Source organism: Corynebacterium kroppenstedtii DSM 44385, from assembly GCF_000023145.1.
Lineage (GTDB): Bacteria > Actinomycetota > Actinomycetes > Mycobacteriales > Mycobacteriaceae > Corynebacterium > Corynebacterium kroppenstedtii.
In genome coordinates, this window is the sequence record NC_012704.1 from 230686 (window position 1) to 346028 (window position 115343).

Below are 115343 nucleotides of genomic sequence, written 5' to 3' on the forward strand. Positions count from 1 at the left end.
TCAAAGACTCCGGGATGTCCCGCAGGCATGGCGCGGAGGGACTACTGAAGTACACCGAGTCGCACACCATCGTGGAGATGCGGGGCATGTCGGTTAGTGGCCCACGTTTCCTCAGCCGCAAACTCTATGCCGCCATCATGGGAAGGCTTCTCAGCGTCGGGCAAAAACTCCGGCTCCTGAAGTAGCGTTACGCCGCAGCCCGCGCCCTGTTGGCTGCGCTGGTCACGGCCTTCAGCGACGCGTAGGTAATGGAGCTTGCAATGCCAACGCCCCACACCTTGGTCCCGTCGACATCGGCCAGGATGTAGGCGGCTGCCTCCGCGTCGTCACCGGACGTCCTGGAGTGCTGCGAGTAATCCTGCACTTCAACGTTAATTCCGATGCTTTCCAGCGCATTCGTGTATGCGGCCACCGGCCCGTTGCCGTGGCCGGTGATCGTCTGTTCCTCGCCGTTGATGATGAGGTGTGCGGACACTTCCGCGCCTTCGTTTTCATTCTGGCCCCCGTCGACAGTAATGCTGATGGCGTCGATGGGGTCATCTCGGTCCAGGTATTCGCCGGCAAAGATGTCCCACATGTTCTTCGAGTTGACCTCGCCACCCTCGGCGTCGGTGACGGCTTGGACCACGCCAGAGAATTCAACCTGCACTGCGCGCGGCATGTTGATCCCGTGGTCGGTCTTCATGATGTAGGACACGCCGCCCTTGCCGGACTGCGAGTTCACGCGAATGACGGCTTCGTAGGTGCGGCCGACATCCTTCGGATCGATGGGCAGATAAGGCACTTCCCACGGCACCCGGTGGACGATACGCTGCCGGTCGCGTTCGGTATCCGTAGTGTCGTCGGTGGCATTCGACTTTTCAGCCTTATCCACCATCGCGTCGAGGCCCTTATTAATGGCATCTTGGTGCGATCCGGAGAACGCGGTAAACACCAGGTCACCGCCATAGGGGTGACGCTCAGGCACCCGCAGTTGGTTGCAATATTCGACGGTGTGCCGGATCTTATCGATGTCGGAGAAGTCGATCTGCGGATCAACGCCCTGGGTCAGCATGTTCAACCCCAGCGTGACCAGGCACACGTTGCCTGTGCGCTCACCGTTGCCAAACAGGCAGCCCTCGATGCGGTCCGCGCCGGCCATGAATCCCAATTCAGCAGTGGCGACGCCGGTTCCGCGGTCATTGTGTGGGTGCAACGAGATGATGATGGAATCGCGACGGTTCAGGTTGCGGTCCATCCATTCGATGGAGTCCGCGTACACGTTGGGCGTGGTCATCTCCACCGTCGAGGGCAGATTAATGATGATGGGGTTCTCCGGGGTGGGATCCATGATCTCGACGACGGCGTCGCAGACTTCCTTGGCATAGGCTACTTCAGTGCCGGTGTAGGACTCGGGGGAGTACTCCCAGCGCCAGTTGGTCCCCGGATAATCAGTGGCGATGGATTTAATTAATTCCGCGGCATCCGTCGCTAATTTTTTAATTCCTTCTTTGTCCTTACGAAAGACAACATCTCTTTGCAGAATAGATGTTGAGTTATAGAAGTGGACGATGACGTTCTTGGCGCCTTCACACGCTTCGAACGTGCGTCGAATCAGGTGTTCGCGAGCCTGAACCAAGACCTGGATGGTGACGTCGTCCGGGATCATGTCTTGTTCGATGATTTCACGAACAAAGTTAAAATCCGTTTGCGATGCTGAGGGGAACCCCACTTCAATTTCTTTGTAGCCCATGGTGACCAGCAACTCGAACATCCGACGTTTCCGCTCGGGGCTCATGGGGTCGATCAGAGCTTGGTTCCCGTCACGCAGATCGACGGCACACCAGACGGGGGCGTGATCAATCGTTTTATCCGGCCATGTGCGGTCGGGCAGCGTGATGTGTTCTACCTCGGTGAAGTAAGGCTGGTAGCGTCCGGCAGGCATCTGCGACGGGCGCTGTTTGTTCCACGACGGTTGATCGGCAGGAATGTCGCCGTCGGGAGTAGAAATATGGGCAGGGGCGGAAATGAATTCGTCAACGGGGGACATGCGGTTCCTCTTCGGTTTCCGGAATATGTGTCAAGTCCCGACCGGCACAGCGAACCCCGCGACGGGGAGCCGATCGGTTATACCCGGGCCCCGCCGCGGCACATAAGGAGGAGAGCCGCGCAGCTAGATGTTCCGCTCAAAGAACGCATATGAAAACCGTAGCACGGTCACTGCGCATGTGAAGGATTATGGGAAATAGACGGGGCAATGAGATCCGCCCCTTGTGGCTGCCCACTCATCGACTAATCGACGCCTTTACGCGAGAGCACAGTGGTGGACACGATCATGACAACCAGAGCGATGGCCATGACCACCCACCCCATGCCGTGGACCTGGAAGTATTCCCCCAACACGATGTAACCCAAACTAAAAGCGACGATAGGTTCCGTGATGGTCATCGCCGGCAACGAATTCTTCAGCGCCCCCGCATTGAAGGACGACTGCTGGACCGCCGTTCCAATGGTCGCTCCAATAATGAGTGCATAGGTTTGCCACGCCAGAAGCCCACCGACGATGCCGTCTTGAACAAAAACGTCAATCGCAGCTTTGGAAAACACAGCGACGTAGCCAAACACGGCACCCGTGACCACCCCGAGAAGCAACGCCTGCTCACGCCGAATCTGCCGGTAAGCAAATCGGTCAATAGCCGTGAGCACCACAATCCCTGTGACGACGGCAAGGATCCACGTCATTAACGACGGGTGCGTATTCCCGGGGATCGGCCGGCCGAGGATCACCAGAACGGCCACCGCCGCGGTCAGCAAACCTGCCCATGTCATTTCCGATAACGACACTCGACGCCCGTCGTACCGCGCGGACAGCGGGAGCGTAAACATGAGCGATAACACCAGAATCGGCTGCACGACCAGCAGCGTTCCGAAGGCCAACGCGATGACTTGCAGGCCGTATCCACCCAGCGCGCAGAACGTTCCCGCCCACCACAGAGGTTTGGTGATCACGGTTAGAATGGGTGCGCCGCCGTCGTCGTCATTGGGGACTTCTTCTGCGATTCGGTGACGAACGACAGTGCCCCACGCGATTGTCAGCGCGGAGGCGAGGGCGAAAAGGATAGCAAGGGCGTTATTATGCATCGCCCATAAATTTAGCTGCTCGGTAGTTGAGGTATCCTCAAGGCCACACGTGTCGTGTCGGTTGTTGATGGTTTCATGTTCATGATGGTTCCGTCACGTGCCCAGAGCGGATGAGGAAAGGCAGAACCCGGTGGCTCTAATCGTCCAGAAGTACGGTGGTTCGTCCCTTGAGAATGCCGAGCGCATTCGTCGAGTGGCGGAGCGCATCGTCGAAACGAAGAAAAAAGGACACGACGTTGTTGTTGTGTGCTCGGCAATGGGCGACACGACCGACGAGTTCCTTGACCTTGCGGCGCAGGTTAACCCCGTGCCGCCCGCCCGCGAGATGGACATGCTGCTGACCGCGGGGGAGCGCATTTCCAACGCGCTGGTGGCCATGGCTATTGAGTCCCTGGGCGCGCATGCACAGTCCTTTACCGGCTCCCAAGCAGGGGTATTGACGACGGAGCGCCACGGGAATGCCCGGATTGTGGATGTCACGCCGGGTCGTGTGCAGGAAGCGCTGGATGAAGGCAAGATCTGTTTGGTCGCCGGCTTCCAGGGAGTCAACCGTGAGACCAAAGATGTCACGACGCTGGGCCGCGGCGGTTCGGATACCACCGCTGTTGCTCTCGCGGCGGCATTGAACGCGGATGAATGTGAGATTTATTCCGACGTCGATGGTGTGTACACAGCGGATCCACGAATCGTGCATAATGCGCGAAAGCTCGACACCATCAGTTTTGAGGAAATGCTGGAGCTTGCCGCCGTCGGCTCCAAGATCCTTGTTTTGCGCAGTGTGGAATATGCGCGCGCGTTCAATGTTCCCATGCGTGTTCGGTCATCGTATAGCACAGATCCAGGCACTTTAGTTACCGGCTCAATGGAGGATATTCCCGTGGAAGAAGCAGTACTTACCGGTGTGGCCACCGACAAATCAGAAGCGAAAATCACCGTTTTAGGTATTCCGGATACCCCCGGGGAAGCGGCTCGTATCTTCCGCGCCGTCTCTGATGCAGAGATCAACATCGATATGGTGCTGCAGAATGTGTCGTCGCTGTCCGATAACAAGACCGACATCACATTTACTTGTCCTCGTGCCGACGCCTCACGCGCGGTTGAAATGCTGAAGAAGCTGTGCGAAGTGCCGCGGGACGAGAATCCGACGGTGCCGGTGTCTGATACACCGGCCGACGCGGCGAAGGCCTCGATGCAGCCGGGGTCCGGGGCGTCGGAGTCCGCAGCGACGGCCCAGCCGCGCGTGTTGTTCGACGATCACGTCGGCAAGGTGTCGCTGGTGGGTGCCGGAATGAAGTCGCACCCCGGTGTCACCGCTGATTTTTGTGAGGCGCTCCGTGACGCCGGTGTGAACATCGAGCTCATTTCCACGTCGGAAATTCGCATTTCTGTGTTGATCCGTGATTCGGATCTGGAGAAAGCAACCCGCGCCTTGCACGAGCGTTTCGCGCTGGGTGGCGACGAAGAAGCCGTTGTCTATGCTGGAACAGGGCGCTAAGCTGGAGTTTCACTGCTAGGTTTCACCTGGCCTGGCTTGTTTTGTTTGGCTGGTCCGTACTGTCTGGGAGGAATCACCTGATGACCACCATTGCCGTCGTTGGAGCTACTGGCCAAGTGGGGCGCGTCATGCGCTCCATCCTGGAGGAACGCAATTTCCCGTGCGATAAGGTTCGTTTCTTCGCTTCGTCCAGAAGCGCGGGAACAACATTGCCTTTCCGTGGCGACGACGTCGTGGTCGAGGATGTTGCCGCAACCTCCGACGAGGACCTCAAAGGTATCGACATCGCGATTTTCTCCGCCGGTGGTGCGGTGTCGAAGGAGCAGGCGCCACGGTTTGCGGCCGCAGGCGCCACCGTCGTCGATAATTCGAGTGCCTGGCGTAAAGACCCCGAGGTCCCGCTGATCGTGTCCGAGGTCAACCCCGGCGACAAGGACAAGGCCGTCAAGGGGATTATCGCTAACCCGAACTGCACCACGATGGCAGCGATGCCTGTCCTCAAGATCCTCCACGACGAGGCGGACCTGAAAGTCCTGCACGTGGCTTCCTACCAGGCGGTGTCGGGTTCGGGCTTGGCCGGCGTGAAGGCCTTGAAAGAACAGACAGATGCCGTTGAGAAGCGTGACGACGTTGACCTCGCGCATGATGGTTCCGGTGTCCAGCGTGTCATTGATGAAGAGAAGCTTGGTTACGGCCCGTATGTAGCGCCGATCGCGTTCAACGCGTTGCCGTTTGCTGGGAATTACGTTGATGATGGCTCCGATGAGACCGATGAAGAGCAGAAGCTGCGTAATGAGTCTCGGAAGATTCTGAATATCCCCGATTTGAAAGTAGCTGGCACGTGCGTGCGTATCCCGGTGTTCACTGGGCACACTATGGTGGTGCACGCCGAGTTCGCCCGGTCGATCACGCCGGAACGTGCCCGCGAGTTGCTGGACAAAGCCCCGGGCGTTGAGGTTGTCGATGTGCCCACGCCTCTGGAATCGGCGGGTATCGACGATTGCCTCGTGGGGCGCATTCGTCAGGATCAGACTATCGACGATGACCGTGGTCTGGTTCTTGTTGTGGCGGGCGACAATCTACGTAAGGGCGCTGCGTTGAACACCATTCAGATCGCTGAATTGCTGGTGTAGAGGGAGTCGGTCTGAGCTGTGTGAGGGGGCCTGGGGGGACTTCCTCCTTTTTTCGAATACTGCTAGCGAACTGGGTAGCGCTAGCGTTTACCCGTGTGCCCGTTCCTGCACCGAGCTGAGGTGACGGTGTTTTTTCGTTGCGTGGTTTGACGTTGCCTCGATGAGGTCGGTGCGCGCCCGAGCTACCCGGGATCGAATCGTCCCCACGCGAACACCGACGATCGTCGCTGCTTCGTCGTAGGTGTATCCCAAGACCTGCGTAAGGATGAGCGCTTCTCGGCGGTCGGGATCCAAATTCTCCATAAGGAGCTGCACGTCGACCCAGTCTGACCAGGAACTGCTGGCGGCAGTATTCGTTGCCGTGTGCTGATCAGCCACGGTTTCCCATTCCGTACCGGTAGACTGTGGCCGAGCCATGTCATGCCGGACGCTATCGACCCACACTCGTCGCGCAACGGAAAGCAGCCACGTGCGCGCACTCGAACGGCCTGCAAACGTCGGCAAAGCAGAGATAATGCGCAGGTAGGTCTCTTGGGTGAGATCGTCGGCGCGGTCAATGTCGGCAAGATGAGCAAGGAGACGCCAGACGTCCTTCTGGGTGCGTCGGATGAACTCGGTGAGCGCGGCCCGATCCCCCTGGCCGGCACGGAGAGCTAATGCTGTGACGCGTGCGTCGTCCTTGTCATGTCTTGTCACGGTATTCACCTTACCAAGTTGATGGAGAAAGTCACCTCTACCAGGGGTCTGTAGGAAGGCTATGGATCTATCCTCCATTAATCTTAAAAACCTCTAGACGGAAAGAACTTTAATAGGGTACAGTTAAAGGCGTATCGCACCGCTGGTGGGCTCTTTACCCCTGAATGACGACGACATGAGCTCACCACATGAGAAGGAGGATCCATGTCGAACGATAGTTCGCACGATCAGCGTTTTACCTCAGACGATGTCGCGCAGCGGGGAGTGTGCCCCGTTACCGGTCATGGTGCCCCGCAGGCTGATGGCCGGAGCATCTCAACCCGTGTCAACGGCGCTCCGAACGCATCTGAGGAGCACAGCGTGACCGTCGGCCGTGAAGGTCCCATCGCCCTGCATGATGTGTCGCTGGTGGAAAAATTGGCGCACTTCAACCGTGAGCGGATCCCAGAGCGTGTTGTTCACGCAAAGGGGTCAGGCGCATTCGGTGAGCTCACGATCACGGAAGATGTAACGCAGTACACGAAGGCGGACCTGTTCCAGCCGGGGCGCGTCACCCCGATGCTGGCCCGCTTCTCGACCGTCGCCGGAGAGCAAGGCAGCCCCGACGCTTGGCGCGATGTCCGTGGCTTTGCCCTGAAGTTCTACACCAATGAGGGCAACTACGACCTCGTCGGCAATAACACCCCAGTCTTCTTCATCCGCGATGGGATTAAGTTCCCCGACTTCATCCGCTCCCAGAAGCGGCTCGCGGGGCGCGGCACGATCGACGCCGACATGCGCTGGGACTTCTGGACCCGCACCCCAGAGAGCGCACACCAGGTGACCTACTTGATGGGCGACCGCGGAATCCCGAAGACCTTCCGCAATATGGACGGTTTCGGCTCCCACACCTACCAGTGGATCAACGCCAAGGGGGAGCGGTTCTGGATCAAGTACCACTTCAAGACCCGCCAGGGATGGGATTTCCTTACCGACGAAGAAGCCGCGAAACTGGTCGGCGAAGATGCTGACAGCCACCGCGAGGACCTGTACGCGGCGATTGAGCGCGGCGACTACCCGACATGGGACGTTAAGGTGCAGATTATGCCCCTGGAGGAAGCCGCTGGCTACAAGGTCAACCCGTTCGATTTGACGAAGACGTGGAGCCAGAAAGACTATCCGCTGATTCCTGTGGGGCACTTCACGCTGAACCGGAACCCGGAGAATTTCTTTGCGCAGATTGAATCCGCGGCATTCGAGCCGTCGAACCTGGTCCCAGGGATTGGGCTCTCGCCGGATAAGATGCTGCTTTCCCGCGCTTTCGCTTATGCCGATGCAAAGCGTTACCGCCTCGGTGTGAATGCTGATCAAATTCCGGTGAACAAGCCAGTGTGCCCCGTGAACAGCTATGCCAAGGATGGAGCCGCTGTGTACGACTTCCCGCCAGCTTCTGAGCCGACGTATTCGCCGAACCGCTTTGAGCGCGGTGGCGGGTACATGGACGTCGACGGTACCGACGCTGAGGGAACCGGCGCTGTGCAGAAAGACATTGCGCCCGGTGAGTCCAAGTACGGCTTTGGCCGCGGCCAGGAGTCCGGCTTAGGTGCTGCTGAAGAACTCGGACTCTGGGATGACAACTACGGCGGCGATTTAACTCGCGGTGCCTATGTTCGTCATCCAGAGGACGATGATTTCTCCCAGGCTGGTGCCTTAGTCCGGGATGTGATGGACGACGCCGCCCGCGATCGTCTGGCCAACAACATTGTTGGTGCGATGGCTGGCGTGTCCGACCAGGTCGCTAAGCAGGCCTTCAATTACTGGACCCACGTTGACGAGTGGTTGGGCGCGGAAGTCGAAAAGCGCTTTACCGCGTCGAAGTAGTGACGTCGGAACAGTGACGGTGAAGGCAACGTAACAACATAACGGACTAGTCTTCGCGTATTGACCCCGGTCTTAACCCCGGTCCGTTCTTCACATGGGTGAAGGGATCGGGGTTTCCGCGTACCGTGGGTGGTGTTTCGTATCCACGATGAAGTTAGGAGTTTTTATGTCTGATGCTCTGTACACCGCACGCGTGACTTCAACGGGTGGTGGACGTGATGGCCATGTAGCTAGCGACGATGGCCATATTGATCTGGACGTTCGCCCGCCGAAGGCGATGGGTGGATCTGGTGAAGGCACGAATCCCGAACAGCTGGTCGCTGCTGGCTGGGCTGCGTGCTTCAATAGTGCGCTTCAGTTGATTGCCAAGCAGAGTGGCGCTGATCTGGACAAAGCCCCAGAAGTTACCGTCGAGTGCTCTTTGGTGAAAGACGAGAACGACGGTGGCTTCAGGATTAAGGCTGCTCTGGATGTCACCATCTTCGGTGTTTCGGAGGACCAAGCGAAGGATTTCGCGGAGCAGGCCGACGCGATGTGTCCGTATTCCAAGGCTTTCCGCGGTGATAGCGAGACTGTCGTTACTGCGCACGCGAAGTAACCCTCAAACGTGAAGTATTTCTGAACGAGGTGGTTGAGTAGCAGAAAGCTGCTTAAGCGCCTACGTAACACAGCGCTTCAATGGGGAACGGGGTTCTACTAACGATTCCGACCCTTGAGGCGATTCGTGCTTTTAGTGCTATCTGCGCGCAAAACCTCTCACGGTGGAGCCATATTCTCCGTGCGGAGATGACGCCACCGTGAGAGGTGACTGGTGAACGCTGGAAAGGATAAAAGCAGCGCTCACACGGGTATCACTTATTAAGCGTATTACTTGATAAGTGCACCAACGAGTTTAACGATGTTGGATGCGAGACCGGAGATGTCTCCAAACCATCCTGCAATCGTGTTGGCATCGATTTGTCCGGCAAGATCTCCTGCCTTGGAACCAGAGTTCACAGTATCATCCATTCCGGATGCTGCGTCGGCTGCCTTGGAGTAGTTGAAGTTCATAAGATCCTCTTCATGCGGGGTAGCTGGAACGTCGGGTGTATTAAACAAACTTCCCGATCGTGTCCAGAATGAATTCAACGATGTTTACAGCGTAGCGGGCTGCATCTTCATCAAAATAACCGGGGAACGGCTGTTGACCAGTAGGCATATCTGACCTCTCTTTATGGAAGCCCGTGGTGTTAACGGGACTGAGTTAATTTCTTTATGTAAAGCTAATAGTCGAGTTGGCGTCGTTAAAGTCGCTGTGGGACGCGAGCGGTGCGACGCGCTTACACATCAAGGCACACCTTTGATCGACTTTTTGGGGGCGGCCGTCCTGGCGTACGTCATTGGCGTTGTAAACGTTGACGGTTCCGATCAGCTGCTCACCAGCCTGAGTGCTACCGGGCGACTTAATTCCGAGATCGATATTGATCTTCCCGTCTTCTGTCGCGCGGTAGGTTTGCCAGGTGTAGACCACGATGTTGCTGGTCTCGTTTGACTTCACCAGGCCGGCGCGGACTGTGTAGTACTGTCCGGGGGTGAAACCTGTGCCATCAGCCTTGACCTGAACGGTGGCGAAGCTCTGAGCCTGGACAGTGTGGCTTCCGTCAGCCTTGTTGGTGAAGGATACGTTATTTAGTGCACCTTCGGCGTGGTCAGGATTGACCGGGGATTCAATAACGTTTGAAGGATCCCACCAGCGTGAGGGCCAGTCGGCGCTTGACGCCATTGCTGGGGTGGCGGAGCCGGCGACGACGGCGGCAGCTGCCAAGGTCCCAGCTGCGATGCGGGAAATCTTTGACGTGAAGAAGTTCATTCTTAGAGCCTTCCGAGTGCGAAGCCGATCATCGAGTTAGCAGCTTCGACGAGGTATGGTCCAATTTCCGTGATCCAGTGAAATGCTGGGTATGGATCGTTCGGCGGATCGAGTGGCTGGTATGCGTTCGGGTTGGTATCTGCACCCATGACTTTCCTCCAGGTGTGATGATCTTTGTCGACGACGGATGGAGCAACCACAACGTAGGGGAAACTTATCGACGTCGAAAACGTGTCGTGCTGTATTCGGCGGTGGCAGGGGCCGTCGTCATTGTTTTGACTGACTATTTGCCCGCTCATATAAGCGCGCAAAAGACCCCACGGGGGTCTTTCACAGCACGTAAATCTTTTAGCCAGCGAGGCCCTTGACCAGGCCCATGATTGCGGAAGCCAGGGTGGTGGCTGAACCGATGAGGCTGGTCAGAGTGTTGATGTTGAAGCCGTCGAAGAAGCTGCTGGCGTGCTCGCTAGCAGACGAAGCAGCGTCAGAAGCAGATGAAGCATGCTCGCTAGCCGTCGATGCAGCGGAGGAAGCGGCGTCAGAAGCGGAGGATGCGGAATCGGAAGCGGCCTGCGCTGCCTCTGCGGCGTAGGAAAAAGCGGACATAACAATCCTTCCAAGAAAGTAGACAAAGTGTTGTCGCTAGCTGATGAGGACTTCGGTACCGTCTTCCCGCTGGCGGGAAAAGATCGGTCAGTCTCACCGGGCTTACCGTTCCATAACTTACGAGAGTGACAAGTTAAAAGATAAGGAGAACTAGGATTATTTCACCTTCTGTTAACCGAATCTCGCGGATTTAAGCCGTCGAAGTTAGCGACTGCATGGCTGCAGATGTTAAGTATTTTTGAGGGAAAATCCACTTAAGCTGGGGTCGAACCGAGTTTCATGTTGAAGACGGTGAGTGGGTAGGAAGCTAAATCTGTTGATTCTTTCACACTGTTACACTTACCCCTATATTGGGGGTATTTGATAGGTGTGCATGCGGTGGCCGGCCGAAAGTGCTGGCACGGAACGTCTAATACAAGACGTTCCGCCGGGGGTTTCCTGCAGGGGCCTTTCGCCAGGAAAATCCCGCGCGCTAGCGCACATTGAGCGAGCTACGCAATAGACCGAAGGGTGCTAATGAGTTGATCGGTCTCGTCAGTATTTGTGACGGTGATCCGCACTCCGTCACTGCTGAAGCACCGGACAAGGATATGTTCCTTCCCCAGGGCCTCGGTGAACGCATCAGATTGACCCCCAAGATTTAACCAGAGGAAGTTCGCCTGGGACTCTGGAATGTCATACTCGGTCAAATTCCACCGTGACGAGTGGATGAATTCGTTAATAAGGAAGTCGCGCAGGCGATGGCGCTGCGGAATCGTCCGAGAGACTCTCTCGGCTTTACTCTCAGGGCTGTTGAGGCACGCAATCGCAGCATCGTGGGCCATCGTGCTCACCGAGAACGGAACCTGGGTGCGGTTGAGTGCGCTAATGATCTCTGGGGTCCCAATCATGTAACCAACACGTGCGCCAGCCAGGCCATAACACTTAGAGAAGGTACGGGCGAAGCAAACATTAGGGTGTCGTCGCACAAGGCCCAGTGAATCCGGTGTGAGCTCGTCGTCGGTGTAATCCAGGTATGCCTCGTCGATACACACAGTGACACGCTCCGGAACGCGCGTAAAGAAGGCCTCTAGTTCGTCCTCTGTAACAAGTGTCCCCGTCGGGTTATTGGGGTTACATAAGATAATGAGCGACGTTTTGTCGGTGATGGCATCGGCCATGGCGTCGAGGTCGTGGCGATGGTGAGCATCGAGTGGGACCGCGACAGGGGTGGCTCCGGCGATCCTACTGAGGATGGGATATGCCTCGAATGACCTCCACGCGAAGAGCGTTTCGTCGCCGTCTTTGCAGGTGGCCAGAATGAGCTGCTGAAGAAGCGAAGAGGAGCCACATCCGATTGCTACTTCATTAATTGCGACCCCGTGGAGATCGGCGATAGCGTGATGCAAAGGTGAAGTCGCCATATGAGGGTAGCGGTTGAGGGTGTGCGCTGCGGATGTAATCGCTTCAATCGCGGCGGGGAGCGGCGGCTCAGAAGTTTCGTTGCTGGCTAGGACCAGGGCATCGTCGGCCTTTTTACCGGGCGTATATGTGGGAAGTTGGTCTAAGTCGGGGCGGATCATTCTTGTAATGGTAAGCCGGGGATTATGCGGCGCAAAAGTGGAGTAAAAGTGCGGTATGTGCCGCTGGGGAAATGTCGGGGGTTGTGGTGGTCTTTGCGGGTGCCGTTGAGGGGTAGCTCGCTTGCCGACGTTGTAGGTAGTGGTGTTTGTCTTCTCTAGTTGGTCCCTGTAGTATCGCCTACGGAATTCGCGACAGCGGTGTCTTCTTGATCAGTGGAAGCTGATCACGATCGACATTGTGCCGTGATTTTCGCTGGAGGTGTGCCAGAGCGGCCGAATGGGGCTCCCTGCTAAGGAGTTGACTCGCAAGGGTCCGAAGGTTCAAATCCTTTCACCTCCGCCATTTTTTAGCGCCTACTTCACTTTGTGTGGGGTAGGCGCTTTTCGATTGTGTACCAGCGGGATATGGAGTGGGGCGGGGCGTTAAGCAGCTGCTTAGGCTATGTGTTTTCGGGTCCTTGTGCGCTATTTTTCCTGATAAATGAATGAATTTGGGGGTCTGGCTCCCTCTGTGTAATATATGTCCCTGTTGCGCTCGTAGCTCAACGGATAGAGCATCTGACTACGGATCAGAAGGTTGGGGGTTCGAATCCCTTCGAGCGCACAACCAAGCCCCTCACCGCAGTATCGCGGAGAGGGGCTTTGGCAATCCGTGAAGTTGGCGCATGTGCATGCTCACGCTGACGTGATCGCCAAATCCGGAATCCCGTTTTCTCGTGTTCACATCCCGGAATTGTCTATTTCATCAAGATAACGAGAACGCACACGCTCATAGATGGCCTGGGCACGCTCCGGCGTCATCTGTCCGTGCGTGGGCGACTCTACAATGGCTGCAACACTATCTTCGGTGGGTTTCTATCCTGCTAGAACACCGCTTTGCATGGCCTCCACAACAGTGTGAAGGCGTTCCGCATCCAGACCTTGCAATGCATTGGGGAATGCTGCCTTGTAAGCTTCAACGCCACGTAAGAAGTTGTAGTCAACAGTGGGCATGATCGATCCCTACTTTCCGCTCAAGATCCATCCCAAACATAGCGGTCAAAACGCTTTAGTGGGCACATTTTGAGGATTTTGTTGGTACCCTGTCCGCACCGCTTGTGTCGTATAACCGCCACGTAAAAACCCGAAAAGCACAAGCCTGGACTGTGCCTACACCTAAGTAGGCACAGTCCAGGCTGTACTCAATTGTCGACCGGAAGCCGGTTATCTGTTACTCGGCCATGGTCGTAATAGCTCTACTAGTTGGATTCACCAGCGTCTCCACCAATGTTCGGAGCGATGTTGCCGCTCAGAGGCAGGTTGATGTCACCGGTGTCTCCCGAGAATGGGAGGTTGTTGTTGGATAGTGGCATGTCACCGGAGAGGTCTCCAGAAAGTGGCATCTTGCCTGATAGATCGCCAGATAGCGGCATGTTCAGGTTGTCACCAGACAGCGGAGTATTGATGTCACCGGTATCGCCGGAGAGTGGCATGTTGATGTCACCCGTTGTTACCTGGAGGTGAGGAGCAAAGTCGCCAACCTGCTCGGGGAAGTTGACATTAAATGTGGGTGGTTCTGCCGGTGCGGGAGCCGGTGCAGGTGCGGGGAGGCCCACATTGTTGAGCTCCACGAGAAGGTCCTTGATCGGCCCTTGCGTGATCTCGTTGATTTGGAGGAGGAAGTCCATCGGGTGTCCTTTCGGGGAAGCTTTAGGTCCAAGCCCAGAGCGGAGGTCTTTCCATCGGTCCGGAGCATCTCTGACATCAAACTTTTTGTTCCTGATTGACGTCGGTAGTGCCCCGTTCCGTGAAGGTCCTCTGTGGATCAGGGGATGATTCGGAGGTTAAGTCATCCCGCTATGTGCTGCAACTAGATCTGGAAATATAAGCAGGTGGTGAATCGATCACGATTTCGGCGTTGCACATTGATTTTTCTGAAAAATCGGGTGTTGCCCCTACGGAAAATGCGACAAGCTGTGTGTTTCTACCTTCGTCACCGTAGGTTACGGCTGCACTATCCTCGATGTATCAATTATTGGCTTCACCCCTTTATGGAGGGCGAAGCCGTCCTATGATTCTCGGATGGACGATCCCCGTGCCAGAGTCCGGGAATAGCGGTAGGCGCAACCGATGCACACGATAAAGAGGACAACACCACAGACTGCTGCCCCTGCTTCCCATTCCTTGGGAGCAATCGCTAAAACATCGCTATCTCCGGCCGCAGCAATGATCCCGGCATTGAGCACACCGAAAAGCGACTCACCAACAATCAACCCTGTAGCCAGCAACACTCCGAGTCGACGAGCAAGCTCCGGGTTACGTTGTTTCTTCGCCCACCGGTTGTAGACGTACCCAATCAGCGCTCCGATCGGGATGATGACCGTCAACGAACTGGGCAGATACATTCCCATTCCCACAGCGAGACCAGGCAGCGCGTATTTGCCATGCGACGTCGCGCTCACAATCTCATTAATAATGACGACGCTGACGCCGATAGCCGCTCCCAGACCGATCAATGACCAGTCCAATGAGTCGCCGAAAATACCTTGCGCCACCGAGGACAGCAGTGCGGCTTGAGGTGCCGCCAGCGCGTCATCTCCTGCGCCGGGTTCCCCGGCAAATCCGAATCCGGACATCATCAGTTGGAGCACAGGGGGGATAATCGCAGATCCGAAAAGAACACCGACGACGAGCGCTACCTGCTGTTTCCATGGCGTGGCGCCGACCAGCTGCCCTGTTTTCAGATCTTGCAGGTTGTCATTGGAAATTGTGGCCACGCCGAAAACAACGGCGGAGGTAAAGAGTGTATAGGCAATCAATACGTCGGAATGAGAACGTGATTCCGCACCCATCGCTACTTTAATGAGAAGGGCTGCGGAAATGACGACAATAATTCCCACGCCTGAAATCGGAGAATTCGACGCCCCAATTAAACCGGCCATATAACCGCAAATACTCGCCACGACGAGACCAACAAGCAGGATGTAGATGATGCTGATAGCGATCAGCCCACCTGTGTGATGCGCAATGGACGTGTCTTTAACGAATAGCCAGAGCAATAGGCCGATGGGGATCATAGAGAAAAGCGTTACACCCGCAACGACGGGGAACGGAATGTCTTGCTCAGTAATATCGACTGCTTTCCCCGAATGACGAGCCCTCGAAGACACTAAGGAATCTTTAATTCCTTTGGCGATGGGGCCAGTGATTTTAATAAGCGTCCACACAGCAGCGACGGCCATGGTGCCAGCACCGATGAACCGGACATCGCTGGAAAACGAGTCGGACACGATGCTTTCTAGCCCCGACGCGCCAGTTCCCGGGGGAATATGGCCGGCTGTGCGCAGTGGAAGTAGAACACCATAAGAAATAAGTAGCCCGACCACCATGGCAAAACCGACGGAAAGCCCCACCAGATGGCCCACGCCGATGAGGGCGAGTGACAATGATCCACCGATCATCGTTCCACCCGAGCCAATCCGGAACGCCGCCGAAATCTCCGTCGCTACTGTCTTCAGTGCAGCGAGCAACGCATAGCCGCCCGATGCTAAACCCCCGAGGATGATCATTCGCAGACCCATGCGATTTTCGTCCACTGCGGATGAGCCAGCTGACGACTGGTCACCGTCGTTAACAGAGTCTTGTGCGTGGGTATCTCCCACTTTCAAAACTTCCGCTGCCGCAACGCCCTCGGGGTAGGGGAGGTCAGAGTGCGTGACAAGGGCGCGTCGGAGCGGAATGGAATACATGACGCCCAAAATGCCGCCGATCGCACACAAAGCGGCCGTCTCCCAGTATGGAAAACCTGACCACCAGCCGATCATGACCAGGCCTGGGAGGACGAAAATAATGGCAGATAATGTTCCCGCTGCAGAAGCAATAGTTTGAACAATATTGTTTTCTGCAATGGTGTGGTCTTTAAAATTCCGAAGAATCGCCATTGAAATAACGGCGGCCGGAATGGATGTGGCAAAAGTTAGCCCAACTTTGAGTCCGAGGTACACATTTGCCGCAGTGAAAACCAGCGTAATTAAGCCACCGAGAATGACAGTCCGAAGAGTGAATTCTCGAGTTGATGCTGCTCGCTGCACTGCCACGTTGCTCGGCCCATTGGGGGAATCGTTGTTCGACCCATGGGCCGAACTATTACGCGAAGCGTTCTGACGGTCGTCGCGTAATTTAGGGGCCGCATGGGCGGAGGAATCATTCTGTTCCACGATGACGTTCTTTCTTCCAAGGTCTTCCTGGGGAAGCGTACCCGCGGTATTTTACTGACACGTCGGGTGCGCCCCGTACGATAGGCTCCATGCGTTTCTTAAACGGTATGGTCCCGCAGTACGACCTCACCTATGACGACGTCTTCATGGTTCCGTCACGGTCCTCCGTGGGATCCCGTCAAAAAGTGGATCTACACACCAACGACGGGACAGGAACGACGATTCCTCTCGTCGTCGCGAATATGACCGCGGTGGCCGGGAGGCGTATGGCGGAGACAATCGCCCGACGCGGCGGATTGGCCATCATTCCCCAGGATGTGCCGGCCGATATCGTCGCCCACACCATCGCCAGCGTGAAGTCCTCCGACCTCTTCTTTGACACCCCGATCACGGTGAAACCGCACCACACCGCGGGTTATACGCGCCACCTTTTGCCCAAACGCGCTCACGGCGCAGCCATCGTCGTCGATGATGGCAAACCCATCGGCCTGGTGACTGAAAAAGACCTGCGTGGCGTCGATAATTTCACCCAGGTTGGCCGGCTGATGAGTACATCATTGGTCACTCTTTGCGACGACACCACCCCGCAGGAGGCCTTCGCGTGTTTGTCCGAGGCTTCGCGAAAACTCGCCCCGGTGGTCAGTAAGGACGGCGAACTGAAGGGGATCATGACGCGCAAGGCGGCATTGCGCGCCACGCTGTATCAGCCTGCGGTCGATAAGAACAACGCGCTTCGCGTCGGTGCGGCGATCGGTATCAATGGGGACGCGACGGGCCGGGCAACTGCGCTGGTTGAGGCAGGTGCCGATGTCATTGTTGTGGACACTGCCCACGGTCATCAGCAGCACATGATCGACGTTTTACGCAAGGTGAAAGCCCTGGATCTGGGCGTTCCCATTGTCGCCGGAAACATTGTGACAGCGGACGGCGTCGAGGATCTCGCCGCTGCTGGTGCCGACATCATTAAAGTTGGGGTGGGCCCTGGCGCGATGTGTACGACGCGTATGCAGACCGGTGTTGGCCGTCCGCAATTCTCTGCCGTGAAAGAGTGCGCGGATAAAGCCCGCGAGGTGGGTGTTCACGTGTGGGCTGATGGGGGAGTCCGGCACCCGCGTGATGTCGCCCTGGCATTGGCTGCCGGCGCATCCAACGTCATGATCGGATCATGGTTTGCTGGAACCTTGGAGTCGCCGGGTGACTTGATCAAAGAAAATGATGGCCGTGCGTATAAAGAGTCGTTTGGCATGGCGTCGCACCGCGCCGTGGAGCACCGCAACTTGCATACCGAGGAGTTTGAGCGCGCACGCCGGTCAATGTTTGAAGAGGGCATTTCGCAGGCCCGCATGTACATCGACCCGGAGCGTCCAGGTGTAGAAGACCAGGTTGACCACATTGTTTCCGGTGTGCGCTCAGCGTTTACGTACGCGGGGGCGGATACGATCGAGACTTTCCGTGAGCGGGCGATTGTTGGGATTCAATCGGCAGCGGGGTATGCCGAAGGGCGGCCTTTGTCGTCATCGTGGAAGGCGTAGCGGTCGAACTCCCCCGGCTAGAACACTTCGATCCGCGCGCCGAGGTTCTCGGCCTGCTTAAGCTGGTCCACCCAGCCAGCATCGCCGGGATGCAGCCGCAAAACCGGTCGCTTCCCGGTGCGCGCTTCGTATCGAATGCGTGACCGGTGCCCAGCGTCGGCCAGCTCCGCGACGCTTGGTGGCGTCGCCCTCAAACTCTCCCGGGCTTCGTCCAACATGGTTTGGACTTCCTCAATGGCGCGGAGAACCTCCTTCACATTGTTCTCGCACATGGCCTCGGTCAGTTCGGGATCGGAACTGGCAACGCGCGTTCCGTCGCGGAAAGAGCCTGCAGCCAGGGACAATGCCAAGGCGCCTCCACTGTCACCCGCCACTGCCAGGGCATCAGCCAACACGTGTGGCAAGTGAGAAATCCGGGCAACAGCCGCGTCATGGGACTGTGCCCGCGCCGGGACCACCTCGGCACCGACATCGTAGGCAAGATTCACCACGCTCATCCATTCGCGCAGCCACCGGCCACCGTCGCCGTCATTCGTGGGGGCATTGTCGAAAGTGACGACCCACGGCGCGCCCGTAAATAGCCCGGTCTGAGACGCTTCCCACCCGTTGTGGCTCGTGCCGGACATGGGGTGCCCGCCGACGAAGCGATCATGCATCCCGCGCGCACGAACCTCCCGTATGACAGCCTGTTTCACACTTACAACGTCGGTAATACCGCAGGTCGGCGCGTGTTCCACGACACGGTCGAGCATGGTCCCCACAGCGCTCATCGGCGTGGCGATCACCACAAGAGCGTCCTCATCCTCGGCTCGTTCAAGCACAGCCGAGCAATCATTCGACGCGTCGAAACCGTCGTCGATAATGTTTGTCACTGTGGATTGTGTGCGGTCCCATCCGAAAACTCGCCGTCCCCGGGCCTGCACGTCGCGCATGATTGAGCCGCCAATGAGCCCCAGGCCGAGGATACACACGGGGCGGTCCTCGTGAAGAATGTGGTGCTTGCCGGGGGTTGTGGCTGGGTCGGGATAGACTCCGGATGGTGTGGAGATGCTCATTCTGACAAGTGTGGCACAGTCCGACTACGGTTATCTATATGAATGCGGGTGTGAACGACGACGGCCAGACTCCAACTTTTGCCGTTGCACTGACAAGTCAAGATGGGCAGTGGATGGGCCGGATCCTCCCTGAACGCGCCACGTGGGACCTTGATGTGGCCACGCGGGCTGTGCGCGATTTGCGCTCCGAAGGACCAAGTTTTGGCATGGTGTGTGTGGACGATGACTGGTTTGTCCTCATTCGTCCTACGCCACGGGGGGCGCAGCTTTTACTTTCCGACGCCACCGCCGCTGTTGTGGACGATTACGCCGCGGAAGTGTTGGATGAGCTGGACGTTGACGTCCCCGACATGGATCCTGATGAGCGGGCCGATGCGGAACCGTGGCCGGAAGGGGACCTGGAGATTCTCGAGGACCTCGGTGTACCCAGCGACGTGTTGGCCGTGATTTGCGACGACGATGAGTTGTGGGCATCGGAGCAGCTCCTCCGGATTGCGGAGGAAATCAATGCGGATGAGGAGCTTGCCGACGTAGCGCAGCTCGATTATTAGGTCATTATTAGGTCGCTGACGTGATTGGTGCTGGGCTGCCGCGGCCTGTCCCTGAGCAACAGACGGAACGCTGGATGCAAATGGCGTTGGACGTGGCGAAACGCACGCCGCCGGGCGACGTCCCGGTGGGTGCCGTGGTGGTTGACGCGTCGGGCCATGTTGTGGGGGAGGGGTGTAATGAGCGTGAATCCACGGGGGACCCGACGGCCCACGCGGAGGTTATTGCTCTGAGGGCGGCTGCTCGAGAGGTTGGCGACGGTTGGCGCCTGGAAAACCACACTCTGGTGGTGACCTTAGAGCCGTGCGTGATGTGTGCGGGTGCTGCGGTGACCTCCCGCATCGGGGGCATTATTTTCGGTGCGTATGAGCCGAAAACTGGGGCGTGCGGTTCGGTGATTGACGTTGTGCGTGATCCGGCGTGGCCCTTTCCGACTGTCGACGTCAGGGGCGGTGTGCTGGAGCGAGAATGTCAGGATCTTGTGGAGGAGTTTTTTGCTCGGCGTCGGAAGTGAACAGGGGCCATTGGTCAGCGTCGTAGTGGCGCGACTGTGCGCGCATGGCTGTGTAGTGGCGCAGCCGTGGTGTGCCGCCATATAAGAAAACGTTCCAAAAATTTGTCTAAAACGCATAAAACGGATGCATTGCAACGCGAATATCGCTACGGTCGGTATCACAGGTTTTATCTACTACGAAATGAGGTTTAACGATGGATCTTGACAACCTAAATGACAAGGCCAAGGACGCTATTTCCGACAACCGCGACAAGGTTGAGGAAAAGGCTAACGACGTCGCCGACAGCAAGTTGGGCGACAAGGCTGATAAGGCGAAAGAGGGGGTTAAGAAGGGCCTCGATTCTCTCGACAAGTAATTATTAGTGCGGGATTGCCGTTATTGCGTAACGACGTTGGTTTCCTGTTTGAGCAGGGAAAACGGGCGTGATTTTGGCTGCTTGGAGTCCTAGGCTAACCTAGTTCGCGGTGGCGTGTCCGAGCGGCCGAAGGTGCGGCACTCGAAATGCCGTGTGCGGTAACCCCGTACCGAGGGTTCAAATCCCTCCGCCACCGCATTATTTAAACCCCCAGCGGTAATAACCGTTGGGGGTTTACGCATATGTGCTCTTTTGTGCCTACTGCGCCCCGTGTTAATTCGTTACCCGCAATTCATCCCAGAATATGAGGTTTTATGGTTCAGCAGAGTCAGCGGTCGAGTAGCGTAGTGCTCATCGTCATCGGTTTGTCCCTAGCGATGTTTATGTTTTCGGTGAACCAGACGATGCTGAGCGTTGCGCTCCCAACGATCGTTGGAAGTCTGCACGGCGGCGACCATATCCTCTGGATATCCACCTCATACATGCTGGCATCGACGATTTTTCTCCCCATGTATGGAAAACTAGGTGACCGATATGGGCTAAAGAAACTATTTCTTTTTGCACTGATCGTTTTTATCATTTCATGCGTGTATGGGACGTTTGTTAACTCCATGCCGGCGCTAGTTATCACCCGCTTTATTCAAGGTATGGGTGGCGGAGGCTTAGTTGTTCTTTCCCAAGCTCTCTTAGCCGCCGCTGTTCCTCGTCGTGAGCGCGGAAAATACATGGGTTTCATCGGTAGCGTATTCGTGATTTCTACCGTCGCCGGTCCCGTCTTGGGTGGACTAATTACCGAATATTGGAATTGGCGCTGGACCTTCGGCGTCAACGTTCCCTTCGGAATCGCGTCACTCTTTTTGTGTATCAAGTTCTTACGGGAGCCGGAGCCAGAAAAACAGTCATCCCGTATCGACGTTGCCGGAATGGTCCTTATTGGTGCTGTGTCTACCTTCCTCGTTTTGTGTACAGCCTGGGCCGGGCATGGAGGCTGGGGGCAACCCAAAGTTGTGCTCTGCATGGTCGGTGCAGCGGCATGCGTCGTCGCATGCATGTGGGTAGAAAAGCACGCGGGCGATCCTGTTCTTTCCCCGTATATTCTCACCAACCGAAATTTTTTCCTCGCCACACTTATCGGCATGTTGCTTGCTCTGGGGACATTTGGCGTAACGACCTATTTGCCAGCCTATATACAGATTGTTGAAGGAATTGATGCCGTTACCGCTGGTTTTGTTCTTCTTCCGATGACAGCGTTGATGTTCGCCTTTTCTCTAATTTCGGGATTCATGGTCAGTAAGACCGAAAAGTATCGGGCTTTATTGGTTACGAGTGGCGTGTTCTGTGTAGCAGGATTTCTCGCGTTAAGCTCGCTCCATACCGGCTCTGGTGTCTATGTCCTCATCGCTGTCTTATGTGTCCTGGGCGTCGGTTTCGGTCTTGGAACCCAACTTTCTGTTTTAGTAGTTCAAAACTCTTTTTCGACGAAGGTGATGGGCACGGCAACAGCGTCGAATAGTTTATTCAGAGATTTAGCGGGCACCTTGGGAATGTCCGTTGTCGGCGCCTTTTTCGCCTCCCGCGCTAGTGCTCGTTTTGCCGAAACCGGTACTGGTGTGTCATTCGCATCGCTGACTCCGGAGTCAATGAAACAGTTGCACGAGCCTGTTCATAGCATCATTGCTCAGGCCTATCACGATGCTTTAATTCCTGTCTTGGGGACCTTTGTTCCGTTAATGATTGCGGTCGTTGTTGCCGCAATCTTCGTGCGTGATGACCGTTTGCGGGATACCGGCACAGTGACTCGAGTGAGATTAACGACCCGAGCGAAATTGTTGATACCGGCCTGTAACTACCGCTTACCACCGTTTCCGTCGCGACCCCCGTAGCGCTCACCCGGGAAATATAGAACAATTTGGGTAGAACTAACCCCAAAGGAGAGCTGACAAAGTATGAAAGCAATCGAAAGTAGCGAGTGGGTTATCGACGGGGCATTGACGGTATGGGAACCATCCACCCAGATGGCGGAGGCCCCCGAGCACACACCGACGGATCCCACGCCCCCATCGTTTTTGCAGAAGGATCACATCCGAGGAGTTCTCACTCAACGACAGTCGGGCAATACCCATCGCGCCTACACCTGTGCGGTGGCCACCCTTCCCGGACCGCTGAACACGGACGCAATGACCGAGGCAGTGAATAATTTTGTGTGCTCGCACGAGGGATTGCGGAGTACCTTCGTCGTCAATACAGATACCGCAGGCACCCAGGGCGCGGATGCTGGTGCTGCGGATGCTGCCGCAGCCAAAGCTGGTGGTGGGCAGCCTGAATTCGGTGGCGCGTCAGTAGAGCGGAAAACGGTCCCCGCATCTGCCATTGATCTTGTCCCGCGCGTCCTTGCTGAGGCACCTGATGGTGCTGGCGAAACGACCGCGAACGACATTTTGAATGATTATCTACCAACGCACGCGGTATTCGATCACTTTCCCGGTTTTGTTATCGGTGCTGTCGATAAGGGTAAGTACTGCGAGGTTTTTATGCAGTAGACCATGCTTTCGGTGATGGATTGTCTTTGTGCGTGGGCATTCTTGAATTAATGGCGAGGTACACCGGTACTCCGGCGCCCGGTTTAGTGGAAGATACGCACCCAAGCTTTGTGGAATATACCCGCGAAGAATATCAACGAGCTGCCACGGTCACCCCTGATTCGCCAGGGGTGAAGCTCATGCAGGAGTTCGTCCAGGCCACGGGCGGTGCCCCTCGATTCCCCTTGCCCACTGGAATCGAAAACAATGAGCCTCAGCCTGTTAAAGAAACCCAAGCAGATTTCACTCTTGCCGATGCTAATGACGTGAAAGTTTTACGTACATTAGCTCATGAGAAGGGAGTTAGCTTTAGTACCGTTGTGTTCGCTTTATTGGCGCTCGCGGAACATAAGGCGGCGAAAACAACTCGGTATTCAACCATCGTCGTGAACAGCACACGAGGAAAGAAATATGCGACCTCGCAGGGCTGGTTCTGCAATTTCAACCCGCTGACCTTTGATATTACGGGTGAAACTCTGGACGAAATTTTGCCCACCGTTGCCGAGGCGCAGCAGAAAATGCGCGAGGTCCTTTATGAGCCTGTCCACGCGTCAATCATGCCGCTGTTAGCGACCGGGGCCGTGGACGCAAGCATTTTCGATAGCCCGCAATTGGTTACCTATATGGACCTCAGCTGGTTCGCGGAACCAGAAGGCGCGAATATTCGCCTGCTCACGGGTGCCGGGAAGACGAAGAACGCCAGCTTGTGGGTTTTCCGTAATCCGGATGGCTTGCTCGTCGGAAGTCAGGCCCCCGACAACCCCGTCGCTGCGGAGTCTTTGCAGACGTTCTTCCGCGCATTCCGCGACGCGGTCCAAGACGCTGTTGAGAACGCCATTTCGCAAGAACGATAATCGCCCCGGGAGCTGCTAGGAATTAGCCAGCTTCCTTTTCAATGAGCCGGATCGCCGTCGATAATGCCTGGTCAGGCGTCGTCATCTCGGCGGCGAATGTTTGTGCAGCCTCCCGAACCGGTGACGACAGTGCGCGGTCGAGGTCGTCCGCGAAGTGCTCAGCGGTCAAATGTGACAATGACGACCCGACTCCGACGCCTAGGTTTTCAATGCACGATGCCCAGAAAGGTTGCTCGAAGCCGAAGGTGTAAATCATGGTCGGGTTCCCGGAACGCAGACTTGCCGCGGTCGTGCCGGCTCCACCGTGATGAACCGCAGCGCAGCACCGTGGCAGGACAGCAGTCTGATTGATCGCTCCGGTGAAATACACATCGTTAGCTTCGTCATGCTCTTTATTGCCGACGGGGGACGTTGTTGGTGGTTCGTCGTTGGTGACATTCGTCGTGCTGTCGAATCCGCTGAAGAGTACGCGCAGGTTTCGTTTTCGCGCAGCGGAGACAATGGTGTCCACAAGACGGGCCGGATGCGATACCGGCATTGATCCGAAGCTCACGAAAAGCGGTGCGCTACCACTGGAAAGCCAGTGGTCAAGATCGGCGGGGAGGGTGTCCGGTTCGTTGAGGCGTCGCCGCGCGGAGACCGGAAGATCAAGGTAGCCGACGACAACTTTGTTACTGCCTGTCCATTCTCTGGCGATGTCCGGGACGACTTTCGGGTCGCAGAGCTGTAGTTGAGGGACTGAACGGTCGCGTAAATAGCGTGTGAATGGGTGGAATCGAGGAGCGAGCCCAAGGTGACGTCGGAATGCATTCTCCCAATGCCCGTACAAAAGGAAGTCGAACCATTCCTGAATATGCCATGAATTCTTCTTCATCCATTTGGGAGCATTGCGGGTTAGTTTATGTGGCCAGCCCGAATAACTGTTATGCGAAATCGGCGCATATCGCAGGACAACGAGCGGAATATTCCATTTTTCAGCCAGTGAAGTCCCTTGCCTTTGGCACATAGGGTTCACAATTAACAGAGTTGGTTGTGTGAGTCCGGGGCGATTGGCATCCGACGAACCCTGGGCACTGTCATGAGAAAAGTAATAGTTGATGAGGTCTTGATGTAGATCATCAACGGAATGCTTAAGAAAGCGTGCAGCTAATCTCGCAATCGCGATGGGATTTTTGCTCGCCAATGTTGATTGTGCGCGATCGGTCATCTCGCCGATATTGATCCCCGCAGGGAACACTGACTGGATCCCGGCAGTGCGTGCAAAAGTCGTCAGGCTAGGCGTGCATAGGAATGTGACAGTGTGACCACGGTTCTGGAGTTCCAGGCCGAGACTAATAGCGGGTTGGATATCGCCGCGGCTACCAGACAAAACGAACAAAATATTCTGGTGAGTGGATTTCTGACTGGGGTGGGTGGGCATAAGTTTTCCTTGGAGGAAGTCGTGGTGAATAGTGGTGTGCGTGTTAGTTGGTAATTATTGCAGCGGGTTGGGAGAAACGTCCTGGTACCGTCGGTGACGTGGATGTGTGCTACCTCGATGATATTGCTCTTTCAGGCCCGTGTACTCAGTATCTTCTGGACTGGGATGGGACTCCCGGTTCGGAAACCTTTCCACTGACGCTTAACCAACGTAACCATCTGGAGAGTGTGAGGACGAGTGGCCGTCCATCGTGGGTCGCGGGATCGTTTGTCCTCCCCAGTAGTGTTCTCGATGGGACACAGAAGTGCACCGACGTTATTGCGGACGCAATCCGCACTCTTATCGGTGATTATGACGCATTGCGGCTAGTTCCCTCCGATTCGTCGGAAAGCGAAAATAGCCAGAGAATGTGGTCGAATGATCAACTATCGATCTCGGCCGAAGCATTCCTTACCGATTCTGACGCAGATTCTTCAACTATTCGTCAAGAAGTGGAGTCGAGGATCGACGACGCGTGCGTTCCAGGGCACAAACCAGGGCTCTTCTTTGCCCGGTGTGGTCGTCGCCTCGTGGTGGCAACTGACCATTTTCATGCGGATATGGCGAGCATCCACATCATTCTCCGACGCCTGTGGGATCTCCTGACTTCATCGACAGAGAAACTTGGAAACGGTAATAACAACCCCGAGGCCACCGATGAAAAAGTCGGCAACTCCCCAGCCCCTGATCCCGCCACAGCTCCGTCGTTTACTGATGCGGTACGAAAAGAAAAGGAAGCGTCCGCCCGCTGGCATGACAGCGAGAACAGTGATGAACTCCAGCGCGCGCTTGCGGTATGGAAGCGCTTCTTTGATCGCACCGAGGGAATTGTCCCGGCGTTCCCCGCCGAATTAGGGACGGCGACGTCGGTGACTCCTCACCACCGTACCGAACTTCTGCTACCTGCCACGGACATGACCGGGCCGATTGCAACGAGGACATTCGCCGAGGTCATGGCAGCTCTTGCCAGTTCTGTGCACACGGTGGTGGGGGCGGAATCCCTCCCATGCGTGGTTCCGATCCACACCCGCGGACGGTCGTCGAGTCCCTATCACGGGACCGTGGGGTGGATGGTCAGCAACGGTCCCGTCATCGCCGAGCCGGGTAACAGCGATGGTGTTCGCCAATGGTTGCGTGACGGTATCAACGCCGTGACCGTCCCACTGGACATCATTATGGAGACATTCCGCCCCGTGATGCCGACCCCGCAGCCCTTCATGGTGTCGTACAGCGATTTTCGCACCGGGCCCGGCCGGTCGGCAGCGATCCCCGGAGCCGTGTATTTTTCATCACTCGCCCCTACAGCAACAGTGCAGCTTTGGTTCACCAGAAACGACAAAGGGCTATCACTCCGGGCGAAATATCCCGGAACGCCCCAGGCAGAGGCAATACTCGACGAGTGCGTTGACGATCTCACCCGCCGGTTAACCGGTACCGCCTAAACCCGGACGCTCGGCCGGGACCCACCTGAGCGCGACTGCCTGAGCGCGCACCAACTAAGCGCGAACGGGCACAGCAGCCGCATAATCACCCGTCGTCACGACACTATGAATGATGGCAGCGAACCGTGACAGGAATGCAGCGATCGATTCTTCCGCCTGGGCGTTATTGGGGTAGCGCATCGAGACGTTAAGCCCCTCACCAGTGCGGTTGAGCCAGATGTAGACGTCGTCGTCGCTCATCACAGAGCTACGGAGAACGCGATCTCGATCCCCCACGTATCTGCACCCGGCACGAACCGCGTATCGACGTAGGAGATCACGAACCGCGGAGGCTCATTGATGTGCAATGCGTCGCTCACGGCGGCATAGGGGTAGACCGACAGATCACGGTGCCGCTTCGTCGCCTGAACCGTGTCCGAGAACGCGTCGGTGAAGCTCGATGCCCCGTTGAGCGGATCGTCGACGGGCATGAGCCCAACAAACCACCCGGCAGACAGCATGTACTTGGGCTCGTGGCGAGTGTGCATCGGCATGATATACCGCGCCGACGACACCGGCGAGAGCTCCGTGAGCGCCAACTTCAGGGCAGTCAGAAGCGCCGACTTGGTCGAGCCACCATTGGCTTTGGCGCGCTTACCCAGCTCCGCGATGTCCTTCTCGTTGAGCAACCACTGGGAGAGGCTGTGCTGTGCCCGGTGCTGGTCCGCCGGCGTGGCCGACCCCGACTCCGCGCCCGACCGGATAGGCAGCGGGAACACCGGCGGTGCAAGATGCCCATCAGTACCAGTGAGGAACTCCTTCCATTCCTCCACCGCACGCTCACGAGCGGACGCCGATTCCGTAACCGCGCGTTCTCCCGCACAGAAGTCCACATAAGAACCTGCTGGTGGCAGTGCTGGTTCCCGCTTATCGACGGCTGCTGCGTAGAGTTCCCTGAGCTCGGCGATGGTGAACAGCTGCGTGTAGGCGTCCATTACCGCGTGATCAGCGGCGAAAATGACGGTGAATTCCTGCGCTGCTTCAGACGTTTCAGGCTCAATCGTTGCGACGGTGACGTGCGGCCACCCGATCCCATTGACATGCTGAGCGAAATGCCGGTGAATCTCGTGGCGCAAGAGTTGGTCGTCGTGGTAAACGCCGAAGTCGTTTCGAGAAACATCAACTGCGGAAGAACCCAGCGTGTAGCGCGTAAAGGTCGTAGTCGCGTCGTCGCGGTCATTAGCGACGGCTGTCGTCCGGTATGCCTCATGACAGCTAAACCATGTGGTGAGGGCCTCGCGGAAAGCATCGGTATGCAGCGGCTGATGGATAACGAATGCTCCACCAATCCAATCCTCCGAGACGGAGGGAAGTCCCTGCTCAGCGTTGTTCTTTTCTGTGCGGAGAACTTCGCGGAGGTGATCCTCGTGGTTGATGGAAAGGCTGCGTTCGTCCTCGCTCCACTGGCTAGCGTCGTCGGTAAATTGCCAAGTAGACAGCTGCCCCGTGGGGAGGGGATAGTCGGCTAGTTCGGTGTATTCCATCGTGTCGTCCTTCGTATGCTTGTTGCCGTGCTTCTGTGCCAGTACTTCGATGTGCTTATTCAGCTGAAGTGCTGCTACGACTGTCGTGCGAGCAGTCGTGCTACTGCACTGAGTACGTGATTGCACGATGCGGGTGAGTGCACTGTGTAGGTGCGTTCCGGCCCGGGTAAAAATGCTGCTCTGGTGGGTCGATCGAGGACGCGGAAAGGGGAGACTGCCACGCCACGCTGGTTGCTATCTCCACGGTGAATAACGAAACACCGTAGATGAGCTAAAGGTTTGTACTCTCAAGTTTCGGTAGCGTAGGTTGCCGTGGCGGCCTCGTCAAGTGCTTATTTTCAATTCCGAACGATTTTTAATGGACTAGCCGTATGATTTGCAACATAATTGCGCATAGAGAGAAGGTAGAAAGACGAAGGAAACTGCCTGCTCACCGGCATATCGGTGAGCTCAACGACGCAGTCAAGGGGTGCCATCCACAAAATGGCAGTGAGGTTCGTTACATATCCGAGACAACATATGATGCAGCAGCGGTCAGCCCCGCCACTGTCAGAACAGAGGGCCATGCCCCAATTTTCTTAGCTAGTGGGTGCGACGCTCCGAATGCGGCCAAGTAGGCGGCGCCGAGTGCTTCAGCCTTCGCCGGGCCTCTCTTAGCAAGCCAGGTCCGCCCAGCGTAGAGGCCAGCTGCACCAAGAACGACGCCTCCCAGTGGCCGGATCCCGGTTTCACGCGCGGTGATCCATCCGCCGATCAAGCCCGTCGCAACAATAGGAGCCGTATCAACGTACTTGGCTTTCTTTAAAGTCCAGTTAGTTTTTGCCATATCAGTCAAAATACACGTCTTCTGGCTTCAACGACTCGGCACGGCGCGGTTGCGACTCCGCATTCTCCACATAATGGGCAGCATGGGGAATAAATGAATGAGATTGCTCATCGGACAGCTGCCGCTTGACCTTCGCCGGAACGCCCGCAGCCAGCGATTTCGCAGGGACTTCCTGTCCTTCCAACACCACTGCAGCAGCCGCGATCAGGCTTCCCTCGTGAACAACGCTGTGGGAGAGCAACGCAGATTTCATGCCCACGAGCACCCCATTTTCCACAGTGGAGCCATGAACCAGCGCCATATGCCCGACGGTGACATCGTCGCCTAGCGTGCACGGTGCATCACTATCGACGTGGAGAACGCTGTTGTCCTGAATATTCGTGCGTTCACCAATTCGAATCGAGTTCACATCGCCACGCAGAACGCAGCCGTAATACACGCTGGAATGCGCACCGATTTCAACATCACCGATCAACGTGGCATTGGGCGCAATCCATGCAGTGCGGTGAACTCGCGGCCGCCTCCCATTAAAGGGGAGAAGCAGCGGGCCGTCGGTGGATGAAGCCGTTTGTGGAGCGAAAGCCGAGTTTTCCATATCTCCATACTAGAAAGCCGCGAGAACCGGGGGTAGCCGGAACAAGCCGCGGCTACTCCTCACAGCGTTACTCCTCGCGACGGTAGACTTCCTGCGCCGAGACCTGGTCGCGAGCCATGATCGTGATGTGGTCAATATTCATCCGCGACGGCCGCGTCGCAATCCACACGACAGCGTCGGCAATGTCCTCAGCAACCATCGGCTCGAGGCCGCGGTAGACGGCGTCGGCCTTCTCCTTATCGCCACCGAAACGCACCGTCGAGAATTCGGTGTTCACCAGGCCGGGGCAAATCTCACACACACGCACCGGCTTACCCAGCAACTCCAGGCGCAGCACGCGCGTCATAGCAGCCACTGCATGCTTGGCGGCGTTGTATCCGGCTCCACCGCGGTACGGCTCGTGCCCGGCAATCGAGCTGATATTAATGACCTGACCATCGCCACTGGCCTCAACCTTGGGCAGCAGAGCACGAGTCACCCGGAGCGTGCCCAACACGTTGGTGTCATACATCCATTGCCAGTCCTCGACGTTGGCGTCGGCAATCGACTCGGATCCGTGCGCCCCACCAGCGTTATTGACCAACACGTCACACCGCGGAACCTGCTCACAGAACTTATCGACGCTCTCCTGATCGGTGACATCCAGCGGCAGGGCGACGGCGTCAATACCCTCTGCGACGGCTTGGAGCTTCTCGACGCGCCTGGCACCAATGTAGACGGTGTATCCCGCGTCGGCCAGCGCCTTTGCGGACGCCGCGCCGATGCCGGAACTTGCGCCCGTAATGACGGCTACAGGTTTGGTGCCGTCGCCATGAGCGCCAGAATCATTAGTGGTAGCGGAAAAAGCGTCTTTAGAAGGTGATGTCATAAATAATTCTCCAAAGGTACGGATATTTATAAGGGTTTTACAGGTTAAAGATTGTACGGGTCGTGGGGGACACACGTGCCCCGCTCGACGGAATGCGCCCCCACCGCGCCACTACTGAATAGCGACTTTTTGATCCAACGTCGTCAGCGCCTTATCCAGGATCTCAAGACCCTGGCGTGCAACGTCGTCGGGAATATTGAGGGCGGGGCAAATGTGGATACGGTTCATGTTTTGGAACACAACCAAGCCGTTCTCACGGCACTCCGCAACGAGCTCCTTGACCTCGGGAGCGGTTGTTCCATACGCACCGAGCGGTTCGCGGGTTTCCTGATCCTTCACCAGCTCGACCGCCCAGAAGCAACCAAGGCCTCGGATATCGCCGATGCTGTGGTGCTTCGCTGCCAAATCACGCAACGCAGGGCCGAAAACGTCCTCGCCCAACCGGCGGGCATTCTCAACCATTCCTTCCTCGTCCATGGCATTGATCGTCGCCACGGCAGCAGTCGTTGCCAGAACATGACCGGAGTAGGTCAACCCGCCGGGGTAGGGGGTGTGGTCAAAATCAGCGGCGATCTCGTCAGAGATTGCGACGCCACCCAACGGGACATAACCCGAGTTCACGCCCTTGGCGAAGGTCACCAGGTCTGGTTTCGCACCAAACTCCTCGAAGGCGAACCAGTTGCCTGTGCGGCCGAAACCAGCCATGACCTCGTCGCAAATCATGACAATGCCGTACTTATCACAGATTTCGCGGACACCCTGCCAGTATCCGGGCGGCGGAGGCATAATTCCCGCAGTGCCGGGGATCGACTCCATGATGAACGCGGCGAACAGCTCCGGCCCCTCAAACGCAATGAGGTTATCCAAGTACTCGAGGGCGCGCTGGCATTCTTCCTCTTCCGTCGTGGCATGGAATTGGCTGCGGTACAAGAATGGCCCGAAGAAGTGAACCGCGCCCGACGTCCCGTAGTCATTTCTCCACCGACGGTTATCGCCCGAAATATTCATAGCGATTTGGGTTGCGCCGTGGTAGCCCCTGAAACGCGACAACACCTTGTAGCGGCCCGTGTGCAGACGTGCCAAACGGATAGCGTGCTCGACGGCATCCGCGCCGCCGTTCGTGAACAACACCTTGTTGAGGTGATCGGGCAAGTGCGACGTGATCAGACGCGCGGCCTCCGAACGCTTGTCATTCGCGTACGCCGGAGCGATGGTGCACAGTTGGTCCGCCTGCTCCTTGATGGCCTGCACGACCTTCGGGTGCTGGTGGCCAATATTCGTATAAACCAGCTGCGAAGAAAAGTCGATATATTCCTTGTTATCTGCATCGACGATGTAGGAACCGTGGGCCGATTCCATCACAATCGGATCCAACTCCGCCTGTGCAGACCACGAATGGAAAACGTGGGCTCGATCGTCGTTGTAGGCGCGTCGACCAACGTCGGACTGGGGTACTGGCACCGTAAACCTCCATGGTGTCGGGTCAAAAAAGATGTGCCGTGTCGTCGCTGGGTAGGGCCCCGGTAAGACCCGGGTAGGACTCCGCAACGCACCGGCTCCGCCGAGTCTAACGGAAAAAGTGGCTTTTAATCCCTTGCGTTAACAAATGTTTACAATTGGGCGGCTATCGCGCGGGTAGTCATCGTGCCGGGAGGTGTGGCAATCGCGCCGGGACATGCGCCCTACGCCCACCCGAGTTCATGCAGACGGTCGTCATCGATACCGAAATGATGCCCAATTTCATGGACGACGGTGACTGCAACCTGGCGGACCAATTCCTCCTCTGAATTGCAGTATGCGCAGATCGCTTCCTTGTAAATCGTGATTTTGTCGGGGAGGGCAAAGCTATACGACGACGTCCGCCGGGTGAGAGCGACCCCCTCATACAGGCCCAAAGTGTTGGGATTCTCGCGGTTCCACGGTTCGACAACCAACGCAACATTATTCATATTGCGCAGGAGTGATTCGGGGATAAGCTCAATGCCCCTGTCGATGAGCTCGTCGAACCTTTCGTCAGATACGGAGATCATGACAGAACCTAATTTCCTCGTTTAGGCGCGCGGCTCGGCTGTGGCGGGGGCGGGTTGCCATTAATGGTGAATTCACCTTTTGCAGAGCCCTTCAAAGTGGATAGTGAGTTATTGTCTCCCGTTTTAATCAGAGAGCAATTGACGTTCCGGGAGCCACCCTTCCAGGAATCTTCCGTAAGCGTTGTCCAGAACGGTTCGAGCGTGGAGTTATAGAGCTTGTCATCGCCCCCGATGAATGCTGTAACCGAATCAGTACACCGCTTATTGAGATACTCATTTTGATCTTCAATGGATGGGTATTCTTTGAACTTTTCACCCAGATCAATGATGTCCGTGACCTCATATTGGTGGTCAGCATTACAATCCACGACTTGAGCGGTGGCATCCACGGATGTATCGCCCTCAGTTTGTTTGTTCTGGTTAACGTCCTTCTTTTCGGTAATGGCTACGCACTCGCCGGGCTTAAACACCGGTGACTGGTCCTGATCAGCCGCTTTGCCCGTAAGGGCGCTGGCGTGGCCATTATTCCCCGTCACTTGGAGACCGCACAACAGCGTTCGGTCACCATCTGCCCACGACTTTTGTGGCGGCAAAATCGGAGCAATCGTAAACCGACCCGTAGGATCAAACTTCCCGCCCAGATAGCTGAGCGTGGGCTGTTTACACAGTTCATCGGTCAACTCCGCTTGACGTTTCCGGCTGAGCATACCGGCGTTCGACCCGAATTCACTGGCCGGGTAGGCCGCCAAATTCTCCCGATGAGAGACCTCGAAGCGGTGAGACTTGGCGCAGTCGACGGTCTGAAAATCGGACACAGTGCCGTCGGAGGAGGTCTTCCAATCCAAGCACTGCCCAGCCTCGGCATTAGTAAAGGACTTTTGTTTCGATTCCTTATCTTCCCCGGGTGCCGTATGGGGGGTGTCCGACGCGGAATCGGAATGCTTTTCCTGGGCGTAGGTAAAAGTGCCCGCGGCTGATCCGCCACAGAGGAGTGCGACGAGGCCGACAATGACTGAGGAACGTCGGACTGTCGGTTTCATGCGTCACCTTCGTTTCCGGGGTCGTTGACTAATAGCGATCGACGTTTATTCGCGACATATCCTGCCACATGAGGCCCACTACTTACTATTATTCCAGTACTATTCCTGTACCTTACTTGTTTGCTTTTTGACCGGTTGAAGCTGGACAGCCCTAAAACCATTAAGCTAATGCTGTGATTGATCTGAAGCAGCTTCGTGATGACCCCGACCGTGTCCGTGAATCCCAGCGCACCCGTGGCGAAGACCCGGGCCTCGTCGATCAACTCCTCCAGGCTGACCAGGCCCGACGTGAGGCTATTTCCGCTGCCGACGCCACTCGCGCAGAACACAAGGCCTATACAAAGTCCATGGGCAAGAAGATGCGCGACGCATCCCCGGAGGAAAAGGAGAACCTGCGCGCAAAAGGAACGGAACTGTCCAACGTCGTCAAGGAAAAAGAGGAAGCCCAGCGGGTTGCTGAAGCTTCGGTTCATGACCTACAGATGCAGATCTCCAATATTGTAGAAGGTGCGCCTGCCGGTGGGGAAGAAGACTTCGTCGTTGTCGAGAAAGTGGGGACCCCGCCACAATTCGACTTCGAGCCGAAAGACCACCTCGAGCTCGGCGAATCCCTGGGGATTATCGATATGGAGCGCGGTGCGAAGGTATCGGGCTCGCGCTTTTACTTCCTCAAGGGTGCGGGTGCTCTGCTGCAGCTCGGGATGCTGCAGCTCGCGGCACAGAAGGCCGTGCAGCACGGGTTTGAACTGATGATCACCCCGGTCATTGTTAATCCGGAGTCGATGTCCGGCACCGGTTTCCTGGGGCAGCACGCCGACGAAATCTATTACCTACAGGAGGACAACCAGTACTTGGTGGGTACCTCCGAGGTTGCGTTAGCGGGCTACCACAGCAAGGAGATTATTGACCTTTCCGCTGGCCCTAAGCGCTACGCAGGGTGGTCCTCGTGCTTCCGGCGTGAGGCTGGGTCATATGGCAAGGACACGCGGGGAATTCTGCGCGTGCACCAGTTCGACAAGGTCGAAATGTTCAGCTACTGCAAGCCGGAGGACGCGGCCGCAGAACACCAGAAGCTCCTGAGTATGGAGCGGGAGATGCTCGCTGCCGTCGAGGTTCCTTATCGGATTATCGACGTTGCCGGTGGCGATTTGGGTTCCTCGGCAGCGCGAAAGTTCGATACCGAAGCATGGGTGCCGACGCAGAACACGTACCGCGAATTAACGTCGACCAGTAACTGCACGACGTTCCAGGCCCGCCGACTGGGGATCCGCTACCGCGATGAGAACAATAAGACGCAGATTGCGGCGACGTTGAATGGCACCTTGGCGACGACGCGCTGGTTAGTGGCCATTTTGGAGAACAACCAGCAGGCGGACGGGTCGGTGAAGGTCCCAGAGGCTTTGCAGCCGTATGTGGGCCAAGACGTACTGAAACCGGTGAAGTAACGCGGGATTAGCGCTCTTCACCGGCTGTCAGAACGACGTAGCGATAAAGAGTGCGGTGGGTGTAACTAATATTCAACAAAGCTTCCCGCACGGGGCGAATACAGCGGCCCGCATAACGGAAAGCTTTGTGAGAGAGTCAGGTTGCGTTCGTTTAGGAGAACGCAACCTGTCAGTACTTATGGCAGGTGCGTAACCCGCGAGTCCTTAGTGTGCGTCGATGAACCCGATGGCGCGGTCGATGACTTCGTCACGAGAGGGCTCGTTCATAGTCTCATGCATGGAACCCTTCCACAGGACCATGTGTTTGTCGGTGGATCCGACTGCGTTGTACCAGTTGATATCGAGCGGGTAGGGAACCAATCCGTCGGTATCGCCGTGCATGATGAGCGTTGGCTTCGTGTAGTTCTTCGCATGCGCACCGGTGTAGAGCAAGGCAGATGCGATCTGGTACAGCGTCGACACGTTCAACGTCTTGCTGTTGAGCGGATCGTTAGAGAGCTGGTCACGAACATCCGGATCTGAGACGACACCCAGCTTGAAGGCGTTAGGCACGTCGACGGTCTTGAGCGGCTCCGGGGACTCGATCGGCTTGCCCGCGTCCGGTGGCAGCTTCAAGCCGAACTGGTCCAGAACGCCCTGGACGTTGTAGCCGAGCATGGCGTCGAGCGGTTCGAACGGGCGCCTGCCGTCGTTAGGCAGGTATGGTCCGACGAAGAACGGGTAGGACTGTCCGTCGGCGTGCTTGTACTCCGGCATCAGCGTGTTCTCGCCGTAGTTGTTCACCGGAATACCACCACCGTTGGTCACGGTCGCGTCGATGGTGTCGGGGTAGACCACTGAGTACATCTGAGCGGCCATGGCGCCCATGGAGTGGCCCATCATGAACACTTTGCCCTGCTGCTCGTTGTGAATCATGTCGACGAGCTGCTTCATGTCGTCGATAACGTAGTTGAAGTTATCGATCAGTCCCTTGTGAACGTTGTTGTACGGTTCAGCGGAACGGCCGTGACCGCGGTGGTCAAGGCGGTAGACGTTGTAGCCGGCCAAGTTCAGGCGGTACGTGATGTAGTCGTAGCGCTGTTGGTTCTCTGCCAGACCGTGGATAAGAGCAATGCTTCCCTTAGCGTTGGGAATAATGTTCTTCTTCCAGTAGATCTCGGTACCTTTGCCATCGGTCGACGTGAATGTGCCATCAGTGACCTGAGCATCGGGGGCGACCATGCCAGTGATGCGGCCAGGGTAGGTGTTGTAGGTACGTACGACTCCGTCGGGGTTGGCTTCGGCGGCGGCAATGGTGCCCGAACCGAAGATCACTGCAAGCGAGAGAACAGCGGCGCCACTGGCCTTCTTGAGGGACGACATTTTTAACCTCGTGTGGGGAGAAATGAACAATGGTCGGCGCGGTTAATCTTCACGGTTCTAGTAGACAGCTAGTGTGATAATTAACCGCTTCATCTATCCGACATTTCAATGCTCCGCAGTCGGGATCTTCTTAGAGTGGAATAAAAATAGAGGCTTGGAAGTTGATATATCGAGATTTCTTCTCGACGAAGGCCTCGCTGTTTTATTCCTCTGGCCGATGCTCCCAACCTGGGTATTGATTCAATCGGTAGATATCGCTAAAGAAAATACTAATGCACTTCAGAAGTTTGACGAAGAAAAAATGAGCGGCCCCACCCCCGTGTGGGGTTGGTATGTAACGAACTGAGATATACGGCATCCTTATCGATGTGTGGTGTGAGAAGTGAAGTGCTCTGGACCGGACACAAGTGACCTACGGGAGTCATGTGGTACCGCGTTTACCCAGGTAAAAGCGCTATTTTATGGTCAAACCGAAGCGTGATTGAGGGTGTCCTCATGTGTGGAGGGGTCGGGGGTGGCTTTGCTGCGAATGTAAAAATTAGCTCAACGATGCGTGAGTGATAGGGCGTGATGAGAGAGTAAGAAATAACACACCGGAATGACGCTTAACGTCAAGGATTTTGTTGCACCCCAAAAATAATTTTCCGCATCTCTGAATTCAGACGCTCTAAAGTCAGATTTTGGCGAATGTTGTCGCATAGAGATATATGCAACAGTGGTCAAAGAAAAGTGGCCGCGCTGCAATGTTTCGACGCGAACGAAAAATGAGATCGAGTGAAATTGTGGAATAACTCTGTCGAGGGTGTTAGAAAATAACCTTGGGTAATGTCGGATTATTTCAAGCGCTAAGAGCTAATAGATTCCGGCGATCAACTCGAACCCAGTGCAAAATGGGTTCCGGGCGGTGCGACGTTTCCGGGAAGGAACTGGCCGCCCGCTCACTGGTGACCAGTTGGCGGAACGCACTCCCGGATCCGCCACGATCATTGAGCCCGAGGTTAACGAGCCCGTCTCAATGGCCCGCTACTTAGCTGGGCTCGTTGGTGCTCTCCTCCCAGTTGTACGTGCGTTCGACGGCGCGGTTCCAATCGCTGTAGAGCTGCTTGCGCTCGTCTTCGCCCATCTTTGGTTTCCACACCTTGTCCACAGTGCTCTGCTCCTTGAGCTCATTGAGCGAATCCCAGAACCCAGCGGACAGACCGGCCGCGTACGCTGCACCCAGCGCCGTGGTCTCGATGTTCTTCGGACGGACAACCTCAGTGTTGATGATGTCGGACTGGAATTGCATGAGGAATTCATTCATCACCATGCCGCCGTCAACTTTTAGGGCATTAATGTCGACGCCCGAGTCCGTGACCATGGCGTCAAGCACCTCGCGGGTCTGATACGCGGTTGCTTCGAGAACCGCACGGGCCAGGTGGTTGCGGTTAGCAAAACGCGTCAGTCCGACGATCGCACCGCGAGCATCGGGACGCCACCGCGGGGCGAACAGGCCAGAGAAGGCGGGGACGAAGTAGACGCCACCGTTGTCCTCCACGGACTTGGCCATGTTTTCAACCGAGGGTGCGTTAGGAATCAGCTGGAGGTTGTCGCGAAGCCACTGCACCAAGGAGCCACCCATGGCGACCGATCCTTCGAGTGCGTAGACCGGCTTTTGGTTCTCGATCTGGTAGCACACCGTGGTGATCAAACCGTTGTCGCTCCACTTTGGCTTTGCGCCGGTGTTGAGCAGCATGAACAAGCCGGTTCCGTAGGTGTTCTTCGCGTCGCCGTTGCCGAAGCAGCACTGGCCGAACATGGCGGCCTGCTGGTCACCGAGCACGCCACGGATCGGGACGCCAGCCAGCGAACCGCGGGCACGGACCGTCCGGAAATCGCCGATCGACGGGCGAATTTCCGGAAGCATGGACTGCGGGATGTCCATCGCCTTGCACAGGTCCTCATCCCACTTCAGCGTCTTGAGGTCCATGAGTGATGTACGGGAAGCGTTGGTCACGTCGGTGACGTGCAAGGCGGGGTTGCCGTTGTCGCCGTCGACACCACCGGTGAGGTTCCACAACAGCCAGGTGTCGATCGTTCCGAAGAGGAGGTCACCTTTCTCTGCCTTCTCGCGGGCACCCTCCACGTTTTCCAAAATCCACATGATCTTGGGGCCGGCGGGGTACGAGTTCAGGCGAACACCCGTCGTCTTGCGCCAACGGTCCGGTCCTTCGTCGCCAGCAAGGCGCTGTGCGATGTCGTTAGTGCGGGTGTCCTGCCACACGATCGCGTTGTAGATGGGCTCGCCGGTGTTCTTATCCCAGACCACCGTCGTTTCACGCTGGTTGGTGATGCCGACAGAAACGACGTCGTTGACGGAAATGTCCAGTTCCGCCATGGCTTCACCGACTGCGCGTCGGGTGTTGTTCCAAATCTCGTTGGCGTCGTGCTCAACCCAGCCCTTCTTGGGGAAGATCTGCTTGTGCTCGAACTGGGCGACGGTGGCAATGGATCCATCGTGGCGGAAGAGAATGCACCGTGTGGAGGTGGTTCCCTGGTCGATGGCTGCTACATATTTCTCTGGCATGGGATCTCCAAAAGTGTGTGGTCCAAAAGTGTGTTGGATAGTTACTGCGTTGTCTTATGTGTGAGTCGAGTTCGTGGGGTCGTGGAGGGTTGTGCTGTTCCTTCGCGTATATACAAGCGCGCCCCGGGCGACACTGATGGGTCGGGCGGAGCGCACTGTATTCATGATTTATCCGAGGGCGACGGCGGTGAGGCCGGCGGCAACAGCACCAAGCATCGGTCCGACGATCGGCACCCAAGCGTATCCCCACTGTGCTGCACCTTTGTCCTTAATGGGTAGTACGAAGGCGTACATCAGGCGCGGGCCAAGGTCACGCACGGGGTTAATCGCGTACCCGGTGGGTGTACCGAGGGACAAACCGATAGCGACGATGATGAATGCAACGCCGAAGTACTTGAGCGGTCCCAAGTCTCCACCGGAAGGCCCGAGGAGGATGAAGACCAACAATGAGTACGTGGCGATGAACTCTGTTAATGCATTCCAAAAGTTATTGGGATGAGCGGGGACGGTGAAGAAAATGCCCTGGGTGGTGGCATTTCCCTTGACGTTATTTCCGTTCTCGTCCAGGTTGTTGGCGTCAAACAATTGCTTGAATGCTGCCCACGCTAGGAACGCACCAGCCATTGCACCGAGCATCTGTCCACCGAAGTACCAGGGGACGAGTGACCACTCGAGTTTGTCGTCGATAGCAAGGGATAAGGTGACGGCCGGGTTCAGGTGGCCACCGGTTTTGTCGGCGATACTCGCGCCGATAAACACTGCGAGACCCCAGCCAAAAGCAATGGTCAGCCAGTTGGTGTTGCGGGCCGTGGACGTCCGGAGATTGACCGCGGCACACACACCGTTACCAAACAGCATCAGCATCATCGTGCCGAAGAATTCCCACCCCATGGCTTGGGGGCCTGTTAGCGTTTCCATCTCACCTGTCCTGAGAAGTATCGACGTCCGGGCGAGTATCTTCGACGCTCGCCTCGATCTTGTTAGCGGACTCGTCGGTTAGCTCTTTTTCAGCCTTCTTCTGAGCCTCGACACGATCCGTGAAGACCTTGATCTCTTCCTTACGCGCCTTTTCATCCCAGCCCATCGTGTCCGCAACCAGCTTGGAGACGGCTTCCGCACATTCGACGCCACGGTGGTCATATTCCATCGCGAGGCGCATACGGCGGTGAAGGATGTCCTCCAAGTGAGCCGCACCCTCGTGGGTAGCTGCATACAGTGCTTCAGCCATCAAGTAGGCCGGTGCGCCCGGGATCGGCTCAAGCAGGGACTTGTCCTTGTCGGCAGGTGCCAGGACTTCGTAGATGAGCGAACCGTAGCGGTTGAGCAGGTGATCCACGGTCTTTTCGGAGATCCCCAGCCGCTTGGCCAGCTGCGGAATCTGGTTGGCCAGTGCGTGGTAGCCGTCGGCACCGAGAAGAGGAACATCCGTCGTGACCGAATCCGGAACATCGAACGGAATGTCTTCCTTGGCAGCGTCGACCGTATCTGCACCGATCACGCGGTAGGTCGTGTACTTACCGCCAGCCACAGACACGAGGCCAGGGGTGACGCGCGCGACGGCGTGGTTACGCGACAGGTTCGTCGTCGAGTCCGAGGAACCGGCAACCAGGGGGCGGAGTCCCGCGTACACGCCGACGATGTCGTCGTACGTGATCTGGCGCTTCACCTTGGCGTTAATGTGCTCCAGGATGTAGTCAATATCGGCCCGCGTTGGTGCAGGGTTGGCTAGGTTCATGGTCCAGTCGGTGTCGGTGGTACCGATGATCCAGTACTCACCCCACGGGATTACGAAGAGAACGGACTTTTCCGTGACGAACGTGAGGGCAACGTCGCCAGGCAAGACCGATTTCGGGACGACGATGTGAACACCCTTGGAGGTGTGAACGTGGAATTTGCCCTCGACACCGGCGAGTTTTTCGATCTCGTCATTCCAGATGCCGGTGGCGTTGACGAATACCGATCCGTGAATGGTGGTTGTGCGGCCAGAATCAGTGTCGACGATCCTCGCGCCGGTGATTCGGTCCCCGTCCTTCTCGAAATCGACGACCTGGGTGGAGGGGCGGATCGTTGCGCCGAACTCTGCCGCGGTGCGCAGGACGGTCATGGTGTGGCGGGCGTCGTCAACGAGGGTGTCGAAGTAACGAACACCGCCGACGAGCGCGTCTTCTTTCAACCCGGGGGAGAGCTTGAGCATGCCCTTGCGGGTGTAGTGCTTCTGCATTGGCACGGATTTCGCGCCACCCATGAGGTCGTACAACATGAAGCCCGACGCCATGAACGGACGCTGCCAGATGCGGTGCTCCAGCGGGAAGATGAATTTCAGCGGCTTGACCAGGTGTGGGGCCAGGCCGGACATGCTGAGCTCGCGCTCGCGAAGCCCCTCGGCAACAAGCCGGAAGTCCAGCATGGCGAGGTAACGAAGTCCGCCGTGGAACATCTTGGACGAGCGTGAGGAGGTACCTCCAGCGAAGTCACGGGTTTCCAGGACGGCAACTTTCAAACCACGAGTTGCAGCGTCTAGTGCAGTACCGGCCCCGACGGATCCTCCGCCGATGATGACCATGTCGTAGTGCTCTTTACCGAAATCTTCCCACGCTTGTTCGCGCTGTTCTTTATTCAGTGAAGTGCTAGTGGCTGAGATCGCCATAATTGCTAGGTTCCTCCTTCAAGCTGAGCACGTGTGAAAGAGCTGGAAAGTAGCACTGTGTAGAGGTGATTCGTCCTCCTTGTGGGTGCCAGGGGTCTGGATTAGGAGGGGTTTTCACCGTCGTTGTGTTACGTAGCTCTCGTACTCACTCCATGAGATGTGAAGGTCACATTATTTACGGTGTCGACGCTATCATCTGGTGCGGACCTGCGTGAGCTTTTACCTACGGTCGCGTAGGTAGTAGTTTTGCTGTGTGAACTACCAGCAGTCTCGTCGGGTGCTGGAGCTATGGCTGATAAAGGTTTATTTATGTCCGTTTGGCGCATTATTTTCGTTAGTTATGCCCGTTAATGACCGGAATTGGGCGGTAAATTAATCTCAAAATTAACCCATTATGGGGGTAGGAATCGGGGCTGTTCGATGGGTTTCGGCGCTAAGTAAGCTTCTCTGCAGTGCCCACAGATGACGCATTTGTCGTGTGGTGAACATAAAAAAGCTGGTGAATTCCTGTGTCCATAAGCTCACCGTTAAGATGAGGCCTATGGCAGATCCGTTTTACTTCGGCATTATTGGCCTCGCTCGGACCCTATTCGCTCTGGAAGGCCTCCGTTTTCGAGTGACAGGAACCGAGAATGTACCGGCCAAAGGAGGTGCCGTTGTGGTGATGAACCACACCGGTTATCTTGACTTTGCCTACGCGGGAATTCCCTTCCGAAGCTGCCGCCGATATGTGCGTTACATGGCCAAATCCGAAGTATTCGATCACCCCATTGCGGGGCCGATCATGCGTGGAATGAAACACATTCCCGTAGACCGGATCGACGGGAGCGAGTCATACCGCCAGGCTGTGGATTATCTCCGATCGGGCCGTTTGGTCGGTGTGTTCCCAGAATCGACCATTTCGCGCAGCTTCGAGATCAAAGACTTCCGCAAAGGCGCTGTGCGGATGGCTCAGGAAGCGGGGGTGCCTTTGATCCCCGTCACCATTGTTGGTTCTCAGCGTGTCTGGACGAAGGGGCATCCGAAGCGGTTGGGGCGCACACGAACCCCGATTTATATTAATGTTCTCTCGCCTATCCACCCTGACGGCGACGCGGCGACAGAGACAGATCACCTCCGTGATGTCATGGTCAACGACTTGGACAGGCTGTGGGAGATGTACCTGCAGGATAACGGCCCAATTAAGGGCGACGAATACTGGATTCCTGCCCGGTACGGCGGAGCTGCCCCACCGTTTGAAGTTGCCCAGCGGGAGGACAACGCCGTCGCTGAGGAGCGGCATCGCATCCGCAAACTGCGGGACGATTTGAATAATTTGACGCATGTCGTGACGACGACAACCCGCGATATCGTCAACAAGAGTGTGAGCATGAGCTCCGACGCGTGGGCGAAGAGTTCCGACGCGGTGAAGTCTGCCTCAGTGAGCGCGCGTGACTCAGTGACTGAGTCCGCAGCGGCCTTGAATGAGAAAATGCCGTGGCAAGCTGATGAGGAAACGAAGCTGCGTAAACGCGCGGATAAGCTCGAAAAGAATAAGCGCAAAGAGGAAATAAAGGAAGCGAAGACCGCCGAAAAAGAAGCTGAGCAGGCTGAGAAAGCGGCCAAGAATAAGGCTAAAAATAAGCGCGGCGATGGCGCTGAAAAGATCGTCGAGTCTTTGCAGACGAGTTTCGATTCTCTTTATGAGGAGACCTCCAAGAATAATCACGAGGGAGCCTCGAAGATTATTGAAGCACGAGATTCTTTCTACCGTTCCTCGCGCGAATTGCTTCAATCGGTGCAGTCCGCCACTGCATCCATGACAGACGCGACCCGTGATGTCGAATGGATGTCGTTAGATAAGACATTAACGTCACTTATCGGGCAAACGAAACAGATTCGTGACAAAATTCCTGCCCGCATTAAATCGAAATTACCTTCGGACGTGGCTGCTGTCTGTTCCGATATAGATGGGACGATCCTTCACGAGAATACAATTAGCGACGCGACGCGTGACGCATTCGAGCAGCTCAACGCCCATGGTGTCGAGGTTCTCTTGGCTACCGGGCGGGCCATTGAAGAAGTTGAGCCTGTAGTTGATCAACTCCCGATCTCTCCCGTTGCGATCTGCGCTAATGGTGCCGTGGTTTATGACACTAAGGATAAACGCGTACTCCACGTGGAAGGCTTTTTTGAAGGCGGAGCGGATATCCTCACGCATCAAATTGAGGAAGATATTCCCGAAGCTGAGATAATTGTGCGCACCGTTGATAACACTGCGGTCAAAGTTGTTGTTAAAGCGGATATGCCGAGTGAAGATATCGCTGATGCGCTGGATGAAAGCGTCCGGGAGAGAAGTGCACTCACCTATTCCACCCCGTATGGATCTATAGAATTAGGCCCTATTGGTGTGAATAAATCGACCGGTGCCGAATGGTATTTCCACAATAAAGGCATAGACCCGTCCCACGTTATCGCTTTCGGCGATATGCCCAATGACACCGAATTACTCTCCTATGTTGGTGCAGGCATCACCATGGGGAACGCCGATCGCGATCTTATTCGCGATGCTTCTTGGGTGACATCCTCCGTGGAGGACGACGGAGTCGCCGAGGTTCTCAAATATGTTCTGAAACGTTTTGAGGACCAGGACGCTGATGTTCAAGACGCGGATGCTGCGGACCAAGCAGATCCATCGAGCCCAGCTGCAGAGAAATAAACCCCACCGTGGATATCGACGCCAGCCGGCCACAAGACACGGGGAACTCCAGTGCCGGACTTCCCGACGCCGTGGACCTTGCCCGGTGTGTCCCTGCGCCCTTGCTCGTCGCCTCTGACATCGACGGAACCTTTGTCACGAGTGCCGAACGCGTCACTCCGCGGCTGACGTCGGCAATTCACCGTATGGTGCGAGCTGGAACGTCGCTTGTCTTGGCCACGGGACGGCCCGCCAGGTGGACGCTCCCTGTCATCAGCCAGCTGCCTGCTCGCCCCCTCTGCGTGTGCACGAACGGATCCGTGATTTTCGATTCCGCCAGGGGAGAGGTTCTCAATGCACATGAGATTCCCCCGGAACACGTCGCTGACATGGTGCAACGGGTGGTCGACGGCCTCGCGTCGGATCCGCGAGGGATTCACGTCGGATTTGGGGTGGAGCGCGTCGGAACTGATCTCTATTCCGAGAAGGACCAATTCCTCATTGAGCCTAACTTCGATCACGTATGGGAAAGCCAGGGATTTTCGCTGGTGAGTCTCGAGGAGCTCGTGACCGAGCCCGCCGTCAAACTACTGCTTCGTTCGCCCGAAGTCACCAGTGAAGAGCTCTATCAGCTTGTCGCGCCGATGATTCCCGTTGATAAAGGGCATGTGACCTATTCATTTTCGGGTGGCTTGCTGGAAATCGCAGCACCCGGTGTGACTAAAGCTGGTGGTTTGGCCGAGGTCGCGGATCTTCTTGGTGTCGACGCGGGCGAAACCGTTGCCTTCGGTGACATGCCGAATGACACAGAGATGCTGGAATGGGCGCGAATGGGGGTAGCGATGGGTAATGCACATCCGCTGCTTCGAGAGGTGGCAAAAGTGGTAACTACCAGTAACGATGAGGATGGCGTGGCGCGCGTTATTAACGCATGGTTCTAGAAGACGCCTCACAACCGAATCGGGTATTTCCGCCCGGTTCACGGTTTGCTAACGTCAGACATCGGGCATCCAACATGAGCCCTAAGGAGCTGCCATGAGCGAGGAAGAGTCGCAGGTCAATAACCATCCTGTGGTGCATCTCTCACACGGACCCTACGCTGCGGAAATCGCTACGTATGGGGGAGGGGTACGTTCCTTCACATACCGGGTTCTGCCCCTAATGGAGGGGTATCGCGACGGTGAGTACCCGCCCTTGTCTGCGAACGTCGTGCTAGCTCCTTGGCCCAACCGAATCCGGGACGGGCGTTTCCACTTTCACGGTCAGTCGCACCAACTATCGATCACCGAGCCGGACCGGAACAACGCCATTCACGGTTTCGTGAGCGATGCCGCGTGGGACGTGGTTGCACAATCTGATGACTCCGCTGCGGTCACACTGGCAACCACCATCGAGCCCCAGCAAGGATGGCCGTGGACGCTTCAGGTGACGTCGACCTATGAACTCTCTGATCAAGGGCTGACGTGTACTTGCGAGATCACGCATCGTGCCGACGCTCCCGGGGCTGGTGCTGCGCCGGTGGCATACGGGTTCCATAGCTATCTCAGTGCTCTCGGAGCCCCGATCGATGAGTGCACGCTCGACATGTTCGTTCGCAGTCAACTTCCCCTGGATCCGGACAGGAAACTTCCCTCGGGCGACGTTATCGACGCCACCGCAGGGTCTCCGATCCACCGGATTGAGCTTCGTGATCAGCTTCTCGACGACTGTTTCGGGCGAGAGGCTTTATCGGACAGCGCATCCCCAGATAAGGCGAGTGCTGAACCCCCATCTAATGACGTCGCTCCTGATGTTCGTGCAGCGAGACTAGTCAATGGCGACGGCTGCGGGGTGGAAATGTGGGTCTCTCCACAGATCAAGTGGTTCCAGGTTTTTACCGCGGATCCATCGTGGGGCTATCCCTATCCCGGCCGAGGCCGCGCGTTGGCCGTCGAACCTATGACGGTGCCTCCCGATGCCTTCAACAGCGGGACGGATGTGGCGGAGATCGCGCCGGGCGATTCACTCGTCGTGAAGTGGCGTATCGGGTACGCGGAGCCATTAACCAGATAACAGGCGTGAAAAATACATATCGATAATTCAGAAAGAATAGGACACGCGCATGGAGACTATGGTCGCGGCGGAATCTGTGCTCCGCCTTGATGCCAGTTGGGTGGATTACTCGCTGGTAGCGCTCTACTTTGTTTTTGTTTTGGGAATCGGGTGGGCAGCCCGGGCGAGAGTATCGAGCTCGATCGATTTCTTCCTCTCTGGCCGAGGGCTGCCGTCCTGGGTGACAGGTTTGGCTTTTATTTCCGCCAACCTTGGTGCAGTTGAAATCATTGGCCACTCTGCCAACGGCGTCCAGTACGGCATGCAAACAATGCAGTATTTCTGGATTGGCGCTGTTCCTGCCATGGTTTTCTTAGGCATCGTTATGATGCCTTTTTATTACGGCTCCAAAGTTCGTTCGGTCCCCGAATTCATGCTCAAACGGTTCGGGCCGACGGCACACTTGGTCAACGCCATATCGTTTGCCCTGGCTCAGCTTCTCATTGCCGGTGTTAACCTGCTGCTTTTGGCAAAAGTGGTCAATTCGCTTTTGGGATGGCCTCTGTGGGTTACCTTGCTGGTTGCGGCGGTCATCGTCCTGTCGTATATCACCTTGGGCGGTCTCTCCGCCGCAATTTATAATGAGGTCCTCCAATTCTTCGTCATTGTTGCGGCGCTCCTTCCTCTGACATTGATTGGTCTCCATCGTGTTGGCGGTTGGGGAGGATTGAAAGGTTCCCTGAACGCTGAATCTCATTTCCATACGTGGCCAGGACAGGACATTTCGGGGTTTGATAACCCGATAATTTCCGCAATTGGTATTGCGTTTGGTCTTGGTTTCGTGTTGTCCTTTGGTTATTGGACAACAAACTTCGTTGAGGTTCAGCGCGCGATGGCCTCGGAATCATTGAGCTCTGCACGGAAAACGCCGATTATCGGTGCATTTCCGAAGATGCTGATCCCCTTCGTTGTTGTTATCCCCGGTATGGTCGCCTCTGTTCTTGTTACGCCTATTAAAGATGAGACAGCGGAACCCAATGACGCCATCCTTTATTTGATGCGTGATTTATTGCCTAATGGTCTTTTAGGTGTCGCGATTGCTGGTCTTTTGGCTGCGTTTATGGCCGGTATGGCGGCAAACATTTCTGCATTTAATACCGTCATGAGTTACGACATCTGGCAGACATACGTGGTTAAAGATCGTGACGACGAGTACTACCTGAAGTTTGGGCGGATTGCGACGATTCTTGCTGCAGTGATCGCCGTGGGGACTGCATTGGTAGCAATGAACTTCGGCAATGTCATGGATTACCTACAAACGCTGTTTGGTTTCTTTAACGCTCCGCTGTTCGCCACCTTCATTTTGGGCATGTTCTGGAAACGCATGACACCCACCGCTGGTTGGGTAGGCCTAGTGACCGGTACTCTCGCCGCCGTCATCTTCTGGGGATTGTCGTTGGGGTCCGCTCCCGTGGTCAGCCTGCCTGGACAGGGAGTCGCATTCGTTGCCGCGTCGATTGCATTCGCGACGGATATTGTCGTATCGATCCTTGTGACGATGGTGACAAAGCCGAAACCGGATGAAGAATTAGTGGGCTTTGTCCGTTCTGTCACGCCGAAAGCCCAATTGGTGGACACCACGGAAGCAGAACAGCCGTGGTATCACCGGACCGTCCCATTGGGGATAGTGTGCTTGGTTTTGGTCATCGCTCTGAACATCGCATTCGCATAATCGAGGAACGTGATGTGCGAATGATGACAACGATGTCGTGCCGAACGATAAGCAAAATAACTAGTTATAGCTGGACGAGAAATAAGAAAGGCGCTAAATACGATGACTGAGCACACATCAACTCCCGCGAGCGCACCGGAGAAACACAAGGCTGGAGCTTTTGATATCCGGACTGTGATCGCGATTTTGTTGGGGATATACGGCCTTGTTCTTGTGATCTGTAGTTTTGCACTCGATCCAGGCACGAACCCAGATACCGGAGCATCAAAATCCGCAACAGACAATTTATGGGTCGGAATTGGGTTGCTTGTCGTTGCCGGTGTTTTTGTGGCGTGGGCAAAACTCAAACCCATCATTGTCGACGAATCAAAGATTGTTCACGACGACGAACCCGGCGTCGGGTAACGGTGATTCTCCGGTTAAATAGTGACTTGTACTAGCTGATTCGGAACATGTGATGGACTCAGAACAGCAAATGAATTCCGTAAGTGGTGAAAGATTGAATAAGAATTCGGATCATCCGTATTCAGTAACGTCGATGACGCTGGCTGACGGAAGGGAACTGATTTATTTTGACGATGACCCGGAGGTCCTCAACGGGTCTGTGAAACGCACCCTGACAGATTCACGCGAATTGCCGCGCGCGAAAACCGATTCGGAAATTCGGCGTGATCCGCTCTCAGGGGAGTGGGTCGCCTACGCGAGCCACCGCATGAATAGAACATTCATGCCGCCCGCTAATGAAGATCCCCTGGCGCCCACCATTCCGGATCATCTGCCCACAGAGATTCCGTCGCCGGATTATGACGTCGTCGTCTTTGAAAATCGGTTCCCCTCGTTCAGTATGCACATGTCCCGGACGCCGAGCACCGAGGGAAATGATGGGGGAGTAGAGCAGCTCAGTGCCGACGATGACGCGCTCTTGGATAACGGAATGGTTCCCCACCGTCCTGCTGTAGCACGATGCGAAGTCATTTGTTTTACGCCGGACATTTCGGGTTCTTTTAAGGACTTACCTGTTAGCAGAATCCGAACGGTTATCGAAGCATGGGCACATCGGACGAAAGCCTTATCTGCAATTCCAGAAGTTCGGCACGTCTATCCGTTTGAAAACCGTGGTGAAGAAATTGGGGTGACGCTGCAGCACCCTCACGGGCAGATTTATTCCTACCCGGAAATTCCACCGCGTATTCGGAATATCGTTCACTCGTCCAAGGAATACCGTGAAGAAAACGGTAGTGATCTGTTCGATGATCTTCTCTCCGCTGAACTGGAAGAGGGAACCAGAATTATTGATCGCACCGATCATTTCGTCGTTTTCGTTCCTGCGGCCGCGAAATGGCCATTAGAGGTCATGGTCATGCCACTGCGTTCCGTACCAGATTTCGACGCATTATCCCAGGAAGAGCGCGCAGATCTCGCACCGTTGTTGAAGAAGCTCTACACCGCCGTCGATAAGTTTTTCGATGGAGTTGAGCGAACACCATATATCGCGTCTTGGAATCAAGCGCCCACCGTGCCGGAGGATCGTGATTATGTTCGGCTCCACCTTCAATTGTTCTCCCTCATGCGGTCGCCACATAGGCTGAAATATTTGGCGGGCTCCGAATCCGGAATGGGATTCTGGATTAACGACACCACCCCCGAACGCATTGCTCAACGATTTAGAGAAATATGGGACGACAAATAATGACAGATTCGCACGCGGAGCCAAAAGACCAATCGCAGGCAAAAACCTCACGCACGCCACATGATCCCGAGGCAATCCGGTGGGCCGAGGCCCGCAGCGATCAACAACTTATTGCCGACGCCACGACATTGTTTACCGAGACGTTCGGGGGCACGCCCGATGGCGTGTGGGCTGCTCCTGGCCGCGTGAACCTCATTGGTGATCACGTCGATTACGCAGGTGGAGTGTCCATTCCCTTCGCATTGCCACATGTCACCACCGTCGCGGCGCGTCGACGCACCGACGACACCATCTCGATTGTTTCTCTTCCGCCGGGCGCCGCAACGGAATCCGGAGATGCCGTAACGGGGGTAGAGGATAATAGTTCCTCGCCCACCCATCCCGAGGCGCTCCGCACCACCGTGGAACTCGCGGATATCGGCCTAGGTCATCCCGCCGATTGGTCCGGTTACGTTGCGGGACCTATATGGGCTGGCCACCAGAATGGCGTGATATCTTCATCCAACCAGCATGACAATGGGTTGGACCTCGCCATCATTTCCGATGTTCCGCTGGGATCAGGTCTCTCAAGCTCGGCGGCTTTAGAGTGCTCCGTCGCACTAGCCGCCCGTGAGCTCGCCGCTCCAGGGCAGCCCCTCGACCAGGCGGCCTACCAACTCCTCATCGATGCCGCGATCCGCGCAGAAAATGACGTCGTCGGAGCGTCGACAGGCGGGCTAGACCAGCGCAGTTCCCTCCTAGCGACAGCAGGCCACGCCTTAGCCATTGACTTCCGCACCAACGTCGTCAATCAAGTCGCGTGCGACGTCGAATCCGATGGGCTCGCGTTCTTGGTAGCCGACACCAACGCGCCCCACTCGCTGTCCGACGGACAATATGCCTCGCGACGAGGCGTTATCGACGGCGTCACGTCCCACGCCGGTGCGTCCACTCTCCTCGACATCGACGATCCCATCGCCGCCGCAACCTCCTGGGCGGACACCGATGAATCCACGGTCACGCCCGACGTTGCACGCGTGCGCGTCCAACACGTCATCGACGAAACCGCCCGCACCCGGCGCGCCCAAGATGCTCTGAACAGCAAGAACTGGAAAGAATTCGGGCGGCTCATGAACGAGAGCCACGAATCCCTCCGCGACCTCTACGACGTATCCACGCCGGAACTGAATTCCGCCCGCGATGCTGCCCTCGACGCAGGTGCCGTCGGCGCCCGCATGACCGGCGGGGGATTCGGCGGAAGCATCATCGCGCTCGTCCCCACGGACCGCATCACCGCGGTTGCGCAGGAAATTCACCAGCGCACCGTCGATAAGAAATTACCGAACCCCACATTCTTGGCAATCACCCCGGCGGCGGGTGCTCGGCGGCTGGTGTAACCCGGCGAACGAAAGATAAGCTTTAACCGTGACTGTCACCTCGAACACTAGTGAATATGACCTCTTTGTGGTCGGATCTGGATTCTTCGGGCTCACCATTGCAGAACGCATGGCAAGCGCCGGCAAGAAAGTGCTCATCGTAGAGAAACGCGAGCATATCGGCGGAAATGCCTACTCAGAAGCCGAGCCGGAGACGGGCATTGAGATCCACAAATATGGTGCCCACCTGTTCCACACCTCCAATGAGCGCGTGTGGAACTACGTCAACCAATTCACTGACTTCACCAACTACCAGCACCGGGTGTTCGCCATGCATAAGGGCACGGCGTACCAGTTCCCCATGGGGCTCGGGCTGATCAACCAATTCTTCGGGCGCTACTACAGTCCCGACGAAGCACGCCAGCTCATTCAAGACCAGACCGACGGGTTGGATCCGGCAAAGGCGAAGAACCTGGAAGAGAAAGCGATTTCGCTGATCGGGCGGCCGCTGTACGAGGCATTCGTGCGCGATTACACCGCCAAGCAGTGGCAAACCGACCCGAAAGAACTGCCAGCGGGGAACATTTCGCGGCTTCCCGTGCGGTACACGTTCGACAACCGATACTTTAACGACACCTACGAGGGGCTTCCCGTCGACGGATACACCGCCTGGCTGGAACGCATGGCCGACCACGACAACATCACGGTCCGGCTGAACACCGATTGGTTTGAGGTTCGCGACGAACTGCGCGCGGCCTCGCCCAACGCCCCCGTCGTCTATACCGGGCCACTAGACAGGTACTTCAACTACTCCGAGGGACGCTTGGGATGGCGCACCCTCGATTTCGAAACGGAAGTGCTCGATACCGGAGACTTCCAGGGCACACCGGTCATGAATTACAACGATGCCGATGTGAAATACACCCGCATCCATGAATTCCGCCACTTCCACCCCGAGCGGAAAGACCGGTACCCGCGCAACAAAACGGTCATCATGAAGGAATACAGCCGCTTCGCCGAGAACACCGACGAACCGTACTATCCCATCAACACGCCAGAAGACCGCGACAAACTGCTGGCTTACCGTGACCTTGCGGCGAAAGAGGCGCACGATCACAACGTTCTCTTCGGTGGCCGCCTGGGCACGTATCGCTATCTGGATATGCACATGGCGATTGGGTCTGCCCTGTCCATGGTGGATAACAAGTTGATGCCGTTCTTCGAGGATGGCCAGCCTATCGAAGCGTAGGGGAGCCCGAGGATAAAAGTCATCGGGCGGCGACCGGGTACATTCCCAGTGCGCCGCCCGATAAATCTCAGTCTAGCTGTCTATGCAGCTACCCACGTAGCCCAGCTGCCTACTTCTCCTGCTCCGGCGGATTGAGCGGATCACCACGCTTGACGTGGTAGAACGGCGTCTCATCAGCGGCAAGAGGAGTCTTCCCGGCAATAATATCCGACGCCTTTTCAGCGATCATCATCGTCGGCGCGTAGATATTGCCATTCGGAATCGACGGCATGACGGAAGCGTCGACAACATAAAGACCATCGGTGCCGTGAATCTGCATGGTAGAGGGATCGACCACCGACATCGGGTCGCTCTCCGGCCCCATTGCGCAGGTGCAGGACGGGTGTAGCGCGGTCTCAGCGTCATCCCGAACCCACTCGAGGATCTCCTCATCGGTCTGCACCGCAGAGCCGGGGGAAATCTCCCCGTCGGTGTATTCCTTCATCGCCGGGGTATCCAGCAGTTTGCGTGACACCTTGATAGCTTCAACCCACTCGCGTCGGTCCTGCTCCGTCGACAAGTAGTTGAACAAAATGTCCGGCTTGGTATCCACCGTCGGCGCAGTGATACGCACATACCCGCGCGCATCCGAGTACATCGGGCCAACGTGGAACTGGAATCCGTCGTCACCCTCCGGCTTGGTGCCGTCATAACGCATAGCCAGGGGCAGGAAGTGGAACATGAGGTTCGGGTAGTCCTCGTTCTCGTTCGAGCGCGCGAACCCGCCAGCTTCGAAATGCGACGTAGCCACGGGGCCCTTATGCGTCGTCAACCACTGCAAACCCAGCATCGGCCACCGCCACTTATCCAAGTAGCGCTGAGCAGAGACAGGCTTGGTGCAGTTGTACTGGACATACACCTCAAGGTGGTCCTGCAAATTCTCGCCGACACCCGGCAAATCCTTGACGACGTTGACGCCAACCTTGTTCAGCAGATCCTTATTGCCGACGCCGGACACCTGCAGAAGCTGCGGCGAATTGATTGCCCCGCCACACAGGATCACTTTGTCCGCGCGGACCTGGTGAGTGCGGCCATGCCAGTAGTACTCGACGCCCACGGCCTTCGTCCCCTCGAAGAGAATGCGGCGAACGTTCGCACGGGTACGGAGCTCCAAGTTCTCGCGATCCAGGACGGGGTGAAGGTACGCGCGGGCCGCGGACAGGCGACGACCGCGATCAATATTCGCGTCGAACGGGCCGAAGCCTTCCTGGCGGTACCCGTTCACATCCGGCGTGTAGTTATAGCCCGCCTGCTCGATGGACTTGAAGAACGCCTTGAACAGGGGCGATGTTGCCGGGCCGCGCTTCATGCGCAGGGGGCCATTGTGCCCACGGAGGGGATCGTCATCGGGGGAGCCCAACGCCGTTTCCATCCGCTTGAAGTAGGGGAGGCAGTACTTCCAATCCCACTTCTCTAGCCCATCGCGCTTGCCCCACTTCTCATAATCCATCGGGTTGCCGCGCTGGAAAATTTGCCCGTTAATCGACGACGAACCACCGACGACCTTGCCGCGGGCGTGGTAGATCCGGCGGCCATGCATCTCCGGCTCGGGGACGGACTCGTATTCCCAGTCGTAATGCTTATTGCCGATGGGGAAAGAGAATGCGGACGGCATGTGGATGTAGAGATCCCAGAGGGAGTCATTCCTCCCTGCCTCCAGCACCATGACCGACGTCGAAAAGTCTGATGACAGCCGGTTAGCCAACACTGAACCGGCGGAACCAGCGCCCACGATGACGACGTCGCGGTGTTCCACCGTTGAACCGGACTTGGGGAAAAGCTTGCCAATCTTTGAGCCAGCCGATGCGGCTGCGGACTCCAGCCGAGAAGCAAACGAACTCACGTAGAGATCCTCCTTGCCTAGAATGCATACGTAGGGCGCCGATGCGGCGCGTGATGGACATGGACATCGGGAACCATGGCAGCAAAAATAGCGCGGTAGAAATAGTGCAGCTTATTTTCGCGCACATTTTGGCCGTGAATCCCATTGATAATGAGTGATCAGATTATCAAAAATAGACGAAAAAACCAAGTTGAAAATGTGTATTTAATACCCTGAAAAAGCGTTTGAACAGTAGCTATGCATATTGTGAAAACTCTTTTGAAATGTGACCGACTACATTTTCTATCTAAATTGTTTATACTCATACGGTCCCAGAAAAACTGAAGGAAGAGACGCATGGGCCGATTGGAGAGTTCTATTTCAGCCAGAAAGACGTCGACAATCCCTGACCATGAGGACGCGGACGACAATGACGCCGACAATGGCACAGGGAAAAAAGACCCGACGAAAAATCAGGTAGCCGGTGGGTCTCAACCAACCAGGACCGTAGACCCGCCGGATGTGAACTGGCCGGTGTTTATCATTTCCGGCGTTCTCATTATCTGCATTGCACTGTGGGCGATACTGGCACCCGATAACGCACTGTCCGTGCTGACGGACATCGTCGGAACAGTGTCGAAGAATGCTGGATGGTTCTATATCCTCACCGCCACGGTGGCTGTGCTGTTCATGCTTGGCGTTGCCATCACCCGTGCAGGCCTCATCAAACTCGGGCCGGACCATGCGAAACCGCAGTTCGGCCTTTTCTCTTGGGCATCGATGCTTTTTGCCGCAGGTATCGGCATTGACCTGCTATTCTTCTCGGTGGCGGAGCCGGTTTCTCAGTATTACCACCCGCCATCAGGTGATGGTGAGAGTATTGAAGCCGCACGTCAGGCCGTTGTTTTCACTCTGTTCCACTACGGGATCACAGGGTGGGCCCTTTACGCTCTGATGGGGATGGCCTTCGGATACTTCGCGTACCGCCTGAATATGCCTCTATCCATTCGATCGGCGCTCTACCCACTCATCGGTAAGAGGATTCACGGACCCGCCGGCGATGCCGTCGATATTGCGGCCATGTTAGGCACGGTTTTCGGTGTTGCTACATCATTGGGTATCGGCGTTGTTCAGCTCAATTACGGGTTGAAGGTCCTTTTTAACTTTCCCGAAAACTTAGGCTGGCAAATTGGCTTGATCGTGTTAGCCGTTGCGGTGGCCACGATTTCTGCAGTATCCGGTGTTGATAAAGGAATCAAACGACTCTCAGAGATCAACGTGCTCCTCGCTATCGGGTTGATGCTTTACATCCTGGTCACAGGCCGAACAGCTTTCCTCTTCGATGCCTTGGTTATGAATGTTGGCGAATATGTCTCGAAGTTCCCCGGCATGACGATGGACACCTACGCCTTCTCCGGTGCTCAGGAATGGCTGAACTCATGGACGCTGTTCTTCTGGGCATGGTGGGTGGCCTGGGCCCCCTTCATCGGCCTATTCCTGGCGCGCATTTCGCGTGGACGCAGTTTGCGGCAGTTCGTTGTCGGTACGATGTCCGTACCATTTTTATTCGTCCTGTTATGGGTGTCCTTTTTCGGGAATTCCGCTCTGGATAAAGTTATTCACGGCGATAGCGATTTTGGTCATATGGCCGTCGATAAACCAGAGCGCGCGTTCTACCTCCTGCTCAATCAGTATCCGGCAGGCATGGTTGTGATGGCGGTAGCGTCGCTGATCGGTCTGTTGCTCTATATCACCTCTGCAGACTCCGCGGCATTGGTCATGAGTAACTTCACGTCGAAAATTACGGATTCTCAGCAAGACGGACGGTCATGGTCCCGTATTTTCTGGGCTGCCGCCGTCGGTGTTCTCACCATATCCATGCTGTTTGTCGACGGTATTCCCGCGTTGCAAAACGCAACGATCATTATGGGATTGCCATTCGCCATCGTCATGTATCTCGTGATGTACAGCTTGTTTAAGTCATTGCGTTTGGAACTATTACAATCCAAATCGAGTGCACGTGCTCTACATGGCGCAATGTCTAGCCGTGCTGCGCCTGCGGAAGCGGGAATGAACTGGAGGAAACGCCTCAACCGAGCCATGTCATTCCCGTCATATGCGCAGGTGGAAACATACATTGACAAGGTCGCTGCCCCTGCTTTGGACAAGGTGGCGAAGGCATGCAAGGAACGCGGCGCAGATGTTGAGTACACCCGGTCAATCGTCGAAGGACTGGGCTTGGCTCAGCTTGACTTCCGCGTGAAGTTTGGGAGCGACAAAGACTTCCGCTACCAAATTTATCCGACGCAGTATCCGATGCCGTCGTTTGCCGGCCGCATTCATCTGGATAGCGACAGTGAAGAACTGTATTACCGGTTGGAAATCTTCACCCTCACCGGTTCGCTGGGCTATGACGTTTATGGTTATACGGAATCTCAGCTCATCGAAAACGTTTTAGATTTGTATGAGAGGCATATGGAATTCCTTCACCTTCAATCCGATCTCCCGGGCGGTTCCGACTTGTCGGATAACGCCGATCCGGTCGTCGAATGGGTGGATGATTATTCCGACTATGCTGCGGACAGTGCCGCTACAACAGGCAGTTCTGTGAGAAGTGAAAAACAAGGGGAAGCGGATCCGTCGGCCTCCACGGAGGAATCGACCACAGCTGATCACTCTTCCTCAGCATCATCACAGAGTTCAGCCTCTCCACAAAACGAAAAATAACGATCACGAGAAAGTGAGTGCAGACACTTTATGTCGCAATCAACGACGCAAATGAAAACTGCCCCGACGCCGGCAGCCGAGCCGGAATCATTGTTCATCAATGGTGAATGGGGTTCTGCAATCGACGGTAAGACACGCACGATCACCTGTCCTGCTAACAATCAGGCAGTGGGTGTGGTCGCTGAGGCGTCAACAAAGGACACCGACCGCGCTATCGCCGCTGCTCGTGAAGCATTTGATTCGGGTGTGTGGTCAGGATGGTCGGGCTTCGATCGCGGCCAGCTCCTCCTCGCCGTCGCGGACGGTATTGAGGAACGCAAGGACGAATTCGCGCTTGCGGAGTCGCTGGACACAGGCAAGCGACTGATGGAATCGAATGCCGATATGGATGACATCATCGGATGCTTCCGTTACTTCGGCAAGCTCGCTGGCAACGACGCCGGACGCGTCGTCGACGCGGGTGATCCGTCGATAAGCTCACGTATTGTGCGTGAGCCGGTGGGCGTGTGCGGGCTGATTACCCCCTGGAATTACCCGCTCCTTCAGGTTGCATGGAAGGTTGCGCCCTGTGTGGCAGCGGCGAACACGTTCGTCCTGAAGCCGGCTGAGCTGACTCCCCATACTTCTATGTTGTTGCTGGATGTGATGGATAAGGCCGGCTTGCCGAAGGGTGCAGGAAACCTGATCACCGGCGCCGGTAAATCGGCGGGCGCGCCGTTATCGAGCGACCCGCGCGTCGATATGGTGTCGTTCACGGGTGGCCTGGAGACCGGACGTCACTTGGCCTCTGAAGCATCTCTCACGGTGAAGAAAGTTGCCCTTGAGCTGGGCGGAAAGAACCCGAACGTCATCTTCGCGGATGCCGACTACGACGCCGCGCTGGATAACGCGATGAACGCTGCATTCGTCCACTCCGGCCAGGTGTGCTCGGCGGGCGCTCGGCTCGTCGTCGAGGAGTCCATTGCTGAGCGCTTCGTCACAGATCTTGTGGCCCGCGCGGAAAAGGTTCGCTTGGGTGGCCCGTTTGATGAGAAAGCGGAGACGGGTGCGCTGATCTCGGAGGCACACCGCGAGAAGGTCTCGAATTATGTGGCCCATGCGCGCGAGCAAGGTGCCCGCGTGCGGTGTGGCGGTGCTTTTGGTACCGGCCCGACAGCCGATGGCAGTGCGTCACTGGATGATGGCTGGTTCTACTTGCCGACGGTGATTGACCAGTGCACCCAGGACATGGATTGTGTTCACGACGAGGCCTTTGGCCCGACGGTGACGGTGGAGACCTTCTCGACGGAAGAGGAAGCCATTCGCATCGCGAACGACACGAACTATGGGCTGGCAGGGGCCGTGTGGACGTCCGACGCGGGCCGTGCAGAGCGCGTTGCTCGCGGGTTGCGGCACGGAACGATCTGGATCAATGACTTCCACCCCTACTTGCCGCAGGCGGAGTGGGGCGGTTTTGGCCAGTCCGGTATGGGCCGCGAGCTCGGCCCCACTGGCCTGGAGGAATACACCGAGCCGAAGCACATTTATCACAACACGACGCCGGCCGTGACCGGGTGGTTTAGTCCCGAGGAGTAGGTTTTTCGACGGTAAACAGCGGCCGCATGGTCGTGACTGATGCGTTCTCCGTCGGGTCGGATGCCATGGTGATCTCCATGCGTCGGCTATCCATCACCACCACAGGAACAGTGGTGGGCCGGCTAGCTGCGGCGACGGCGGGCACATCGTATGTCACGATCGGCTGACCTTGAACAACGTGGTCGCCCTTCGCGGCATGGACGGTGAATCCTTGGCCATTTAATTCGACGGTATCGATACCCAGGTGCACGAGGACGCCGATGCGGTCGTCGGTCATGATGGCGAAGGCGTGTGGGAACAGCTGCATGATGCGGCCGCTGACGGGGGCGACGGTCTCGAGGACGCCATCTTCCGGGCGTATAGCGAGGCCACGGCCCACTGTTTCCGACGCGAAAGTTTCATCGTCCACCTGCGAAAGCGGGATAACTGTTCCGGGGATCGGCGCCCGGACCTGCAGTGGTCCGTGTGATTCTGCCGGATGTGAGCCTGTGGAACCTCCCGTATTCGCGCCGGGGGTTGGCGCGTCGCCTACCGCGTCGTCTGTCGCGTCGGAAGTAGCTGCTTGCTCGGGCATCGCTGCATCTGACGTCGGTCCTAAGCGTTGTGCTGTGCCAGCAACCGCGAGAGCTGCGTTGATTTCGTCTTTAAGGACATCGGACTCTGTCCCAAAGACGGCTTGGACGCTGGTTCCGATTTCCATGACCCCGGACGCGCCCAGTGCTTGGAGCTTGTTCTTATCGACGGCGGCGGGGTTGTTGACTTCCATGCGGAGCCGGGTTATGCATGCGTCCACGTTCGCGAGATTGTCCCGCCCGCCGAAAGCGTTAATAAGGGCTTCGGCCCGCGACGATGGCGTAGCTGAGCCTTGCGGGGCGGTGCTACCCGTTTTGGCAGGGGTCCCTTTAGACGGAGCATTGTTCGACGTCGTAGTGCCGGTGTCTGAGCCCGATTGATCGGTGTTGCCCGCTGTGCCGACCGTCGCGTCCGCTCGGCCTGGTGTGTGAAGGTTCCAATGAACGATGGCGAATCGGAATATGACGTAGTAGAGAACAGCGAACGCGAGCCCTTGAACGATAAGAAGAGGAATGTTGTGTGCGGCAGGGGCTGTGCCGTAGAGAATCAAATCGAGTAGGCCGGCGGAGAAAGAGAATCCCAGATGGATGTTCAGGAGCTCCGCAATGGCGAGGGATAGTCCCGTGAGCACCGCGTGGACAACGTAGAGAGGGAACGCTAAGAACATAAACGCGAATTCGAGTGGTTCGGTCACGCCGGTGAAGAATGCCGTCAGCCCGGCGGCCGAGAGGATACCGATCGCCGTCGCTTTTTGTCCCTTCTTCGCTGTGTGAATCATGGCCAGCGCCGCTGCGGGGAGACCGAACATCAGAATGGGATAAAAACCGGAGGTCAGCAGCCCCGCGGAGTGGTCGCCTGCGGCGAAGCGGGAGAGCTCGCCGGACACAGTTCCGTCGGGTCCGTTGTAATCACCGTAAATAAACCACACATAGGTGTTCAGAATGTGGTGAAGTCCCACCGGAATGAGCATTCGGTTAGCGAACCCATAAACGAACGCTCCTAATGCACCCGTTCCACCGATGAATCGGCCGATCGCCGTCAATCCTTCGTTGAAAATGGGATAAATGTACGACAGAACAAATCCGGTGATCAGCGTCGTTACTGAGACGACGATGGGTACGAATCGGCGCCCTCCGAAAAACCCGAGGTAGGATGGCAGTTTAATGTCGTGATACTTGTCGTATAGCCACGCGGTGAGCAGTCCAACGACGATACCACCGAATACGCTGTAATCGATGAGGGCTTGGTCGCCCGCGGAATCTTTAACTCCGTTGAGGACGAGCGGCGACATCTGCTTAAACACCGCCCCCATCACGAGGTATCCGGCGACGGCCGCCAGGGCTGTTGAGCCGTCGGCCTTCTTAGCGAATCCAATAGCTACGCCGACCGCGAAGAGCAGCGGGAGCTGGGAGAAAAGCGCTTGTCCAGCGGCACTCATCGCCTCGAAGAAAGGGCCGATGACGGGGGTTTGGATCCTTCCGAGGAGGTCGTCTTGGCCTAATCTGAGAAGTATTCCCGCTGCCGGCAGGAGCGCGATGGGCAGCATGAGGCTTTTGCCCAATCGCTGAAGCTGGGAAAAATCGGGTCTATGAAACGTCCGTTTCGACATCGACGGTGACGCTTCGGGTAGCGACGACGAGGTGTCCGCCGTAGTGGGGAGCGAATCTGGCTGCTGGGGGTCCTCAGAATTTTTACGCGAGGACGAGCGCGTAGTACTTGTCATACAACCTATGGTGGTGGCACCTGACGTGTGAATCAAGTGAGGTCTTCGTCACTTAAGGCGAAACAAATTGAGCTGAGCCTTATTGATATGGCGGGGAGTAAGGTTTTAGTTCCTCTATCCTGTTAGGAAAGTGTTATACCAAGGGTTCGAAGTTTGGATGCGGTTGGCGTGAGTTTAGCTGGAAGTCACGCCCCGAGGATAAAAATCAGCTTGCATAGGTGAACTGCGGGGAAGGGGTCTGGTATAGGTCGGGTTCAACAAGCATCGTCGTACCAGGTTATCCAGATTATCTTGTGTGTGATTATACGGCTAGTACTCGGTGTTCTGATTTATCTGAGATTCATGTTTTATCTGGATAAAATGCTAGGGAACTGATAGTGAAGAAGGTTCCACGGGGTATTCTCTATGTAGCTATCGTTATTCCTTCCGCTGCTGTGGATATTTATTAGTTGCGTACACCTATTGATGTCTTGAGTAGAATGTTAAAAAATACTCCAGATTTATATTCAGCGGTTAATAAGTTTAAATATGGCAAGGTTGTGTAGAACAACTTCGATCTATATTTTCCCAATGATGAGGAAACCCGAATTGGCAACCCGAGGATATGTATCGGCTTCTGTGAACTACACAACCAACACCGATGATCATCCCTCAAACCTGGACAAAATGTACACGGAGATCAAGAACAGTGTGAAAGCTGTGGTTGCACAAGCCAAGCAACACGGATATCCGGTCAATCAAATGGCCATCACCGGGAAATCCGCTGGCGGTACCCTCGCGATGACGTACGCCTTCCGCGATGGGAAGGACAGTCCCGTTCCCCTGAAGTTTGTTTTCAGGAAGTCGGCCCCGCGAGCTTCCAACCGGAGGAGTGGGCTGGCTCAGATGGTGATATTAAAGGCTACGGGAGAGACGAAAAGAAGTTCTTAACTGAATTGACGGGCGTGCATCTCAGTGATCATGACATGGAGGATGGTTCTTATCACGAGCTTGCGGAACGTGTTTCTCCTTATCATTACGTTTCTGCTAATTCCGTAACCATGCTGATGGCATATGGAAAGAAAAACAAAATTGTTCCCTTTAAGGTTCATAATCGCTTATTAAGCGCCCTTGATAAAAATCACGTCCCCTACGACTATCACGTCTTCCCCCGGTCTGGGCACGGTTTGTATTCGGACCCAGGCCAAGCAAAGAAGTACGTCCATAAACTTGGCGACTACTACGACAAGTACTTCGATTAACCGCTTCGCACAGCGCGGGCTTGTCCTCCTGATTCTCCATCAACTCCGACGCGAAATAGCTCTGCGCGGACCCAGCCAGTACTCTAGGCATGGTGTTTGCATCGAGGATGTGCTGAGGCCAGCGTCGTAAGTCAGTGCTGCAGTGCTGTACTGCTGGACCATAGTTTTGGACCATTGTGCTGGCGTCATGCCATTGGGGAACCTCGTCGCGCTGGTGAGCTGCGGTAGGCTCAGGATGTTGACGGAAGTGAAAATGAAAGGGTTAGCGAGTATGAGCCAGGCCGGGAGTCAGGCTAAAAGTCGAGCTGTGGAGCGCCTTCAGCGCGTTATTCTGCCTCGCAGGGGGGAGCCGCACGATGTTCGCTCGTTGTACATGATCGAGTCGAAGGCGAATAAGTCGCGCGCTGTGCTCCATAGCCGCACCGAGGCAACATTCCCGGCAGGCGCCGAGGTCAGCTTCGAAACCTATTTCAACGGGTTCCCGGCTTCATATTGGCGACGCTGGACCCAGCTGAAATCCGCCGTCTTGAAGCTCGAACTGCAGGGCGATGCCCGCGCTGACGTCTACCGGTCAAAAATCGACGGATCTCGCATTGCCGTTGAAGGCAAGATGACCGACGTCCTGGCCGATGACATTCACGCAACGACGGCCGAGGAGAGCACACAGGACACCATCGAGGGCGAGCCGTCATCCGCGGAGTCGACCGTATCGACACTGGAATTTGAGGTCCCCCTGGACCGCTTCGAAGATGGTGGCTGGATCTGGTTCGACCTGACCTGCGAAACGGATGTCACCTTGTTGGCCGCCGGGTGGTATGCACCAGAACAACCTGGCCCCCAAACACTGCCCGACGGGTCGACGATCGGCCCTCAGGATAAATCCGTGACGATCGGTATTCCGACGTTTAACCGTCCCACCGACGCCGTTGCCGCTTTAGAAGCCATCGCTTCCGACCCGGAAGTCGACGCCGTCATCGACGCGGTTTTGATGCCCGACCAGGGAACAAAGCACCCTGCCGATGAACCGGGCTTTGACGACGCTGTCAAGCACTTCGGCGATCGGTTCCACGAGTTCCGCCAGGGCAACCTGGGTGGATCGGGTGGTTACTCCCGCATTATGTATGAGGCCCTGGGCGGTGCTGGCTCGGAAGAAGAGCGCAAACAGCGTGCCACCAAAGCTCCATTCATTCTTTATATGGACGATGACATCGCCATCGAACCTGATTCCATTCTTCGCGCACTCCAGGTTGCCCGGTACGCACGCCAGCCCATGTTGGTCGGCGGCCAGATGCTGAACCTGCAAGAGCGTAGCCACTTGCACAGCATGGGCGAGGTCATCGATCGGCATTCCTTCATGTGGACCTCGGCACCCCACGTCCACTACGACCACGACTTTTATCAATACCCGTTGCGTGACCGTCGAGATCATGGGCGGAACGCTAACGTCGATGTCATCACCTCGCGTGACCTCCACCGGCGTATCGACGTCGACTATAACGGCTGGTGGATGTGCATGATTCCACGCGTCGTCGCAGAAACCATCGGGCAGCCGTTGCCGCTGTTCATTAAATGGGACGATGGTGAATACGGCCTCCGCGCCGGGCACGCCGGTTTCCCGACGGCGTCGTGGCCGGGTATCGCTATTTGGCATATGGCCTGGTCCGATAAGGATGATGCCATTGACTGGCAGGCATATTTCCACCTGCGCAACCGTTTGATCGTCGCTGCTATCGAGCAGGACGGTTCCATTTTGGGCATGTTGCAGTCGATGGCCAAGGCGACGACGAAGCACCTCATGTGCCTCGAGTACTCGACGGTCGCTATTCAGAACGAAGCCATTAAGGACTTCTTGCGTGGCCCTGACCAGCTCTTCGACATTCTTGGCACCGCGCTCCCGCGTATTAATGAGTTGCGCAAAGAGTACCCGGATGCCGTCGTGTTGCCCTCAGCGTCAGCGGTTCCGCCGGCGAAGGGTGGCCCGAGGAATCTCACAAAGATCCCGCTTAATCCCTTAGCTAAGGTGTCGACGCTGTCGAAAGCTCTGAAAAAGCAATTCTCACCCAATGATGGTGACCCCGAGGTTCCCGACGTTAACCTTCCGCCGATTGAGGCTCGCTGGTTCTCCTTGTCGCGTGTCGACGGAGCTACGGTGACGACGGCCGACGGCCGGGGAGTTGTGTTCCGCAAACGTAACCGCGCCAAGGCCGTGAAACTGGCCCGCGAGTCGATGCGCCTGCAGAAGGAAATTTACGATCGCTTCCCTGAGATGCGTCAGCTGTATCGCAAAGCTCACCCCAAGCTGACCAGCCGCGAAGGATGGAGCACGATCTTTGAACGCTAAACAAAAAGGGCATCAACACAAAGGGGATCCCTTCGACGAAACCCGGGTGCTTGAGCTCATCCAGGGTGCCATTGCAGATAAACCGGGCGTGATGCCTCTGGCCAGAGGACTCAGCCATGCGGGTGAACATGCCGCCGCCTGGTTGGCACTGGGTGTAGTCGGAATGATCGCGGATGAAAAACGTCGACCCCAGTGGGGAATATTGACCGGGGCAGCGTTTGGGAGCCATGCAGCATCTGTGATTCTCAAGCGTATTGTTCGTCGACCCCGACCTCATGGGCCGCGCGTGCGGATCGGAGTGAAGACTCCGTCTAAGTTGAGTTTTCCCTCGTCACATGCGACGTCGACTACGGCAGCAATGATTGAGCTCTCGCGGATCACCGGTTCGCGCGTGCCTTTGACAGTGATTCCGCTTATGATGCTGTCGCGGATGACCGTCGGTGTACATTATCCAACCGATGTTGCAGCCGGGGCTCTCTTGGGAGGAATATCGGCGGAAGCTATTCATCGGGCTGTGACGCACCAGTAGGCTAGTGCGGTCAATAGCGTCGAGAGGGTAGTGCGATTGATGGCGACTGCGAATGTCACCACAGAGGAGTTATAAAGACACAATGGCGGGCAATGAACACGATCCGTATCCCAGTAATGAATCCAATGGTGCCCTAATTGGGTCCGAGCCTCATACCCGAGGTCTCTACCCCGAGGCTCCTAAAAACGCGGACGACAAAGCATCTGCGAAAATACGGGCACCCAAAAACCTGCCAGAGGCGATGTTCAAGGCCATCCGCCCCAAGCAATGGGTGAAGAATGTCTTGGTGGTGGCCGCTCCTGCAGCGGCCGGGTCGGATATGTTCACCGGTCGCGTCGCCATAGACGTCTTCATTGCGTTTGTCGCCTTCTGTTGCGCAGCGTCCTCTATTTATTTAATTAACGACGCCCGCGATGTTGAAGCCGACCGCGCCCACCCGACGAAGCGGTACCGCCCCATTGCCGCGGGCGTGCTCCCGATCGGGGTGGCCTATGGGATGGCCACTGTCCTCATTCTCGCCGCACTAGCTGTTTCTTTCTTATCGACGTCCGCCTGGGCCCTGGCGGCAGTGATTGGCGTGTATATCATCCTGCAGTTGGGATACTGTTTCGGGTGGAAACACCAGCCGGTGATTGATATTGCGCTGGTGTCCTCCGGATTCCTCTTGCGCGCGATGGGTGGTGGCGTAGCTGCCGGGATCGACCTCTCACAGTGGTTCCTCTTGGTTGCTGCGTTTGGTTCGTTGTTCATGGCCGCGGGTAAGAGGTATTCGGAAATTCTGTTGGCAGCTAAATCGGGGGCGAAGATCCGTAAATCCTTAGAGGGATATACCCCCACCTATTTGCGCTTTGTATGGACCTTGTCGGCGACGGCGGTCGTGCTGACCTACGCCCTGTGGGGCTTTGAAATGGGCCAAAAAGATAGTTCTGCATCAGCCCTCTGGTACGAGATTTCGATGGTGCCGTTCACGGTCGCTATCTTGCGATACGCAGCCGACGTCGATCGCGGTGATGGAGGCGCGCCAGATGAATTAGCACTCCGTGACCACGTGCTTCAGTTACTTGGGCTCCTCTGGGCTATCGCCATTTTCATCGCGGTGTACGTGGCGCCGTCCTTCTAGGTTCCGGCTTGGAGGTTGCGGCGTGTGAATCGTCGGACCTGGTGAAAATTACGAAGTAACGTGGACAGAGTATTATTCGATTATTATTGTGTGTCATCGTTCCACCGAGTGTGATCGGTGATTGCTCATTTCCGGTGCGCTGGCCGATTGTGAGGATCTGCCCGGGGTGGATGGACGGCTATTACGAGCCGACCGCGTTCGTGCCGCGAATGAGTGAGATAGGGAACTTCCCAGGCTCTTGAGGAAAGAGGAAAATTTTATGATGAGCTTCTCGCGACGTGTAGGAGCTATGCGTAGGCCCTGGCTGATGGTGGCCGTGCTGGTGAGTGCCATTGCGCTCATGCTGGGCATAACCACCGCCCTGAGCTCAAATAAAGCTCATGCGGAGGGAAGCCGAGACACCCTACGTCCGGGCTGTACATGGGATGCTGCCGCCTACTGGGTGCAGAAGTGCACAGTCCACTCGGACGCCATGAACAAGGATATTCCGGTCCAAATTCAGGCAGCCAATGGTAACGGCAATGCAGGCCTTTACATTTTGGGCGGATTCGCTGGGCCGACGAACAGCAGTGGCTGGATTGACTGGGCTCACGCTCAGAACATTTTCGTTGATGACAACATCACAAAGGTCTTCCCCCTGGGCGGTAAAGCTTCCTTCTACACGGATTGGGAAAAGCCCTCTACCTCAGCCGATGGTACCCAAATCTACAAGTGGGACACGTTCTTAAGTTCTGAGCTCCCCGCGTACCTCCAGGCCAACTTTGGAGTTTCTCCGACCAACAACGCGGTTGCTGGAATGTCGATGGGCGGCACTGGTGCGATGAACTTGGCGGCTCATCATCCCGATCAGTTCCGTCAGGTTTCGTCCTTCTCAGGTTATTTAGCTACTTCCAATCCGATCATGCGTATGGGCATCGCCTCTGCGATGCAAGGAAATGGCGGGTACCGCATTGATCAGATGTGGACTGGTGATCGTATCCGTCAGAACGATCCGACTAAAAACGCGGCTGCATACCGAAACACCGACGTATTCATTTCAGCGGCGACAGGCTGGTGGAATCCTCAGGATGACTTCTTTGCTAACCCTGTCTACTCCGTATCCGTGATGGCGATGGAGGCTGTGTCGCGTGTGACCACGACTCAGTTTGAAGGTGCCCTCCGTGCACAGGGTATCAACCCGACCATCGATTACCCATTGGCTGGTGTCCACAACTGGACCAACTGGCGTGAGGAACTGATCAAGGTTCGTCCTCGTATCCTGCAGGCAACTCAGAGTGCCGCTGGTCAGGGTGTTCCTGAGGGAGATAAGCCGTTGACAGGTGATCCTGGTTCACGGTCTGCTACCGTTCCAGGTGTTCGTGGCGACGATGTTTCTCCCGCGGCTCAGAATGACGCTGCCGCCACCGGTGGTGACGTCCAGCGCGCTGTTGAGAACAGCCACCAGGACCAGTAGGTCACCACTGAGTCATCTCAGAGGGGAACCTGGGAAAATAACGTAAATATCCCTTCATAAGACGCAGACACCGTTTAGGGTGCCTGCGTCTTATGTGTATCAGCCGTCGCGGCCCGGGATCCGTCGTCAAGCGAAGCGTCGGTAAAAAATCACATAAACAACACCGTTATCCGCGCGTCGCATAGGTAACATGCGTATAACACGGTAATAATGATGTCGGAAGAAAATGTCTACCGGCACAGAACTAAGGAACTACAGGTATGCGCGCCTCTTCGAAGCTCTCCCATCGTCGGACGTGGCCCACCACGATCGCTGCAACAGGTTTTGTTGTCATGCTAGGTGCAGCGGCTATTCACACAGGCGCGAGAGCCGAGGACGCCCCCGCAGAGAGTCAGAGCCCCGGTGCCTCTGAAAGCGCTGCTCCGCAAGGTTCTGAGAACAGTAACGCAGCCGCCCCAGCAGAGCATGCTGATGTTCCTGATTCAGTTCAAAGAGAAGCCGCCAAGAATGCGTTCCCTCTGAGTATTCCTTCCGAACCACTTCCGATGCGCACAGAGCAACAACAGCTCGATAACCTCCCCGATGGGGTATCCGTTGACCACGTCGATTGGTTAACTGATCGACGTGTGGCGCTGTATATCAACTCCAAGGCGATGCCCGGGAATCCCATTAAAGTTGAGATCCTTCTCGCTCGAGATTGGTACCCCCAGCCAGATAAAAAATTCCCCACGGTTCTTGGGCTCGACGGTATCGTCCCTAACCAAATTGAGAACGGGTGGACTGCGGGAACGAATATTGTTCAGCAATTCGCGGACCGCAATGTCAACGTCGTGTTGCCAGTTGGTGGCCTGGCCTCGTTCTATACCGACTGGCTGAATGAGGATAGTGGCGTGCTCTACAAGTGGGAGTCCTTCCTCACTCAGGAGCTTCCCCCGATTCTTAAGGAAGGCTGGCGGGCTAATGACAAGACCGCCGTCTTCGGTATGTCGGCCGGTGCGACCGGTGCCATGAACCTTGCCGAACGGCATCCAGACATGTTCAACTTCGTCGGCTCGTACTCGGGTTATCTGGACACCAGTTCCCCTGGGATGAGTGAAGGCATTGGCCTTGTCATGAAGACCGTGTCGCCCTTTAACGCTGAGAACATGTGGGGAAAGTATGGGTCTGAAGGCTGGAAAGAGCATGACCCGAAGCTCAACGTCAGTAAGTTGAAGAACACCGGCGTCTATGTTTCCGCAGGATCGGGAGCAGCCGGATCCTATGATGACGAAAGCCAGGTCTTACCAGGGCTTCCCAAGAAGGGGCTGACATTCGGGCAAGAGGCACTAGCTCGGATGACGTCGGAAACGTTCGTGAGCCACGCCAAGCGTGCGGGTATCAATGTCACGACGGCGTTCCGGAATTCTGGAACCCACACCTGGCCGTATTGGCAATTTGAACTTGGTAAGTCCTGGCCGTACATGGCGGATGCTCTGGGCCTGTCCGAGAACGATCGTGGCGCGAACTGCGTCCCCATGGGTGAAATTGCCAGTACCGCGTTGAAAGACCAAGACAAGCTTGGTGGGTGTACTTCTGACGAATACGACGGCGCCAATGGAGGAAAGATCCAGGATTTCCGGAATGGACGCACGTTCTGGAGCCCGTCGACTGGGGCACATAACCTGTGGGGTCGTATCGGCGCTCATTATGCCGAGATGGGTGGACCGAAGTCATTCCTGGGCTACCCGACGAGCGAAGAGATCACCTCTCCGGACGGCAAAGGCCGGTTCGTGACGTTTGAGCACGGATCCATCTATTGGAACGCCGAGACCGGACCTCACGCTTTGAAGCCAGAGATGTTCGACGCCTGGGGAACAACGGGCTATGAAACTGGAAAGCTGGGTTACCCCACGGCCGATGAGAAATCAGTGGCCGGAGGCGCGATCCAAGAGTTCCAAAATGGGCTCGTGACCAGGTCCAAAGACGGAACAGCGCACTATGTGCAAGGTGAGATTGCCAAGAAGTTCAAAGGCATTGGTGGAGTAGACAAACTCGGGTTCGCCAAGACCGACGAGGTACCCGTTGACGGCGGGGCGTTCACCGAATTCGACAAGGGCTACATTTACTGGTCCCCAGGTACTGGTGCCCACGTCATCATGAAAGGTGGGATTTTCGACGCCTGGGATAAGAATGGTGCCCAAGGTGGGAAGTACGGATTCCCGACCTCAGACATGAAGAATATCCCGGCCGGCGGACTGACCATTGATTTCCAGCACGGCACTATTAAAGAGATGAACGGTCAGGTTCAGGAATCGTAAATCCGGGGATCGTGAATGCTGGGGCCATCCATCACTATGATGGCGCGATGACAGCGACGAGATAATGGTGCCGAGATAACAGTGTCGACGGGAACGACGGGAAGGACACACGCATGACTTCACGCGGTGGATTCACAATGAGCTCGAATGCTGCTTATGACGCTGATGGCCACGAGGCGGGCCAGCCGTTAGCTTTCCCGCGTCGTCGGAACCGTCGTTCCTCGATCACGCGGGGTGCTGCCTTAGCTTTAGCATCGGTTCTGGGCGCGGGAGTTCTCGCAGCGTGTGGTGATGGCTCTACAGCCACCCAAGACGATTCCGATTCCGCCACGACCACTCAAGCCCGATCATCCAGTTCATCGAGCAGTTCGACAAAGTCATCCGCGAGTTCGTCGTCGGCAAGTTCTAAAAAATCGGCGGATTCCAATAATGGCGTCGGGGATAATCCTGATGCCAAAGACGATGAAACTCCGGTTGAGGTGTCGCGCGTTCCGGCACCGAATCGTGGTCAGCGCACGGACGAAGAAAAGAAGTTCCTGGCGACGATTCAGAAGGACAAGATCAACGTTGATGGCTCCGCAGCTGATCAAGTGATCGCATCTGCTATGGAATACTGCCAGGCGAAGGCTGAGGGGCAGGAGAGCTTTTCGGTCAGAGCGATGGCGGGGCAGCTGATTGAGCAAAAACTCACTGACCAGCCGTTGGACCAGGTGGAACGCGCGATTACTGAGTCTGCCGACAGCGACTTGTGTGGTGACTAGACCCTCGACATGTAACCTGTTGCTATGGCGCAGAAAGGGTCTCGATCAGTATTCCGCAAACTACTGGTCATCGTTGGTGTTCTCATTCTTCTGGGAGCAATCGCCGTCGGAATAGCGCAGTGGATGGGTTCTCAGGGTCAAGGCCCTGGAGTTCCGTCGAACGATGGCCAGGGATCCGGTAATTCGGAGCAACCCGCAGATTGTCCGTCTGTCGAAGTTATTGCTGTGCCTGGAACAGGGGAGTCCTCGACGAGTGACGATCCCCTCCACCCGACACAATTTCCCAATGCATTGCTTCAGGGTGTGACGGGGCCTTTGACGCAGAACAATAATTCATCGTCTGTGAAGGTCTGGACGGCGAATTACCCTGCTCAGATGAAAACTCTGGCGACTTTGGATCAGATGAATTATGCGGATTCGGTTAACGAGGGAGTTCGCATCGTCAACGCAGAGCTCTCCGCGACCCATGATCATTGCCCCGCAACGAAGTTTGTCATCATGGGGTTCTCCCAGGGAGCAGCCATAGCGGGCGATATTGCGAGTGACATAGGAAATAATCGCGGGGTCGTACCGAGCGATACCGTCGCCGGAGTCACCGCGCTTGCTGATCCACGTCGGATGACTGGTGAAGGAGAAACAGTCGGGGCTCAACCAAAAGGCATCGGGTCTGAAATTGCCTTGCAACCATTCGCAGCGGTGTTGGGCAATGTGGTACCTGGGTTTACTCCCCGTGGTCCTCGGTCCGGAGGCATGGGAGATCTGAATGATCGCGTCAATGAGATTTGTGCGCCGGGCGACGCCGTGTGCGATATGCCCGCCAGCTTGAAGGTGGAGCCAGAGAACGTGGACGCGCTGTTCACGGGTAACTCACTGCATATTCAATACGGCACGAATCCCAACGTTATCGAGGGAACGACGGCTATCGCGTGGATGCTGCAGTGGGCCCAAGGACTCATTAACAACAACACATAATCGACAACACATAGGTCACGTCGCATAGATCATGTCGCGGAGGTCACGTCGCATAGGTGGCGCCCCTGAGTGACGGGGGTGGCGCCGCGCAGGGCCGCGCGCCCGCTGACATGAAAAAGTCCGCACCTTGCTCCCCAGCAGGTGCGGACTTTCTCTGTCCCATTGCTCCCTCAGAGTCCTATAGATCACCCTTCTTTCGTAGTAGATCTGGCATCAAGCCAAAGTCCGGTTTTCAGTGGCTAACGGTGTACAGGTGCTGTGACGCTATGTACCCGTGGCACTCCGCGTCGGTAGAAAACTGAGAATCCTGTTGTGGTCTCCGCCAGCCACTGACAAGAGTGAATCTACGGACATTCTCTGGTGTTTCCATCGAGTGAAGCTGTTAGTTTCCTTAGAACTGTGCTCACTATCACCCAGCAATTTTCCTATAAAGACGGAAGAAGATGAGGTTCGTTCTTTTCTTTGTCACAACCACCATGTATTTTATGGATAGGACATGGAAGTCCTGAGTCATTCCAGACATGTCTGTGAGGGGATCGCAGGTCATCACTGGACACAATGGGGATGCATTGTCACCTCAAGGCTCATAAGCATTTGACGGTGGGCATGGTGTAGCTCAGAGCCTCAAGAATTTCACGCTTTGGGCTGGGGGATCCAAACCGTGCCACCAGGAAATAAAGGGGAATTACATACAATGGGGGATAACGAAATCTCTTCGCGGGCAACTCACCGGGGATACCGCGGAAAGCACAGGGATAGTGAAACGCGCATCGGGGACCGCGCATCCTTCGCTGTTCCAGCAATGAGCTTGGGCATTGCGTGTGTAGGCATCACCGCAGCAGCTCCCGCTGCATTCGCCGGAGGATTTGTCGAACCACAATCGGTATCCGTTAAGCCACAGCAAACGATGAATCAGCAGGTGGCAAAACCCGCGCAGGCAATACCCAAACAATCGCAAACGGTCATCTCAGCGTCCGAACGTGGAGGTACACAACAGTCCATCGCTCAGGGGATCCGCGTACAGCAAAAGCAGATCCCGCGGATGACACCGCAATCCACCGCAACGCTCCCGAAAGCTACCGCACCTCAGCGTGCTGCCGTGCAGATTGATCAGCAGACACGTAACGACGCTCACACTGTCCAGGTTAATCGGCAGTTATCTCAGAAAGAGATCAGTGGGAAAGACCTTGTCGCGGGAGATAGTGCTCGTAATGACCACGCGCAGCGCATCGGCGTCGGCCCGTGCTCCGTTGGAGTGTCTAAGGCTGGAGCGAAGTCGGAAGCTGTCTCTAACGAGAGTGCAATCGGCGTGACCGCGGTAGCGAAACTCGCCATGGACTACAAGAACCGGATTGCTAGCCATATCGCCGCGCCGGGAGCTTCTTTGGCTAAGAGCGCAGATTGCTCCTGCCTGCCGGACCGTGGTGCACTCCAGCAGAAAGATGCTCAGCGCATCGCCGCGTCGGCCCGCCACGCATGGAAGGCGGATGGAAGCACGACGAATGAGTCTGCTGTCGCAATCAGTGGCATCGGTAAGTCAGGAATCGTGTGGGGCGTCAAGGGCAGCATCTCGTCCACGAGTGCCGAACAATCTGTTGAACAGCAGCGTACGAGCATGCAGAAGCGCATTGTTGAGCAGAACCGTAACTCCCAGGTGTCTGCCCCGGTAGAAAAGGGCACCCCGATTCAGAAGGGCACGCCGATCGAAAAGGGTACTCCCATCCAGAACGTGTCCCGGACGGTAGAGAAGGGCACGCCCATCGCCCAGCGGAATGTCATCTCTGAGAAAGACATTCGGGCCGCTCAGGAAACGGTCAATCAGCACATTGCCAATGCCGCAGCAACGGTCAAGGCCAATGCTGCAGCAGCGGTTAACGCTAACGCGTCAAACCTGATCAACGCTGGTCTCTCGATTGCCGGCAACGTTTCGGCAGCCATTAACAGCGGTTCTGGTCATAATGTGCAAGGGAACTGCCCTGTTCAGCAGCAGGTGAAGCAGGACCCATGTCAGAAGCCAGCACCGGAAAAGAAGCCGTGTGCGTCAGCACCACAGGGTCAGCTAGGGGTCAGCATTAATGCGCAGGCCTCCCTCGGAGTCAATCTCAACCTGTCAGTGTAAGAACTGCCAGAACAAAGGGGTTCTAGCACAGGGAGAATCCAGCACAAAGAGGACGAGGGCCTCTGGACGCCACCGTTAAGCGGTGAACTACCCCGGCACAACGTGGGGAAAACTGCCGCGGTGGCGATGCGCCTATTTCACGCCATCGAACAGCTTCACAATGGGCTTCGATGCCGCCAGAATGATCAGTCCGATCACCACGCACACCGAGATCATCGTTACGAAATAGATCGTGGAATCATGTGCGGATTCCGGGTTGTAAAAGCCAGCCAGCGTACCTGCTAACGCCGTACCCACAGCGGAAGTCAGGTTCCACATCGCCACCATCCGTGCTGGATACGCACGCGGGGCGAGCTTAGTGGACATCGACAACCCAACCGGAGACAGCAACAACTCCGACACGGTGAAGAGGAACAGCACCACAACAATCATGTAGTAGGGCGTCGAATGGTCGGCGTAGCTCACGAAGAAGAGGAACGGAACCAGACCAAGCCCCAACATAATGGCCGACACACCGAACTTCACCGGAGTAGACGGCTGACGTGTACCAAGGTGATCCCACAGAATCGTGAAGAGTGGCGCTAGAAGAATAATGAAGATCGGGTTAATCGACTGAACCCAAGAGGCCGGAGTATCCATGAAGCCCCAGCTTAAGTTCAGCTTCTTATCCGCATACATTGCGACCATCGTGAACTGCTGCTGATAGATCGACCAAAACACGCACGCAGCCAGGAACATCGGAATGAATCCCAGCAAACGATGGCGTTCCGTCCGATTCACCAATGAAGAACGGTACATTTCCTGCCAGAAATAAACCGCGGCAACAATCGCGATGACCGCAACATACGTCGACAATTGCGAAGTGGGGAAAGCAAAGCAAGTCCCACAATGATGACCGTCAACGCGATAACCCCGCCCCACGACTTCACGCGTTCATCAGGCCGCAAAGGGTTCGGTGCCTTGGCTCCAGCATTCTGCAATGTGGTCTTCCGCATGAGAATGTACTGAATAAGCCCCAAAGCCATACCAACCGCAGCAGCCCCGAAGCCCCAGTGGAACCCCATCTGCTTCCACAGCGCGCCTGTCACCAGAGGGCCGATCAATGCACCGATGTTCACGCCCATGTAGAACAGCGAAAACCCGCCGTCGCGTTTGGGATCGCCCTCTTTGTACAGGGTTCCCACCATCGCGGAGTTCGCCGTTTTCAGAGCTCCTGACCCTACCGCAACCAGGACAAGGCCAATAATCAGACCGGTGAAGCCGGGCAGGAGGGCCAGCGACATGTGCCCCAACATGATGAGCACCGCCGAATAGAACAGTGTCTTTTCCGCCCCGAGGACACGGTCAGAAATCCACGCGCCACCGATGGAAGCGAGGAACACCGCACCGCCATAAGCGCCGACGATCGACGTCGCCAGGCTTTCGGACATGCCCAGCCCGCCGTCGTCGGTGCTGTGGTACAGGTAGAAGAGAACAAGGCCTTGCAGCCCGTAGAAGCTGAAGCGCTCCCACATCTCCACGCCGAAGAGGTTCGCCAACCCCCAAGGGTGGCCGAAGAATGTTTTGGAGGTGGTTTCGCCGCTTCCAGCATGGGCGGATCCGGTGGATCCTGGGGCCTGGTCGGTATGTGACATACAACTATTGAAGCACTCCGCTATTTTTCGCCATGCATAGCGGGGTCATTTATTCATGTGTCACTTGTCAGCTTTGCGCTTTTCTTCGGCATCGATCAGAGCTTGCCGACGCTCACGTCGCTTGTGTGCGCGTGACGCAGAGAGCCGAGTAAGGCCCCTCCATCCGAGGATAAAAATTGCCGACGTGACCGTCGCCACGATGATGAATGACCAGTGCGGGAATTTGCTGTGGTGGAAGCCCCAGATCGTAAGGCCCACGATAACGGCGGGAATCCACACAGTGATACCGAACGGGACCACGGTGCCGGCGGGGCGGCGGAGAATGGCCATGACACCGAACCCGGCGGCCGCGCCGAGCAAGAACGGCCAGGCAGTGGCGAGGACACCGCCCCAGCTGAATGGCAATTCCGGTGAATTGTGTGCGATACGCGCGAGTAGTGCGAAGAGCAGAACCGCGATGATGTCCATCACAGCTGCCTGCACGTAGCTCACCTGCGTACCGGGTGCGCGGTCCTCGGTGGTCTCGGATCCGTGAGAAGCGGACTGTGACATGATGAACTCCAATCCTTGTTTGCGCCATGATGCAGCGCATATGTTGTCAGTGTCGTCGATGCTTTATGTGGTTGTTGCCGCGAATTGTGTTGTTATCCGTGTTGTTGCCGCGTTATTCCTCAGGATCGCCCCAACATCATCGCGCGTTTCGGGCCCGCATATTGAATGAGGAAAATGACCCACCCCACCGCGGCCAGGAGAATGAACGAAATCATTCTGAAAATAATGGTGGCAGCAAGCGCGGTTGCCGACGTCATACCGGTGGCGACGAGGGTGCCGACGATCGTCGCCTCAACGGGCCCCAACCCGCCCGGCGTGACCTGCGCAGTTCCCACAATCTTGGCAGTCACGAACGCGAGAACAACCGACGCCACATTCGGGTGCGCACCCACCGCCCACAGGCAAACGAGGAGGCAGAGGCAATCGGCCCCCCAGTTCACAGCCGACCACACGGCCGCCAATGCGAGCTTCGGCAAAGGCAGGTCAACGCTGCTGAGGGTCTTGATGCTCTCGCGCGCTTTGTCGATTCCCATGTTGAGAGGCTTGCCCCGGTAATGGTTGACCTTTCGCAGGATCTTGACGACGACGCGTTCGACGTGAGACAGGTGCGCCGCCAGCCACTTCACAATGAGTAACACGACGACGACCGCGGTGAGAGAGATCACGAGTGTCCACGGGTTTACCTTGGCTCCCAAGAAATAGAACGCGGTGAGGCCATAGAGAGCAAGCACTCCCGACGCGATCACACCGGAAATCACCATGTACCAGCTGGCGATCACTGACGATGCTCCCCATTTGTGCTGCTCACGGAAAATCATCGCTAATGAAATAGCAGGACCACCGGGGAAAGTGGCGGATACGGAGTTCGACGTCAGAGTGAGGGCGTAGACACTGGACCGCTTACACGGAACCCCAGCGCTGCGTAAAAGGACGTACATGAGTTCGCCCATGGCCAGGATGGATACGCCGATGAACGCGATCCCGACGATGATCCACGTGGTGTTGGCCGACCCGATGTAGCCCAGCCCCTCCGACACGAAGTCGATACTTCCCCGGCCGATCATCGTGAGGGCGACGACCACAGCAAGGAAGAACACTAACCGGACAAGAGGGTGGCGCATGAGGGAAAGCGCTCGCCGCCACCAGGGGAGAGGCTGAACCTTCACGCTTCCAGCGGTGCGGGATCTGCGTGACACTTGTTCCTTGGGGGCGACGGTGGTCTCCGCGGCTGACTGCGCGTAGGCAAGCACTGTATCTTCAGCGGTGTCCTCTGTACTCGCAGTGGTCTCGGTTTTCCGTCCGGGGGTTCCCGCTTCGATAGTCATGGCCTCAACTCCCTCACGACTAGCCGTCATGATGAGACGATTTCACGGAACGGAGGGAGCGGTACGGTTGCAGCCACGCGCCGTCATCGGGGAGGCGGTCGAGGTTCACCCGCGGCAGCGGTGTGGTGAAGATATCCGGGATGTCTTCGAGGTCGACGAATCGTATCGCCTCGCTCATTACCGCCCAGGTGGCGTGTTCATAAAACCCCAGCACGGCAACGTCGATACCCTCGGCGGCTAGTTCCTCCAAGCGTGGTTGAAAATTTCTGCCGTCCGCGCTAGCGACATACACCGAGCGCAGCACCCCCTCGTCGTACCGACGGTTGATGTGCGCCAGCATGTCCGGATCGACGTCGGTGTCGTCGAAAAGCTTGGGTTTGGCAAACACCGCGAAACCGAGATTGCGGAGCGCGTCGATCCACGGGCGGATCGAGTCCGCAGACCCCGGCATGATGTTGGTGAAGACCGTGGCTTCCGGTTCGATCTGCTCGTCGCGGGAAGCGCTGAGCTGGTCAGCCTCGTTGATCAGCCATTGTCCCAGCGAATCGAAGCGGGGGCGGTAAGCGGAGCTTGGCCTTCCACCGAGAATCGATCCCAGGCCCATGTCGATATTGGGTGCATCCCAAATGAGCAGTGCCGACGGTGTCTCGTCGGGTACTGCTGAGTATGAATGGCCCCGGGATGTGGTGTTTGCGTGGTTCGTCACTTCCGCCTCCACAAGTATTCCCTGATTGTGTGATCCATGCTAAGCCCACGGTTTTCAAATTTCGTGGTGAGTTGCCGGTCGGTCAGGATGGGGGACTCGTTCCACGGCCAGCCCTTGTACTCAAGGAGTGGTTCCACGTCGACGCGTTCGTCGATCCATTCGGCATAGTCGGCGTGATCGGTGGCGACGTGGAGCACACCACCGGGTTTGAGCCGGGATGCAATCAAATGCAGCGTTCCTGACTGGATGATGCGACGTTTGTGATGGCGGGCTTTGGGCCAGGGGTCGGGGAAAAAGACTCGCACCCCTAATAGCGACTCGGGCGCAATCATACGATGGAGAACTTCGACGCCATCGCCACGAATCATTCTGATATTGGTGAGATCTTCCCGGATGAAGGCGCCGAGCAGTTTCGCGAGCCCAGGTTTGTAGAGGTCAACCGCGATAACGTTGAAGTCTGGTTCGCGGGATGCCATCGCCACCGTCGACGTCCCCGTCCCCGATCCAATTTCGAGGATGGTGGGGGCGGACCGGCCGAACCAGCTGTCGGTATCAATAACCGCATCATCGAGGACGCGGCCGTAGGTTGGCCATTTATCGTCCCACAGTTCTTGCTGACGAGGCGTCAGTGTTCCTCGCCGGAAGCTCACGGTTCCTAGTCGGGGGTAGTCGCGACCGTCATTGACGACGGTTTGCGGGGGCCGACCGTGGGGGAGCTCACCAATGGGGCCTTCAAGATTCGTGGACATCGGGCTTATTTTGCCAGGGAGGCCTATCTTTAATCAATCTTTCGCCGACAGTGTTGCGGGCATCGTGAGCACTTTTTCTGGGGAGTTGCTCCGAATTGGATGGGGATTGCGTGGGAATAATGTGGGGAATTTTTCTCATTAGGGTTGATCGTGGTGTGGATCCTGGTCATAATATGGGCGCACACCATTGAGCATTATGCTGCGCCAGGGGATGGGCGCGGCTCATTAATCACTCAGTAATCAGGGGGACTTTATGCAGTCGGGAATGTCGGTCTCGTCGCTCATCCGTTTTATTCAAATGTCATATCCGCATAGCAATAGCGAGGCCCGACGCTTTTTCGACCACGCTGTAACTCATGTGAACTCCCCATCGGAGGTTTCGGACGCATTGGAGCAGAGTGCTGCGGTCGATCCTGCGATGCGTGATCGAATACAAGAGATTATCGACGTTCAGGTGGGTGATGTTGCGTGAGCGCGCCGGCGATTCCTCAGCAATCATCGTGGACGGGCGTCCCTGCATCGTACGGCAGCGGGCTGAGTGATAAAAGACACGATGAGGGAGAGCGGCATTTCGTCGTCAGCATTATCGGGCCGGATGTGGCGGCGCTCCCGCGGGTCGCTGGTGTCGTGGAGGCGGCGGTACGTGGTGGTTTCCCTGGTGACCCCGAGAATGTGACGTGGGAGGTCGCTATTGCCGCTGGTCCCGAGGTACAACCCGATGTGGTTGTGGCGGTGGTGCCTCCCGCAGCGCACGCGATTATTCCCGCTAAGGACCAGCGCATTCTTGAGGCTGTGCGCCGCGCCGTGGATCACGTTGTGATTCTCTCGACGCCCGATGGAGCGCTTTCTGCAGGTTCGGCGGGCGCCCTGTTCTTCCCCGGCGATGGCAAGCAGTTGCCACGTGACTGGGAAGGCATCCCGATTTGTTATTCCGATTATGAATTGATGACGGTCTGTCACCGGTGTGCGAAAGAACTCGTGACATCGTCGGCGTCGTCGGTGTCGTCGGTGTCGTCGACGGTGGCCAGTAATCCGGCCGGTATCCTGGCACGTAATGAGCCCGGTAACCGAGCAAGTAATCCAGGGAAAAGTGATCTAGCGAGCAATCCCGTAAGCAGTGATATGAATCGCGTGGGGGAGAGTGCTGATCGCACTCCGGCGACTGATGATGTCACTGAGGATGTGGAAGAGTATTACACGTTGCCGGTTCCGTCATCCGGGGTATCGACGCCGAGCTCGGCGACGACGGCTGTCCTCTCTGATATTGGCGTCGTCCGCGTTCCGGAAAGGAAACTCACGTATAACGTGTCGCCACACGTGTTGCTCCCCTCGAGCACCTTGAGAAATTGGCTGCATACGGAGGAAAAACAACGCCGGGACAGTATGGCTGTGACGAACCAAAATTGCCGGGCGAAGATGGATCGCGCTGTTCAGGATGCGTATCGGTCGGCATCGTCGGCCTGGCGTTCGTGCCTTGACCCGAAAGAATTGCCCGAGATCATTGATGCCGCGACGGATCAGCTGAATGATGATCGGCCGGCCGGTACTGAACCGGTGCCCTATATAGATGTGCCTTTTGATCCTCCGGAAGCGAGCGTGACGGAACGGATCTTGATCATTTCTGTTGGGATCAGCCTGGGGCTCGGCGTGGCTCGAATGGTGGTGATGCCCCTGGTGGGGACCGCGTTTGGGGTCTCGATCAGCCTGGGGATCGCGTTCGGCTTGTTCTGTGCGATTGTGGTCAGTTATATGCGTCACCAGCAGCTTCAGAATAATTTTCGACGGGTGGGCGGCGCGGATGCGCTGTCTTTAGCGCGCGATCAGTGGATTGATCATGCACGTCGGGTGACCAGTCATGCGGAGGAAAAACGAGTGAAACGCCTGCGGTCAGGGGGTTTGCGTACGGTGGCGTTGCAGGAGGCTCTTGCTCATATGGAGATGGCGTCGTCGTCACGCCCGGGCACTTCACGTGCTGGTGCTCCGCGGTCGGATTCTCTCCGGCAGGGCACTTCTCGGTCGGGGGTTCCCGGCCGGTCGGCAAATGACGCCATCCGATAAGTAGCGAGAGGCGACGGACATGTCGGATGCATTTTTCTTATTTGACGACGACGAGATGTTGGTCGACTGGTGGGGTGGCCACTCGACGGTCGGGCCCCCGTCGGCGTCGGCGCTCTGTGGCTTGACGGACTGTGAAACGGGCCCACCGGGGGTATCGGGGCTGACGTTGTCGCTCGAGGGAAGCTTCTATGACCTGGGGGATGCCCGGCTTGATGCTGATGGCGACGGAACCAGTGACTCGGTGACGCTTTCTGACGATGATGGCTTGACGGTGTACACCGACTCCGATGGCGATGGCATGGTCGACCGGGTGACGACCGTCCGGTTTGATGGGGGATATGCCTCGTGGGCGATGAGTTCCGGCGGTGAGCTGGATGAGGGGCGTGCTGCTCAGGAGCACAATATTGGGGGTACTCAGGGACACAATCTTGAAAGAAGAACGTCGGCACGCGGGCCCCATAACTCCAGCAATGAAATTTCTTATCAAGTACATTCATTGGGTGGGGCTGTCACCCACCTCACTAGTCACAGTGAGAAGAGTCACAGCACTCCGGGTGGCGACGAGGATTCTTCACGTGACGGAACAACCCGCGATCATGGGTTAGCGACAGGTGACAAGCGATCATCCAGATCAAAGCAGTGTTTAGACACGTGGACTCGGGGCCGGTGGGAATGCATCGAGCGCGGTAGTTGGGATTGACGCCGGTATGAGTGTCGGAAATGCCCAAGAAAACACGTAAACCGAACCGCGAAAAGAGCGGTGATTAAACGGGCGAAAAATACCCCCCAAAATGTGAAATCCGTCGCTACACGAATTGGGGTAAAGAGCCTCTTTTCCCCCTACTTCCGGTTACAGTGGTACCAGAAGCCGGGAGCACGAACGGACCGCGTGGGCGACCGGCACTGTACATCGATGTGAGGAGAAAATCCTATGTCAGCACCTACGATCCCGGGGCTCGAAGGTAATGCCCCTACGACAAACCAAGACATGCTCAATTGGATCGCGGAGTGCGCTGAACTGTGTCAGCCGGATAAGGTCGTTTTCTGCGACGGCTCAGATGAAGAGTGGGAAGCCATCGCAAAAGATCTCGTCGAAAAGGGGACCCTCATCAAGCTGAATGAGGAGAAGCGCCCCAATTCGTACTTAGCCTCATCGGATCCCGCCGACGTTGCTCGCGTTGAATCCCGGACATTCATCTGCTCGAAGACCGAAGATGGCGCCGGCCCGACGAACAACTGGCGCGACCCGGACGAAATGCGCGCCGAAATGAGCGAGCACTTTAAGGGATCGATGAAGGGCCGGACCATGTACGTGGTTCCGTTCTGCATGGGCCCGATTACCGACCCCGACCCCAAGCTGGGGATTGAGCTCACCGACTCCGGCTATGTCGTGATGTCGATGCGCATTATGACCCGCATGGGCAAGGAAGCCCTCGATAAGATCGGCGACGGCCCCTTCGTGAAGGGCCTGCACTCGGTAGGTGCCCCACTGGAGCCGGGCCAAGAGGACGTCAAGTGGCCGTGCAACGAAACGAAGTACATTACGCAGTTCCCTGAGGACCGAGTGATCTGGTCCTACGGCTCCGGCTACGGTGGCAACGCCATCTTGGCGAAGAAGTGCTACGCCCTCCGCATCGCATCTGTCATGGCCAAGGACGAAGGCTGGATGGCAGAGCACATGCTGATCCTGAAGCTGATCTCACCCGAGGGCAAGGCCTACCACATTTGCGCTGCCTTCCCGTCCCAGTGCGGTAAGACCAACCTCGCGATGATCCAACCGACCATCCCCGGCTGGAAAGCCGAAGTCATCGGCGACGACATCGCATGGCTGCACTTTGGCGACGACGGTCGGCTCTACGCAGTCAACCCGGAAAACGGCTTCTTCGGCGTCGCCCCCGGGACGAACTACAAGTCCAACCCCAACGCCATGAAGACAATGGAGGCGGGGAACAACATCTTCACCAACGTTGCCTTGACCGACGATGGGGACGTCTGGTGGGAAGGCCTCGAAAACGAGCCAGACCACTTAATCGACTGGAAGGGCAAGGACTGGACACCCGACGAAGACTGCTTGTCCTCGCACCCGAACTCCAGGTACTGCGTACCGATCGAGCAGTGCCCGGTCGCCGCGCCCGAGTTCAATGATCCGAAGGGTGTGCCGGTCGACGCGATCCTGTTCGGTGGACGCCGCCCCGACACTGTCCCGCTGGTGACCGAAGCTATCGACTGGCAGCACGCCACCTTCATTGGTGCCACGCTGGCTTCCGGCCAAACCGCCGCCGCTGCCGAGGCCAAGGTTGGCACCTTGCGCTACGACCCCATGGCCATGCTTCCCTTCATCGGCTACAACGTGGGCGATTACCTCCAGCACTGGCTGGACATCGGCAAGAAGGGTGGAGACAAACTCCCCAAGGTCTTCCTGGTTAACTGGTTCCGCCGCGGCGACGACGGCCGTTTCCTCTGGCCCGGCTTCGGTGAAAACAGCCGTGTCCTCAAGTGGATTGTGGATCGTATCGAGGGGCGCGTCGATGCGAAGAAGACAGTGGTTGGATACACCGCCTACTCGAAGGACATCGATATCGATGGCCTGGACACGGACCCCAAGGATGTCAAAGCTGCGCTGACCGCACCTGCGGATAAGTGGCAGATGGATCTCTCCGATACCGAGGATTGGTTGAAGAGCTTGGGACCGAAAGTTCCGCAGGAGATTTGGGACGAGTTCGACTTCCTCAAGACCAGGATTAAGACAGCCAACAAGGATGGCAACAAGGCCCTGGACAACATGAAGACGAAGTAAAACCTTTCTCTTCCCAAGGAACCAAGCCAAGGGCGCACATCATCTCTGGTGTGCGCTCTATGCGTGTAATATTGCTGGTCATGAGTCATGATCATCCAGTAGTACGACACACCATCTTCCAGAACTCTCTAATGACTGCTTTGTTGGATGGTATTTACGACGGAGAAATGACCATTGGCGAGTTACTCGGTAAAGGTAACTTCGGGTTGGGGACCTTCGATGCCCTCGATGGGGAAATGGTCATTATCGACGGGGTCTGTTACCAGTTGAAACACGACGGAACAGCCCGCCCCGCGGAACTCGAGCAGCGGACACCCTACGCGGTGGCAACAAATTTCGTGCCCCGCATCGTCCGCGAAGCGCCATCACACATCAGCCGGGCGGACTTGTCGTCGTTCATCGACAGCATGACACCGTCGGAAAACTACATGTATGCCCTGCGTATCCGTGGAAAATTCACCGAAGTGCGAACCCGTACAGTCGTCCGCCAAGAGCGCCCCTATCGGCCCATGCACAAGGTGACCGAGGAGGACGCCGCCCAGGTATTTAACGACGTATCGGGCGTCATCGCCGGCTTCCGCACCCCCATTTATGAAAAAGGAATTTCGGTTCCAGGCTGCCACGTGCACTTCATTGACGACGATCGCACCAGCGGCGGCCACGTCTTGGACTTCGAGCTCGAAAAGGGCGTCATTGAGCTATGCCCTGGCACGGACCTCGAGCTCAAGCTTCCCTTGACGCAAGATTTCTCCCGTGCAAACCTCGCCCCGGAGGACTTGGACGAGAAACTCCACACAACTGAGGTGAAAGACTAGTGTCTACGGCCCGTCGAGGAGCGAACGTGGTAGAGGCGTGGCGTCCGCGATTTCATGTGACGCCGGCGGGTGGCAGGCTCATGGCACCCCATGGTGTAGTGACAGATGACGGGCGTCTTCACGTCTTTTTTGCCCATGACCAGCGCTTCCCGGTGCAAAACTCACGCCTCCGCTGGGGTCACGCCAGCGTCGTAGTGACCCCGGCCCCCGATGGACACACCCCGCGGCTGCGATCCGAATGGCGCTTCCACCCGGACGTGCTCGTTCCCAACCACGACTATGACCGGGACGGGTGTTTATCAGGCAGCGCGGTTCGTGACGACGAGGGCACCGTGCGCCTGGTGTACACGGGCATTGTTGCCCCGCAAGGGGAGGGACGCCGCGTCCACAACTCGACGCCGGCCGAAGATCCAGCCTCCGCCCACTTTTCCGCCGATTGGTGCGATACGTCGGTCAACATGGCCGCCCTGTTCGACACCAGCGGTCGGCATGGTGGGTGGTGTCGTCCCAGTAGCCATAACCCCCTGTTAGATAGCGCCGCCTCCCCGGACGGAGCCTGCGGTCCATTCGTCTTCCGCGATCCCGATTCGCCCTTCGGCGGCTGGCGAATGGTTCTGGGCTCAGTGCAGGAGCCGTCGTTAACCCTGTATCACTCGGATAATCTGCGGTCATGGACGGCCGACGGCGAATTGACTCTCGACACGACGGGTGCCGTGGAGGGCGACACCTTCGATATCGTCCCGGAGGCAACGTCGTGGGAGTACCCGAACCTGCTTCGTATGCGTGATTGCGCAACCGGGGAGGATAAGGATGTCCTCGTGGTCAGCATGCGGGGTGTCTCGCCGAACGCGCACCATTTTGCCAGCTCAGCCCAGTGTGTGTATTGGGTCGGTCGGCTTGAGGGGACAACATTCCGCGTTGAACGTGGGTGCAGTGAACTGGACCTCGGCCACGAATTTTATGCCGCCCGGTTCGCTCCGGTGACGGGCGATGACGCAGCCGTCGACGATGCCATCATGATCGCGTGGGCCGGTTTGCCGGACGCGGATAACCAGCCGACGGCCGACGACGGGTGGGTCCATTGCCTCACCATGCCGCGCCGGGTTCGTCTGTGTGGCGGCCGTCTCGTTCAAGAATTCGTGACGACGTCGTCGGCAGCGGCAGATGTGGCGTCGGGAGTGATTGATTCCGCAATCATCCCCGAAACGAATGTGTACGGCACCGTGGTGGGCGTGCGTCGGGATATTCCCGAGCCACGTCACCGCTCCCACCTGGGGTTGGTGTCGGCGGACGGCGTCCATGTTGATGTGGACATGATGCGCAACAAAGCCGGTGACCTGCTGGTTCGCATCGATCGGGCGGAGCAGTCCTACCACGACGGCCCCGATGTTCGCGGCGTCATGATCCTGTCCGAGGCGATCGACAACTACCGCAACCATATTGGTAAGCCGGAATTGTTGTTGAGCGTGGACGGGTCGATAATGGAAGCCGACGTTGCGGGGTACACCTTGACCTCGCGACTGTTCTTGAATCGTGGGGATCATTGGGCCGAGGAGACGTGGTCATAGCTGGTGAAATGGTGGAATAGGTTTTGGGAGCTTTCCGGGCGGGAAGTCCGTAACTTTTTCTCTCTGCCGGAATCTCCGGGGACGGGTCGGTACACGATCCACGGGATGATTACGGGCCTCGTCACCCTTTTCACCTTGGCCATTGTTTTCTCGCCAGTGTTGGCCATGCCGGGCCTGACGGGCGTATTCATCGCGATGTCCGCCCGCGATATGCCCCCGCTGCGCCGGCTCCGTATTCTCGTCGTTTTCGGCGTGTGTTTCGTTGCGTCGCAGGCCCTTGGTGTTGCGATCTCCGGCAACATCATGCTCATGGTTGTGGTGATGGCCCTGATGGGCTGCTTCGGCAGCATCGTCTACCACAGCTTGATTACCTTTCCCCCGGGTGCCATGCAGTACGTCATCGCCTGTGCCGTAGCAACATACCTTCCTACCAGGGGTGTCGACGGAGCCACCCTGGTGACGGCGGGCGCCTGCGGGTTCGTCCTCGCGCTGTGCATTTCGATGGGGCTGCAGCTGGTGGACCGGAACAAGGCGATGCGCGATGACATCACCGCGGCGGAGGACGCCGTGGAAGCGATGCGTGAAGAAAACCTCACCCACACCGAGGCCGCGCGGCGTCGCGTGGCCGCGCACGCAGCGGTTTTCACGGCCCTGGAAGATGTGCGCTTGGGATACGGCTGGGGGCGTCAACTTAAACCATTTTCGGCGTTCGGCCGGTACGCGGAGAAAAAGACGCGGGATATTCACACGCAGTTTGTGGAAGCCGTCGTGTGGCGTCGGTGGCATACGCTTCGCAAGATGAAGTACCGCGTCAATGCAGATCACGCGCCGAAACTGTCGCGCGTGTCGCCACATTTGGGCCCGCCGTCGGCTCTTCGTCGTGTGAAATGGTCGCTGAGTTTCCGCTCGGCGGCGGTGCAAATTGGCCTGCGCATGGGCATGTCGATCTTCCTGACAGGCGCGCTGACGTACGGCCTGGGTTTTGGCCACCCGTATTGGGCGGTGATGACCTCCGCGATGGTGCTGAGCTTGGGCAAAGACCGGATTAGCACAACGCACCGCGGGTTCGATCGCGTCGTCGGCACCTTGGTGGGTATCGCCCTCTTCGGCGTGATCCACGTGATCGACCCGCCGACGGTACCGTTGCTCCTGATCTGCGCCCTGCTGTACTCAACCACCCTCTTCACCATCGGCCGCAACTACGCGTTGGGGTCGGTATGGATCACCGCCATGATCCTGCTCATCCTCAACACCGCGCCCACCAACAACCTGACCGCAACCCAAATTGTCTCCCAGCGCGCGGGCGAGACAATTATCGGCGCCATCGTGGCTCTCTTTGTGTTGTGGGTGACAGGATCCTCCCGGGCCCCGACGTCGATTGTGCGGAGGCAGGCTCGCCGTGTTCTTCTTGCCGACGGTTTCCTCCTGGATTATGTGGCGGAGCGGACGGACCTGACGCGTCCGGGCATCGTGGCGCGACGCCAAGTGCTGCTGGAGCTCAGCGCATCCCGTCGGATGGAGGAGCTGTATGCCCGCGACCTCCCCAAGGGCCTGGCCGAGTGGGAGGATCTCTCGGCGCTGATTAACGAGTTCTCCTATGTCGTGTTGTGCGGCTGCTGGGTGGAAAACCCGGACGAGGTGATTGATGCGCGGCGGGCGCGCCGGGCATTGAATGAAATGATCCGACGCTTGCCCGCGATCGATGGCGTCCCGCTGGACACGAACAACGCCAGCGACCTCATGAAACGCGTGCTGGTGGCGGCCCGGCCTACGTCACTGCGTCAATGACTCCATAGGCTCGAAGCGTTCCCCGTATTTCGCGGCGAGTTCACGCGCGCGTGCGACGAATCCAGGGATGCCGCGGGTGGGGTAGTCGTCCCCCGCATTCTCGGGGAGGTCAGCATCCTCAGGCCGAGCGTAATTCTTGATGAACTGCCGCGTCCCACCTGTCCATGCCGGGAATCCGATCCCCATGATCGAGCCGATGTTGGCGTCGGCATCGTCCATCAGCACACCCTCGTCGACGCATTTCTGCGTTTCCAGCGCTTCGGCGAAGAGAATCCGTTCCCGCAGGTCAGCGAAGGTGGGGGCACCCTCGGACGGCTGGTTAGGGGCATCGCCGCGTCGCCCGACGTGGTCGCCGTCAGACACCTTGGTTTCGTAGTCGCCGATGGACACGCGACCGGCACCCAGCTCAGTCCACAGTCCATCCCACAGGCCGGTGCGCTTCCCGTCGGTGTAGGTGTAAAACCCGCGCCCTTCGAGTTTGCCCGGCCGGTCATAGTCGTCGAGCATGGCATCGACAATCGTGCCGACGCCTCCGTCGTCAATCTCAATACCGGCTGCTTCGGCGGCCTTGGCATTCTCGGTGTTGATCTTGCGCACGAGCTTGAGGTTGAGTTCGTCAGTGAGCTGCAGTGGCGGTGCAGGGTAGCCGGCTTGACGACCTGCCGCTTCGATGACCGCTGGATCGATGCCCTCGGCGAGCATCCGCAGCGATTCATCCAGCATGAACCCGATCACGCGCGATGTGTAGAACCCACGAGAATCATTGACGACGATGGGCGTCTTGCGGATTTGTTGCGCAAAGTCGAGCGCCCCGGCGAGAGTCTCGTCGTCCGTCTTGTCGCCCTTGATGACCTCGATGAGCGGCATCTTGTCGACGGGGGAGAAGAAGTGGATGCCGATGAAGTTCTGGGGGCGGTTGACGCCCTCGGCGAGGCCCGTGATCGGCAGCGTCGAGGTGTTGGATCCGAGGAGGCAATCGTCAGGGACGGCTTCTTCGATTTCGGCCCACACTTTGTGCTTGAGCTCGGTGTTTTCGAAGACTGCTTCGATGACGATGTCGCAATCGGCAAGGTCGGCGTAGTCGGCCGTCGGCGTGATGCGGTCCAGGAGTGCTTGCGATTTTTCGGCGGTGGTACGCCCCCGGTCCAGTGCCTTCTTCTCCAGCCCCTCTGAGTAGGCCTTTCCGCGTTCGGCATTGGCGAGTTCGACGTCCTTCAGCGCGACCTCGAGCCCTGCTTTTGCTGCCACATAGGCGATGCCGGCGCCCATCATTCCCGCGCCGACCATGCCCAGCTTTCTAAACTTTTTCTTCTCGACGTCCTTGGGACGCGAGCCCCCACCATTACAGTGCTGCAGATCGAAGAAAAATGCCTGCATCATATTGGTCGCGATGGGGCCGGTGACCAGCTCAACGAAGTATCGAGTTTCTATGTCGAGGGCGTGATCGAAATCCACCTGTGCCCCCTCAACCGCTGCGGACAGGATTGCCTTCGGCGCGGGCATGGGTGCGCCCTTGATCTGCTTGGTCACGGTCGCGGGGAAGGACGGAAGAATGCTCGCTAGCTTGGGCGATGTGGGGGTTCCGCCCGGGATGCGGTAGCCCTCCCGGTCCCATGGTTGTGAGGGCTCAGGGTTGCTGGCCAGCCACTCGCGTGCGGCGTCGGTAAGCGCGTCTGGGGCGACGACATCGTCGATAAGGCCGAGACCTTTCGCCTGTTCAGGGCGCATGCGCTTGCCGGTGGTGAGCACCGACATGAGTGCCTCTTGAATGCCCAGCATGCGGACGGTGCGTGTCACTCCGCCACCACCAGGGAGGAGTCCGAGGGTCACTTCGGGAAGGCCAATCTTGGAGCCTTTGGCGTCGGCAGCGATGCGATAGTGGCAGCTCAACGCGATTTCTAACCCGCCCCCGAGAGCCGCACCGTTAATGGCGGCGACAACGGGCACGCCGAGCGTTTCCAGCGCGCGAAGATCCTTTTTCATGCTGGTCAGCATGTCGTAGGTGGCTTGGGCGTCGTCGGGGCCGGTGTTAATCATGGAGGTGATATCGCCACCGGCGAAGAACGTTTTCTTCGCAGACGTAATAATGACGCCCGTGACGGTCTTGTCCTCGACGGCCGCGGTGAGTTTCTCCACGGTGTCGTGAAGGCTCGCGCGGAACGCGTCGTTCATTGTGTTTACGGGCGAGGCGGGGTCGTCCATGGTCAGGGTGACGATGCCGGAATCGTCGGTGTCCCAGTGGATCGTTGTGTTGGTCATCGTTGGCTCCTTGGGCTGGTGAGTGTGGCCATTCTTGTCGACGTTGGCCTGGGTAAACGGTGCATAAACGTTCGTTAGACGTTGCTTTTCGACGTGGGTTAGACGCGTTCGATGATGGTGGCGACCCCCATGCCACCAGCGACGCAGAGTGTGATCAGTGCGTAACGGCCGCCCGAGCGGTGGAGTTCGTCGACGGCATGTCCGATCAGCATGGCGCCGGTCGCGCCGAGTGGGTGGCCCATGGCGATGGCCCCACCATTGATGTTGAGCTTTTCGTCGGGAATGTGGAGCTCGCGTAGCGCGCGGAGGACGACGGCGGCGAAGGCTTCGTTAATTTCCCACACGTCGATATCGTCGGCAGTGAGTCCGGCCTTGTGGAGTGCGGCACGTGCAGCGGGTGCGGGGGCGGTCAGCATGATGGTGGGTTCGACGCCGGTGGTTGCGGTGGTCACGACCCGAGCGCGCGGCGTGAGCCCCATGTCCGTACCGGCCTGTTCGGTGCCGATGAGCGTCATGGCGGCGCCGTCGACAATGCCCGAGGAATTGCCTGCGTGATGAATGTGGTTGATGTGCTGAACCTGCGGGTAGCGGGTTAGCGCGGCGGCGTCGAAACCCCCGATCCTCCCCATTTTGTCGAACGACGGCTTGAGCCCTGAGAGCGATTCGACAGTAGCGTCGGGGCGGATCGTTTCGTCCTTATCGAGAAGCTTGAGACCATTCTGATCCGTGACGGGGACGATGGAATTGGAGAAACGTCCCTCCTCCCACGCATGAGCAGCGCGTTGATGAGACCGCGCCGCGTAACTGTCGGCGTCGTCACGAGTGACACCATCCAGTGTGGCAATGAGGTCGGCGGAAACTCCCTGGGGGACAAAGTCCGTGTGGAAGGCGGTTTCAGGGTCCATCGCGAGGGCTCCGCCGTCGGATCCCATGGGCACGCGAGACATGGATTCCACCCCACCAGCCAGAACGAGGTCATCCCACCCGGAGCGAACCTTGGCGGCGGCCAAGTTGACCGCGCTCAGCCCCGACGCACAATAGCGGTTCACCTGGACGCCGGTGGCGGAGTAGGGGAGGTTCGCCATGAGGGCCGCTGTCCGCGCGATATCCATTCCCTGATCCCCGACGGGGGTCACGCAGCCGGTGATGACGTCGGAAATGCGTTGTTCGTCGATATTGGGGTTGCGGCGGCGAATTTCTTTAATGAGCGTGGTGAGCAGGGTGACCGGTTTCGCGATGTGCAGCGAGCCCGTGCTTTTCCCTTTGCCGCGGGGTGTTCGAAGTGTCTCGTAAATGAATGCTTGGGGCTGGGTCTCGGCGGCAGGTGCCATGTGGTTTCTCCCTGGTTGATTATTTCCGTACAAGTGCGTGCGCGTTCGCGCAGTCTGTACGCGTTTATGCGCGTTCGTGCAGGTGGCGTGCGAGCGCACTCACATACCCGTTCAAATGTGTTATGAGTCACTATATGTGAGTGGGGCGGAAATGTGGCGAGAGAACAGGAATAAATTTTTCATGGGGGTGACCGACGGCGACGCTGGAAGCTAGGGCTTCCTATTCATCGCACCGTTTCCTCAGCTCAGCTGTGTTTACGACGAATGATCGTTCAGGTACTTCATGGCTGCGCGTCCCCCTCGATGGCCCGCGCGCGTAGCTCCTACGGTCGAGGCGGTTGATCCATAGCCCAGGAGAAAAATCCGCGGGTCTCGTTCAACGCGTACTTCATCGCGCATTTTTATCCCGCCGCCGGGCATGCGTAACTTCAGGGGTGCAAGGTGCTCGAGAGCATGGCGGAACCCCGTGTTCCAGAAGATGATGTCGACTGTTTCGTGGTGGTGGGCGTCGTATGGTTGCCAGCTTTCGGGCACCACGAGGTGATCGGAGGAGCTGGGCCCAAGGCCGTCCGCCGACGCCGATGTAGGTGGCTCAAAGTCAACGCCGTCGCTGGTTATCCGGGTGAACATTCCACGGCTCACCAGGACGCCATCGCGGACGTCGTCGAGGTAGGTGCCCCACAGCGGAATGCCAGTGGTCCGTACCACGCTGGCGGGTTCGTCTCCGGCATAGGTGCGGTCGCGAACTGCCTGTTCAACGTCGCGGCCCCACCGGGTATCGAATGTGCGGTCGGTGAAATTTGGCGGCCGACGAGTTGCCCACACCGTTTCTGTCACAGGGGCAAGTCGCAAAAGAAACTGAACGGCACTCAAACCACCCCCAACGACCAGCGTTTTCTTGCCCGCGAAATCGTCGGCAGTGGTGAAATTTACCGTGTGGAGCTGCGTGCCCCGAAAATCTGCAATACCGGGGATATAGAGGATGTATGGGTGCGTCCACGTTCCCGTCGCATTTAACACGACATCACAGGTCACAGAGGTGCAGGTCCCATCTTTCATCCACACCACGGTAAGCGCTTCAGTTTTTTCGTCGCTATTGCACACACCGATGACTTTCGCGGGGCGTTCCACGGCAAGTCCGAATTTCTGCTCGTAGTCGCCGTAATACTGGGCGACGACGCGCGACGCGGGGATGTCCGGGTCAGGGTGGCCGAGCGGTAGGCCGGGGAGGTCGGCAATCCCGTGGGCTGCGTCGAAAGTGAGGGAGTCCCACCGGTTTCGCCACGCGCCACCGGGGCCATCATTGGAGTCAAGAATGAGGAAATCGTCCCCGGGCGTGAGGCCACGGTGGACGAGTTCATGAGCGCCCGCGAGACCAGCTTGTCCTGCACCAATAATGACTGCCCGGTAGTGGTCTTTCATGCCTCCTCAGTGTAGCTAAGCGCGGGGGAGCGGCAGGCGCGTTTACAGCAGGATCGGAGCTACAAGGAATCCGAGAAGAACACACACCGTAATGGATACCGTGCCGGGCAGAACGAAGGGGTGGGAGAGCGGCGTTTTGCCCACGCGGGTGGAACCGGTGTCGTCCATTTCCATCGCCGCAACCGTCGTCGGGTAGTTGGGGAGCAGATAGTAGTTAGATACCGCCGGGTAGCTGGCCACCAATGCCGTTGCCGGGAGGCCGAGTTTCACGAACAGCGGCATGAAGGCGGACGTCGTCGCGGCATGGGAGAACATGAGCGGCGCGGCGAAGTAGAAGAACACAGCAGAGAGCCATGGTTGCGAATGAAGAGCGCCCGAGAGGCCGTGGGAAATCGTGTCGGCGTAGTGGCTGACGAACATGTTTCCTAACCATGCGAGGCCCATGATGCAGATAGCTGCGGTCATGCCGGAACGGAAGGTTTCCTGAGTGGTGATCTCGCCGAAGGGCTTCTTCGCTAGACCACAAATGACGGCTGCCGCGGTGAGCATGACGGCCATAATCGCCAGCGTCGCACTCAGCGGCGGGTTATCGACAATGCCCAGCTCTTTCGAGGTGACCGTCGCGTAGGTGACCACCAAAATCAGAGCAAACAGGAAGACCCACAAACTAGGAACTGCGCTCTTCGCCGGAGTGTAGTTTTCAATACCGGCTGCCGACGGCTTCACAAGGCCTTGCTTCTTCCGCTCCTGATAAACAGTGTCATCGGCCAATTCTTTGCCCTGTCGAGCGGCAACAAATGCGCCGGCTGCGCACCCGATGAACGTCGTCGGGATAACAATCGCTAAGCATTGCAAGTATCCAACATGGAAGGGATCCAAAGCGACGACCAAAGCAGCCATAGCAGCAGAAATTGGAGATGCCGCCACACCAATTTGCGACGCCACGACGGCGATAGATAGCGGCCGGGAGGGCCGAATTCCGCGCTCTTTAGCAACGTCGACAATGATCGGGATGACGGAATATGCGGTGTGGCCAGTCCCGCACAGGAGCGACATGACGAATGTGACCAGGGGAGATAAGTAGACGATCTGTTGCGGATGCCTGCGCAATAGTCGTTCGGTCAGATGAACCAAGTAATCCATCGACCCGGCCACTTGCAGCGCGGCCACGGTGCAAATGACAGCCATGATGATTCCGATAACAGCCCACGGAATATCGTCTGTCGATGTTGAGACCCCGGTGATCGTGAGTACTAGGACACCTGCTGCACCCGCGAACCCAATGCCAATTCCCCCGAAACGAGCCCCCAGAATAATGAAGGCAAGAACGATAAGGAGATGAAACCAAATCATCAGTCACTCCGTTCAGCGCAATTTAATTTTGTGATGATAAGCCGAAGACAGATTAGGACTACCGGCAGTCCCGACGCTATTCTGAGCCCGCATATGCCGGTGTGATATTTCTAATGGCTGTGATTTTGATCAAGTAGTAGAGCGATCAAAATAGCTCTTGCGATCAACGGGGTAACGCGCTCGCGCAATTAGAGCGAATCAGGGGTTTCCGGGGACTTCCCCGCAGGTCGGCCCCCGGCTTGTCGCGCGTCGAAATACAAGTACAACCCAGCCAGAATTAAGATCATCCCGCTCACGCCCGTTATCCAGGGAACTGCCTTACTCCAGATATTGAGCGGCTTAATCACTCTCTGAATATCGTGTAGCCGTGCTTCTTTCGTGCGGTCATCCCACTGAGCGTCGAAGTGAAGCATAGTCCGAGAAGGAGAGGCTAATTCTTTATCCTGATTTTCCTTAATCGTTTTTGCTTCATTGTAATTTTGGGAATAAAAAACCCATAACGTGACCGAATTATTCGTTATTATTCCTGTCGCTGGTTCAACATTTATCGTTCGGGTAGCCACATAGTACGGATCCATTTGGATAGGGGCACCGGAACTCAATCCCCACGAGGACGCAGGAATATTCCGCCGAAGTCTGTCTAATTCCTGCCGCTGCTCCTCTGACACATTGCCCGCATTGTCCATGAGCCGTCGTTGTGCATCATAAAGGTTGACGGGGCCTAGGTCCTGGCTGAACTGATAAACATCAATTCCCTTCGAATACACATCTTTTCCGCGCTGCTGAATCGCGTTCACAAAATCGATGGGGGTCGCGGTACCAGTGGCAGCATCAAAGAACCGATACGACCGTCGTTCAGACCCGAAGGGAAATCGAAATTGGTAGCCATCGCGAACGAAATCATTGATAGATACCTTCACATCGTCGCCCATCCCCAGCGCGGATAAATCCATCGCAACAGAAGACTGAGGCTTTTTCGAGGGGAACGCCGTGTGGCGGTTCAGCACGACCTCATCGTGGATCGACCCGATCTCATTATCCGCGTCTACCTGGCCCTTCGTATCCGAACCGTTCTCCCTTTCCGGGGTATCCAGGTCGCCGGCGTAGAGCGTCGATACTGCGCGAAGCTTTGTTGTCTTTTTCGACGACGACGCCGTCGTCACTTTTTCGCTCGCCCGCAGCGGCACGTCTGTTTCGATGTAGCAGCGCGTCGGCATGACCTGTCCGACGCAAGCCGGGTCCGAGGAGTGCGACGCAGAGGGGCGGCCAGCCTTAAACGCTGCCGAGTCGATGAGGATCCCCCGGGTTGGCGCCGTGGACACGTCGTAGTTGATGTTTGCCGGCAATTCCTTGAGCGAGGGGACGATGAACGTCGGCGCGGCAATGGCAATGACTAACAAAATGGCGCCGGAGCACAAGGAGCTGCGGGTGATAGCTCGGCGGTGCCGTGCGCCGAATGCGCTACCGGGAAGTCTGGACAAGACGCTGCGGCCACCCGCGTTCGCATTCACGGACTCTCCTCATCGACGGTGTGATGTTCTAACCCTAGGTGGGGGATACGATCTGCGTCTACTTCCTGCCTCAGTCGACTGGGCACCAGGCCGGCATAGGGCCGGCGTTAGTGGGGATGAACGTGCCCAGCGATGTGTCCCGGATCGCGACTACTTGCTATCGGGAAGCGGAGGAACGATAAGCACCGGCTTGCCGGAGTGGCGCAAAACGTTATCCGACACACTGGCCTGGAAGAGCGACTTGAACCCGGTGAGGCCACGTGTACCGGACACGATGACGTCAGCGTGCAGCTCTTCGGCGGCGTCGACGATGGCGCTCCAGATGGTGGTGGCGGATTCCACCAAGAACGGTTCTGCCTCAAACCCGTTCTCGCGGGCGATCTGCACCCCTTCTTTGCACGTCTGAAGGGCTTCGGCGTGGGCGGGGTCGCCGTCCTCGGGGTTGTCGGCAGGCTGGTAAATAGCGCCAGCCATGGAGGCTCCGACGCCACGGTTAGCTTGGTGCTGCAGTGGCTCCCACGCCGTCAAAATGTACGCGCGCGGGGTGCTGAGGAAGCGGCCCGCATATTCCAGTGCCCGTTTCGCTTCGACGGAGCCGTCGTAGGCGATGAGCATGGTGTCTTTGTGGCCCCCATTGCTGGCGTCGGAGGCTTGGTTCGTCGGTTCTGTGTGAGCTGAAGTGGTGTCAGACATTGGAAATCCTCTCGGTAGATACGGTCCCAGTGTAGGTCTCTTAGTTTAGGTACGGGGTTAGTGCATATAAGCTAATCGCTGTGTCTAGTAGTAAACACGCTCGTACGTCCGCTGGCCCCGGACGAAAACATCACCGTGCTGCCTGGTGGTCACTAGGTTTTCTGCTTTTCCTGTTGCTGATGGCGGGAATTGCATATGCCACTGATTTAGTGATGAGCCAGGGGCAAGTTCCCCGTGGCGTCAAGGTCGGTGGCGTCAGCATCGGTGGAATGAGTAAAGCAAGTGCGGATACTATGCTCCGCAATGAACTAGGAGATAAGGTTCGCGAGCCTGTCTCTATCAATGCTGGCGATATGACCTCGTCCCTTGATCCGACGATGTCCGGTTTACGGGTGGATTGGGATCAGACGATCGAGAACGCCGGCCATCAACCGAAGAACCCGTGGACCCGGATTGAGTCATTTTGGAAAACCCGCGAGGTCAGCATTGTTAACGATGTTGATGAAGGTTCCTTAGACAATGCGCTCCAGCGTGTTGATAAAGAGCTCACCCGGGAGCCCGTTAACGCTGAGCTCTCTATTGGTTCCGACGGTAAAGCCGATGTCAAAGATCCGGTCACTGGCCAAAAGATTAACCACGATGAACTGGCCGAGAATGTTTCTAAACATTGGTTGAACACCACCCGCGTTGTGGAGATTCCGGCTGAAGAAGTTGAGCCTGAGATAGGCGAAAAAGCGGTTAAGCAGGCCGAGCGGGATGTTCTCAATAAAGTTGTCTCTGGCCCGTTAATTTTTAAGGGCCGTGATGATGTGAGCGGAATTATTGCTCCAGAAGATATGGGGCAAATCGTCACCTTTCGGGCCGATGGTGACCATTTCACTGCCGACTACGACGACAGCGCCGCGAAGTCCATTCTTTCTTCGCAATTAAGTTCCACCGAGCGAACAGAGAAGGATGCGGACGTACTTATTGGCGACGACGGTTCGGTCACGGTGACCTCGCCTAGCCAAGATGGTGTGAGTATTAACTGGTCAAAAACCCTCGATGATTTGCAAGGGAAATTGACGAATACCACTGTCCGTGATTACGACGTCGCCTACACGGACGATAAAGCGACGTTTACCACAGAGATCGCTGAAAAGGCGGACTTTCGCGAAACGATGGGGGAATTCACGACGGGGGGATATGCGGCGGATTCCGGGGTCAACATTCGCCGCGTGGCGGAAATGGTGAATGGTGCCATCGTTTCCCCAGGCCAAACCTTTAGCCTGAATGGTTTCACGGGCCCTCGTGGGGAAGCGCAGGGATTCGTGAAAGCAGGCATCATTAAAAATGGCCACTCGGATGAAGGTGTTGGCGGAGGAATCAGCCAGTTTGCTACGACGCTCTATAACGCCACCTATTTCGCGGGAATGACCGATGTGGCACACACGCCCCACAGCTATTACATTTCCCGATACCCTGCAGGCCGGGAAGCCACCGTCTATGAAGGTGCTATTGACTTAAAATTTAAAAACCCTTTTGATACGCCGGTCATGATTAAAGCATTCACCGGTGATGATGACATTACTGTGCAGATTAAGGGCATTCCACAGGTGAAAGTGGATTCTATTCCGGGGGAGAAAACAAACTTTACGAGCCCATCGTCACAGCAACTGTCAGGTCCTGATTGCCATCCATCATCGGGTTCCCAGGGATTCACTGTGACGGATACGCGGGTGGTGACGTCGTTATCCACAGGGCAGGAAATTTCCCGTAATACAACGACAACCAAATATGATCCGTCGCCAAAAATAACTTGTTCTTAGAGAGGTACTTGTGAGCTTTTCTTCCCCCGGTCCGTATTCCGGAGGCCCGTATTCGGGCGGTGTTAGTAGCCCCTCGGGAGCGTCGCGCCGCCGAGGCGTCGGGTGGGGGCTGGTGACCCTCGTCGTCGGCGTTATTGCCTATTCCGTCGTGATGCGCGTCATGGTTCGGACGGATAATCTCAATCTCTTCCCGACGCTGCTCCTCATCGGTGCGGTTACGGTTCCGCTTGCTGTGCTCTTTGTTGCCTACGCTGCTGACCAGCGCGTTCACGGCCATGAGGGGCTTGTTGCGCTCACCGCCGTGTTCGGCGGAATCGTCGGCACAACCACTGCAGGTTCACTGGAGTTCGACGTTCTCCACCGCATGCCCTGGTTAGGCATGCTGGCCGTGGCCGTCATTGAGGAAACGGCCAAGCTGATCGTCCCCGGAGTGATTTACCTGTGGGGACGCCGTCGAACCGCAGGAATGGGCGTTGTATTAGGCGTCGCCTCGGGTGCCGGGTTCGCTGTGCTGGAAACAATGGGATACGGCCTCAACGCGCTGATTGCCACACACGGGAATGTGGACGCCGTGAGCGCGACCCTCCTGTTGCGTGGGCTCTTGTCCCCGGCAGGGCACGTGGCGTGGACAGGGTTCACGGTGTGGGCATTGTGGCGCTGCGCTGATACGCCCAAACCGAGCAACGGCCGACGTGTGTTCGCCTGGGCGTGGGTGACCGCGGTCATTCTGCACGCTGTGTGGGATGGGACATCCTTGTGGATCCTGCACGTCGGCGTCGTCTTCATCAGCGTGCTCGGATTGCTATCGCTGATCGTGTGGTCACGGTCGACGTCTCGCCAACAACCGACGTCCCCGTGGGAGGTTGTGTGACAGCGACTGACATTTACCCCGACCAGAAAAATGATCAGGCCCGCCAGGACCGATCCGACGGAGATCGATCGGTGAAAGAGCGGTGGACTGATCATTGCCGACGTCGGTTCGCCGACAAAGGTACGTATCGGTATCGGCTTCCGTGGTTGCGGTCCCTCTCACAGGATCAATTAGTCACGACGCGGCGTGTGGGGATGGCCGTATGGGCAGTGGTGGTCTGTGCGATCGGCGTTCTCGCCGGCTGGTCGGAAGTGGGATCGTTCCTCATCCCACTACTTTTTGTCGGTTTCGCAATCTATTCGTTGGGGCACAGCCGCTTGGCCTACATCCTGGTGGACTGGGGCCCGTTCATTCTCTTCCTGCTCGCATACCGGGGCATCAAAACCGTCGTCGGTTGGATGGGGATCCCTGTTCAGTGGAACCTGGCTCCCGACGTTGATCGTTGGCTCTTCGGTGGGACCTTGCCGAATGTGTGGCTTCAGGAGCATTGGCGGTATGCGCATGCGCCCTGGTGGGAATTCATTCTCATGGCCGTGTATTCGTCATATTTTTTCATGCCTTACACGGTGGCATTTATTGAATGGCTGCGGTCGCGCGCAGAATTTCGGCGCTACATTGTTGGTTTGCTCGCCGTTTCATTTATTGGTTTGGGAATTTATGTTTTTGTTCCCGCGGCTCCTCCGTGGGCGGCCGCGCGATGCACCCCTGCCGACGTCGCCGACCAGCCTTCCCACACGCCATGCATGTTCTCCGCCGAACACGCTGGTGAGGGCTCTATCTTGGGGCCGGTTAACAATAAGAATGACTCTCCCGAGCCGTGGGTTGAGCGCCTTACCGCTCATGCGTGGAGCCAGATTGCCCCCTTCGGGCTGGCTGAGGGCGTCAAAGATTTTCAGGATGGTGCCCGACGTGAAGCACGCGCTGATGGTCCGACTTTAGGTCCGGTGGAGCCTGTTCCCGTGGGCGAAGGCCCGCTCGCTAAAGCACAAGCGTCGTCTAATTTGGTCTCTGCCATTCCGTCCTTGCATGCCGGAATAACGATGTATTTCGCTACTTTTCTCTTCAGCCGCCGGCGGTGGAAATGGGGAAGTGTTGCGTTGATTTACGCGCTAACAATGGGATTTGCGTTGGTTTTCTTCGCTGAGCACTACGTTTTCGACATTATTCTCGGCTGGACATTGGCTGCCGCAGTTCCGCTTGTTCAGACTTGGTGGATGTCCCGTCGTCGTGAATCGATTAATAAATAATAAGTAATAGATAAGCTGAACACTTTCGGGTGGGTTCTCTTTTCAATTGGTGTGATGGGCGCTATTGTCCTGCGTAAAGCTCTCACGGAAGATCACTATGCGCGCATCACAGACCGTTCATTCCCAGCTCCCCACGCGTTCTGACCGGCTCGATTCATTGCCATTCGGCCGCGAACATCGCAAACTTCTCGTTGGCTCAGGTGTCGGATGGGCGCTGGACGCCATGGATGTCGGTTTGATCAGCTATGTGATGGCCGCGCTTGTGGCAGAGTGGTCCCTGTCCAACACCCAAGCATCGTGGCTGGGGTCCATCGGTTTCGTGGGCATGATGATTGGCGCCTCCGTCGGTGGTTTGCTCGCTGACAAGTGGGGGCGCCGCAATGTTTTCGCACTCACGCTGCTGACCTACGGCATTGCGACGGGTGCCGCGGCGTTTTCTGTCGGCCTCGTTATGCTGCTCATCCTGCGCTTCATCGTCGGCGTGGGCCTCGGTGCGGAATTGCCGGTCGCGTCGACGCTGGTCTCTGAGTTTGCTCCGCGCAAGAACCGCGGGCGCATCGTTGTGGCGCTGGAATCGTTCTGGGCGGTCGGCTGGATCATGTCCGCGCTGCTCGGTTACTTCCTGGTGCCGAAAGAATGGGGCGGCTGGCCCGGCTGGCGGTGGGCACTCCTGGTCGGAATCGTCCCCGCCGTCTACGCCCTGGTCGTTCGTCACGGACTACCTGAGTCCGTGCGCTTCCTGGAGAGCAGGGGTCGCCTTGCCGAGGCCGAGCGCAGCGTTCGGCTCTTCGAAAAAGGATCGTCACGTAATTCGACGGTTCCTTTCGACGAAGCGGTCGCTTTGACCCCGACCTCCGTCGCTAAGGGAGATGCGCCGGAGCGTACGTCGGAGAGGGACACGTCGTTGGGCGGTACTCCAACGGGGAACCGCCCTGGTGAGGACGCTGCGGGGACCACTGCTGGGGAGTCGTCGATATTCAGTGCCCACATGCGAGGCCGCACGACTGCGCTGTGGGTGGTGTGGTTCTTCGTCAACCTGGCCTATTACGGAGCGTTTACGTGGATGCCGACCTTGCTGTATCTGCAGGGACATTCGCTGGTGAAGTCCTTCGAGTTCACATTGATGATGACCTTGGCGCAGCTGCCCGGTTATGCAGCAGCAGCATGGTTGATTGAGAAATGGGGCCGACGCCTGACGCTGTCGGTGTTCCTGTGTGGTTCTGCGGTGTCCGCGATTCTGTTTGGTCTGCAGTCCGGGGCGACGGGAATTATCATCACAGGCCTGTTGCTGAGCTTCTTTAACTTGGGCGCGTGGGGTGCCTTGTACGCGATCGGCCCGGAGATCTATCCGACGGCGATGCGGGGGACCGGAACTGGTGCGGCTGCAGCCGTCGGTCGAGTGGCAGGTGTGGTCGCACCCTTGATCGTCCCGATCATTTTGGAGTGGGGGTCCACTCCATTGGTCTTCACCATTTTCGGCGCGTCATTCTTCATCGCGGTTGCTGGCGCTGTGGCTCTGCCGGAGCGGCACAACATGGACATGGTGGAGTAAGCGGTTCTGCCGGAATACAACGACAACCCCTTGGCCATAACCGTGTGACCAGGGGCTTGTTGAAATGGAGCCGATGACGGGAATCGAACCCGCGCCGCTTGCTTGGGAAGCAAGAGTTCTACCATTGAACTACATCGGCATAGGGGACTACTACGAAAAATGCGTGATACGCATGATCCGCACGTGATCAGCGAACACTGCAACGCATGTTCCCCCTTTACTGTAGCATTGCCACTTTTGAGCCAACAAAACTCCCGGTCAACGTGCTGGGGATAGCTCAGCGAATAGAGTCATATGCTTGTGGGGTTCCGGCAGTCCCGGGGTAAACTATGGCCTGTGATTCTCTCCGACCGTGACATTCGTTCTGCAATAGATTCTGGACACCTAGGTATTTCTCCCTTCGATCCGACGATGGTCCAACCCAGCAGTATTGATGTTCGCCTGGACCGCTACTTCCGTGTCTTTAACAATGCGCGCTACACGCATATTGATCCCAAACAAGAGCAAGAGGATCTCACGTCGTTAGTGGAGGTCAAGGAGGGTGACGCATTCATCCTTCACCCCGGGGAGTTCGTGTTGGGGTCGACGTTGGAAGAGTTTGCCCTGCCAGCGGATTTGGCTGGCCGTCTTGAGGGGAAGTCGTCCTTGGGCCGGTTGGGGTTATTGACGCACTCCACGGCTGGGTTCATTGACCCTGGCTTTAACGGCTACATCACGTTTGAATTGTCGAATGCCTCTAACCTCCCGATCGCCCTGTATCCAGAGATGAAAGTAGGCCAGCTGGCGTTGTTTATGATGTCCAGTCCTGCGGAAACACCGTACGGGTCCGGGTCATTGGGGTCGAAGTATCAGGGACAACGCGGCCCGACGGCGTCGAAGGCTTATATGAACTTCCGCTGATCGCTCGCATTCTCGCAGCGAGCGACGGCTGAACATGCTTCAGCGATAGCTTCCGCGTAAATTCATAGGCATGCGGATGTCTGTGATTGGAACGGGATACCTGGGGTCAACGCATGCGGCGTGCATGGCGGAATTAGGGCATGAGGTCATCGGGGTGGACGTTGATCCGCATAAAATCGAGCTTCTGTCGCGCGGAGAAACGCCGTTTTTCGAGCCTGGTTTAGACGGTCTTATTCGGAAGCATATTTCCTCGGGGCGGCTTCATTTCACGACGTCGTATCAGGACGCGGCGGATTTCGCGAATGTTCATTTTTTAGGTGTCGGTACTCCGCAACAGAAGAATTCGTATGCAGCTGATATGACTTTTGTTCGCTCTGCTGTCACGAATTTGGTGCCGTTATTGCGGGGGCGGCACATTATTTTTGGGAAATCGACGGTCCCAGTGGGGACCGCCCGTGTGCTCCAGCAGTTGACCGATCGTCTGGTTGCGTCGCAGGATGCGGATAGTTCCGCGACTGACGCTTGGGAGACGTCGGTGGATATTGCGTGGAATCCTGAGTTCCTCCGTGAGGGACACGCTGTGCAGGACACGATTCATCCGGATCGCATTGTCCTCGGCGTGGAGAATTCGCCTTCCGAGGTGGAAGACGTCGCTAGGAAGATTTATGCGCAACCCTTGGCAGAGGGAACGCCGTTGTTGGTCACTGATTTTGCGACGTCTGAGCTGGTGAAAGTGTCGGCGAATGCGTTTCTCGCGACAAAAATTAGCTTCATTAACGCGGTGTCCGAGGTGTGCGAGGCATCGGGGGCGGACATCACGGTGCTTGCCGACGCGATCGGCGCGGATGAACGCATCGGGAGGAAGTTCCTCAACGCCGGGCTCGGCTTCGGCGGCGGTTGCCTGCCGAAGGATATCCGGGCGTTTATGGCCCGCGCCGGCGAATTGGGCGCTGACCAGGCGTTGACCTTCCTGCGTGAGGTGGACGCGATCAATCTCAGGCGTCGGGAGAAACTGATCAGCATGGTGAAGGATGCGTGCGGCGGTTCCTTGCACAACGCGCGCGTGACTGTGCTGGGGGCGGCGTTCAAGCCGGAGTCGGACGACGTGCGCGACTCGCCGGCGTTGGCGGTTGCGGGGGCGTTGAGCCTCGCGGGGGCCCAGGTCAGCGTGTACGACCCTCAGGCGATGAAGAACGCGTCCAAGGTTTTCCCGACCCTCATGTATGCGGACACGGTGTGGGATGCGCTGCACAATGCCGACGTGGTGGTCGTGGCGACGGAGTGGACGCAGTTCAAGGAGTTGGACCCGTCGGAGGTGAGGGCGTGTGTCGCGTCGCCAATTATTATCGACGGCCGGAACTGCCTGGATGTTGACGCGTGGATGCAGGCGGGGTGGTCTGTGCGGGCGCTGGGGCGCAGTTTGTAGCGTCGGGCTGACGCGACCCCTAGTGATGGTGGACATGAACGTGGCCGCGTCCACCTGCGTTGCTGGCGTCGGGATCAGGTTTGACGGTGACCGCAGCGATGATCGTCGTGATCGGAACGGCGAGCGCAAGGGCGATAGCACCGACGGCCGACCTGACGATTTCAGTGGCGATGAGGTCCGAGGTCAACACCTGCCCCAGCGGCCTTTCCGAGGCCGTGATCAGCAATAACATCGGAAGTGCTGCGCCCGCGTAGCTGAGGATCAGCGTGTACAACATGGACGCGATGTGGTCCCGCCCCACTTGCATACCGCCCGCGAAGAGTCGCCACGGTGATGCCTTGTGGTCGATGAATGCCAGCTCGTTGACGGTGGATGCCTGCGCCACGGTGGCGTCGTTGAGCGCACCGATCGCCCCCACGATGAATCCCGCCAGCATTAATCCGTGGACGGTGACGTCGGGAAGATAAAGCTGAACCAGGAGGTTGTCCTCTTCGCCGAGTCCGCGGAGCCGGGTTCCGTCGATACCCCAACCAGCCATGATTGCGGCCAGGCCCAGCGCGATGATTGTTCCGGCGAGCGCGGAACTGGATTTCCAACTGATTCCGTGGACCAGGTAAATCACGACGAACATGATGAGGGCGCACGATGTGACGGCAAGCAGGAGTGGATCGCCGCCGCGGAGGAGGGCGGGGAGCATGAATGCGCCGATGATCGCCATCGTGATGACGAGGCCGACGAGTGAGCGCGCGCCGCGCCAAGATCCGATCGCCACCATTGCGATAGCCGTGATGATGAGCCAAGCGATCACGGGTACTTTGCGTTGGTAATCGTTGAACGCGTAGCCCATGCTGCCATCGTCGGTGGCGTGGCGGGTCATGCGGATCTTGTCGCCCTCGCGAAGATCGGGGTCGCCGGGCTTGTGGGACGTCTCAATGAGCGTGCGTTTCCTCTTGTCAGGGCCACTTGTGATGTCGACAATCGCGCGAGTGCACGTGCCCGTCGATGTGGTGGGCTCGCGTGGTGTGTCGTCGAATGTCCGGCCGACGCTGGGGGATCCGCATGCTGCCTCAGTTGTGACGGCAACGGTTCCGTCGGCAATGTTTTGGGGGAGGGACGACGTTTCTTGGAAGGACTTATCGACGCGGGCCGGTGTGTTCGACGGCCACAGGGCGACGGTGGAGATGGCGCTGAGGATGAAGCCGATGAGCAAAAACCCGGCGAGGATGCGTTGGCCGAGCGTCCAGTCTTTGATGTGCGGGCGGAAGCGCTTGGTGGTCTTGCTGGCCTTGGGTTGTGGGGTTGCGGGTTGCGACGGTTTTGGTTGCGACGTGGCTACCTGTGGCGCCGATGCCTGCGGCTGAGTTTCGCGGCGCGCGTTGCTGAGTCGTGACCTGCGGGTTTCCGTCGGAATGGGTGCCTGCTGGGGCGATGAGTCGGCCGTGTGAGTGCCACGCGGCTGGTATGGTTCGTCGCCGGACGCTGAGTGTTTACCCACAAGGACTCCTCATTGTGAACGGATCTGTCGGTAAAAACGCAGCTCAGATCACAGATGTGCAGGCCAGGTAAAAGGGAGCGTAGGCCGAATAAATCTGAGCGACGACACCTAACCGACAGTATGTTCCAGTAACAGTAACGTGTTTTTCAGAATAGCGTGCGTGGGTATGCCGCCGGCGATGGGTGTCCGCGGACTTTACTGGTGGTAGCTGGACAAGAAGTTGCCGAGGCGTTCGATCGCATCTGCCAGATCACGAGCCCACGGGAGAGTGACAACGCGGAAGTGGTCGGGCTCCGGCCAATTGAATCCGGTGCCTTGGACGAGGTGGATCTTTTCTGCGCGCAAGAGATCAAACATGAATTGTTCGTCGTCATGAATGTCATAAACATTCCGATCCAATTTGGGGAAGGCATACAAAGCACCCATCGGTTTAACAACCGAAACGCCCGGGATCTCATTGAGCTTTTCGTACGCTACATTCCGTTGCTCTAGCAGACGGCCACCGGGGAGTGTGAGGTCGTAGATGGATTGCTTGCCGCCAAGCGCCACCTGAATAGCATGCTGAGCAGGCACATTGGGGCACAAGCGCGTTGATGCGAGCAAGTCCAGCCCCTCGATGAACCCCTGGGCATGTTCCTTGGGGCCGGTGAGGACCATCCAGCCCGACCGGTATCCAGCCACACGATATGCCTTGGACAATCCGTTGAATGTGATGCACAGCAGATCAGGTGCGAGAGAAGCGATGCTGATGTGTTCGGCATCGTCGTAAAGAATCCGGTCGTAGATTTCGTCGGCAAGAATGAGAAGTGAATTCTCGCGGGCGATATCGACAATTTTCTGCAGCGTTTCCCGGCTATAGACAGCCCCAGTGGGGTTATTCGGGTTAATAACGACAATTGCCTTGGTTTTCGGAGTGACCTTGGCTTTGATGTCCTCGATGTCGGGGTTCCAATTATCGTCCTCGCGACAGAAATAATGCACAGGTTTTCCGCCGGCCAACGAGGTCGCCGCCGTCCAGAGGGGATAATCGGGGGCGGGAATGAGCACTTCATCACCATCGTCGAGGAGAGCCTGAGTAGTCATGGTGATGAGCTCAGAGACCCCATTACCCAAGTAGATATCGTCGATATCGGCGCTAGGGAATCCGGGAACTAATTCGTATCGCGTGGCAATGGCGCGGCGCGCCGGGATGATGCCTTTCGCGGTGCTGTACCCCTGGGCGGTGGGCAGGGCCGCGATCATGTCACGCATGATGACATCGGGTGCCTCGAAGCCGAAGACCGCCGGGTTACCGGTGTTGAGCTGCAGAATCCTGTGACCATCGGCGATCATGCGTTCTGCTTCGGCATTGACCGGCCCGCGGATTTCGTAGAGGACGTTGCGCAGTTTGCTGGACTGATCCAGGTGCTTGAGCCGCGGTCGCCCAGTGACCTGGGTCGGGGTCGCGCTGCTGGTGTCGGTGTTTTCTGGTGCGGGTGTCGCGTTTTTATCGGAAGAGCTCACCCGACCACTATGCCACGCGTGAGGGGCAAAAGTGTGAATTCGTTTTTAATTACCAATGGTGGTTAATTGCCGATGTAGATGTGGATATCGTCGTCTTTATTTTCGCAGCGCACGAGCCCGGGTTTAAATTCTTGGCATTCCAGTTTGAATGTCGAATCAGAAATGGGGCTATCTATGGTTATGCTTCCCCGATCATCCTTCGGGGTGTCGTTATAGACCTGGCGTGCCGTGTCCGCCACGGAGCAATCCCACCCGACCGGGATCGCGGAGCGCGTGTATTCGCCCGTGCTGCTGCCGCATATTTGAACTTGGCGTGCGTCAAGATCGATATTTTGCCCGATCGATCCTTTGATTGTCTTTCCACCGGGGGTCGGGAAATTCTGTTGGGGTTGATCAGCTTGATTATCTTCCGACGGAGCGGTGGATGTTTTTTCCGACGAACCAACGGTGAAATTATCGTTATTAGCCATCCAAATAGCGCCGAATAGTGCCGCAAGAATTAAGACAGCGACGACGAAGACCAGTGCTTTTGCAGGTGTGGTGGCAATCCAGTTCTTGAACTTTTCTTTCCGCGAGTTTTCTGTGGACTCTTGGTCGGCGTCGGTCTGATCGTTGGAGTGACCGGTATCTGCTTGAACGTTGGCTGCCTTCTTGCTCCCGTCGGAGGCGCCGCGTGAACCTGCGGAACGGCCAGAGACAGATGAGCCAGAGGCAGCTGCCGATCCCTGAGCTGCAGTGTGAGGCGTCTTGTCGTCTGCTGTGTTTTCCGACCTGTTGGGCGCTGAGGGAACCTGGCGGTCTTGGTTGCTCTTTTCCTTGCCGACGCTTCCCTGACCGCTGCTTTTACCGGCCGAGCTGTTCTGGGGCTGAGCCTGGAATGCGTTCCCAACGGGGCGTGACCCGTGCGTCGTGGTGTTAGGTGACGGGTTATATGCGTCGGACGTCACCGTCGACGGTTTGCCGTTTGTTGATTTTCCCGTCGTCGGGCTACTAATTGCGCCATCCTGATGACGCCCAGAATCCTGCTGTGCGGAATCCGGTTGCGCCGAGTGGTTCGTTTGCGCGGGGGCGTCAGATTCTGCGGAACCGTCGGCCGATGAGGTCGTGTGGCCATTAGCCTCACGCATCATTTCCGGAGTGATGACAGGAAACCCCGCCGCCCCATTCGTCGAAAATCCGCTTTTTGTGTCCGGATTGTGTGAATCAACGCCGTGTGATTGAGTCTCGTGCGATTGGTCCTCGTGCGCCTGTGGCTCGTCGAATGCGCGGTCTTCACTGAGTGAATCATTTTCGGGGAGGACATCGCGAGCAGTGGGAACGTCGGAAAACTCAGCATCGATAGGTGCATTGGTCGAAGAGCTGCGGGAAGAGCTGGACTCAGTAGTGTCCTGACCTCGTTCTTCCCTTGGAGGCTGAGTTCCCTCTACACGCTGCTCTTGCCCGTGACGTTGTTCTTCCGCACGACGCTGTTCGAATGAGCTGCCCGAATTGGGCCGGTTTTCTGTGGAAAACTGGTCATTGGGTTGGGTGGAATAGCCTTCCGAATCAGACTGTGAAGTCGGGTCGGAGGGGGTTGTGCTCATTCGTCATCCTCAGGCTGTAAAAGTGATACGGGACAATATACATGCGGGTGCAGGGTCCCACAGTAATAATGCGATAACTAGCTTAGTGTTTTTGTATGCGCGGCGTGAATGGCCGGGTGCGGCCTCGTCCTCGTTGGCCTCGCTGGTCGCAGCGGGAAAATGGCATCGCTTATCAAACGTCGGCACGTTTCTCGTTCCCGATTGCTCGCTGTACTTTCTACCGAGATATAAGAATTCCTAGTAAACTTTATTGTGACGAGGCTCGTGCATGGGTTTTCACTAGCCCATGTACCAGCCATCCGGTATTCCTCGGGCATGACTGTGGTGGAAGAGCAACGCAGTTTCCTCATCAGTGGCCCGTTGTAAAAATATGAGAAAGGTTTGACTGATGAACGAAGTTATTTTGGCTGCGGCATCCGCTCCACCGCTCGGAATTATTGGGTGGGTCATTATCGGTGGCCTCGCCGGATGGATCGCATCGAAGATCATGGGTACCGACGCTCAAATGGGCGTCCCGCTCAATATCATCGTGGGTATTATCGGCGGTTTCCTCGGAGGATGGCTGCTCGGTGCAGTTGGATTTGATGTCGAAGGTGGAGGAAAGTTCTTCAGCTTCCTTACCTGTTTGCTTGGTGCGGTAATCCTCTTGTGGATTGTTGGCCTAGTGACCAAAAAGAAGTAGAGGATAAAAACGTAGGGCGTTGGCTTTACACCGCGTCGCATAAGGGCGTAAGCGTAAGGCCTTGAGTTAGCGCCTGAGTACATACTCAACGAGCCCGGAGCTAGAGTCGATCTAGTTCCGGGCTCGTAGTGTTTGCTTATGAGGTATTACATAGTCAACGGAATTCAGTACTCACCGTGACTGGCCATTGGGTGATCCAGCATTGTGATGATCCAGAATTGGAAATTATCTCAGAGCGGCGCATAGTGAATTTTTCTTCTACCAAACGTAGGTGAGGGGATCGGTTAACACGATGTCTGGTGAATGCATGCCGGGTGAATGCTATGTCTAGGGCGAGAATGTACCGGAACGCCGGCGCCCGCTATCTCGTCGACTATGTATCGTCCGCGGCCAAACAATGTTCCTTTCGTTCCCATCATGCGTCGATCCATCATCAAGCTTCGGGCGTTCGCCGTCGAGTTGATAGTTCCACGATTAAAAAATGGTTGGTGAGTAAATTCGCATTCAATAAGGATCATGATTGCTTTTCACACGAGAAAAAGCGTCACAGGTATTTAGGTGCCGGCCGTCGTGCTGATTGTGTACTGGCGGGAATCCTGTTTGTCATGGGCGCTGCCCTCATTCCGTGGATGGCCATTCTGCTGTTTACGATGCCATTCCCCGGCGTCCTCGGCTGGATTGCGTTGGATTGCGCAGAAATAGCCGCCCTGTGGACCAGCGCTTGGTGGGTGCTGAAGCGTCGGCTCCACGCGGCTGCGGGTTTGTGGGGTGTCTGCGCTTTATTGCTTGTCGACGCAATTGCCGACGTGACCACGTCGTTTCCGAATATCGGGAGCGCGGTTGTGACTATCTCGGTCGAGTTGTTCGTGAGTGGCTGGGCCGCATGGTGTGCTTACGCATGGGGAAAGAGTGTGTGAGTGTGGGGAGGTCTTTTACGCGTGTGATAAGGCCATTCGCGTGACGTAGAGACCGTTTACGTTCGGAGTAAAAAGGCGTAAGTGTGGAATGAGAGCGCAGGAGGTAAAGCCATGATCACGACGGAAAAGATCCACGACCAGCCGGCGGAGGGGGAGGGGACGCGGATCCTCGTGGATCGTCTCTGGCCGCGCGGGGTGAAGAAGGCCACAGCGCCGGTTGATGAATGGTTGAAGGGCCTTGCTCCTTCGCCGGAGCTGCGAAAAGACTGGGGACACGATCCAGCGCGCTTTTCCGAATTCGCCGACAGATATCGCTCTGAGCTGGATGAACGTCTGGCCGCCTATAAAGACACCGACACATCGGGTGACGACGGCGACAGCTCGGGTTCCGACTCCGATTCGGAGGTTTCTCAGGTGGGGGAGATGCGCGATCGGGCAGCGTCGGGGGAAAACATCATCTTGGTCTTTGCTGCAAAAGACCGTGTGTTTAACCATGCCGTCGTTTTGAAAGCGTGGCTTGACGAGCACACGCGTTAATGATGGGTACGCACCGGCGATAATCCTCCGTTTCGCACTAAAACCTTCCCACGAAGGCTCAACCGCGCGCAGGAGACGTCGGTTATGTGTTTGGGAAAGGCGCGGAGCGCCGTTCATACACACGGGAACGCGCGAAAAACGTCGGCTCGGAGCGTCGGCTATACATCGGTTATATGTACAGAAAGACACATCCACACATCAAAAACGCCACCTTGACCAGCGTCGATAAGAAAAGTTGAGTTGTGTGGAATAACTTTGAGCACGACGTCGTTACATCTAATGTCGCAAGGTTGAGCGAGTAAGACTCAAGTTAGCTTGACAAGCCTGAGTCTTCTGGGTCAGACTGTGACAGGTCGTTGAGTCTGATTCACTCAGCCTCACACAAATACGTAGATGCTCCGGGTGAGATCACGGGCAGGACCGCCGGCGAGAGCCGAGAGTGATCGCCGAATGATCCGCCGGGCACAACAAATGTAACGAAAGGAAACACAGATAATGGGACGTGCAGTTGGAATTGACTTGGGTACTACGAACTCAGTGGTATCCGTTTTGGAAGGTGGAGACCCCACCGTTATCGCTAACTCCGAGGGCTCGCGGACGACGCCGTCGGTTGTAGCTTTTTCAAAGAACGGCGAGGTGCTCGTTGGGCAGTCGGCAAAGAACCAGGCCGTGACCAACGTTGACCGCACTATTCGCTCGGTCAAGCGCCACATCGGCGACGACTCCTGGAATGTCGATATTGACGACAAGAAGTACACGGCGCAGGAGATTTCCGCCCGTATTCTTCAAAAACTGAAGAGAGACGCTGAGAGCTACCTCGGCGAGGACGTGACCGACGCCGTTATTACCGTCCCGGCTTACTTCTCCGACGCTCAGCGTCAGGCCACGAAGGACGCTGGCCAGATTGCAGGCCTCAACGTGCTTCGTATTGTGAACGAGCCGACGGCTGCCGCGCTGGCATACGGCCTTGAAAAGGGCGAAGACGACCAGACCATTCTGGTGTACGACCTCGGTGGCGGTACCTTCGACGTCTCCCTCCTGGAGATCGGCGAGGGTGTTGTTGAGGTCCGCGCAACCAACGGTGACAACAAGCTCGGTGGCGATGACTGGGATCAGCGCATCGTTGACTGGCTGACCGACAAGTTCAAGTCTTCACACGGCATTGACCTGACCAAGGACAAGATGGCTATGCAGCGTCTGCGTGAGGCTGCTGAGAAAGCCAAGATTGAGCTTTCTTCCTCACAGCAGACCAGCATCAACCTGCCGTACATCACGGTCGACGAGGACAAGAACCCGCTCTTCCTCGACGAGACGCTGAGCCGCACGGAATTCCAGCGCATTACCCAGGATCTCCTGGACCGCACTCGTAAGCCGTTCCAGCAGGTTCTTTCCGACGCCGGCATTTCCGTTTCCGACATCGACCACGTGGTTCTCGTCGGTGGTTCGACCCGTATGCCGGCCGTGACCGACCTGGTCAAGGAACTGACAGGCGGTAAAGAGCCGAACAAGGGCGTTAACCCGGACGAGGTTGTCGCTGTCGGTGCTGCTCTGCAGGCCGGTGTGCTGCGCGGCGAGGTCAAGGACGTTCTGCTTCTGGATGTCACCCCGCTATCCCTCGGTATTGAAACCAAGGGCGGCGTGATGACCAAGCTCATCGAACGCAACACGACCATCCCGACGAAGCGCTCCGAGACCTTCACCACGGCGGAAGACAACCAGCCTTCCGTGCAGATCCAGGTCTTCCAGGGCGAGCGCGAGATGGCGTCGGCTAACAAACTGCTCGGCTCCTTCGAGTTGGGCGGAATTGCGCCGGCTCCGCGTGGTATCCCGCAGATCGAGGTCACGTTCGACATTGACGCCAACGGCATTGTCCACGTCACCGCGAAGGACAAGGGCACCGGCAAGGAAAACACCATTAAGATCCAGGACGGTTCTGGCCTGTCCCAGGACGAGATCGATCGCATGGTGAAAGACGCCGAGGCTCACGCGGAAGAGGACAAGAAGCGTCGCGAGGAGCAGGAAGTTCGCAACTCTGCGGAGTCCATGGTTTACCAGACCCGCAAGTTCGTCGACGACAACAAGGAGAAGGTCTCCCAGGACATCCAGGACAAGGTTGAGGAAGCCGCCAAGGGTGTCGACGAAGCCCTGAAGGGTGACGACATCGAGGCCATCAAGTCCGCTGTTGAGAAGCTGTCCGCGGAGTCTCAGGAGATGGGCAAGTCCCTCTACGAGTCCGAGGCTGCCAACGGTGGAACTACCGGTGGCGCCGCAGGTGCCGCGGGTGCTGCGGGCGCCGACGCAGGATCTGACAACTCCGACCCCAACGTTGTTGACGCCGAGGTAGTCGACGAAGACAAGAAGGATGATGACAAGTGAGTCTAGGCAACGACATGCCCGATGACCCGGGTGCGCCGGCCAACACAGACCCCGAAGGCGCATCCCCCAACGAGGCCGAAGCTGCGGTTGACGAAGCTCGCCTCGCGCAGGAAACGCCCGACGGAGACGCTCCGGAAGGGGCCGTCGACGGTGAGAACGTTGCCGAAGAGCTTGACGACATCGACGCTGAAGTAGATGGTCTTCAAGACGATCCCGACGTAGCGGTTGAATCCGCCGAGGATGACGCAGCCCGTGATCTCCAGGACGAGGGGCAAGAGCCCGTTGATGACGGCGCTGGTGCTGGTGTCGCGTCCCCCGTCGAGAAGCAACTCGAAGAAATGACCGCCGATCTGAAGCGAGTCTCCGCCGAGTACACCAACTACCGGCGTCGGGCTGAGCGCGATCGGGCGGCCACATTCGAGCTGGCCAAGGCGCAAGTCGCGAGTGACCTCCTGCCCATGGCGGATGACTTCGACCTCGCGGAAAAGCACGGCGATTTGAAAGAGGAAGGGCCACTGAAGGTCTTCTCGGACAAATTCACCAAGCTGATTGCGGATCTGGGTGTTGAAAAGTTTGGCCAGGAAGGCGATGCTTTCGACCCCAACTTCCACGAGGCCGTTCAAGACATGTCATCTGGCGACGAGAAAATCGTGGCGACGGTTCTGCGCGCCGGGTACCGAATGGGTGACCGCGTGTTGCGAACAGCAATGGTCGTGATCGGCGACCCAGCGTGATTGGACCGGCCCTGACCATGGGTCATCGTGAGTAACCCTTATCTTTAGCTCTTATCTTTAGCCCGGGTGGTTAATAGCCGCCCGGGCTTTTTCATGCGGTGATTAGCGTTGGGGCTGGACGAGTGCAGCCCGTTGCTCGTGCCTGCTTTGTCCCCGTCGTCCTCCTCGTAGTGCCCCGTAGCGCCCTGTAGTACGCAGAATTGCAGCCCTAGTAGCTTACTGAAACAAAATATCCTTCACTGGCGAAGTAAATAGAGTCCCGGGCATACTATGTGCACGGCTGGCCCAATCGTCGGCAGTACATATAGGCGTCTGCGTGGAGCGTAATTCTTAGGTGCAATTCCTAGGTGCGAGGCCGATCCTGCGATGGCCGCCATAAAACGTGGCGTGGTCGTTGTACAAAACGGGTGAAGCCACCGTCCCTTTTTGGTATGGTCACCTTTCACAATTAACTCCGCGCAGTGAGCCACTAGTTTCCCGCCTAGTTATCAGTTCCCCAATGATGGAAGCTTTATGAAAGAAGCAGCAGCCCCTGAGCAACGTGTTCAGCTTGACGAATCACCTATCAACAACACTCAGACAGGGGAGCGGTATTCGCCCCGAATGGGTTTGGGCGAATTTACCATGAATGTCCTCAATGGCATTTCGGTTGCCGTGGTTGTGGCATTGGTTCCCCAAGCGCTGTTAGGAGAGCTATTTAAGGCCCTGCTTCCTGTGTTCCCGCAGGGGAAGGAAATCATCGGGATGGTGTCCGTCGCCTCCAGTATGCTGCCGATAGCCATCGGCCTCCTGGTTGCGATGCAATTCAAAATGACGCACATTCAGACCGCCACCGTCGCGATCTCGGCCGTGATGGGATCGGGCGTCGTCAAGGGGATAAACTCCGACGAATTCCTCCAGCTCAAAGGCACCGGCCTGGTGATCAACACTGGTCTGACCGCCGCCTTCGCCGTCATCATGATTCTCCTCATCGGCGACAGGCTTAAGAGCTACACCATCCTTGTACTTCCGCCGACGGTCATCGTGATAGCCGGTGGTCTCGGTAAATTTGTGACGTATCCGGCGGTGCTGGTGTTCACGAAGTGGCTGGGTAACCTCGTCGTCGGTGCGGCGGATCTGCAGCCCATCGTGATGGGGCTGATCCTGGGCATTGCTTTCGGCGTGATGATGGCGTCGCCAATTTCGACGGTCGGAATTGCGACCGCTATCTTCCTGTCCGGTATCGCCTCGGGTGTGGCGAACGTTGGATGCTGCGCCGTTGCCTTCACCATGATGTGGGCCGGATGGAAGGTGAATGGGCCCGGTGGGTCGCTTGTGCACGTGGTGGGATCCGCGAAAGTTCAGGTTGCCAACATGATGCGACGGC

93 protein-coding genes, 4 tRNA genes and 1 pseudogene (2 of these 98 only partly in view) are annotated in these 115343 nt (G+C 57.0%); 56 read left to right on the forward strand and 42 right to left on the reverse strand.

What is annotated here, in order from left to right; all coding sequences use genetic code 11:
- Nucleotides 1–185: the 3' end of a succinic semialdehyde dehydrogenase gene (locus CKROP_RS00895; RefSeq protein ID WP_052292311.1), read on the forward strand. It extends 1423 nt beyond the left edge of the window; only the last 185 of its 1608 coding nucleotides appear in the window; its start codon lies beyond the left edge, outside the window; the stop codon is at nucleotides 183–185.
- A gap of 2 nt (nucleotides 186–187) precedes the next feature.
- Here CKROP_RS00895 and leuA read toward each other — a convergent pair whose 3' ends face one another.
- Together leuA and CKROP_RS00905 are read right to left on the reverse strand one after the other, a co-directional pair.
- Complete coding sequence (gene leuA, locus CKROP_RS00900) at nucleotides 188–2029, reverse strand: 2-isopropylmalate synthase (RefSeq protein ID WP_012730860.1); 1842 nt, start codon at nucleotides 2027–2029, stop codon at nucleotides 188–190.
- Between the two features lie 242 nt (nucleotides 2030–2271).
- Complete coding sequence (locus CKROP_RS00905) at nucleotides 2272–3120, reverse strand: DMT family transporter (RefSeq protein WP_012730861.1); 849 nt, start codon at nucleotides 3118–3120, stop codon at nucleotides 2272–2274.
- Between the two features lie 130 nt (nucleotides 3121–3250).
- Between CKROP_RS00905 and CKROP_RS00910 the strand changes: the two genes are divergently transcribed.
- The gene (locus CKROP_RS00910) at nucleotides 3251–4615 is read left to right on the forward strand and encodes an aspartate kinase (protein ID WP_041628713.1); all 1365 of its coding nucleotides are present in this window, start codon (nucleotides 3251–3253) and stop codon (nucleotides 4613–4615) included.
- Between the two features lie 80 nt (nucleotides 4616–4695).
- Nucleotides 4696–5748 carry an aspartate-semialdehyde dehydrogenase gene (locus CKROP_RS00915; protein WP_012730863.1) on the forward strand — a complete coding sequence of 351 codons (1053 nt, stop codon included), beginning with the start codon at nucleotides 4696–4698 and terminating at the stop codon, nucleotides 5746–5748.
- 87 nt (nucleotides 5749–5835) lie between these two features.
- On the opposite strand, the gene CKROP_RS00920 is transcribed toward CKROP_RS00915, so the two are convergent.
- Nucleotides 5836–6444 (reverse strand): RNA polymerase sigma factor, encoded by a 609-nt coding sequence (locus CKROP_RS00920; RefSeq protein ID WP_041628714.1) that lies wholly within the window; start codon nucleotides 6442–6444, stop codon nucleotides 5836–5838.
- 204 nt (nucleotides 6445–6648) lie between these two features.
- Between CKROP_RS00920 and CKROP_RS00925 the strand changes: the two genes are divergently transcribed.
- Together CKROP_RS00925 and CKROP_RS00930 are read left to right on the forward strand one after the other, a co-directional pair.
- Nucleotides 6649–8304: a catalase gene (locus CKROP_RS00925; protein WP_012730865.1), complete on the forward strand. Its 1656-nt coding sequence runs from the start codon at nucleotides 6649–6651 to the stop codon at nucleotides 8302–8304.
- A gap of 166 nt (nucleotides 8305–8470) precedes the next feature.
- Entirely contained in the window at nucleotides 8471–8902 is a 432-nt protein-coding gene (locus CKROP_RS00930; RefSeq protein WP_012730866.1) for an organic hydroperoxide resistance protein, read from the forward strand.
- A 269-nt stretch (nucleotides 8903–9171) separates the two neighbouring features.
- On the opposite strand, the gene CKROP_RS00935 is transcribed toward CKROP_RS00930, so the two are convergent.
- The 5 genes from CKROP_RS00935 to CKROP_RS00950 form a co-directional block, all read right to left on the reverse strand.
- Nucleotides 9172–9402: a hypothetical protein gene (locus CKROP_RS00935; RefSeq protein WP_148209604.1), complete on the reverse strand. Its 231-nt coding sequence runs from the start codon at nucleotides 9400–9402 to the stop codon at nucleotides 9172–9174.
- A gap of 154 nt (nucleotides 9403–9556) precedes the next feature.
- A complete protein-coding gene (locus CKROP_RS00940) occupies nucleotides 9557–10153 on the reverse strand; it encodes a hypothetical protein (protein WP_012730869.1) in 597 nt (198 codons plus the stop codon).
- 2 nt (nucleotides 10154–10155) lie between these two features.
- On the reverse strand, nucleotides 10156–10452 hold the full coding sequence (locus CKROP_RS11270; RefSeq protein ID WP_148209605.1) for a hypothetical protein: 297 nt from the start codon (nucleotides 10450–10452) through the stop codon (nucleotides 10156–10158).
- Nucleotides 10453–10501: 49 nt separating this feature from the next.
- Complete coding sequence (locus CKROP_RS00945; protein ID WP_012730871.1) at nucleotides 10502–10759, reverse strand: hypothetical protein; 258 nt, start codon at nucleotides 10757–10759, stop codon at nucleotides 10502–10504.
- A 491-nt stretch (nucleotides 10760–11250) separates the two neighbouring features.
- Entirely contained in the window at nucleotides 11251–12321 is a 1071-nt protein-coding gene (locus CKROP_RS00950) for a histidinol-phosphate transaminase (protein WP_012730872.1), read from the reverse strand.
- Between the two features lie 255 nt (nucleotides 12322–12576).
- On the opposite strand from CKROP_RS00950, the gene CKROP_RS00955 reads away from it, so the two are divergent.
- A tRNA-Ser gene (locus CKROP_RS00955) sits at nucleotides 12577–12664 on the forward strand.
- 188 nt (nucleotides 12665–12852) lie between these two features.
- Nucleotides 12853–12925, forward strand: a tRNA-Arg gene (locus CKROP_RS00960).
- 251 nt (nucleotides 12926–13176) lie between these two features.
- Here the strand turns inward: CKROP_RS00960 and CKROP_RS11410 are convergent.
- The 3 genes from CKROP_RS11410 to CKROP_RS00970 all read right to left on the reverse strand — a co-directional run bounded on the left by CKROP_RS11410 (nucleotide 13177) and on the right by CKROP_RS00970 (nucleotide 16397).
- Nucleotides 13177–13314 carry a hypothetical protein gene (locus CKROP_RS11410; protein WP_012730873.1) on the reverse strand — a complete coding sequence of 46 codons (138 nt, stop codon included), beginning with the start codon at nucleotides 13312–13314 and terminating at the stop codon, nucleotides 13177–13179.
- A 245-nt stretch (nucleotides 13315–13559) separates the two neighbouring features.
- Nucleotides 13560–13988, reverse strand: coding sequence for a hypothetical protein (locus CKROP_RS00965; RefSeq protein ID WP_012730874.1), 429 nt, complete (start codon nucleotides 13986–13988; stop codon nucleotides 13560–13562).
- 381 nt (nucleotides 13989–14369) lie between these two features.
- A complete protein-coding gene (locus CKROP_RS00970) occupies nucleotides 14370–16397 on the reverse strand; it encodes an OPT family oligopeptide transporter (protein WP_041629027.1) in 2028 nt (675 codons plus the stop codon).
- Between the two features lie 209 nt (nucleotides 16398–16606).
- On the opposite strand from CKROP_RS00970, the gene CKROP_RS00975 reads away from it, so the two are divergent.
- Nucleotides 16607–18049 (forward strand): GuaB1 family IMP dehydrogenase-related protein, encoded by a 1443-nt coding sequence (locus CKROP_RS00975; protein ID WP_012730876.1) that lies wholly within the window; start codon nucleotides 16607–16609, stop codon nucleotides 18047–18049.
- A gap of 17 nt (nucleotides 18050–18066) precedes the next feature.
- Here CKROP_RS00975 and CKROP_RS00980 read toward each other — a convergent pair whose 3' ends face one another.
- Nucleotides 18067–19104 carry a prephenate dehydrogenase gene (locus CKROP_RS00980; RefSeq protein ID WP_012730877.1) on the reverse strand — a complete coding sequence of 346 codons (1038 nt, stop codon included), beginning with the start codon at nucleotides 19102–19104 and terminating at the stop codon, nucleotides 18067–18069.
- A 38-nt stretch (nucleotides 19105–19142) separates the two neighbouring features.
- On the opposite strand from CKROP_RS00980, the gene CKROP_RS00985 reads away from it, so the two are divergent.
- The 7 genes from CKROP_RS00985 to CKROP_RS01010 all read left to right on the forward strand — a co-directional run bounded on the left by CKROP_RS00985 (nucleotide 19143) and on the right by CKROP_RS01010 (nucleotide 23956).
- Nucleotides 19143–19655 carry a tRNA adenosine deaminase-associated protein gene (locus CKROP_RS00985; protein WP_012730878.1) on the forward strand — a complete coding sequence of 171 codons (513 nt, stop codon included), beginning with the start codon at nucleotides 19143–19145 and terminating at the stop codon, nucleotides 19653–19655.
- Between the two features lie 20 nt (nucleotides 19656–19675).
- Nucleotides 19676–20167, forward strand: a complete 492-nt coding sequence (gene tadA, locus CKROP_RS00990) for a tRNA adenosine(34) deaminase TadA (RefSeq protein ID WP_012730879.1) — start codon at nucleotides 19676–19678, stop codon at nucleotides 20165–20167.
- Between the two features lie 194 nt (nucleotides 20168–20361).
- A complete protein-coding gene (locus CKROP_RS11415; RefSeq protein ID WP_012730880.1) occupies nucleotides 20362–20523 on the forward strand; it encodes a hypothetical protein in 162 nt (53 codons plus the stop codon).
- Nucleotides 20524–20631: 108 nt separating this feature from the next.
- A tRNA-Ser gene (locus tag CKROP_RS00995) sits at nucleotides 20632–20719 on the forward strand.
- Nucleotides 20720–20837: 118 nt separating this feature from the next.
- The gene (locus tag CKROP_RS01000) at nucleotides 20838–22406 is read left to right on the forward strand and encodes a DHA2 family efflux MFS transporter permease subunit (RefSeq protein ID WP_052292312.1); all 1569 of its coding nucleotides are present in this window, start codon (nucleotides 20838–20840) and stop codon (nucleotides 22404–22406) included.
- A 63-nt stretch (nucleotides 22407–22469) separates the two neighbouring features.
- Complete coding sequence (locus tag CKROP_RS01005) at nucleotides 22470–23063, forward strand: hypothetical protein (protein ID WP_012730882.1); 594 nt, start codon at nucleotides 22470–22472, stop codon at nucleotides 23061–23063.
- Between the two features lie 32 nt (nucleotides 23064–23095).
- Nucleotides 23096–23956: a hypothetical protein gene (locus CKROP_RS01010; RefSeq protein ID WP_041628717.1), complete on the forward strand. Its 861-nt coding sequence runs from the start codon at nucleotides 23096–23098 to the stop codon at nucleotides 23954–23956.
- A gap of 22 nt (nucleotides 23957–23978) precedes the next feature.
- Here CKROP_RS01010 and CKROP_RS01015 read toward each other — a convergent pair whose 3' ends face one another.
- Nucleotides 23979–25376: a glycosyltransferase gene (locus tag CKROP_RS01015; protein WP_012730884.1), complete on the reverse strand. Its 1398-nt coding sequence runs from the start codon at nucleotides 25374–25376 to the stop codon at nucleotides 23979–23981.
- 47 nt (nucleotides 25377–25423) lie between these two features.
- On the opposite strand from CKROP_RS01015, the gene CKROP_RS01020 reads away from it, so the two are divergent.
- Nucleotides 25424–26857 (forward strand): condensation domain-containing protein, encoded by a 1434-nt coding sequence (locus CKROP_RS01020; RefSeq protein ID WP_041628718.1) that lies wholly within the window; start codon nucleotides 25424–25426, stop codon nucleotides 26855–26857.
- Nucleotides 26858–26911: 54 nt separating this feature from the next.
- Here CKROP_RS01020 and CKROP_RS10475 read toward each other — a convergent pair whose 3' ends face one another.
- The 8 genes from CKROP_RS10475 to CKROP_RS01055 form a co-directional block, all read right to left on the reverse strand.
- Nucleotides 26912–27100, reverse strand: coding sequence for a hypothetical protein (locus tag CKROP_RS10475; protein ID WP_012730886.1), 189 nt, complete (start codon nucleotides 27098–27100; stop codon nucleotides 26912–26914).
- Complete coding sequence (locus CKROP_RS01025) at nucleotides 27097–28506, reverse strand: condensation domain-containing protein (RefSeq protein WP_012730887.1); 1410 nt, start codon at nucleotides 28504–28506, stop codon at nucleotides 27097–27099. Before CKROP_RS01025 ends, CKROP_RS10475 begins: the two co-directional genes overlap by 4 nt.
- Nucleotides 28507–28879: 373 nt before the next feature.
- Nucleotides 28880–29206 carry a hypothetical protein gene (locus tag CKROP_RS01030; protein WP_012730888.1) on the reverse strand — a complete coding sequence of 109 codons (327 nt, stop codon included), beginning with the start codon at nucleotides 29204–29206 and terminating at the stop codon, nucleotides 28880–28882.
- 1 nt (nucleotide 29207) lies between these two features.
- The gene (locus CKROP_RS01035; RefSeq protein ID WP_012730889.1) at nucleotides 29208–29801 is read right to left on the reverse strand and encodes a gamma carbonic anhydrase family protein; all 594 of its coding nucleotides are present in this window, start codon (nucleotides 29799–29801) and stop codon (nucleotides 29208–29210) included.
- A 67-nt stretch (nucleotides 29802–29868) separates the two neighbouring features.
- On the reverse strand, nucleotides 29869–30669 hold the full coding sequence (locus CKROP_RS01040) for an SDR family NAD(P)-dependent oxidoreductase (protein ID WP_012730890.1): 801 nt from the start codon (nucleotides 30667–30669) through the stop codon (nucleotides 29869–29871).
- Nucleotides 30670–30780: 111 nt separating this feature from the next.
- The gene (locus CKROP_RS01045) at nucleotides 30781–32130 is read right to left on the reverse strand and encodes an aspartate aminotransferase family protein (protein ID WP_012730891.1); all 1350 of its coding nucleotides are present in this window, start codon (nucleotides 32128–32130) and stop codon (nucleotides 30781–30783) included.
- Nucleotides 32131–32351: 221 nt separating this feature from the next.
- On the reverse strand, nucleotides 32352–32699 hold the full coding sequence (locus CKROP_RS01050) for a metallopeptidase family protein (protein WP_012730892.1): 348 nt from the start codon (nucleotides 32697–32699) through the stop codon (nucleotides 32352–32354).
- An 8-nt stretch (nucleotides 32700–32707) separates the two neighbouring features.
- On the reverse strand, nucleotides 32708–33739 hold the full coding sequence (locus CKROP_RS01055) for a septum formation family protein (RefSeq protein WP_012730893.1): 1032 nt from the start codon (nucleotides 33737–33739) through the stop codon (nucleotides 32708–32710).
- Nucleotides 33740–33912: 173 nt separating this feature from the next.
- Between CKROP_RS01055 and serS the strand changes: the two genes are divergently transcribed.
- Nucleotides 33913–35184 carry a serine--tRNA ligase gene (serS, locus tag CKROP_RS01060; RefSeq protein ID WP_012730894.1) on the forward strand — a complete coding sequence of 424 codons (1272 nt, stop codon included), beginning with the start codon at nucleotides 33913–33915 and terminating at the stop codon, nucleotides 35182–35184.
- Nucleotides 35185–35388: 204 nt separating this feature from the next.
- Here serS and CKROP_RS01065 read toward each other — a convergent pair whose 3' ends face one another.
- The 4 genes from CKROP_RS01065 to CKROP_RS01085 form a co-directional block, all read right to left on the reverse strand.
- Nucleotides 35389–36546 carry an alpha/beta fold hydrolase gene (locus tag CKROP_RS01065; RefSeq protein WP_012730895.1) on the reverse strand — a complete coding sequence of 386 codons (1158 nt, stop codon included), beginning with the start codon at nucleotides 36544–36546 and terminating at the stop codon, nucleotides 35389–35391.
- A gap of 1027 nt (nucleotides 36547–37573) precedes the next feature.
- Complete coding sequence (glpK, locus tag CKROP_RS01075; protein ID WP_012730896.1) at nucleotides 37574–39112, reverse strand: glycerol kinase GlpK; 1539 nt, start codon at nucleotides 39110–39112, stop codon at nucleotides 37574–37576.
- Between the two features lie 168 nt (nucleotides 39113–39280).
- On the reverse strand, nucleotides 39281–40030 hold the full coding sequence (locus CKROP_RS01080; protein WP_012730897.1) for an MIP/aquaporin family protein: 750 nt from the start codon (nucleotides 40028–40030) through the stop codon (nucleotides 39281–39283).
- 1 nt (nucleotide 40031) lies between these two features.
- Nucleotides 40032–41759 carry a glycerol-3-phosphate dehydrogenase/oxidase gene (locus CKROP_RS01085; protein ID WP_012730898.1) on the reverse strand — a complete coding sequence of 576 codons (1728 nt, stop codon included), beginning with the start codon at nucleotides 41757–41759 and terminating at the stop codon, nucleotides 40032–40034.
- Nucleotides 41760–42300: 541 nt separating this feature from the next.
- Here CKROP_RS01085 and CKROP_RS11045 point away from each other — a divergent pair.
- From CKROP_RS11045 to glf, 8 genes are all read left to right on the forward strand, one after another.
- Nucleotides 42301–44457 (forward strand): HAD-IIB family hydrolase, encoded by a 2157-nt coding sequence (locus CKROP_RS11045; protein WP_081429369.1) that lies wholly within the window; start codon nucleotides 42301–42303, stop codon nucleotides 44455–44457.
- Between the two features lie 8 nt (nucleotides 44458–44465).
- On the forward strand, nucleotides 44466–45377 hold the full coding sequence (locus CKROP_RS01095; RefSeq protein ID WP_012730900.1) for a Cof-type HAD-IIB family hydrolase: 912 nt from the start codon (nucleotides 44466–44468) through the stop codon (nucleotides 45375–45377).
- A 94-nt stretch (nucleotides 45378–45471) separates the two neighbouring features.
- On the forward strand, nucleotides 45472–46488 hold the full coding sequence (locus tag CKROP_RS01100) for an aldose 1-epimerase family protein (RefSeq protein ID WP_012730901.1): 1017 nt from the start codon (nucleotides 45472–45474) through the stop codon (nucleotides 46486–46488).
- Nucleotides 46489–46546: 58 nt separating this feature from the next.
- Nucleotides 46547–48199 (forward strand): sodium:solute symporter family protein, encoded by a 1653-nt coding sequence (locus CKROP_RS01105; RefSeq protein WP_041628720.1) that lies wholly within the window; start codon nucleotides 46547–46549, stop codon nucleotides 48197–48199.
- 102 nt (nucleotides 48200–48301) lie between these two features.
- Nucleotides 48302–48604, forward strand: a complete 303-nt coding sequence (locus CKROP_RS01110; protein WP_012730903.1) for a hypothetical protein — start codon at nucleotides 48302–48304, stop codon at nucleotides 48602–48604.
- A 70-nt stretch (nucleotides 48605–48674) separates the two neighbouring features.
- Nucleotides 48675–49889 carry a galactose-1-phosphate uridylyltransferase gene (gene galT, locus CKROP_RS01115; RefSeq protein WP_052292438.1) on the forward strand — a complete coding sequence of 405 codons (1215 nt, stop codon included), beginning with the start codon at nucleotides 48675–48677 and terminating at the stop codon, nucleotides 49887–49889.
- Nucleotides 49889–51265: a galactokinase gene (gene galK / locus CKROP_RS01120; protein ID WP_012730905.1), complete on the forward strand. Its 1377-nt coding sequence runs from the start codon at nucleotides 49889–49891 to the stop codon at nucleotides 51263–51265. Before galT ends, galK begins: the two co-directional genes overlap by 1 nt.
- 28 nt (nucleotides 51266–51293) lie before the next feature.
- Nucleotides 51294–52493, forward strand: coding sequence for a UDP-galactopyranose mutase (gene glf, locus CKROP_RS01125; RefSeq protein WP_012730906.1), 1200 nt, complete (start codon nucleotides 51294–51296; stop codon nucleotides 52491–52493).
- 109 nt (nucleotides 52494–52602) lie between these two features.
- Here glf and betA read toward each other — a convergent pair whose 3' ends face one another.
- Nucleotides 52603–54321 carry a choline dehydrogenase gene (gene betA / locus CKROP_RS01130; protein WP_041629038.1) on the reverse strand — a complete coding sequence of 573 codons (1719 nt, stop codon included), beginning with the start codon at nucleotides 54319–54321 and terminating at the stop codon, nucleotides 52603–52605.
- A 390-nt stretch (nucleotides 54322–54711) separates the two neighbouring features.
- On the opposite strand from betA, the gene betT reads away from it, so the two are divergent.
- Nucleotides 54712–57081 carry a choline BCCT transporter BetT gene (betT, locus tag CKROP_RS01135; protein ID WP_012730908.1) on the forward strand — a complete coding sequence of 790 codons (2370 nt, stop codon included), beginning with the start codon at nucleotides 54712–54714 and terminating at the stop codon, nucleotides 57079–57081.
- 30 nt (nucleotides 57082–57111) lie between these two features.
- Entirely contained in the window at nucleotides 57112–58656 is a 1545-nt protein-coding gene (locus CKROP_RS01140; RefSeq protein ID WP_012730909.1) for an aldehyde dehydrogenase family protein, read from the forward strand.
- Here the strand turns inward: CKROP_RS01140 and CKROP_RS01145 are convergent.
- Nucleotides 58640–60838, reverse strand: a complete 2199-nt coding sequence (locus CKROP_RS01145) for a glucose PTS transporter subunit IIA (RefSeq protein ID WP_148209700.1) — start codon at nucleotides 60836–60838, stop codon at nucleotides 58640–58642. The two genes, CKROP_RS01140 and CKROP_RS01145, sit on opposite strands and share 17 nt — an antisense overlap.
- A gap of 687 nt (nucleotides 60839–61525) precedes the next feature.
- Here CKROP_RS01145 and CKROP_RS10480 point away from each other — a divergent pair.
- From CKROP_RS10480 to CKROP_RS01190, 10 genes are all read left to right on the forward strand, one after another.
- Complete coding sequence (locus CKROP_RS10480; protein WP_369688109.1) at nucleotides 61526–61882, forward strand: alpha/beta hydrolase family protein; 357 nt, start codon at nucleotides 61526–61528, stop codon at nucleotides 61880–61882.
- A 35-nt stretch (nucleotides 61883–61917) separates the two neighbouring features.
- A complete protein-coding gene (locus CKROP_RS10485) occupies nucleotides 61918–62193 on the forward strand; it encodes an alpha/beta hydrolase family protein (protein WP_012730912.1) in 276 nt (91 codons plus the stop codon).
- A gap of 271 nt (nucleotides 62194–62464) precedes the next feature.
- Nucleotides 62465–64534: a glycosyltransferase gene (locus CKROP_RS01155; RefSeq protein ID WP_012730913.1), complete on the forward strand. Its 2070-nt coding sequence runs from the start codon at nucleotides 62465–62467 to the stop codon at nucleotides 64532–64534.
- A gap of 91 nt (nucleotides 64535–64625) precedes the next feature.
- Entirely contained in the window at nucleotides 64626–65063 is a 438-nt protein-coding gene (locus tag CKROP_RS01160; RefSeq protein WP_081429464.1) for a phosphatase PAP2 family protein, read from the forward strand.
- A gap of 82 nt (nucleotides 65064–65145) precedes the next feature.
- Nucleotides 65146–66183 carry a decaprenyl-phosphate phosphoribosyltransferase gene (locus tag CKROP_RS01165; RefSeq protein ID WP_052292317.1) on the forward strand — a complete coding sequence of 346 codons (1038 nt, stop codon included), beginning with the start codon at nucleotides 65146–65148 and terminating at the stop codon, nucleotides 66181–66183.
- Between the two features lie 259 nt (nucleotides 66184–66442).
- Nucleotides 66443–67636 carry an alpha/beta hydrolase gene (locus CKROP_RS01170; protein WP_012730916.1) on the forward strand — a complete coding sequence of 398 codons (1194 nt, stop codon included), beginning with the start codon at nucleotides 66443–66445 and terminating at the stop codon, nucleotides 67634–67636.
- A gap of 260 nt (nucleotides 67637–67896) precedes the next feature.
- Nucleotides 67897–69933, forward strand: coding sequence for an alpha/beta hydrolase-fold protein (locus tag CKROP_RS01175; RefSeq protein ID WP_012730917.1), 2037 nt, complete (start codon nucleotides 67897–67899; stop codon nucleotides 69931–69933).
- A gap of 113 nt (nucleotides 69934–70046) precedes the next feature.
- Nucleotides 70047–70694 (forward strand): hypothetical protein, encoded by a 648-nt coding sequence (locus CKROP_RS10490; RefSeq protein WP_012730918.1) that lies wholly within the window; start codon nucleotides 70047–70049, stop codon nucleotides 70692–70694.
- Between the two features lie 24 nt (nucleotides 70695–70718).
- Nucleotides 70719–71666 carry a cutinase family protein gene (locus CKROP_RS01185; protein WP_012730919.1) on the forward strand — a complete coding sequence of 316 codons (948 nt, stop codon included), beginning with the start codon at nucleotides 70719–70721 and terminating at the stop codon, nucleotides 71664–71666.
- A gap of 694 nt (nucleotides 71667–72360) precedes the next feature.
- On the forward strand, nucleotides 72361–73785 hold the full coding sequence (locus CKROP_RS01190; RefSeq protein ID WP_012730920.1) for a hypothetical protein: 1425 nt from the start codon (nucleotides 72361–72363) through the stop codon (nucleotides 73783–73785).
- Between the two features lie 132 nt (nucleotides 73786–73917).
- On the opposite strand, the pseudogene CKROP_RS11905 reads toward CKROP_RS01190, so the two are convergent.
- From CKROP_RS11905 to trmB, 5 genes and pseudogenes are all read right to left on the reverse strand, one after another.
- A pseudogene (locus CKROP_RS11905) lies at nucleotides 73918–75419 on the reverse strand (peptide MFS transporter).
- A 60-nt stretch (nucleotides 75420–75479) separates the two neighbouring features.
- Entirely contained in the window at nucleotides 75480–75971 is a 492-nt protein-coding gene (locus tag CKROP_RS01200) for a DUF3054 domain-containing protein (protein ID WP_012730921.1), read from the reverse strand.
- 119 nt (nucleotides 75972–76090) lie between these two features.
- Nucleotides 76091–77326, reverse strand: coding sequence for a lysylphosphatidylglycerol synthase transmembrane domain-containing protein (locus tag CKROP_RS01205; protein WP_081429370.1), 1236 nt, complete (start codon nucleotides 77324–77326; stop codon nucleotides 76091–76093).
- Entirely contained in the window at nucleotides 77316–78002 is a 687-nt protein-coding gene (locus CKROP_RS01210) for an NYN domain-containing protein (protein ID WP_012730923.1), read from the reverse strand. The genes CKROP_RS01205 and CKROP_RS01210 overlap by 11 nt, the downstream gene beginning before the upstream one ends.
- Nucleotides 77999–78751 carry a tRNA (guanosine(46)-N7)-methyltransferase TrmB gene (gene trmB, locus CKROP_RS01215; protein WP_012730924.1) on the reverse strand — a complete coding sequence of 251 codons (753 nt, stop codon included), beginning with the start codon at nucleotides 78749–78751 and terminating at the stop codon, nucleotides 77999–78001. The genes CKROP_RS01210 and trmB overlap by 4 nt, the downstream gene beginning before the upstream one ends.
- Before the next feature lie 265 nt (nucleotides 78752–79016).
- Here trmB and CKROP_RS01220 point away from each other — a divergent pair, with 265 nt between their 5' ends.
- The 7 genes from CKROP_RS01220 to CKROP_RS01250 all read left to right on the forward strand — a co-directional run bounded on the left by CKROP_RS01220 (nucleotide 79017) and on the right by CKROP_RS01250 (nucleotide 87777).
- The gene (locus CKROP_RS01220) at nucleotides 79017–79223 is read left to right on the forward strand and encodes a hypothetical protein (RefSeq protein ID WP_148209609.1); all 207 of its coding nucleotides are present in this window, start codon (nucleotides 79017–79019) and stop codon (nucleotides 79221–79223) included.
- The gene (locus tag CKROP_RS01225) at nucleotides 79220–80809 is read left to right on the forward strand and encodes a hypothetical protein (RefSeq protein ID WP_012730926.1); all 1590 of its coding nucleotides are present in this window, start codon (nucleotides 79220–79222) and stop codon (nucleotides 80807–80809) included. The genes CKROP_RS01220 and CKROP_RS01225 overlap by 4 nt, the downstream gene beginning before the upstream one ends.
- A 19-nt stretch (nucleotides 80810–80828) precedes the next feature.
- Nucleotides 80829–81509, forward strand: a complete 681-nt coding sequence (locus tag CKROP_RS10495) for a DUF6802 family protein (protein ID WP_012730927.1) — start codon at nucleotides 80829–80831, stop codon at nucleotides 81507–81509.
- Nucleotides 81510–81740: 231 nt separating this feature from the next.
- Entirely contained in the window at nucleotides 81741–83606 is a 1866-nt protein-coding gene (locus CKROP_RS01235; protein ID WP_012730928.1) for a phosphoenolpyruvate carboxykinase (GTP), read from the forward strand.
- A gap of 80 nt (nucleotides 83607–83686) precedes the next feature.
- Nucleotides 83687–84421 (forward strand): acetolactate decarboxylase, encoded by a 735-nt coding sequence (budA, locus tag CKROP_RS01240; protein ID WP_041629048.1) that lies wholly within the window; start codon nucleotides 83687–83689, stop codon nucleotides 84419–84421.
- Nucleotides 84422–84477: 56 nt separating this feature from the next.
- Nucleotides 84478–85989, forward strand: coding sequence for a glycoside hydrolase family 32 protein (locus CKROP_RS01245; protein WP_272867023.1), 1512 nt, complete (start codon nucleotides 84478–84480; stop codon nucleotides 85987–85989).
- Between the two features lie 105 nt (nucleotides 85990–86094).
- Nucleotides 86095–87777 (forward strand): FUSC family protein, encoded by a 1683-nt coding sequence (locus CKROP_RS01250; RefSeq protein ID WP_148209610.1) that lies wholly within the window; start codon nucleotides 86095–86097, stop codon nucleotides 87775–87777.
- On the opposite strand, the gene CKROP_RS01255 is transcribed toward CKROP_RS01250, so the two are convergent.
- The 6 genes from CKROP_RS01255 to CKROP_RS01280 form a co-directional block, all read right to left on the reverse strand.
- The gene (locus CKROP_RS01255) at nucleotides 87763–90036 is read right to left on the reverse strand and encodes a 3-hydroxyacyl-CoA dehydrogenase NAD-binding domain-containing protein (RefSeq protein WP_012730932.1); all 2274 of its coding nucleotides are present in this window, start codon (nucleotides 90034–90036) and stop codon (nucleotides 87763–87765) included. The genes CKROP_RS01250 and CKROP_RS01255 overlap by 15 nt on opposite strands.
- A 98-nt stretch (nucleotides 90037–90134) precedes the next feature.
- Nucleotides 90135–91367, reverse strand: a complete 1233-nt coding sequence (locus tag CKROP_RS01260; protein WP_012730933.1) for an acetyl-CoA C-acetyltransferase — start codon at nucleotides 91365–91367, stop codon at nucleotides 90135–90137.
- Between the two features lie 255 nt (nucleotides 91368–91622).
- Nucleotides 91623–92789 (reverse strand): NAD(P)-binding domain-containing protein, encoded by a 1167-nt coding sequence (locus CKROP_RS01265; protein WP_012730934.1) that lies wholly within the window; start codon nucleotides 92787–92789, stop codon nucleotides 91623–91625.
- A gap of 42 nt (nucleotides 92790–92831) precedes the next feature.
- Nucleotides 92832–94142: an anaerobic C4-dicarboxylate transporter family protein gene (locus tag CKROP_RS01270; RefSeq protein ID WP_012730935.1), complete on the reverse strand. Its 1311-nt coding sequence runs from the start codon at nucleotides 94140–94142 to the stop codon at nucleotides 92832–92834.
- A 188-nt stretch (nucleotides 94143–94330) separates the two neighbouring features.
- Nucleotides 94331–95653: a PorA family protein gene (locus tag CKROP_RS01275; RefSeq protein ID WP_012730936.1), complete on the reverse strand. Its 1323-nt coding sequence runs from the start codon at nucleotides 95651–95653 to the stop codon at nucleotides 94331–94333.
- Between the two features lie 150 nt (nucleotides 95654–95803).
- Nucleotides 95804–96346 (reverse strand): universal stress protein, encoded by a 543-nt coding sequence (locus tag CKROP_RS01280; protein ID WP_012730937.1) that lies wholly within the window; start codon nucleotides 96344–96346, stop codon nucleotides 95804–95806.
- A 179-nt stretch (nucleotides 96347–96525) separates the two neighbouring features.
- Between CKROP_RS01280 and CKROP_RS01285 the strand changes: the two genes are divergently transcribed.
- The 4 genes from CKROP_RS01285 (at nucleotide 96526) to CKROP_RS01300 (ending at nucleotide 101824) form a co-directional block, all read left to right on the forward strand.
- Nucleotides 96526–98154 carry a VanW family protein gene (locus tag CKROP_RS01285; RefSeq protein WP_012730938.1) on the forward strand — a complete coding sequence of 543 codons (1629 nt, stop codon included), beginning with the start codon at nucleotides 96526–96528 and terminating at the stop codon, nucleotides 98152–98154.
- 10 nt (nucleotides 98155–98164) lie between these two features.
- Nucleotides 98165–99025 carry a PrsW family intramembrane metalloprotease gene (locus CKROP_RS01290; protein WP_012730939.1) on the forward strand — a complete coding sequence of 287 codons (861 nt, stop codon included), beginning with the start codon at nucleotides 98165–98167 and terminating at the stop codon, nucleotides 99023–99025.
- On the forward strand, nucleotides 99022–100272 hold the full coding sequence (locus tag CKROP_RS01295; RefSeq protein ID WP_012730940.1) for a phosphatase PAP2 family protein: 1251 nt from the start codon (nucleotides 99022–99024) through the stop codon (nucleotides 100270–100272). Before CKROP_RS01290 ends, CKROP_RS01295 begins: the two co-directional genes overlap by 4 nt.
- A gap of 97 nt (nucleotides 100273–100369) precedes the next feature.
- Nucleotides 100370–101824 carry an MFS transporter gene (locus CKROP_RS01300; protein ID WP_012730941.1) on the forward strand — a complete coding sequence of 485 codons (1455 nt, stop codon included), beginning with the start codon at nucleotides 100370–100372 and terminating at the stop codon, nucleotides 101822–101824.
- 65 nt (nucleotides 101825–101889) lie between these two features.
- Here CKROP_RS01300 and CKROP_RS01305 read toward each other — a convergent pair.
- Nucleotides 101890–101963 (reverse strand) — tRNA-Gly (locus CKROP_RS01305).
- Nucleotides 101964–102160: 197 nt separating this feature from the next.
- Here CKROP_RS01305 and dcd point away from each other — a divergent pair.
- Both dcd and CKROP_RS01315 read left to right on the forward strand, forming a co-directional pair.
- Nucleotides 102161–102724, forward strand: a complete 564-nt coding sequence (gene dcd, locus CKROP_RS01310; RefSeq protein WP_012730942.1) for a dCTP deaminase — start codon at nucleotides 102161–102163, stop codon at nucleotides 102722–102724.
- 70 nt (nucleotides 102725–102794) lie between these two features.
- Complete coding sequence (locus CKROP_RS01315) at nucleotides 102795–104150, forward strand: UDP-glucose dehydrogenase family protein (RefSeq protein WP_012730943.1); 1356 nt, start codon at nucleotides 102795–102797, stop codon at nucleotides 104148–104150.
- Between the two features lie 19 nt (nucleotides 104151–104169).
- Here the strand turns inward: CKROP_RS01315 and CKROP_RS01320 are convergent, their stop codons facing one another.
- The 3 genes from CKROP_RS01320 to CKROP_RS01330 form a co-directional block, all read right to left on the reverse strand.
- The gene (locus tag CKROP_RS01320) at nucleotides 104170–105645 is read right to left on the reverse strand and encodes a YibE/F family protein (protein WP_012730944.1); all 1476 of its coding nucleotides are present in this window, start codon (nucleotides 105643–105645) and stop codon (nucleotides 104170–104172) included.
- Between the two features lie 195 nt (nucleotides 105646–105840).
- Nucleotides 105841–107049, reverse strand: coding sequence for a pyridoxal phosphate-dependent aminotransferase (locus tag CKROP_RS01325; RefSeq protein ID WP_052292440.1), 1209 nt, complete (start codon nucleotides 107047–107049; stop codon nucleotides 105841–105843).
- A 161-nt stretch (nucleotides 107050–107210) separates the two neighbouring features.
- On the reverse strand, nucleotides 107211–108731 hold the full coding sequence (locus CKROP_RS01330; protein WP_012730946.1) for a hypothetical protein: 1521 nt from the start codon (nucleotides 108729–108731) through the stop codon (nucleotides 107211–107213).
- Between the two features lie 388 nt (nucleotides 108732–109119).
- Here CKROP_RS01330 and CKROP_RS01335 point away from each other — a divergent pair, with 388 nt between their 5' ends.
- The 6 genes from CKROP_RS01335 to CKROP_RS01360 form a co-directional block, all read left to right on the forward strand.
- A complete protein-coding gene (locus tag CKROP_RS01335) occupies nucleotides 109120–109413 on the forward strand; it encodes a GlsB/YeaQ/YmgE family stress response membrane protein (RefSeq protein WP_012730947.1) in 294 nt (97 codons plus the stop codon).
- 323 nt (nucleotides 109414–109736) lie between these two features.
- A complete protein-coding gene (locus tag CKROP_RS01340; protein ID WP_148209612.1) occupies nucleotides 109737–110330 on the forward strand; it encodes a hypothetical protein in 594 nt (197 codons plus the stop codon).
- A gap of 111 nt (nucleotides 110331–110441) precedes the next feature.
- Entirely contained in the window at nucleotides 110442–110867 is a 426-nt protein-coding gene (locus CKROP_RS01345; RefSeq protein WP_012730949.1) for a DUF488 domain-containing protein, read from the forward strand.
- Between the two features lie 495 nt (nucleotides 110868–111362).
- On the forward strand, nucleotides 111363–113243 hold the full coding sequence (gene dnaK / locus CKROP_RS01350; RefSeq protein ID WP_012730951.1) for a molecular chaperone DnaK: 1881 nt from the start codon (nucleotides 111363–111365) through the stop codon (nucleotides 113241–113243).
- Nucleotides 113240–113977, forward strand: a complete 738-nt coding sequence (gene grpE / locus CKROP_RS01355) for a nucleotide exchange factor GrpE (RefSeq protein WP_012730952.1) — start codon at nucleotides 113240–113242, stop codon at nucleotides 113975–113977. Before dnaK ends, grpE begins: the two co-directional genes overlap by 4 nt.
- Before the next feature lie 624 nt (nucleotides 113978–114601).
- A protein-coding gene (locus CKROP_RS01360; RefSeq protein ID WP_052292442.1) for a PTS sugar transporter subunit IIC crosses the window boundary here: on the forward strand, nucleotides 114602–115343 show its 5' portion. Its footprint extends 287 nt past the window's final position; the window shows 742 of its 1029 coding nt (coding positions 1–742); its start codon is at nucleotides 114602–114604; its stop codon lies beyond the right edge, outside the window.

What these genes read in the sequence shown, in the direction of transcription:
- leuA (WP_012730860.1), bottom strand. Translation starts at nt 2,029, where the DNA reads ATGTCCCCCGTTGACGAATTCATTTCCGCCCCTGCCCATATTTCTACT.
- CKROP_RS00905 (WP_012730861.1), bottom strand. Translation starts at nt 3,120, where the DNA reads ATGCATAATAACGCCCTTGCTATCCTTTTCGCCCTCGCCTCCGCGCTG.
- CKROP_RS00915 (WP_012730863.1), top strand. Translation starts at nt 4,696, where the DNA reads ATGACCACCATTGCCGTCGTTGGAGCTACTGGCCAAGTGGGGCGCGTC.
- CKROP_RS00925 (WP_012730865.1), top strand. Translation starts at nt 6,649, where the DNA reads ATGTCGAACGATAGTTCGCACGATCAGCGTTTTACCTCAGACGATGTC.
- CKROP_RS00930 (WP_012730866.1), top strand. Translation starts at nt 8,471, where the DNA reads ATGTCTGATGCTCTGTACACCGCACGCGTGACTTCAACGGGTGGTGGA.
- CKROP_RS00940 (WP_012730869.1), bottom strand. Translation starts at nt 10,153, where the DNA reads ATGAACTTCTTCACGTCAAAGATTTCCCGCATCGCAGCTGGGACCTTG.
- CKROP_RS11270 (WP_148209605.1), bottom strand. Translation starts at nt 10,452, where the DNA reads ATGAGCGGGCAAATAGTCAGTCAAAACAATGACGACGGCCCCTGCCAC.
- CKROP_RS00945 (WP_012730871.1), bottom strand. Translation starts at nt 10,759, where the DNA reads ATGTCCGCTTTTTCCTACGCCGCAGAGGCAGCGCAGGCCGCTTCCGAT.
- CKROP_RS00950 (WP_012730872.1), bottom strand. Translation starts at nt 12,321, where the DNA reads ATGATCCGCCCCGACTTAGACCAACTTCCCACATATACGCCCGGTAAA.
- CKROP_RS11410 (WP_012730873.1), bottom strand. Translation starts at nt 13,314, where the DNA reads ATGCCCACTGTTGACTACAACTTCTTACGTGGCGTTGAAGCTTACAAG.
- CKROP_RS00965 (WP_012730874.1), bottom strand. Translation starts at nt 13,988, where the DNA reads ATGGACTTCCTCCTCCAAATCAACGAGATCACGCAAGGGCCGATCAAG.
- CKROP_RS00975 (WP_012730876.1), top strand. Translation starts at nt 16,607, where the DNA reads ATGCGTTTCTTAAACGGTATGGTCCCGCAGTACGACCTCACCTATGAC.
- CKROP_RS00980 (WP_012730877.1), bottom strand. Translation starts at nt 19,104, where the DNA reads ATGAGCATCTCCACACCATCCGGAGTCTATCCCGACCCAGCCACAACC.
- CKROP_RS00985 (WP_012730878.1), top strand. Translation starts at nt 19,143, where the DNA reads ATGAATGCGGGTGTGAACGACGACGGCCAGACTCCAACTTTTGCCGTT.
- CKROP_RS11415 (WP_012730880.1), top strand. Translation starts at nt 20,362, where the DNA reads ATGGATCTTGACAACCTAAATGACAAGGCCAAGGACGCTATTTCCGAC.
- CKROP_RS01000 (WP_052292312.1), top strand. Translation starts at nt 20,838, where the DNA reads ATGGTTCAGCAGAGTCAGCGGTCGAGTAGCGTAGTGCTCATCGTCATC.
- CKROP_RS01005 (WP_012730882.1), top strand. Translation starts at nt 22,470, where the DNA reads ATGAAAGCAATCGAAAGTAGCGAGTGGGTTATCGACGGGGCATTGACG.
- CKROP_RS01015 (WP_012730884.1), bottom strand. Translation starts at nt 25,376, where the DNA reads ATGCCCACCCACCCCAGTCAGAAATCCACTCACCAGAATATTTTGTTC.
- CKROP_RS01030 (WP_012730888.1), bottom strand. Translation starts at nt 29,206, where the DNA reads ATGGCAAAAACTAACTGGACTTTAAAGAAAGCCAAGTACGTTGATACG.
- CKROP_RS01035 (WP_012730889.1), bottom strand. Translation starts at nt 29,801, where the DNA reads ATGGAAAACTCGGCTTTCGCTCCACAAACGGCTTCATCCACCGACGGC.
- CKROP_RS01040 (WP_012730890.1), bottom strand. Translation starts at nt 30,669, where the DNA reads ATGACATCACCTTCTAAAGACGCTTTTTCCGCTACCACTAATGATTCT.
- CKROP_RS01050 (WP_012730892.1), bottom strand. Translation starts at nt 32,699, where the DNA reads ATGATCTCCGTATCTGACGAAAGGTTCGACGAGCTCATCGACAGGGGC.
- CKROP_RS01055 (WP_012730893.1), bottom strand. Translation starts at nt 33,739, where the DNA reads ATGAAACCGACAGTCCGACGTTCCTCAGTCATTGTCGGCCTCGTCGCA.
- CKROP_RS01065 (WP_012730895.1), bottom strand. Translation starts at nt 36,546, where the DNA reads ATGTCGTCCCTCAAGAAGGCCAGTGGCGCCGCTGTTCTCTCGCTTGCA.
- glpK (WP_012730896.1), bottom strand. Translation starts at nt 39,112, where the DNA reads ATGCCAGAGAAATATGTAGCAGCCATCGACCAGGGAACCACCTCCACA.
- CKROP_RS01080 (WP_012730897.1), bottom strand. Translation starts at nt 40,030, where the DNA reads ATGGAAACGCTAACAGGCCCCCAAGCCATGGGGTGGGAATTCTTCGGC.
- CKROP_RS01085 (WP_012730898.1), bottom strand. Translation starts at nt 41,759, where the DNA reads ATGGCGATCTCAGCCACTAGCACTTCACTGAATAAAGAACAGCGCGAA.
- CKROP_RS11045 (WP_081429369.1), top strand. Translation starts at nt 42,301, where the DNA reads ATGGCAGATCCGTTTTACTTCGGCATTATTGGCCTCGCTCGGACCCTA.
- CKROP_RS01100 (WP_012730901.1), top strand. Translation starts at nt 45,472, where the DNA reads ATGAGCGAGGAAGAGTCGCAGGTCAATAACCATCCTGTGGTGCATCTC.
- CKROP_RS01105 (WP_041628720.1), top strand. Translation starts at nt 46,547, where the DNA reads ATGGTCGCGGCGGAATCTGTGCTCCGCCTTGATGCCAGTTGGGTGGAT.
- CKROP_RS01110 (WP_012730903.1), top strand. Translation starts at nt 48,302, where the DNA reads ATGACTGAGCACACATCAACTCCCGCGAGCGCACCGGAGAAACACAAG.
- galT (WP_052292438.1), top strand. Translation starts at nt 48,675, where the DNA reads ATGAATTCCGTAAGTGGTGAAAGATTGAATAAGAATTCGGATCATCCG.
- galK (WP_012730905.1), top strand. Translation starts at nt 49,889, where the DNA reads ATGACAGATTCGCACGCGGAGCCAAAAGACCAATCGCAGGCAAAAACC.
- betT (WP_012730908.1), top strand. Translation starts at nt 54,712, where the DNA reads ATGGGCCGATTGGAGAGTTCTATTTCAGCCAGAAAGACGTCGACAATC.
- CKROP_RS01140 (WP_012730909.1), top strand. Translation starts at nt 57,112, where the DNA reads ATGTCGCAATCAACGACGCAAATGAAAACTGCCCCGACGCCGGCAGCC.
- CKROP_RS01145 (WP_148209700.1), bottom strand. Translation starts at nt 60,838, where the DNA reads ATGTCGAAACGGACGTTTCATAGACCCGATTTTTCCCAGCTTCAGCGA.
- CKROP_RS10480 (WP_369688109.1), top strand. Translation starts at nt 61,526, where the DNA reads ATGAGGAAACCCGAATTGGCAACCCGAGGATATGTATCGGCTTCTGTG.
- CKROP_RS10485 (WP_012730912.1), top strand. Translation starts at nt 61,918, where the DNA reads ATGGAGGATGGTTCTTATCACGAGCTTGCGGAACGTGTTTCTCCTTAT.
- CKROP_RS01155 (WP_012730913.1), top strand. Translation starts at nt 62,465, where the DNA reads ATGAGCCAGGCCGGGAGTCAGGCTAAAAGTCGAGCTGTGGAGCGCCTT.
- CKROP_RS01160 (WP_081429464.1), top strand. Translation starts at nt 64,626, where the DNA reads ATGCCTCTGGCCAGAGGACTCAGCCATGCGGGTGAACATGCCGCCGCC.
- CKROP_RS01165 (WP_052292317.1), top strand. Translation starts at nt 65,146, where the DNA reads ATGGCGGGCAATGAACACGATCCGTATCCCAGTAATGAATCCAATGGT.
- CKROP_RS01170 (WP_012730916.1), top strand. Translation starts at nt 66,443, where the DNA reads ATGATGAGCTTCTCGCGACGTGTAGGAGCTATGCGTAGGCCCTGGCTG.
- CKROP_RS01175 (WP_012730917.1), top strand. Translation starts at nt 67,897, where the DNA reads ATGCGCGCCTCTTCGAAGCTCTCCCATCGTCGGACGTGGCCCACCACG.
- CKROP_RS10490 (WP_012730918.1), top strand. Translation starts at nt 70,047, where the DNA reads ATGACTTCACGCGGTGGATTCACAATGAGCTCGAATGCTGCTTATGAC.
- CKROP_RS01185 (WP_012730919.1), top strand. Translation starts at nt 70,719, where the DNA reads ATGGCGCAGAAAGGGTCTCGATCAGTATTCCGCAAACTACTGGTCATC.
- CKROP_RS01190 (WP_012730920.1), top strand. Translation starts at nt 72,361, where the DNA reads ATGGGGGATAACGAAATCTCTTCGCGGGCAACTCACCGGGGATACCGC.
- CKROP_RS01200 (WP_012730921.1), bottom strand. Translation starts at nt 75,971, where the DNA reads ATGTCACAGTCCGCTTCTCACGGATCCGAGACCACCGAGGACCGCGCA.
- CKROP_RS01205 (WP_081429370.1), bottom strand. Translation starts at nt 77,326, where the DNA reads ATGACGGCTAGTCGTGAGGGAGTTGAGGCCATGACTATCGAAGCGGGA.
- trmB (WP_012730924.1), bottom strand. Translation starts at nt 78,751, where the DNA reads ATGTCCACGAATCTTGAAGGCCCCATTGGTGAGCTCCCCCACGGTCGG.
- CKROP_RS01220 (WP_148209609.1), top strand. Translation starts at nt 79,017, where the DNA reads ATGTCGGTCTCGTCGCTCATCCGTTTTATTCAAATGTCATATCCGCAT.
- CKROP_RS10495 (WP_012730927.1), top strand. Translation starts at nt 80,829, where the DNA reads ATGTCGGATGCATTTTTCTTATTTGACGACGACGAGATGTTGGTCGAC.
- CKROP_RS01235 (WP_012730928.1), top strand. Translation starts at nt 81,741, where the DNA reads ATGTCAGCACCTACGATCCCGGGGCTCGAAGGTAATGCCCCTACGACA.
- budA (WP_041629048.1), top strand. Translation starts at nt 83,687, where the DNA reads ATGAGTCATGATCATCCAGTAGTACGACACACCATCTTCCAGAACTCT.
- CKROP_RS01250 (WP_148209610.1), top strand. Translation starts at nt 86,095, where the DNA reads ATGATTACGGGCCTCGTCACCCTTTTCACCTTGGCCATTGTTTTCTCG.
- CKROP_RS01255 (WP_012730932.1), bottom strand. Translation starts at nt 90,036, where the DNA reads ATGACCAACACAACGATCCACTGGGACACCGACGATTCCGGCATCGTC.
- CKROP_RS01260 (WP_012730933.1), bottom strand. Translation starts at nt 91,367, where the DNA reads ATGGCACCTGCCGCCGAGACCCAGCCCCAAGCATTCATTTACGAGACA.
- CKROP_RS01265 (WP_012730934.1), bottom strand. Translation starts at nt 92,789, where the DNA reads ATGAAAGACCACTACCGGGCAGTCATTATTGGTGCAGGACAAGCTGGT.
- CKROP_RS01270 (WP_012730935.1), bottom strand. Translation starts at nt 94,142, where the DNA reads ATGATTTGGTTTCATCTCCTTATCGTTCTTGCCTTCATTATTCTGGGG.
- CKROP_RS01280 (WP_012730937.1), bottom strand. Translation starts at nt 96,346, where the DNA reads ATGTCTGACACCACTTCAGCTCACACAGAACCGACGAACCAAGCCTCC.
- CKROP_RS01285 (WP_012730938.1), top strand. Translation starts at nt 96,526, where the DNA reads ATGGCGGGAATTGCATATGCCACTGATTTAGTGATGAGCCAGGGGCAA.
- CKROP_RS01300 (WP_012730941.1), top strand. Translation starts at nt 100,370, where the DNA reads ATGCGCGCATCACAGACCGTTCATTCCCAGCTCCCCACGCGTTCTGAC.
- CKROP_RS01315 (WP_012730943.1), top strand. Translation starts at nt 102,795, where the DNA reads ATGCGGATGTCTGTGATTGGAACGGGATACCTGGGGTCAACGCATGCG.
- CKROP_RS01330 (WP_012730946.1), bottom strand. Translation starts at nt 108,731, where the DNA reads ATGAGCACAACCCCCTCCGACCCGACTTCACAGTCTGATTCGGAAGGC.
- CKROP_RS01335 (WP_012730947.1), top strand. Translation starts at nt 109,120, where the DNA reads ATGAACGAAGTTATTTTGGCTGCGGCATCCGCTCCACCGCTCGGAATT.
- CKROP_RS01340 (WP_148209612.1), top strand. Translation starts at nt 109,737, where the DNA reads ATGTCTAGGGCGAGAATGTACCGGAACGCCGGCGCCCGCTATCTCGTC.
- CKROP_RS01345 (WP_012730949.1), top strand. Translation starts at nt 110,442, where the DNA reads ATGATCACGACGGAAAAGATCCACGACCAGCCGGCGGAGGGGGAGGGG.
- dnaK (WP_012730951.1), top strand. Translation starts at nt 111,363, where the DNA reads ATGGGACGTGCAGTTGGAATTGACTTGGGTACTACGAACTCAGTGGTA.